Source organism: Streptomyces sp. NPDC007945 (assembly GCF_042958885.1).
Taxonomy (GTDB): domain Bacteria; phylum Actinomycetota; class Actinomycetes; order Streptomycetales; family Streptomycetaceae; genus Streptomyces.
Map to the genome: position 1 here is coordinate 511,545 of NZ_JBIBJV010000001.1, position 109,616 is coordinate 621,160.

General features: G+C 71.7%; 114 protein-coding genes, 1 tRNA gene, 6 pseudogenes and 1 riboswitch (2 of these 122 cut by a window edge). Of the genes and pseudogenes, 73 read left to right on the forward strand and 48 right to left on the reverse strand.

Features of this window, described 5'->3' with window-relative positions:
* Positions 1-760, reverse strand: partial view of an ABC transporter substrate-binding protein gene (locus ACFZCF_RS02305; protein ID WP_391284044.1) — the 5' portion only. The gene continues 272 nt to the left of window position 1, outside the view; the window shows 760 of its 1,032 coding nt (coding positions 1-760); it begins with the start codon at positions 758-760; its stop codon lies beyond the left edge, outside the window.
* A 241-nt stretch (positions 761-1,001) separates the two neighbouring features.
* Between ACFZCF_RS02305 and ACFZCF_RS02310 the strand changes: the two genes are divergently transcribed.
* Together ACFZCF_RS02310 and ACFZCF_RS02315 are read left to right on the forward strand one after the other, a co-directional pair.
* Positions 1,002-2,177 (forward strand): hypothetical protein, encoded by a 1,176-nt coding sequence (locus ACFZCF_RS02310; RefSeq protein ID WP_391284046.1) that lies wholly within the window; start codon positions 1,002-1,004, stop codon positions 2,175-2,177.
* Between the two features lie 52 nt (positions 2,178-2,229).
* The gene (locus tag ACFZCF_RS02315) at positions 2,230-2,367 is read left to right on the forward strand and encodes a hypothetical protein (RefSeq protein ID WP_189944947.1); all 138 of its coding nucleotides are present in this window, start codon (positions 2,230-2,232) and stop codon (positions 2,365-2,367) included.
* A 162-nt stretch (positions 2,368-2,529) separates the two neighbouring features.
* Here ACFZCF_RS02315 and ACFZCF_RS02320 read toward each other — a convergent pair.
* The 3 genes and pseudogenes from ACFZCF_RS02320 to ACFZCF_RS02330 all read right to left on the reverse strand — a co-directional run.
* Positions 2,530-2,688 (reverse strand): annotated as a pseudogene (locus ACFZCF_RS02320) (short chain dehydrogenase); the annotation flags it as partial.
* Positions 2,689-2,796: 108 nt separating this feature from the next.
* The gene (locus tag ACFZCF_RS02325) at positions 2,797-3,873 is read right to left on the reverse strand and encodes an alcohol dehydrogenase catalytic domain-containing protein (protein ID WP_391284048.1); all 1,077 of its coding nucleotides are present in this window, start codon (positions 3,871-3,873) and stop codon (positions 2,797-2,799) included.
* Positions 3,874-3,897: 24 nt separating this feature from the next.
* The gene (locus ACFZCF_RS02330) at positions 3,898-4,752 is read right to left on the reverse strand and encodes a MaoC/PaaZ C-terminal domain-containing protein (protein ID WP_391284050.1); all 855 of its coding nucleotides are present in this window, start codon (positions 4,750-4,752) and stop codon (positions 3,898-3,900) included.
* A 336-nt stretch (positions 4,753-5,088) separates the two neighbouring features.
* Here ACFZCF_RS02330 and ACFZCF_RS02335 point away from each other — a divergent pair.
* Positions 5,089-5,596 (forward strand): annotated as a pseudogene (locus tag ACFZCF_RS02335) (response regulator); the annotation flags it as partial.
* Positions 5,597-5,625: 29 nt separating this feature from the next.
* Here the strand turns inward: ACFZCF_RS02335 and ACFZCF_RS02340 are convergent.
* The 4 genes and pseudogenes from ACFZCF_RS02340 to ACFZCF_RS02355 all read right to left on the reverse strand — a co-directional run bounded on the left by ACFZCF_RS02340 (position 5,626) and on the right by ACFZCF_RS02355 (position 8,857).
* Positions 5,626-7,050 (reverse strand): MFS transporter, encoded by a 1,425-nt coding sequence (locus tag ACFZCF_RS02340; protein WP_391284052.1) that lies wholly within the window; start codon positions 7,048-7,050, stop codon positions 5,626-5,628.
* A gap of 72 nt (positions 7,051-7,122) precedes the next feature.
* Positions 7,123-7,263: pseudogene (locus ACFZCF_RS02345) on the reverse strand (Nonspecific lipid-transfer protein); the annotation flags it as partial.
* A 505-nt stretch (positions 7,264-7,768) separates the two neighbouring features.
* A pseudogene (locus tag ACFZCF_RS02350) lies at positions 7,769-7,912 on the reverse strand (hypothetical protein); the annotation flags it as partial.
* A gap of 183 nt (positions 7,913-8,095) precedes the next feature.
* Positions 8,096-8,857, reverse strand: coding sequence for a helix-turn-helix domain-containing protein (locus ACFZCF_RS02355; protein ID WP_391284054.1), 762 nt, complete (start codon positions 8,855-8,857; stop codon positions 8,096-8,098).
* Positions 8,858-9,101: 244 nt separating this feature from the next.
* On the opposite strand from ACFZCF_RS02355, the gene ACFZCF_RS02360 reads away from it, so the two are divergent.
* Positions 9,102-9,773: a DUF4097 family beta strand repeat-containing protein gene (locus tag ACFZCF_RS02360; protein ID WP_391284056.1), complete on the forward strand. Its 672-nt coding sequence runs from the start codon at positions 9,102-9,104 to the stop codon at positions 9,771-9,773.
* Between the two features lie 130 nt (positions 9,774-9,903).
* On the opposite strand, the gene ACFZCF_RS02365 is transcribed toward ACFZCF_RS02360, so the two are convergent.
* Entirely contained in the window at positions 9,904-10,923 is a 1,020-nt protein-coding gene (locus ACFZCF_RS02365; protein WP_391284057.1) for a helix-turn-helix domain-containing protein, read from the reverse strand.
* Between the two features lie 52 nt (positions 10,924-10,975).
* Between ACFZCF_RS02365 and ACFZCF_RS02370 the strand changes: the two genes are divergently transcribed.
* Complete coding sequence (locus ACFZCF_RS02370) at positions 10,976-11,392, forward strand: cupin domain-containing protein (RefSeq protein ID WP_391284059.1); 417 nt, start codon at positions 10,976-10,978, stop codon at positions 11,390-11,392.
* On the opposite strand, the gene ACFZCF_RS02375 is transcribed toward ACFZCF_RS02370, so the two are convergent.
* Positions 11,393-11,626: a hypothetical protein gene (locus ACFZCF_RS02375; protein WP_388440238.1), complete on the reverse strand. Its 234-nt coding sequence runs from the start codon at positions 11,624-11,626 to the stop codon at positions 11,393-11,395.
* A 47-nt stretch (positions 11,627-11,673) separates the two neighbouring features.
* Between ACFZCF_RS02375 and ACFZCF_RS02380 the strand changes: the two genes are divergently transcribed.
* Positions 11,674-12,084, forward strand: coding sequence for a DUF4259 domain-containing protein (locus ACFZCF_RS02380; RefSeq protein ID WP_388440241.1), 411 nt, complete (start codon positions 11,674-11,676; stop codon positions 12,082-12,084).
* Between the two features lie 118 nt (positions 12,085-12,202).
* Positions 12,203-12,811, forward strand: a complete 609-nt coding sequence (locus tag ACFZCF_RS02385; RefSeq protein ID WP_391284062.1) for a DUF1349 domain-containing protein — start codon at positions 12,203-12,205, stop codon at positions 12,809-12,811.
* Here the strand turns inward: ACFZCF_RS02385 and ACFZCF_RS02390 are convergent.
* Both ACFZCF_RS02390 and ACFZCF_RS02395 read right to left on the reverse strand, forming a co-directional pair.
* Positions 12,771-13,232 carry a hypothetical protein gene (locus ACFZCF_RS02390; protein ID WP_391284064.1) on the reverse strand — a complete coding sequence of 154 codons (462 nt, stop codon included), beginning with the start codon at positions 13,230-13,232 and terminating at the stop codon, positions 12,771-12,773. The genes ACFZCF_RS02385 and ACFZCF_RS02390 overlap by 41 nt on opposite strands.
* 5 nt (positions 13,233-13,237) lie before the next feature.
* A complete protein-coding gene (locus ACFZCF_RS02395) occupies positions 13,238-13,447 on the reverse strand; it encodes a DUF397 domain-containing protein (RefSeq protein WP_391284066.1) in 210 nt (69 codons plus the stop codon).
* Between the two features lie 323 nt (positions 13,448-13,770).
* On the opposite strand from ACFZCF_RS02395, the gene ACFZCF_RS02400 reads away from it, so the two are divergent.
* Positions 13,771-14,403 (forward strand): class I SAM-dependent methyltransferase, encoded by a 633-nt coding sequence (locus tag ACFZCF_RS02400; protein ID WP_391284068.1) that lies wholly within the window; start codon positions 13,771-13,773, stop codon positions 14,401-14,403.
* A gap of 15 nt (positions 14,404-14,418) precedes the next feature.
* Here ACFZCF_RS02400 and ACFZCF_RS02405 read toward each other — a convergent pair whose 3' ends face one another.
* Complete coding sequence (locus tag ACFZCF_RS02405) at positions 14,419-15,081, reverse strand: dihydrofolate reductase family protein (RefSeq protein ID WP_391284070.1); 663 nt, start codon at positions 15,079-15,081, stop codon at positions 14,419-14,421.
* Positions 15,082-15,211: 130 nt separating this feature from the next.
* Between ACFZCF_RS02405 and ACFZCF_RS02410 the strand changes: the two genes are divergently transcribed.
* Positions 15,212-15,790: a TetR/AcrR family transcriptional regulator gene (locus ACFZCF_RS02410; RefSeq protein WP_388440258.1), complete on the forward strand. Its 579-nt coding sequence runs from the start codon at positions 15,212-15,214 to the stop codon at positions 15,788-15,790.
* A gap of 65 nt (positions 15,791-15,855) precedes the next feature.
* Here the strand turns inward: ACFZCF_RS02410 and ACFZCF_RS02415 are convergent, their stop codons facing one another.
* Complete coding sequence (locus ACFZCF_RS02415; RefSeq protein WP_391284072.1) at positions 15,856-17,634, reverse strand: hypothetical protein; 1,779 nt, start codon at positions 17,632-17,634, stop codon at positions 15,856-15,858.
* A 708-nt stretch (positions 17,635-18,342) separates the two neighbouring features.
* On the opposite strand from ACFZCF_RS02415, the gene ACFZCF_RS02420 reads away from it, so the two are divergent.
* The 3 genes and pseudogenes from ACFZCF_RS02420 to ACFZCF_RS02430 all read left to right on the forward strand — a co-directional run.
* On the forward strand, positions 18,343-19,242 hold the full coding sequence (locus ACFZCF_RS02420; protein ID WP_388440264.1) for an N-acetylmuramoyl-L-alanine amidase: 900 nt from the start codon (positions 18,343-18,345) through the stop codon (positions 19,240-19,242).
* A 100-nt stretch (positions 19,243-19,342) separates the two neighbouring features.
* The gene (locus tag ACFZCF_RS02425) at positions 19,343-20,182 is read left to right on the forward strand and encodes a DUF5336 domain-containing protein (RefSeq protein ID WP_388440267.1); all 840 of its coding nucleotides are present in this window, start codon (positions 19,343-19,345) and stop codon (positions 20,180-20,182) included.
* Positions 20,183-20,325: 143 nt separating this feature from the next.
* A pseudogene (locus ACFZCF_RS02430) lies at positions 20,326-20,450 on the forward strand (LLM class F420-dependent oxidoreductase); the annotation flags it as partial.
* Between the two features lie 15 nt (positions 20,451-20,465).
* Here the strand turns inward: ACFZCF_RS02430 and ACFZCF_RS02435 are convergent.
* Entirely contained in the window at positions 20,466-20,834 is a 369-nt protein-coding gene (locus ACFZCF_RS02435; RefSeq protein ID WP_388440270.1) for a MerR family transcriptional regulator, read from the reverse strand.
* Between the two features lie 66 nt (positions 20,835-20,900).
* On the opposite strand from ACFZCF_RS02435, the gene ACFZCF_RS02440 reads away from it, so the two are divergent.
* On the forward strand, positions 20,901-22,046 hold the full coding sequence (locus ACFZCF_RS02440; protein ID WP_391284075.1) for an alkene reductase: 1,146 nt from the start codon (positions 20,901-20,903) through the stop codon (positions 22,044-22,046).
* Here ACFZCF_RS02440 and ACFZCF_RS02445 read toward each other — a convergent pair.
* From ACFZCF_RS02445 to ACFZCF_RS02460, 4 genes are all read right to left on the reverse strand, one after another.
* Complete coding sequence (locus ACFZCF_RS02445) at positions 22,033-22,581, reverse strand: hypothetical protein (protein WP_388440276.1); 549 nt, start codon at positions 22,579-22,581, stop codon at positions 22,033-22,035. The two genes, ACFZCF_RS02440 and ACFZCF_RS02445, sit on opposite strands and share 14 nt — an antisense overlap.
* 177 nt (positions 22,582-22,758) lie before the next feature.
* The gene (locus ACFZCF_RS02450) at positions 22,759-23,832 is read right to left on the reverse strand and encodes a prenyltransferase (protein ID WP_388441745.1); all 1,074 of its coding nucleotides are present in this window, start codon (positions 23,830-23,832) and stop codon (positions 22,759-22,761) included.
* Between the two features lie 11 nt (positions 23,833-23,843).
* Positions 23,844-24,575, reverse strand: a complete 732-nt coding sequence (locus ACFZCF_RS02455; protein WP_189944900.1) for a class I SAM-dependent methyltransferase — start codon at positions 24,573-24,575, stop codon at positions 23,844-23,846.
* A gap of 118 nt (positions 24,576-24,693) precedes the next feature.
* Positions 24,694-26,013 carry a glycosyltransferase gene (locus ACFZCF_RS02460; RefSeq protein ID WP_391284078.1) on the reverse strand — a complete coding sequence of 440 codons (1,320 nt, stop codon included), beginning with the start codon at positions 26,011-26,013 and terminating at the stop codon, positions 24,694-24,696.
* Between the two features lie 239 nt (positions 26,014-26,252).
* Between ACFZCF_RS02460 and ACFZCF_RS02465 the strand changes: the two genes are divergently transcribed.
* On the forward strand, positions 26,253-26,891 hold the full coding sequence (locus ACFZCF_RS02465; protein WP_388440282.1) for a TetR family transcriptional regulator: 639 nt from the start codon (positions 26,253-26,255) through the stop codon (positions 26,889-26,891).
* On the opposite strand, the gene ACFZCF_RS02470 is transcribed toward ACFZCF_RS02465, so the two are convergent.
* Both ACFZCF_RS02470 and ACFZCF_RS02475 read right to left on the reverse strand, forming a co-directional pair.
* Entirely contained in the window at positions 26,885-27,130 is a 246-nt protein-coding gene (locus tag ACFZCF_RS02470; protein ID WP_388440285.1) for a ferredoxin, read from the reverse strand. The two genes, ACFZCF_RS02465 and ACFZCF_RS02470, sit on opposite strands and share 7 nt — an antisense overlap.
* Complete coding sequence (locus ACFZCF_RS02475) at positions 27,130-28,590, reverse strand: aldehyde dehydrogenase family protein (protein ID WP_391284082.1); 1,461 nt, start codon at positions 28,588-28,590, stop codon at positions 27,130-27,132. The genes ACFZCF_RS02470 and ACFZCF_RS02475 overlap by 1 nt, the downstream gene beginning before the upstream one ends.
* 303 nt (positions 28,591-28,893) lie before the next feature.
* Positions 28,894-28,964: riboswitch (cobalamin riboswitch) on the forward strand.
* A gap of 98 nt (positions 28,965-29,062) precedes the next feature.
* Here ACFZCF_RS02475 and ACFZCF_RS02480 point away from each other — a divergent pair.
* From ACFZCF_RS02480 to ACFZCF_RS02515, 8 genes are all read left to right on the forward strand, one after another.
* Positions 29,063-30,322, forward strand: a complete 1,260-nt coding sequence (locus ACFZCF_RS02480; protein WP_388440292.1) for a prenyltransferase/squalene oxidase repeat-containing protein — start codon at positions 29,063-29,065, stop codon at positions 30,320-30,322.
* Complete coding sequence (locus ACFZCF_RS02485) at positions 30,319-31,017, forward strand: SCO2322 family protein (protein WP_388440295.1); 699 nt, start codon at positions 30,319-30,321, stop codon at positions 31,015-31,017. The genes ACFZCF_RS02480 and ACFZCF_RS02485 overlap by 4 nt, the downstream gene beginning before the upstream one ends.
* Positions 31,014-32,168 carry a CbiQ family ECF transporter T component gene (locus ACFZCF_RS02490; RefSeq protein WP_391284083.1) on the forward strand — a complete coding sequence of 385 codons (1,155 nt, stop codon included), beginning with the start codon at positions 31,014-31,016 and terminating at the stop codon, positions 32,166-32,168. Before ACFZCF_RS02485 ends, ACFZCF_RS02490 begins: the two co-directional genes overlap by 4 nt.
* Positions 32,165-34,174, forward strand: coding sequence for an ATP-binding cassette domain-containing protein (locus tag ACFZCF_RS02495; protein WP_391284085.1), 2,010 nt, complete (start codon positions 32,165-32,167; stop codon positions 34,172-34,174). Before ACFZCF_RS02490 ends, ACFZCF_RS02495 begins: the two co-directional genes overlap by 4 nt.
* Positions 34,171-35,028, forward strand: a complete 858-nt coding sequence (locus tag ACFZCF_RS02500; protein ID WP_388440304.1) for an ECF transporter S component — start codon at positions 34,171-34,173, stop codon at positions 35,026-35,028. Before ACFZCF_RS02495 ends, ACFZCF_RS02500 begins: the two co-directional genes overlap by 4 nt.
* A gap of 348 nt (positions 35,029-35,376) precedes the next feature.
* A complete protein-coding gene (locus ACFZCF_RS02505; protein ID WP_360599947.1) occupies positions 35,377-35,778 on the forward strand; it encodes a transglycosylase SLT domain-containing protein in 402 nt (133 codons plus the stop codon).
* Positions 35,779-36,142: 364 nt separating this feature from the next.
* Positions 36,143-37,237 carry a DUF2330 domain-containing protein gene (locus tag ACFZCF_RS02510; RefSeq protein WP_391284089.1) on the forward strand — a complete coding sequence of 365 codons (1,095 nt, stop codon included), beginning with the start codon at positions 36,143-36,145 and terminating at the stop codon, positions 37,235-37,237.
* Positions 37,234-37,902: a class I SAM-dependent methyltransferase gene (locus ACFZCF_RS02515; protein WP_391284091.1), complete on the forward strand. Its 669-nt coding sequence runs from the start codon at positions 37,234-37,236 to the stop codon at positions 37,900-37,902. The genes ACFZCF_RS02510 and ACFZCF_RS02515 overlap by 4 nt, the downstream gene beginning before the upstream one ends.
* On the opposite strand, the gene ACFZCF_RS02520 is transcribed toward ACFZCF_RS02515, so the two are convergent.
* A complete protein-coding gene (locus ACFZCF_RS02520; RefSeq protein WP_391284093.1) occupies positions 37,880-39,043 on the reverse strand; it encodes a serpin family protein in 1,164 nt (387 codons plus the stop codon). The two genes, ACFZCF_RS02515 and ACFZCF_RS02520, sit on opposite strands and share 23 nt — an antisense overlap.
* Positions 39,044-39,055: 12 nt before the next feature.
* Between ACFZCF_RS02520 and ACFZCF_RS02525 the strand changes: the two genes are divergently transcribed.
* Together ACFZCF_RS02525 and ACFZCF_RS02530 are read left to right on the forward strand one after the other, a co-directional pair.
* The gene (locus tag ACFZCF_RS02525) at positions 39,056-39,394 is read left to right on the forward strand and encodes an antibiotic biosynthesis monooxygenase (protein WP_391284095.1); all 339 of its coding nucleotides are present in this window, start codon (positions 39,056-39,058) and stop codon (positions 39,392-39,394) included.
* Between the two features lie 82 nt (positions 39,395-39,476).
* Positions 39,477-39,962: a GNAT family N-acetyltransferase gene (locus tag ACFZCF_RS02530; protein ID WP_391284097.1), complete on the forward strand. Its 486-nt coding sequence runs from the start codon at positions 39,477-39,479 to the stop codon at positions 39,960-39,962.
* Between the two features lie 6 nt (positions 39,963-39,968).
* Here the strand turns inward: ACFZCF_RS02530 and ACFZCF_RS02535 are convergent, their stop codons facing one another.
* The gene (locus tag ACFZCF_RS02535) at positions 39,969-40,736 is read right to left on the reverse strand and encodes a hypothetical protein (protein WP_391284099.1); all 768 of its coding nucleotides are present in this window, start codon (positions 40,734-40,736) and stop codon (positions 39,969-39,971) included.
* A gap of 69 nt (positions 40,737-40,805) precedes the next feature.
* The gene (locus ACFZCF_RS02540) at positions 40,806-42,869 is read right to left on the reverse strand and encodes a DHA2 family efflux MFS transporter permease subunit (RefSeq protein WP_391284101.1); all 2,064 of its coding nucleotides are present in this window, start codon (positions 42,867-42,869) and stop codon (positions 40,806-40,808) included.
* Positions 42,870-43,067: 198 nt separating this feature from the next.
* Here ACFZCF_RS02540 and ACFZCF_RS02545 point away from each other — a divergent pair, with 198 nt between their 5' ends.
* The 5 genes from ACFZCF_RS02545 to ACFZCF_RS02565 all read left to right on the forward strand — a co-directional run bounded on the left by ACFZCF_RS02545 (position 43,068) and on the right by ACFZCF_RS02565 (position 48,060).
* Positions 43,068-44,093 (forward strand): peptidoglycan-binding protein, encoded by a 1,026-nt coding sequence (locus tag ACFZCF_RS02545; protein ID WP_391284103.1) that lies wholly within the window; start codon positions 43,068-43,070, stop codon positions 44,091-44,093.
* 169 nt (positions 44,094-44,262) lie between these two features.
* Positions 44,263-44,931, forward strand: a complete 669-nt coding sequence (locus tag ACFZCF_RS02550) for an HAD-IA family hydrolase (protein WP_391284105.1) — start codon at positions 44,263-44,265, stop codon at positions 44,929-44,931.
* A 568-nt stretch (positions 44,932-45,499) separates the two neighbouring features.
* On the forward strand, positions 45,500-46,144 hold the full coding sequence (locus ACFZCF_RS02555; RefSeq protein ID WP_388441754.1) for an HNH endonuclease family protein: 645 nt from the start codon (positions 45,500-45,502) through the stop codon (positions 46,142-46,144).
* 244 nt (positions 46,145-46,388) lie between these two features.
* Positions 46,389-46,868, forward strand: coding sequence for a DoxX family protein (locus ACFZCF_RS02560; RefSeq protein ID WP_388440335.1), 480 nt, complete (start codon positions 46,389-46,391; stop codon positions 46,866-46,868).
* A gap of 571 nt (positions 46,869-47,439) precedes the next feature.
* The gene (locus ACFZCF_RS02565) at positions 47,440-48,060 is read left to right on the forward strand and encodes a VTT domain-containing protein (RefSeq protein WP_391284760.1); all 621 of its coding nucleotides are present in this window, start codon (positions 47,440-47,442) and stop codon (positions 48,058-48,060) included.
* On the opposite strand, the gene ACFZCF_RS02570 is transcribed toward ACFZCF_RS02565, so the two are convergent.
* Positions 48,020-48,283 carry a DUF2277 family protein gene (locus ACFZCF_RS02570; RefSeq protein ID WP_391284108.1) on the reverse strand — a complete coding sequence of 88 codons (264 nt, stop codon included), beginning with the start codon at positions 48,281-48,283 and terminating at the stop codon, positions 48,020-48,022. The genes ACFZCF_RS02565 and ACFZCF_RS02570 overlap by 41 nt on opposite strands.
* Before the next feature lie 291 nt (positions 48,284-48,574).
* The gene (locus ACFZCF_RS02575; RefSeq protein WP_391284110.1) at positions 48,575-48,802 is read right to left on the reverse strand and encodes a hypothetical protein; all 228 of its coding nucleotides are present in this window, start codon (positions 48,800-48,802) and stop codon (positions 48,575-48,577) included.
* Positions 48,803-48,991: 189 nt separating this feature from the next.
* On the opposite strand from ACFZCF_RS02575, the gene ACFZCF_RS02580 reads away from it, so the two are divergent.
* Positions 48,992-49,750, forward strand: a complete 759-nt coding sequence (locus tag ACFZCF_RS02580; RefSeq protein WP_391284112.1) for a UTRA domain-containing protein — start codon at positions 48,992-48,994, stop codon at positions 49,748-49,750.
* A 205-nt stretch (positions 49,751-49,955) separates the two neighbouring features.
* On the opposite strand, the gene ACFZCF_RS02585 is transcribed toward ACFZCF_RS02580, so the two are convergent.
* From ACFZCF_RS02585 to ACFZCF_RS02600, 4 genes are all read right to left on the reverse strand, one after another.
* Positions 49,956-50,438, reverse strand: coding sequence for a DUF4231 domain-containing protein (locus ACFZCF_RS02585; RefSeq protein WP_388440345.1), 483 nt, complete (start codon positions 50,436-50,438; stop codon positions 49,956-49,958).
* A 138-nt stretch (positions 50,439-50,576) separates the two neighbouring features.
* A complete protein-coding gene (locus ACFZCF_RS02590) occupies positions 50,577-50,825 on the reverse strand; it encodes a hypothetical protein (RefSeq protein WP_391284114.1) in 249 nt (82 codons plus the stop codon).
* Between the two features lie 404 nt (positions 50,826-51,229).
* Entirely contained in the window at positions 51,230-51,745 is a 516-nt protein-coding gene (locus ACFZCF_RS02595; protein ID WP_391284116.1) for a hypothetical protein, read from the reverse strand.
* A gap of 316 nt (positions 51,746-52,061) precedes the next feature.
* A complete protein-coding gene (locus ACFZCF_RS02600) occupies positions 52,062-52,352 on the reverse strand; it encodes a hypothetical protein (protein ID WP_391284118.1) in 291 nt (96 codons plus the stop codon).
* Between the two features lie 101 nt (positions 52,353-52,453).
* Here ACFZCF_RS02600 and ACFZCF_RS02605 point away from each other — a divergent pair, with 101 nt between their 5' ends.
* Entirely contained in the window at positions 52,454-52,921 is a 468-nt protein-coding gene (locus ACFZCF_RS02605; protein ID WP_391284762.1) for a DUF4240 domain-containing protein, read from the forward strand.
* 165 nt (positions 52,922-53,086) lie between these two features.
* Positions 53,087-54,802 (forward strand): HNH endonuclease, encoded by a 1,716-nt coding sequence (locus ACFZCF_RS02610; protein WP_391284120.1) that lies wholly within the window; start codon positions 53,087-53,089, stop codon positions 54,800-54,802.
* A 452-nt stretch (positions 54,803-55,254) separates the two neighbouring features.
* Here the strand turns inward: ACFZCF_RS02610 and ACFZCF_RS02615 are convergent, their stop codons facing one another.
* Positions 55,255-55,743 carry a hypothetical protein gene (locus ACFZCF_RS02615; RefSeq protein ID WP_391284122.1) on the reverse strand — a complete coding sequence of 163 codons (489 nt, stop codon included), beginning with the start codon at positions 55,741-55,743 and terminating at the stop codon, positions 55,255-55,257.
* A 342-nt stretch (positions 55,744-56,085) separates the two neighbouring features.
* Between ACFZCF_RS02615 and ACFZCF_RS02620 the strand changes: the two genes are divergently transcribed.
* Complete coding sequence (locus tag ACFZCF_RS02620; RefSeq protein ID WP_391284124.1) at positions 56,086-57,078, forward strand: hypothetical protein; 993 nt, start codon at positions 56,086-56,088, stop codon at positions 57,076-57,078.
* A 29-nt stretch (positions 57,079-57,107) separates the two neighbouring features.
* Positions 57,108-57,638, forward strand: a complete 531-nt coding sequence (locus tag ACFZCF_RS02625) for a hypothetical protein (protein WP_391284126.1) — start codon at positions 57,108-57,110, stop codon at positions 57,636-57,638.
* 116 nt (positions 57,639-57,754) lie between these two features.
* On the opposite strand, the gene ACFZCF_RS02630 is transcribed toward ACFZCF_RS02625, so the two are convergent.
* Positions 57,755-58,516, reverse strand: a complete 762-nt coding sequence (locus ACFZCF_RS02630) for a UTRA domain-containing protein (RefSeq protein ID WP_391284128.1) — start codon at positions 58,514-58,516, stop codon at positions 57,755-57,757.
* 78 nt (positions 58,517-58,594) lie between these two features.
* Here ACFZCF_RS02630 and ACFZCF_RS02635 point away from each other — a divergent pair.
* The 6 genes and pseudogenes from ACFZCF_RS02635 to ACFZCF_RS02660 all read left to right on the forward strand — a co-directional run.
* A pseudogene (locus ACFZCF_RS02635) lies at positions 58,595-58,869 on the forward strand (hypothetical protein); the annotation flags it as partial.
* A gap of 209 nt (positions 58,870-59,078) precedes the next feature.
* Positions 59,079-59,258, forward strand: coding sequence for a hypothetical protein (locus tag ACFZCF_RS02640; protein ID WP_391284130.1), 180 nt, complete (start codon positions 59,079-59,081; stop codon positions 59,256-59,258).
* A 229-nt stretch (positions 59,259-59,487) separates the two neighbouring features.
* On the forward strand, positions 59,488-60,183 hold the full coding sequence (locus tag ACFZCF_RS02645) for a GntR family transcriptional regulator (protein WP_391284132.1): 696 nt from the start codon (positions 59,488-59,490) through the stop codon (positions 60,181-60,183).
* Positions 60,180-60,461, forward strand: coding sequence for a hypothetical protein (locus tag ACFZCF_RS02650; protein WP_391284134.1), 282 nt, complete (start codon positions 60,180-60,182; stop codon positions 60,459-60,461). The genes ACFZCF_RS02645 and ACFZCF_RS02650 overlap by 4 nt, the downstream gene beginning before the upstream one ends.
* A 302-nt stretch (positions 60,462-60,763) precedes the next feature.
* On the forward strand, positions 60,764-61,873 hold the full coding sequence (locus ACFZCF_RS02655) for a hypothetical protein (protein WP_391284136.1): 1,110 nt from the start codon (positions 60,764-60,766) through the stop codon (positions 61,871-61,873).
* A gap of 710 nt (positions 61,874-62,583) precedes the next feature.
* The gene (locus ACFZCF_RS02660; RefSeq protein ID WP_391284137.1) at positions 62,584-63,249 is read left to right on the forward strand and encodes a hypothetical protein; all 666 of its coding nucleotides are present in this window, start codon (positions 62,584-62,586) and stop codon (positions 63,247-63,249) included.
* A 528-nt stretch (positions 63,250-63,777) separates the two neighbouring features.
* Here the strand turns inward: ACFZCF_RS02660 and ACFZCF_RS02665 are convergent.
* Together ACFZCF_RS02665 and ACFZCF_RS02670 are read right to left on the reverse strand one after the other, a co-directional pair.
* The gene (locus tag ACFZCF_RS02665) at positions 63,778-64,008 is read right to left on the reverse strand and encodes an e9imm peptide (RefSeq protein WP_391284139.1); all 231 of its coding nucleotides are present in this window, start codon (positions 64,006-64,008) and stop codon (positions 63,778-63,780) included.
* Complete coding sequence (locus ACFZCF_RS02670) at positions 64,005-64,472, reverse strand: NUDIX domain-containing protein (RefSeq protein WP_360606504.1); 468 nt, start codon at positions 64,470-64,472, stop codon at positions 64,005-64,007. Before ACFZCF_RS02670 ends, ACFZCF_RS02665 begins: the two co-directional genes overlap by 4 nt.
* 18 nt (positions 64,473-64,490) lie before the next feature.
* Here ACFZCF_RS02670 and ACFZCF_RS02675 point away from each other — a divergent pair, with 18 nt between their 5' ends.
* The 12 genes from ACFZCF_RS02675 (at position 64,491) to ACFZCF_RS02730 (ending at position 73,841) form a co-directional block, all read left to right on the forward strand.
* Positions 64,491-65,270, forward strand: a complete 780-nt coding sequence (locus ACFZCF_RS02675; RefSeq protein ID WP_391284765.1) for a UTRA domain-containing protein — start codon at positions 64,491-64,493, stop codon at positions 65,268-65,270.
* A gap of 138 nt (positions 65,271-65,408) precedes the next feature.
* The gene (locus ACFZCF_RS02680) at positions 65,409-65,765 is read left to right on the forward strand and encodes a hypothetical protein (protein ID WP_391284141.1); all 357 of its coding nucleotides are present in this window, start codon (positions 65,409-65,411) and stop codon (positions 65,763-65,765) included.
* Positions 65,766-65,767: 2 nt separating this feature from the next.
* On the forward strand, positions 65,768-67,123 hold the full coding sequence (locus ACFZCF_RS02685) for an FtsK/SpoIIIE domain-containing protein (protein ID WP_391284143.1): 1,356 nt from the start codon (positions 65,768-65,770) through the stop codon (positions 67,121-67,123).
* 88 nt (positions 67,124-67,211) lie between these two features.
* A complete protein-coding gene (locus tag ACFZCF_RS02690) occupies positions 67,212-67,871 on the forward strand; it encodes a DUF2637 domain-containing protein (RefSeq protein ID WP_391284144.1) in 660 nt (219 codons plus the stop codon).
* A 17-nt stretch (positions 67,872-67,888) separates the two neighbouring features.
* Positions 67,889-68,083, forward strand: a complete 195-nt coding sequence (locus ACFZCF_RS02695) for a mobile element transfer protein (RefSeq protein WP_043231506.1) — start codon at positions 67,889-67,891, stop codon at positions 68,081-68,083.
* Between the two features lie 13 nt (positions 68,084-68,096).
* The gene (locus tag ACFZCF_RS02700) at positions 68,097-68,255 is read left to right on the forward strand and encodes a hypothetical protein (RefSeq protein WP_107063396.1); all 159 of its coding nucleotides are present in this window, start codon (positions 68,097-68,099) and stop codon (positions 68,253-68,255) included.
* A gap of 44 nt (positions 68,256-68,299) precedes the next feature.
* Positions 68,300-68,623, forward strand: coding sequence for a SpdD-like protein (locus tag ACFZCF_RS02705; protein ID WP_391284147.1), 324 nt, complete (start codon positions 68,300-68,302; stop codon positions 68,621-68,623).
* 90 nt (positions 68,624-68,713) lie between these two features.
* On the forward strand, positions 68,714-70,093 hold the full coding sequence (repSA, locus tag ACFZCF_RS02710; protein WP_391284149.1) for a replication initiator protein RepSA: 1,380 nt from the start codon (positions 68,714-68,716) through the stop codon (positions 70,091-70,093).
* Positions 70,090-70,299 (forward strand): excisionase family DNA-binding protein, encoded by a 210-nt coding sequence (locus ACFZCF_RS02715; protein WP_391284150.1) that lies wholly within the window; start codon positions 70,090-70,092, stop codon positions 70,297-70,299. The genes repSA and ACFZCF_RS02715 overlap by 4 nt, the downstream gene beginning before the upstream one ends.
* The gene (locus ACFZCF_RS02720; protein WP_391284152.1) at positions 70,299-71,435 is read left to right on the forward strand and encodes a tyrosine-type recombinase/integrase; all 1,137 of its coding nucleotides are present in this window, start codon (positions 70,299-70,301) and stop codon (positions 71,433-71,435) included. The genes ACFZCF_RS02715 and ACFZCF_RS02720 overlap by 1 nt, the downstream gene beginning before the upstream one ends.
* Before the next feature lie 598 nt (positions 71,436-72,033).
* On the forward strand, positions 72,034-72,747 hold the full coding sequence (locus tag ACFZCF_RS02725) for a GIY-YIG nuclease family protein (RefSeq protein WP_391284155.1): 714 nt from the start codon (positions 72,034-72,036) through the stop codon (positions 72,745-72,747).
* A 317-nt stretch (positions 72,748-73,064) separates the two neighbouring features.
* Positions 73,065-73,841, forward strand: coding sequence for an NUDIX domain-containing protein (locus tag ACFZCF_RS02730; protein ID WP_391284156.1), 777 nt, complete (start codon positions 73,065-73,067; stop codon positions 73,839-73,841).
* Here ACFZCF_RS02730 and ACFZCF_RS02735 read toward each other — a convergent pair.
* Positions 73,825-74,961 (reverse strand): XRE family transcriptional regulator, encoded by a 1,137-nt coding sequence (locus ACFZCF_RS02735; RefSeq protein ID WP_391284159.1) that lies wholly within the window; start codon positions 74,959-74,961, stop codon positions 73,825-73,827. The genes ACFZCF_RS02730 and ACFZCF_RS02735 overlap by 17 nt on opposite strands.
* Positions 74,962-75,597: 636 nt before the next feature.
* Here ACFZCF_RS02735 and ACFZCF_RS02740 point away from each other — a divergent pair.
* The 13 genes from ACFZCF_RS02740 to ACFZCF_RS02800 all read left to right on the forward strand — a co-directional run bounded on the left by ACFZCF_RS02740 (position 75,598) and on the right by ACFZCF_RS02800 (position 86,153).
* A complete protein-coding gene (locus tag ACFZCF_RS02740; protein WP_391284161.1) occupies positions 75,598-75,864 on the forward strand; it encodes a DUF6284 family protein in 267 nt (88 codons plus the stop codon).
* Positions 75,861-76,145, forward strand: a complete 285-nt coding sequence (locus ACFZCF_RS02745; RefSeq protein WP_391284163.1) for a hypothetical protein — start codon at positions 75,861-75,863, stop codon at positions 76,143-76,145. The genes ACFZCF_RS02740 and ACFZCF_RS02745 overlap by 4 nt, the downstream gene beginning before the upstream one ends.
* On the forward strand, positions 76,142-77,245 hold the full coding sequence (locus tag ACFZCF_RS02750) for a hypothetical protein (protein ID WP_391284165.1): 1,104 nt from the start codon (positions 76,142-76,144) through the stop codon (positions 77,243-77,245). Before ACFZCF_RS02745 ends, ACFZCF_RS02750 begins: the two co-directional genes overlap by 4 nt.
* Positions 77,242-77,577, forward strand: coding sequence for an RRQRL motif-containing zinc-binding protein (locus tag ACFZCF_RS02755; RefSeq protein ID WP_391284167.1), 336 nt, complete (start codon positions 77,242-77,244; stop codon positions 77,575-77,577). Before ACFZCF_RS02750 ends, ACFZCF_RS02755 begins: the two co-directional genes overlap by 4 nt.
* Positions 77,578-77,610: 33 nt before the next feature.
* Entirely contained in the window at positions 77,611-78,117 is a 507-nt protein-coding gene (locus ACFZCF_RS02760) for a hypothetical protein (protein ID WP_391284169.1), read from the forward strand.
* A gap of 17 nt (positions 78,118-78,134) precedes the next feature.
* Positions 78,135-78,716: a plasmid transfer protein TraA gene (gene traA / locus ACFZCF_RS02765; protein ID WP_391284171.1), complete on the forward strand. Its 582-nt coding sequence runs from the start codon at positions 78,135-78,137 to the stop codon at positions 78,714-78,716.
* Between the two features lie 23 nt (positions 78,717-78,739).
* Positions 78,740-80,803, forward strand: coding sequence for a plasmid transfer protein TraB (gene traB, locus ACFZCF_RS02770; RefSeq protein WP_391284173.1), 2,064 nt, complete (start codon positions 78,740-78,742; stop codon positions 80,801-80,803).
* A gap of 182 nt (positions 80,804-80,985) precedes the next feature.
* Entirely contained in the window at positions 80,986-81,492 is a 507-nt protein-coding gene (locus ACFZCF_RS02775) for a hypothetical protein (protein WP_391284175.1), read from the forward strand.
* A 106-nt stretch (positions 81,493-81,598) separates the two neighbouring features.
* The gene (locus ACFZCF_RS02780; protein WP_391284176.1) at positions 81,599-82,330 is read left to right on the forward strand and encodes a DNA methylase; all 732 of its coding nucleotides are present in this window, start codon (positions 81,599-81,601) and stop codon (positions 82,328-82,330) included.
* 20 nt (positions 82,331-82,350) lie between these two features.
* The gene (locus ACFZCF_RS02785) at positions 82,351-83,250 is read left to right on the forward strand and encodes a bifunctional DNA primase/polymerase (protein WP_391284766.1); all 900 of its coding nucleotides are present in this window, start codon (positions 82,351-82,353) and stop codon (positions 83,248-83,250) included.
* 182 nt (positions 83,251-83,432) lie between these two features.
* On the forward strand, positions 83,433-84,626 hold the full coding sequence (locus tag ACFZCF_RS02790) for a DUF3631 domain-containing protein (protein WP_391284178.1): 1,194 nt from the start codon (positions 83,433-83,435) through the stop codon (positions 84,624-84,626).
* Positions 84,627-84,807: 181 nt separating this feature from the next.
* Positions 84,808-85,005, forward strand: a complete 198-nt coding sequence (locus tag ACFZCF_RS02795) for a helix-turn-helix domain-containing protein (RefSeq protein WP_391284180.1) — start codon at positions 84,808-84,810, stop codon at positions 85,003-85,005.
* Positions 85,005-86,153, forward strand: coding sequence for a tyrosine-type recombinase/integrase (locus ACFZCF_RS02800; protein WP_391284181.1), 1,149 nt, complete (start codon positions 85,005-85,007; stop codon positions 86,151-86,153). Before ACFZCF_RS02795 ends, ACFZCF_RS02800 begins: the two co-directional genes overlap by 1 nt.
* A gap of 36 nt (positions 86,154-86,189) precedes the next feature.
* Here the strand turns inward: ACFZCF_RS02800 and ACFZCF_RS02805 are convergent, their stop codons facing one another.
* Positions 86,190-86,681 (reverse strand): hypothetical protein, encoded by a 492-nt coding sequence (locus ACFZCF_RS02805; RefSeq protein ID WP_391284183.1) that lies wholly within the window; start codon positions 86,679-86,681, stop codon positions 86,190-86,192.
* A gap of 937 nt (positions 86,682-87,618) precedes the next feature.
* Positions 87,619-87,693 (reverse strand) — tRNA-Val (locus ACFZCF_RS02810).
* Positions 87,694-87,878: 185 nt separating this feature from the next.
* Here ACFZCF_RS02810 and ACFZCF_RS02815 point away from each other — a divergent pair.
* On the forward strand, positions 87,879-89,207 hold the full coding sequence (locus ACFZCF_RS02815; RefSeq protein ID WP_391284185.1) for a hypothetical protein: 1,329 nt from the start codon (positions 87,879-87,881) through the stop codon (positions 89,205-89,207).
* Positions 89,208-89,216: 9 nt separating this feature from the next.
* Positions 89,217-89,441, forward strand: coding sequence for a zinc ribbon domain-containing protein (locus ACFZCF_RS02820; protein WP_388440364.1), 225 nt, complete (start codon positions 89,217-89,219; stop codon positions 89,439-89,441).
* 167 nt (positions 89,442-89,608) lie between these two features.
* Here ACFZCF_RS02820 and ACFZCF_RS02825 read toward each other — a convergent pair whose 3' ends face one another.
* Genes ACFZCF_RS02825 through ACFZCF_RS02835 form a run of 3 tightly spaced genes read right to left on the reverse strand, consistent with a single transcriptional unit; the run spans position 89,609 to position 94,353 of the window.
* Positions 89,609-90,436: an HAD family hydrolase gene (locus ACFZCF_RS02825; protein ID WP_388440366.1), complete on the reverse strand. Its 828-nt coding sequence runs from the start codon at positions 90,434-90,436 to the stop codon at positions 89,609-89,611.
* Positions 90,433-93,009 carry a phosphoribosyltransferase domain-containing protein gene (locus tag ACFZCF_RS02830; RefSeq protein ID WP_391284188.1) on the reverse strand — a complete coding sequence of 859 codons (2,577 nt, stop codon included), beginning with the start codon at positions 93,007-93,009 and terminating at the stop codon, positions 90,433-90,435. Before ACFZCF_RS02830 ends, ACFZCF_RS02825 begins: the two co-directional genes overlap by 4 nt.
* An 18-nt stretch (positions 93,010-93,027) precedes the next feature.
* Positions 93,028-94,353, reverse strand: coding sequence for an HpcH/HpaI aldolase/citrate lyase family protein (locus ACFZCF_RS02835; protein WP_391284190.1), 1,326 nt, complete (start codon positions 94,351-94,353; stop codon positions 93,028-93,030).
* Positions 94,354-94,585: 232 nt separating this feature from the next.
* Between ACFZCF_RS02835 and ACFZCF_RS02840 the strand changes: the two genes are divergently transcribed.
* Positions 94,586-95,545 carry a TerD family protein gene (locus ACFZCF_RS02840; protein WP_391284192.1) on the forward strand — a complete coding sequence of 320 codons (960 nt, stop codon included), beginning with the start codon at positions 94,586-94,588 and terminating at the stop codon, positions 95,543-95,545.
* Positions 95,546-95,567: 22 nt separating this feature from the next.
* Here ACFZCF_RS02840 and ACFZCF_RS02845 read toward each other — a convergent pair whose 3' ends face one another.
* The 6 genes from ACFZCF_RS02845 to ACFZCF_RS02870 form a co-directional block, all read right to left on the reverse strand.
* Positions 95,568-96,305, reverse strand: a complete 738-nt coding sequence (locus ACFZCF_RS02845) for a Tellurium resistance (protein WP_388440377.1) — start codon at positions 96,303-96,305, stop codon at positions 95,568-95,570.
* Positions 96,306-96,450: 145 nt separating this feature from the next.
* On the reverse strand, positions 96,451-97,599 hold the full coding sequence (locus ACFZCF_RS02850; protein WP_388440380.1) for a DUF475 domain-containing protein: 1,149 nt from the start codon (positions 97,597-97,599) through the stop codon (positions 96,451-96,453).
* Positions 97,600-97,628: 29 nt separating this feature from the next.
* On the reverse strand, positions 97,629-98,204 hold the full coding sequence (locus ACFZCF_RS02855) for a TerD family protein (RefSeq protein WP_388441760.1): 576 nt from the start codon (positions 98,202-98,204) through the stop codon (positions 97,629-97,631).
* A gap of 93 nt (positions 98,205-98,297) precedes the next feature.
* Complete coding sequence (locus tag ACFZCF_RS02860; RefSeq protein WP_030495317.1) at positions 98,298-98,873, reverse strand: TerD family protein; 576 nt, start codon at positions 98,871-98,873, stop codon at positions 98,298-98,300.
* A 165-nt stretch (positions 98,874-99,038) separates the two neighbouring features.
* Positions 99,039-99,497: a peroxiredoxin gene (locus ACFZCF_RS02865; protein WP_359522083.1), complete on the reverse strand. Its 459-nt coding sequence runs from the start codon at positions 99,495-99,497 to the stop codon at positions 99,039-99,041.
* Between the two features lie 212 nt (positions 99,498-99,709).
* Positions 99,710-100,132 carry a DUF3052 domain-containing protein gene (locus ACFZCF_RS02870; protein ID WP_189953690.1) on the reverse strand — a complete coding sequence of 141 codons (423 nt, stop codon included), beginning with the start codon at positions 100,130-100,132 and terminating at the stop codon, positions 99,710-99,712.
* 442 nt (positions 100,133-100,574) lie between these two features.
* Here ACFZCF_RS02870 and aceE point away from each other — a divergent pair, with 442 nt between their 5' ends.
* Both aceE and ACFZCF_RS02880 read left to right on the forward strand, forming a co-directional pair.
* Entirely contained in the window at positions 100,575-103,307 is a 2,733-nt protein-coding gene (gene aceE / locus ACFZCF_RS02875) for a pyruvate dehydrogenase (acetyl-transferring), homodimeric type (RefSeq protein ID WP_388440385.1), read from the forward strand.
* A gap of 94 nt (positions 103,308-103,401) precedes the next feature.
* The gene (locus ACFZCF_RS02880) at positions 103,402-104,244 is read left to right on the forward strand and encodes an ion channel (RefSeq protein WP_391284195.1); all 843 of its coding nucleotides are present in this window, start codon (positions 103,402-103,404) and stop codon (positions 104,242-104,244) included.
* Here the strand turns inward: ACFZCF_RS02880 and ACFZCF_RS02885 are convergent.
* Both ACFZCF_RS02885 and ACFZCF_RS02890 read right to left on the reverse strand, forming a co-directional pair.
* The gene (locus ACFZCF_RS02885; protein ID WP_388440388.1) at positions 104,225-104,680 is read right to left on the reverse strand and encodes a peptidase inhibitor family I36 protein; all 456 of its coding nucleotides are present in this window, start codon (positions 104,678-104,680) and stop codon (positions 104,225-104,227) included. The genes ACFZCF_RS02880 and ACFZCF_RS02885 overlap by 20 nt on opposite strands.
* A gap of 399 nt (positions 104,681-105,079) precedes the next feature.
* Positions 105,080-106,573 carry an MFS transporter gene (locus ACFZCF_RS02890; RefSeq protein ID WP_388441763.1) on the reverse strand — a complete coding sequence of 498 codons (1,494 nt, stop codon included), beginning with the start codon at positions 106,571-106,573 and terminating at the stop codon, positions 105,080-105,082.
* A gap of 259 nt (positions 106,574-106,832) precedes the next feature.
* On the opposite strand from ACFZCF_RS02890, the gene ACFZCF_RS02895 reads away from it, so the two are divergent.
* The 3 genes from ACFZCF_RS02895 to ACFZCF_RS02905 all read left to right on the forward strand — a co-directional run.
* Positions 106,833-107,477 (forward strand): TetR family transcriptional regulator, encoded by a 645-nt coding sequence (locus tag ACFZCF_RS02895; protein ID WP_388441766.1) that lies wholly within the window; start codon positions 106,833-106,835, stop codon positions 107,475-107,477.
* Positions 107,478-107,763: 286 nt separating this feature from the next.
* Entirely contained in the window at positions 107,764-108,978 is a 1,215-nt protein-coding gene (locus tag ACFZCF_RS02900; protein ID WP_391284197.1) for an alpha/beta hydrolase, read from the forward strand.
* Between the two features lie 74 nt (positions 108,979-109,052).
* On the forward strand, positions 109,053-109,616 hold the 5' portion of the coding sequence (locus ACFZCF_RS02905; RefSeq protein ID WP_388440395.1) for a DUF4429 domain-containing protein. 339 nt of this gene lie beyond the right edge of the window; the window shows 564 of its 903 coding nt (coding positions 1-564); it begins with the start codon at positions 109,053-109,055; the stop codon falls past the right edge of the window.

Sequence of the window (109,616 nt, forward strand, 5' to 3'; positions counted from 1 at the left end):
GGGGCAGGCCGGCGTCCTCCAGGATGGTGCCGATGAACGACGCCTTCGCGTAGAGGCGGATCTTGCCCGGGAGGTAGCGGACCATCGAGATGGTCGGCTTGTTCGGGCCGATGTCCGTGCCGAGCTGCTTCGCCTTGGTCGCGTACGCGGCGAGCTTCTCCTTCGCCTCGGCGGTCCTGTCGAGCGCGGCGGCGTTGAGGAGGTAGTTCTCCTTCCAGGTGAAGCCCGGGCGGATGGAGAAGACGGTCGGCGCGATCTTCGACAGCTCGTCGTACTTGTCGGCGGCCCGGAGCTGGCTGCCGAGGATCAGGTCGGGCTGGAGGTTGGCGATGGCCTCCAGGTTGAGGTTGTTGATGGTGCCGACGGACTTGGGGCTGCCGGCGTCCTTGGCGAGGTAGCCGGGGATGCCGTCGTCACCCTCCGAGGGCGCGTAGCCGACGGGCTGGATGCCGAGGGAGACGACGTTGTCGAGCTCGCCGACGTCCAGGACGACGACCCGCTTCGGGGCGGCCTTGATCTCGCTCTTGCCCATGGCGTGGGTGAGGGTGCGGGGGAACTGGCCGGGCTTGGCGTCGGTGCCCAGGGCGGCGGTCTTGGCGGCGGCGTCGCCGAAGTCCTTGCCGCCGGTGGCGACGTCCTTCTTCTTCGCCGTGTCCTCCTTCTCTGCGGCGTCGGAGGAGTCGCCGCCTCCGCAGGCCGCGAGGGAGAGCGCGGCGGCGAGGGCGACGGCGGCGGCGGTGCCGCGGCGGCGGAGGGACATCGAAAGGCTCCTCTTCGATGGCGGACGTCGAGGTAGGGCGACGCGTAGGGGCGTTCCCCAGCGGAGCCACAGGGTCCGCTTAGGTTGCCCTTACCTTACGTACCCCTGGCCCCGTCAGCACAACCGGCCCCCTCCCCTCAATCGAACCGGCGCACCGCCATCCTTATGTGTGAAGTGCGTGGGCTCGTGTTGTTCGGCTGGAAGTGCGAAAACTAGCTTCGTGGCCGGAGGTGACGAGTCGATGACAGCCTTGGCCATCGAGACCACGGCCGGGGACGGCGACCACGAGGGGACGGCCGTCCACCCCCCGGCGGGCTTCACGATCACCGCGAACGGCGCGTACGCGGCCCGGCTCGCGGGTTCCGGGGACGCCCTGTACGCGGAGCGCTGGACCCTCGACGGCCCGGAGCCGTACGCCGTGCCGCTCCCCCTGGACCAGCCCGAGGAGCGCGGGACGCAGCTGCTGCCGCTCGCCGACGGGCGGGTCCTGGTGTGCCGCGGGGTGGACGGGCGGCGGCACACCTTCTCGCTGCTCTACCCGACCGGTCCCGGCACCGGCGAGCTGCGGCTCGGCTCGGTGGAGGCGCCCGGCCCCGGCCCGGTGGAACTCCTGCCGCCGTCCCCGGACGGCATCTGCGCCTACGCGCGTCACGTCGGCCCGGAGTCCACCACGCTCTGGCTGGTGGCGGGTGGCGCCTTCGGCCCGGAGCGGATCGCGGTGGTCCCGGGGCGGTGCTCGGGCGGGGTCTGGCTCGACCGCACCGGGCGGATGCTCGCCCTGGACCGGCGGCTCGGCGACGGGCCGGTGAAGACGGTGGCGGTGGACCTGGAGCGGGGCGGCGAGGTGTCGCCGCTGCTCCAGATCACCGAGGCGAGCGACGACCGGCTGCTGCTCGCGGACCCGGACAGCGGGCTGCTGCTGATCCGTTCGGACGCGCCCTCGCCGGGGCACGAGCGGCTCGGCTGGGGGGTGTTGGGGAGCCTGCTGCCGGTGCGCTTCCCCGAGTGCCTGCGCCTCGACGACGCGGCGGTGACGCCGTTCGCGGTCCAGCCGGGGCAGGTGCTGATGCCGGAGAGCTGCGGGGTGGCGCTGCGGATCGACGCGGCGGGCGGAAGCTGGGTGGGCCTGTGGCGGCCCTCGGAGCGGCGGATGCGCCAGGTGGCGGCGCCGCCCGGATGGGTGGCGGGAGCCGGGGCCTGGACCCCGGAGGGCGTCCTGCGGCTGCCGTGCTCGACGGCGGAGCTGCCGTGCGCGCTGGCCGGGCTGACGGTGCCGGACGACCCCGCCGCCGAGCCCGGTCCGGTTCCGGGGCCGGAAGCGGAACCGACGCCTTCGGGGGAGGAGGGACAGCCGCGCGCGCTGCGGCCGGTGCCGCTCCAGCAGGCGCCTCTGACGGACCGTAAACCCGCTGGTTAGACTCACCGCCGCAGTACCGCACGTACAAGCACGTCCACGGGGTGAGCACGACATGGCGAACGACAGCACGCAGTCCACGGAGGAGGCGCAGGGCACGGGTGCCGGACGGCACCGGGGTCCGGCCGCGCCGGCGGAGGAGACCACCTCCGCCCCGCACGGACGGCACCGCCGCGAGGCGAACGAGGGGTAGTTCCTCGTACGGGCGAGGGGTGGTTCCCCGTACGAACGAGGGCTCGTTCCTCGTACGGGCGAGGAACGGCTCCCCGTCCGCGCGCGTCGGCGGAGGGCCTCGGGGGATCCGCTCCCCCGGGGCCCTCCGCCGTCCCCCGCGCCGGTCGCCCCGGGCCCGGGTTCAGCCCTTCTTCAGTCCCAGGACCTCCGTCGCCGCGAAGGTCTCGTTCGGCGGGCGCTCCGCGAAGTACGGGGTGAGCAGCCCGTCGAGCTCCTCGTGGCCGAAGGCCTCCTCGGCGGTGTCGAACGTGGCGGCCACCCGGGGTCGTTCGACGACGGCGGCGCCGAGCCGGGCCAGTTCGAGCGCCTCGGCGCGGCCGAGGCCGGCGCCGGTGACGATCGCGCTCAGCCCTTCGAGCGGCAGGGGCAGGGGCATGGCGGAGTCCTCTCAGATCTCGACGCAGGTGCGGAGGGACGCGCCGGTCCGCATCTGCTCCAGGGCCTCGTTGACCTGCGCGAGCGGGACCCGGTGGGTGATGAGCGACGCCAGGTCGACGCGGCCGGCCCGCCAGAGCGCGATGGTCCGCTCGTACGACCGCAGGACGTCGCCGCCGCCGTACAGGGAGGGCAGGATCCGCTTCTCGTCGAAGAAGAGCTCGAACATGTTGAGCCGGAGGTCGTCGTCCATGGCGCCGGCGCCGACGACGCAGAGGGTGCCGCCGCGCCGGGTGGTCTCGTACGCGGTCCTGGCGGTGGCGGACCTGCCGACGACCTCGAAGACGTAGTCGAAGCCCTCCCCGGCGGTGATCCGCTGCTTGGCGTCGGCCAGCGCCTCGGGGGCGACGGCCTCCGTGGCGCCGAAGCGGAGCGCGGCCTCGCGGCGGGACTCGACGGGGTCGACGGCGACGATCTGGGCGGCGCCCTGGAGCCGGGCGCCCTGGATGGCGGAGACGCCGACGCCGCCGCAGCCGATGACGGCGACCGACGAACCGGCCTCCACCCGGGCGGTGTTGATGGCCGCGCCGAGGCCGGTGGTGACGCCGCAGCCGATGAGGGCGGCGATGTCGAAGGGCACGTCGTCCGGGATGGGGACGGCGCAGCCGGCGTCGACGACGACCTCCTCGGTGAAGGTGCCGGTGCCGGCGAAGCCGAAGACGTCCCCGCCGGGGCGCCGGAAGTTGGGGGTGCCGGCATTCATGAAGCCGGCGAGGCAGAGCTGGGTCTGGCCGCGCCGGCAGGCGGCGCAGCCGCCGCAGGCGGGCAGCCAGCAGAGCAGGACCCGCTGGCCGGGGGCGAGGCCGGTGACGCCGTCGCCGACGTCGAGGATCTCGCCGGCGCCCTCGTGGCCGGGGACGAAGGGCGCGGGCTGCGGCAGGACGCCCCTCATGGCGGAGACGTCCGAGTGGCACAGGCCGGTGGCCCGCACCCGGATCCGCACCCTGCCCGGGCCGAAGCCCACCGCCTCGACGTCGTCGAGGACCTCCAACTTGTCCTGACCGATCTCGTGCAGTACGGCTGCGCGCATGGTGCGGCTCCCTCCTGAGGGGATCTACGAGTGTGCGACGAGGGTGTCGGCGAGGACCGGGGCGTCGTCGCGCTCCACGGCCGTCACGGCCACCTGGACGCCGCCGTCCCCGGCCCACATCCGGATGCGCAGCGTCTCGCCGGGGAAGACGATCCCGGCGAAGCGGGTGCGGTAGGCACGGACGCGGGTGACGTCGCCGTCGAGCACCGTGTCGACCACCGCCTTGAGCGTCATGCCGTAGGTGCACAGGCCGTGCAGGATCGGCCGGTCGAAGCCCGCGAGCTTCGCGAAGTCGGGGTCGGCGTGGAGCGGGTTCCAGTCGCCGGAGAGCCGGTAGAGCAGCGCCTGGTCCTCGCGGACGGCCCGCTCGACGGTCCGGTCCGGCGCCCGGTCGGGGAGTTCGAGGCGCTCGGAGGGGCCGCGGTCGCCGCCCCAGCCGCCTTCGCCGCGGACGAAGATCCGGGCGTCGGAGGTCCACAGCGGGCCCTCGTCGTCGACGGCTTCGGAGCGCAGCACGAGGACGGCGGCCTTGCCCTTGTCGTACACGGCGGCGACGCGGGAGGTGGAGACGGCCCGGCCGCCGGTCGGCAGCGGGCGGTGGAGGGTGATCGACTGGCCGCCGTGGAGGACGGCGGTGAGGTCGATGTCGATGCCGGGGGCGGAGAGTCCGCCGACGACTCCCATGCCGGCGCCGGCGACGGTGGCGAAGCTGGGCAGCACGTGGAGCCGCGATTCGAGGGTGTACCGCAGCTCCGCGGGGTCGGTGGCGGGACGGCCGGCGCCGAGGCCGAGGTGGTAGAGCTGGACGTCCTTGTGGTCCCAGGCGATCTCGGCGCTGCGGGGCTCGGCGGCGAGGGCCTTGGCGGCGTCAATGGGCATCGGCTTGCTGCTCCTTGGAGGTCCTTGGAGGGAGGGACCTCGGCGCGACCGTCCGCACCGTCGGTCACGCCGAGGCCGTGCGGGAACCGCCCCGTACGCGCCGATGTAGAACGCGTTCCAGTTCGGTGCCCCCATGTATAGCGGAGCCCGGAACCGTTGGGAACCCTCGCACCCCACCCTGCTGACGACACGTCAGAACACGATCCGCGAGTCCCGGGCCCCGAGGGGGCGGCACCGCGGAGTCCGTACGCGGAAGCCGCCGCGGCCCGTCCTCCGCCCGGCGGCTTCCACCGTGCGGGGGCCTCCCGCCGGACCTACGCTGTCCCCGTGGACGAGATGCCGCGGGAACATCGGCCGTCGAGGCACACGAGGGTGCTCCTCGCGGAGGACCGGGGAACGCCGCACGGGGCGCTCGCGCTGTTGCTCGGGATGGAGCCGGACATCGAGGTCGTCGCCCAGGTCGGGCGGGGGGACGAGATCGTGGAGCGGGCGCTGGTGGCACGGCCCGATGTGGCGCTGCTCGACCTCGAACTGCCGGGGCGCTCGGGGCTCGACGCGGCGGCGGAGCTGCGCGACGAGGTGCCGGACTGCCGGGTGCTGATCCTGACGACGTCCGGGCGGCCGGGGCAGCTGCGGCGGGCGATGGAGGCGGGGGCGGCCGGGTTCCTGGTGAAGGACGGGCCGGTGGAGGAGCTGGCCGAGGCGATCCGGGCGGTGCTGCGCGGGGAGACCGTCGTCGATCCGGCGCTCGCCGCCCTCGGCAGGACGGCCGAACTCCCCGACGGCCCGTGAGCGGACGGCCTTGGCGGCGGACCCGACGAAGACCGCCGAGCTCGCGGGGCGACGCGGCCTCCGGCACGACCGCGCGTCGCCCTAGGAGGTGGGGGCGGTCCTCCGGGGGAGCCAGAGGGCCATCAGGGCGGCGGCCGTCAGGAGGATGGCGGCGGAGACGCGGAAGGCCGTCGCGTAGCCGTGGACGAGGTGGGCGGGGTCCGGGGTGGCGGCGGCCGCGACGGTGGTCAGCAGGGCGAGGCCGAGCGCGCCGCCCATCGTCCGGGAGGTGTTGACGAGGCCGGAGACGAGCCCGGCGTCACCGGGGGCGGCTTCGGAGGTGGCGAGGGTGGCGAGCGGCGTGGTGGCGAGGCCGATGCCGGCCATCATGACGAGGCCGGGGCCGAGGATCGTGGTGAGGAAGGTGCCGTCGGCGGTCATCGTGGACTGCCAGGCGAAGCCGGCGGCCGCGACGAGGGTGCCGGTGATGGCGGCGGCGCGGGCGCCGGTGACGGCCATCAGGCGGGGCGCGGCCTTGGAGCCGACGAGGACGGCCAGCGAGCTGGGGACGAGGGCGAGTCCGGCCTGGAGCGGGGGGTAGCCGAGGACGTTCTGGGCGTACACGGTCATGAAGAACCACATGGCGAAGGAGCTCGCGCCGCACAGCATGATGCCGGTGTTGGCGGCGGAGACCGCGCGGTTGCGGAAGATCCCGAGCGGGACGAGGGGTTCCCTCGTGCGCTTCTCGACGGCGACGAAGACGGCCAGGAGCGCGAGGCCGCCGAGGAGCGGCAGCAGGGTGGCGGCGGAGGTCCAGCCGGCCATCTCGGTCTGCACGATGCCGTACGCGAGCGTCGCCAGGCCGCCGGTGACGAGGACCGCGCCGGGCAGGTCCAGGCGGCGTCCGGCGGCGGTGCGGCTCTCGGAGAGCCAGAGCGCGGCCGCGCCGAGGATGAGGACGCCGAGGGGCGCGTTGACGAGCAGCACCCAGCGCCAGTTCAGGAGGTCGACGAGGAGGCCGCCGACGAAGCCGCCCGCGGCACCGCCCGCCGCGCCGACCGCCGTCCAGGTGGCGATGGCCCGGGTGCGGGCGGCGCCGGCGGGGACGGCGGAGGTGACGAGGGTGAGGGTGGCCGGCGAGAGCACCGCCGCCCCGAGGCCCTGCGCGGCCCGCGCGGCGATGAGGTGGCCGCCCTCGGGGGCGAGGCCGCCGACGACGGAGGCGGCGGTGAAGAGCCCGAGGCCCGCGAGGAACATGGTCTTGCGCCCGTACAGGTCGGCCGCCCTGCCGCCGAGCAGCATGAAGCCGGCGAAGGCGATCGCGTAGGCGTTGAGGACCCACTGGAGCCCGAGGGTGCCGAGGCCGAGGTCGGCCTTGAGGGAGGACAGGGCCACGTTCATCACCGACACGTCGAGGACGACGAGGAACTGCCCGGCGCAGGCGACGAGGACGACGAGCCAGGGCCGGGGCGTGCGTATGGAGCGGCGGGTGGGGGTGCTTCCGGTGACGGAGTCGGTCTGCGGCATGCGTGTCATGGTCGCAGAGCCCTTCCGCCCCGTACATGCGAGGAAAGGCCCCGTTCCCGGGGGAAGAAGGACCTAGGACCCGCGACGCAGGAGGGTCACGACCGCCGCGCCGCCGAGGCCGATGTTGTGGGCGAGGCCGACGCGGGCGCCGGGGACCTGACGGTCGGCGGCCTCGCCGCGGAGCTGCCGGACGAGTTCGGCGGCCTGCGCGAGGCGGCGGCGCGGACCTCGGCGGTGGGCCGGGTGGGGTCGGCGGAGGCGTGGGCCCGGACGGTGAGGCCCGGCCCGCGCGTGGCGTCGGCGGTCGCGGGCGTGCGGGTGGCGTGCGGACCGTCGGCCGGGTGCGCGTCGACGGCGAGCCACACGGTGCCGTCGTTGGTGGCGGCCTGGAGGAGGAGCAGGTCGGCCTCGGCGGCGCAGAGGACGGGCGGTGCGGTGCCGTCGAGGAGGTGGCCGGTGCCGGTGCGCACGGCGGTGAGGGTGCCGGGGCCGCCGAGGGCGACGGCGCCGACGCGGCGGCCTTCGGCGAGGTCGGCGAGGAGGGGACCGTGCGTCCCCGCGCGGCGCAGGAGTTCGGTGGCGAGGACGGAGGGGAGGTAGGGGCGGGGGAGCAGGGCGCGGGCGGCCTCCTCGACGACGACGGCGAGGTCGTCGAGGCCGCCGCCCCGCCGCCGTGCTCCTCCGGTACGTGGATCCCGAGGAGTCCCTGGGCAGCGGCGGCGTCCCGGTGGGCGGGCCGGCCGGTGGGCGGTTCGGGTGCGTCGAGCCGGCGGCGGAGCTCTTCGGGGGGTGCGGCGCGGGTGAGCCAGGCGCGGACGGCCCGGGCGAGGTCCCGCTGTTCGTGCGTGATGGCGATGCCCATGGCGCGCAGAGTAGAACACGTTCCATTGCGACGGAAGGTCGCATCTGACGAAAGGTCAGGTGCGGTCGGCGCTTCGCGTCGGAGACGATCCCGGCCCACCGGCTCACCGGCTCACCGACCCACCGACTCACCGACTCACCGACTCACCGACTCACCGACTCACCGACTCACCGACGGGACGGTTCAGTCGCCGTGCGGTGCGCCGTCCGATGCGCCACCCCGTGCGCCCTCCGGCTCCGCGGGTTTCGTCAGCAGGATCTCCCGGGCCTGCTCGGCGGCGCGCACGATGCCCTCGCTGACGAAGTCCATGAAGCGGGCGACGTTCTCCAGGCGGGCGGCGGCGGGGGTGCCGGGACCAAGGACGGCGACGCCCTGCCGGGCGATCTCGACCATCTGCTCGTTGGCCTTCGCGGCGGCGATCATCGACTGGTACCAGAGCTCGTCGTCGACGACGTACCGCTCGCGGCGCCGGTCGTCGCGCTCGCGACGGATGAGGCTCTGACTCTCCAGGAAGGCGATGGCCTTGGAGATGGACCCGGCGCTGACCTGGAGTCGCTCGCCGAGTTCGCCGGCGGTGAGGCTGCCCGCGTCGGTGGCGTAGAGGGCGGCGAGGACGCGGGCGGTCATCCGGGGCAGGCCGCTCTGCATGAAGACGGTGGCGAACGCCTCCTCGTAGTCCCGGACGGCCACCGCGTCCCGCCCGTCCGCCCGCGCGGCGGGCGCCGCGGCGGCACCCCCGGGCCGGCGCCGTCGGGCGCGGCTCTCGGTGGCGCGGTGCGCGAGGTCGGGGCGGTAGGCGGTGGGGCCGCCGTTGCGCATCACCTCGCGGGTGACGGTGGAGGTGGGGCGGTCGAGCCGCCTGCCGATCTCCGCGTACGCGAGCCCGTCGGCCAGCCCCAGCGCGATCTGCTGACGTTCCTGCTGAGTGAGCCTGCCTCCCGGCATCGCACTCCCCTTTCGACCCCGTGCGTCCACAACGCGGCCAGCATAGCTTTCACCTTCCTCCATTGCAACGCGACGGAGTCGGCTCGTTGCGTCAACTTACCCTCCATTGCAACGAAATTGCGGCTCTGATCAGTAGTTACTTCCGAGCAATGCAACGAACAAGTTGCTAGATATTGGAAAGCAACGTAGCTTTTCATTTGTCGGAAACACCGACGGGATTCACCACTCCACGGGAGCGCCCACCATGCAGACCTTCGCCGCCACCGCCCCGATCGCCGCCCTCGTGACCGTCCCGGCCGGTCACCTCCGCTTCATCGCCGCCGACCGTGCGGACGTCACCGTCGACATCCGCCCCGCCACCCCCGGCCGGTCCCGCGACGTGAAGGCCGCCGAGGAGACCGCGGTCTCCTTCGCGGACGGCGTCCTGCGGATCACCGCCCCCGAGGCCCGGAACCAGCTGTTCGGCGCCTCCGGCTCCGTCGAGATCACCGTCCAGCTCCCGGCCGGCTCCTCCGTCGAGGGCAAGGCCGCCGCCGCCGACCTGCGCGGCGTCGGACGGCTCGGGGACGTCACCTTCGAGGCCGCCCAGGGCCCGGTCAAGCTCGACGAGGCCGGCCGCGTCCGCCTCACCCTCCAGGACGGGGACATCACCCTCGGCCGCCTCAACGGCGACGCCGCGCTCACCACCGCCCGCGGCGACCTGCGGATCGCCGAGGCCACGGCCGGCGCGGTGGCGCTCACCACGCGGTCCGGCTCGATCTCGGTCGGCGCCGCCCGCGGCGTCGCCGCGACCCTCGACGCCGGCACCTCCTACGGCCGCGTCAGCAACGCCCTCCGGAACGCCGAGGGCGCGGGCGCCGGCCTCACGATCCGCGCCACCACCGACCACGGCGACATCTCCGCCCACTCCAACTGAGACCGCCGCCGCCCGCGTGGCAGCCCGCACGATCCGTACGCACCGCACCATCCGTACGCACCGCATGCCCCGTACGCACCGCATGATCCGCACGCACGATCCGGCGCCCCTCCGCGGCCCGGGCCGGGGCTCAGGTCCCGCCCGGGCCGAAGCGGTTCCGGTACGCCGACGGGGACAGCCCCGTCTCGCGGCGCACCAGGGTCCGCAGATGGGCCGCCGTGCCGAGCCCGCTCACCCGCGCCACCACGTCGAGCCGGGCCTCCCCGCGTTCCAGGAGCCGGCGGGCCAGCGTCACCCGCTCCCCCGTCAGCCAGGCCAGCGGCGTCGTGCCCAGCTCCGCCCGGAAGCGCCGGTGCAGGGTCGCGGGGCTGACGGCCGCCCGCGCGGCGAGGTCGGCCACCGTCAGCGGCCGGTCGAGCCGCTCCTGCGCCCAGGCGAGCACCGGGGCCAGCGACTCCTCGGGGACCTCCGGCACGGGCCGCTCGATGAACTGCCGTTGCCCGCCGTCCCGGTGGGCGGCGAAGACGAGCCGCCGGCTCACCGCGCTCGCCACCTCCGCCCCGTGGTCGCGCCGCACCACGTGCAGACCCAGGTCGAGGGCGGCCGCGCTGCCCGCCGCCGTCAGGATGTCGCCGTCGTCGACGAACAGCACGTCCTCCTCCAGGCGCACGGCCGGGAACCGCGCCCGGAAGGCGTCCGCCCACTGCCAGTGCGCGGTCGCCCGCCGCCCGTCCAGGACACCGGCCTCCGCGAGCGTGAACGCCCCGCTGCAGAAGCCGATCAGCCGCGCCCCGCGCGCGTGCGCCCGCCGGATCGCGTCGAGCACGGCCGGGCGGCGCGGCACGGCCACGTCGGGCCGGTTGGGCACGATGACGGTGTCGGCGGCGTCCGCCTCCTCCAGGCCCCGCACCCCGGTCAGCGTGAAGAACCCGTCGCGCATCGGGGTCTCCGGTTCCGGCGAGCAGAGCCGGAAGTCGTACAGCAGCTCCCGCCCCTCCCCCAGCTCCGGCCTGCGCAGCCCGAAGACCTCGCTGGCGCAGCCCAGTTCGAAGGGGTTGGAACCGGCGTCGACGATCACGGCGACCCGGTGGAGCGCGGAGGGGGCCGGGGCGGCGGGGCGCCCGGCCCGCTGCGAGGATCCTTGCGGCATGTGCGATTCCTAGCACTCCCACCAGGGCCGCCGCCACGGCGAGGATCGCCGTATGACCAGCAACGCACCCGTGACCGGCGGCGAGCCCGTCGCCCTCGCCGCCGCCCTCGCCTCCTTCGACGCCCTGTGGAGCCCCCGGATCGTGACCCGCGTCAACGACTACGACGTGCGCGTGGCCAAGGTCGAGGGCGAGCACCTGTGGCACGCGCACGACGGCACCGACGAGTTCTTCCTCGTCCTCGACGGCGAGCTGTCGATCGCGCTCCGCGAACCGGCCGGCGAGCGCACGGTCCGCCTCCCGAAGGGCTCGGCCTTCACCGTCCCCCGGGGCGTCGAGCACAAGCCGTACGCCCCCGGCGGCGCGTCGATCCTCCTCTTCGAACCGACGGGCACGTCCACGGTCGGCGACCGCCACGACCCGGTCCCGGCGCATGTGGACGCGACGACGGGCCACGCCCTCGAACGGTGATCACCCGCGCCCCGCACCCGCCGCGTGCGGGGCGACGGGCCTCGCCTCCCGGTCGAAGGCGCCGGTCCCCCACGCGGTCAGGCCCGCGCCCAGCACGGCACCGGCCAGCCCCGCGACGATCGCGTTCCGTGCGCCCCGCCGCCGCAGTGCGCGCAGGACGCGCCGTCCCAAGGGCCCCTGCTCGCCGTCGTTCCCCACGCCGTTGCTCCTCGCGTTGTCAGTGGGCGCTGCCACGATGGCCAGGACAGGCCGGGAGACGATCGTGAAGGGGCGTGCGCGCCATGGGGACCTGGGACATCGGACCGTTCGACAACGACACCGCGGCGGACTTCTCGTACACGGTGGACGAGGCCGAGGCGGGGAAGAAGGCGGACGTGCTGCGCGCGGCCTTCCGCGAGGTGACCGGGACCGGGGACGACTACCTGGACGCGGACCTGTCCGTCGAGGCCGTCGCGGCGGCCGCGCTGGTGGCGGCGCAGTGCCCCGGCGGGGAGCCGGTGACGACCTCGTACGGCCCGAAGGAGCCGCTGGGGGTGCTGCCGGCGGAGCTGCGCGCGGAGGCCGTCGCCGCGCTCGACCGCGTCGTCGCCGAACCGTCCGAACTCCTGGAGCTGTGGGAGGAGTCGGACGGCGAGGAGTGGAAGGCGGGGATACGGAAGCTGCGGGCCGTGCTCGCGGGGGCCGGCGCGTGACCGCGTCCCGGGCGACCGCCGGATCGCCCGCGAGCGTTCCGCATGGACTTCCGCGCGGGTTGTTGGATCTTCGGGCGGTGGTACGGCTCCGGGCGCGGCCGGGCACGATCATGGCGGCATGAACCCCGCAGCCTCTCCCTCGCTCCCGCTTCCGCTCGGCCTGGCATGGGTGACCCCGCCCGCCTCCTGGTCCCTGGACGGTGACGTCCTGACCGTCACCGCCGCCGCCCGCACCGATCTGTTCACCGATCCGCTGGACGGCACCCGGCGGCGGGACGCGGCGCTCGCGCTGACCGCGCCGCCGGACGGGGACTGGCAGCTGTCCGCCCGGGTGCGGGTCGGGTTCGCCGGCGCGTGGGACGCCGGAGCGCTCCTCGTCCACGCCGACGACGAGCACTGGGGGAAGCTCACGTTCGAGCAGGCTCCCGACGGGACGGCCGGGGTCTTCTCGGTCGTGACCCGGGGGCGTTCGGACGACGCCGTCGCCGCGCCCGTGACGGTGGACGCGCTGTGGCTGCGGATCAGCCGCACCGGCGACCGGTTCGTCTTCCACTCGTCGGAGGACGGCGAACGGTGGCGACTGGTGCGGCAGTTCGCGCTCGGCACCGACCGGCCGGTGCGGGTCGGCGTGGTGGCGCAGTCGCCCGTCGGGGACGGCTGCCGCACCGCGTTCGACCGACTCCGACTCACCCCGACGACGCTGGCCCACCTCTTCGACGGGCGGTGACCGCCAGCGCCACGGACGCGACGGTCGCGGCGACGGCGGTGACGGCGGTGACGGCGGTGACGGCGAGGACGGCGAGCCCCGGGTTCAGCCACACCGGGACGATCTCCTCCCCCGCGCAGACCAGGCTCACCGGCAGCGCGCTGCTGGAGTCCGGTACGGCCATGTACCCGGCCTTGAACCAGCAGGCGTCCTCCGGCTGGAGGAACGGCATGTACGAGAGTCCGTACAGGTGCAGCGCCCCACCGAGGACGTAGGCGAGCACGGCGATCCAGGCCGCCTTCTTCGCGGGCGTACGCCGGGGGCGGGGCGGGTGCGGAAGCCCGGCGTTCTCCCGCCGGGCCCGGACGAGCCCCGCGTACGCGATCCCCGCCCACGTCGGCAGGACGAGGGCGAGGATCACCATTCCCATGAGGGTCGCCATCGCCGTCAGCGACCGTTGCGCCCCTCGGCGGCGGCGCTCACGCACATCGTGAAGGCGGCCGGCGAGGCGAGGAAGGCGGGGTCTTCGGGGTTCTCGGGGCCGCGGACGGCGACGTGGGCGGCGCGGTCGGCGACCTCCACGCACCGACCGGTGGTGTCCCCGCTGTACGAGGACTTGCGCCGGCGTGCTCCCGCCGGCCTCCGGTCGGTCCCCACAGTGCCCCTCCAAGATGCCGGTGATCGGCACGGACGAATCCTCCACCGAGAGGCCGGCCCGCTCGGAGGTGAGCGTAACGGAGCGACCCCTGCCCGAATCCGGACCTTCACCCCCTCGCCCGGGCCGCGGGTGGAGGTGGTGGACGGGGGGCATGCGTCCTCCGAGCGAAGGCGCCGGAGACCGGGGCTCGCGGTGGTGGAGGGCGTGAGGGACCGGTGAGGGCGGTGGACCAGGACGGCGGGAGGACGGTGTGGTTCGCGTGCGACGGGTAGGGCACGATGGGCGCCCGTACCGACGTACTACTCGCCAGTAGGAGAACCGCATGTCCGAGCCCACTCCCGAGATCCTGGCCGCCTTCGAGGCGGCGAAGGGGTTCATGCCCGTCGGAGAGGGGCTCGCCCTGTACGCGGCGGCCGAGGAGGCCGGCCGGCTCGGGCTGCCGCTCCTGGAGGTGGGCACGTACTGCGGGCGGTCGACGATCCTGCTGGCGGACGCGGCCCGGCGGGCCGGGACGGTCGCGGTGACCGTGGACCACCACCGGGGCAGCGAGGAGCAGCAGCCGGGGTGGGAGTACCACGACCCGACCGTGGTGGACCCGGAGGTCGGGGTGATGGACACGCTGCCGACCTTCCGGCGGACCCTGCGGAAGGCGGGCCTGGAGGAGCACGTGATCGCGGTCGTCGGGAGCAGCCCGCAGGTCGCGAAGGTGTGGGGCGGGGAGCTCGGGCTCGTCTTCATCGACGGCGGGCACACGGACGAGCACGCCACGAACGACTACGAGGGCTGGGCCCCGCGGGTCGCCCCCGGGGGCCTGCTCGTGATCCACGACGTGTTCCCCGACCCGGCGGACGGCGGCCAGGCGCCGTACCGGATCTATCTGCGCGCCCTGGAGTCCGGCGACTTCGAGGAGGTCTCGGTCACGGACTCGCTGCGGGTGCTGCGCCGCACGGCCTGACGCCGGCCGGGCGGGTCACCTGCGCCAGAAGAGGTGGTGGGTGACGCCGCTCGGGCTGGGCACGACGTCCAGGTGGAAGCGGTCGGTGAGCTCCTCGGGGGTCTCCCACAGCTTGAGGCCGGTGCCGAGCTTCACGGGCGAGACGGCGATGTGGAGGGTGTCGACGAGGTCCGCGTCGAGGAACTCGCGGAGGGTCGTCACCCCGCCGCCGAGGCGGACGTCCTTGCCGCCCGCCGCCTCCTTCGCGCGCTCCAGGGCGGTCGCCGGATCGGCGTCGAGGAAGTGGAAGGTGGTGTCGGAGAGGGTGAAGGACGGGCGGGGGTGGTGGGTGAGGACGAAGACGGGGGTGTGGAAGGGCGGCTCCTCGCCCCACCAGCCCTTCCAGTCCTCGTCCTGCCAGGGACCGCGCAGGGGCGCGAACTTGTTGCGGCCCATGATCTCCGCGCCGATGCCGTGATGGAAGTCGCGGACCAGGTGGTCGTCGAGGCCGCGGGTGCCACCGGGGGCGGTGCGGTTGGGCCAGCTCGCCGTCGCTCCGGCCCAAGCGAAGAGCCGGCCCGGGTCGACGTGGCCGAAGGGCCGCTCCAGGGACTGGTCCTCGCCGGCGGCGACGCCGTCGGCGGAGACGCAGAAGTTCTGCACCTTCAGCAGCTGGGGCCTGGGGGGCACGGGGGGCATGGGACTCCTCCTCGCTCAGTCGTTCCGGAGTGATGACTGCCCGGACGGCGCGGACTCATCGCGGGCGCGGGCCGGAGGCGCGTACCCTACGAAGGGGTCCAGTTGTAGTACTACGAGCGGAGTGGTGAGCATGGCGAGGCGGAACGAGGAGCGGCGCGCCGCGCTCGTGGACGCGGCGATCGAGGTGCTGGCCCGCGAGGGCGCCCGGGGGCTGACCTTCCGGGCGGTGGACACCGAGGCCGGGGTGCCCACCGGGACCGCGTCCAACTACTTCGCCAACCGCGACGACCTCCTCACCCAGGCCGGTGCCCGGGTCTACGAACGGCTCCGGCCCGACGAGGCGACCATGGAGGAGACCCGGACGGCGCCGCGGGACAAGGAGACGTACACGAGGATCATGCGGGAGCTGGTCGGACGGGTCTCGTCCTTCCGCACCGGCTACCTCGCGCTGCTCGAACTGCGCCTGGAGGCCACCCGCCGGCCCGCCCTCCGCTCGATCCTGACCGAGCGGGTGCGGGCCGACGTCGACGCCAACGTCGCCTTCCACGAGTCCTCCGGGCTGCCCGGCGACGCCACCTCCGTCAAGCTGCTCATGCTCGCCCTCAACTGGCTGATCGTGGAGCAGCTCACGCTGCCCGACGTCTTCGCGGAGGAGGAGCGGGACGCGCTGGTGGCGGCGGCGGTGGACCGCATCGTGGACGGGTACTGAGCGGTACCGGCGGGCGCCGACGGGCACCGCCGGGCCCTGGGGTCGGGTACGGGACGCTCCGCGCGTCAGCGGCCGGTCGTCACGTACAGGCAGTTGGTGTAGGTGTAGCCGGGTTCGATGGAGGCCTTGCTCGTCTTCGTCTCGCCGGCCACCGCGAAGCCGCCACCGGCCCTCCGCTGGAGGAAGTGGTACGTGCCCGCGGGCAGCCGCAGCGTCGCCTTCGGGTACTTCGAGGACGGGCCGCCGCAGGGCTTGGCGTCCGGGTCGATCACGTCCCGGAACTGGCCGTAGTTCTCGCAGGTGCCGCACGCCTCCAGGGTGATCCTGCCGGTGACCGGGCCCGTGTAGAGCAACTCCACGGACTCCTTGCCGTCGTTGCTGACCACCATCGGCATCCGGGAGCCGCCCGGCGCCGTCGCCGACGGCAGCTTCTTGCCGGCGGCGGGCTCGTGGTCCGCGATCTGCGCGGCGATCGAGATCGTGCGGGCGTGGGCGGCCTCCGGGCTGTTGGGGTAGTCCTTCGCGTAGCGGTCCATGGACGTGACGGCCTCGGAGTAGTCCCCGTCGCGGAACTGCTTGGTGCCGCAGGAGAAGGCGCCCTTCTGAACGGCCCGGGCCGCGTCCGCGACGGGGCCGGCGAGCGCGTAGCCCTTGAGCCCGGCGACGTCGTCCCGCTGCTTGCGCACCCGCTCGGTGGTGGCGCAGGGGTCCGGCGCGCTGCCGTCGCCCAGCGGGGCGGCCGCCTTCCGCAGGTCGTCGCCGACGAGCCGCTCGACCTTGGCGATGTACTCCGACTTCGGGAAGAGCGACGCCAGTTGGGTGAACGACGCGTGGGCCGACCCGGTCGCCTCCCGGCCGAGCTCGGCCGCGCCGCACTCGTACAGCGAGCGCGCCAGCGGGTCGTCGAGCCCGTCGGCGCGGTCGCCGAGGACGCCCTCGTCCACGGAGTCCGGCAGCGACCGCAGGTGCGCGAGCGGGTCGACGGCCTCGCAGTACTTCTTCTCCGTGTACGGCGCCGAGACGGACGCGAAGTAGGCGTCCATCCGCTCCGGCACCAGCTTCGCGGCACGGGAGCCGGGGTGGTCGAGCGCCACCCGCTCGTACGTGTCGAGGGCGGTGCGGTAGTCGCGCTCCGCGAGGTCGAAGCGGACGCCCTCCTTCGCCTTCACCAGCGCGTCGGCGGTGCCCAGCCGGGCCAGGAGGGACTGCTGGAACGCCTCCTCGCGGGCCTCCTCCCGGGCCGCCCCGTACGCGACGGTCGCCCCGGCCGGCGCGGCGAGCAGCACGACGGCGAGCGGCAGCGCGAGGCGCCGGGCGGTGACCCCGAGCGAGAGCCGGGCCCGCAGCCCGCGCCGGGCGCCGTCGGCGGCGGCGGCGAGCAGCACGGCGCCGTACCCGACGAGCACGCCCGCCGGGACGCCGTCCGCGTCCGCCGGGAGGGCGAGCAGCAGCAGCGCGGCCGTGGCCGCCCAGCAGACCGCCGCGCCGATCCACTGCCGCAGCAGGACGTAGCCGAGCCCGAGGCACGACAGGTTCAGCAGGCCCACCACGAGGGCCTGGAGCGGCCGCGCCTCCCCCTGCCCGGCGGACCCGCCGGGGCCGCCGTGCCCGCCGGGCGGCGCGGTGGGCGGCGGCGGCAGGGTCCCCGCCCCCGCCCACCCGGGCGCGGTCGCGGGCGCCTGCCCGTGCGAGGCACCGAACCCCCCTCCGAAGCCGCCGGACGGCGGCCCGAAGCCGGGGCCGGCCGAGCCGGAGAAGCCGCCGTCGCCCACCGACGCGGACGGCCCGCCGCTCCGCCCCGCCGGTACGGACGGGCCCTCGGACGAGACGCCGTCCTGCACCACCGGCGCGGACGGGCCTCCGGACGGACCACCGTCCCCGGCCGGCGGCGCGGACGGGCCCGCGCCTTGCCCGGCAGGTGCGGAGGAGACGCCGTTCTGCGCCGTGGGAGCCTCCCAGGGCGCCGGAGCGGCCAACCGGAAGGAGCCCGTCGGCGTCGCCCCCGCGGACGGGGCGGCCTCGGGAGCGGCGCCCGTCGGCCCGGCGTCCGCCGGGACCGGCCGCGGAGACACGGCACCCGGGGGCGCCGGGGGCGGCGGTGCCGATACCGGCGAGGCGTCGGCGGGCGTGACGTCCCGAGGCACCGCGTCGGCGGGCGCCACGACGCCGGGCGCCGCGTCTGCGGGCACCGCGTCCCGAGGCGCCACGTCTCCGGGCACCGCGGGCGTCGGCGTCGCGTCCCGGGGTGTCGGGCGGGGCGGGCGGATGCGCATCGTCTCGCCGGAGGGGACGGACGACGTGTCCCCGGGCCTCCCCCCGTCCGGGTCCCCCTTGTCCAGGTTCGGCTTGGGCGGCGCGTCCTGGGGACGCGCGTCGTTCGGTTCTTCCCCCACCGGTTCCCCCTCGTGGGTCCAGGCGCGGTGACCCCCACGCCACTCCGTGACACCAGCCTTCCCGGCTCCGCGGCCGCGCGTCCACCGTTTTGCGGGCGCGTGACCGAGCCGGTACATCCGGTCCCCGGTTTCGCCCGGGCGAGGGCCTAGAGTCGCGGGGTGCCGTACGACCACAGGAACCCCGTGACCCGCTCCCTGCCCGCCGCCCTCGCCGCGCTCGTCTGCTCCGCCGCGCTCGCCGGGTGCGGCGCCGCGTCCGAGGCCGCGGAGGGCACCCGGGGCCCGGCCGCGGCGACCACGACGCCCGGCGGGAGCCGCACCCCCGACCCGTCCCGCACCCCCTCCCGCGCCCCGGCCGCCGACGCCGCCCGCCCCCTCGCCGGCCGCACGGTCGTCGTCGACCCGGGGCACAACCCGGGGAACTTCCGCCACCCGCGGGAGATCGGCGAGAAGGTCGACATCGGGACGGCCCGCAAGGAGTGCGACACCACCGGGACCTCCACGAACGCGTCCGGGGGGAAGGCCGCGTACACGGAGGCCGCCTTCACGCTCGACGTCTCGCACCGGCTGCGGAAGGCGCTGGAGGCGCGCGGCGCCGAGGTCGTCCTGACGCACGACGCGGACCGGCCGTACGGCCCCTGCATCGACGAGCGGGCGCGGATCGGGAACGAGGCGGCCGCCGACGCCGTCGTCTCCGTCCACGCGGACGGCTCCGCCGCGGGGAACCGCGGTTTCCATGTGATCGTCCCCGCCGAGGTCCGTGAAGGATCGGCGGACACCCGCCCGATCGTCGCCCCGTCGCGTACGCTCGGCGAGCGGATCGCGGCCGCCTTCGCCCGGACGACCGGCACCTCCCCCGCCAACTACCTCGGCGACGGCACCGGGTTGGACGTCCGGTCGGATCTCGGCGGGCTCAATCTCTCCATCGTGCCCAAGGTCTTCGTCGAATGCGGCAATATGCGTGATCCGAAGGACGCAGCGCTGCTGACGTCCGGGGCGTGGCGTCAGAAGGCGGCGCAGGGGATCGCCGACGGCATCGTGACCTACCTCCAGGGGTAGAACCCGCGAGCGATAGATTCGCTCCGTACGATGGGGCCGCCCCCGTGCCGAGACCCGGCGCCTGCCCGACGCGACGACGACCCGACGAAGGACTCCTTACGTGAATATCCGCTCCCTCACCCGAGGCGATGGCGTAGTGATCGGTGCTGCGGTGGTGCTGTTCATCGCCTCGTTCCTCGACATCGCCGGCTGCGCCGGGACGACCGAAGAATGCTCGCGGTACTACACCAGCGTGAACTCCTGGGAGATCTCCTACCTGGGCTGGGGCTCCTTCTTCCTCGGCATCGCCGGCGCGGCGCTCGTCGTCGTCTCGCACGGCCTGCCGCAGCCCCGCAAGGTCGTGGGCCTGGAGCTCGGCCAGGTCGGCGCGGCCTTCACGATCGCCTCGGCGTGGACCCTGCTCATGTGGATCTTCGAGGCGGAGAACGCCGGCGCCGGCCTCATCCTCGGCCTGATCGCCGCGCTCGTCCTGGCCGGTGCCGTGGTGGCCGGTCCGATGGTCCCCGCGCTCAAGGCCCCGCTCGTCGGCGCCCCGCGCCCGGTGACGCCGCAGCCGTACGGCGCGCAGCCCGGTCAGCCGGGTGTCCAGGGCGGCGGCTACGGCTACCCGGGCGCCCACCAGGCCCCGCAGCCGTACCCGGCGCCGCAGGACGCCTCTCAGGGCGGTCAGCCGTACGGCCAGCCGCAGCAGGCCGCCGCGCAGCCGGCGCCGCAGCCCGAGCCGCAGGCGCAGGGCGGCGGGGACTTCACCCCGTTCTGGTTCGCCGTGCCGGTGGCCCGCCCGCTGTACGCGGAGGACGGTTCCGGTTCGCAGATCGCCGAACTGGCCCCCGGCACCTGGTACCTGGCCGTGGAGCAGCGCGGCCAGGCGCTGATCGCGCAGACGCAGGACGGGCGCCGCGGCGTCCTCCAGGACGCGACGGGCATCCAGCGCGGCTGAGCGCGCCCGCTCCGTCTCCCCCGACGGCCCCCCGACCGGAACCCCTTCCGGTCGGGGGGCCGTCGTCGTACAGTCCCCGGGCCACCCTCGTCTGACGTAGCGTCAGGAAGAAGTCCGGTCATGCGCCTGGGACTCGCCCTCGGCTACTGGGACCGAAGGAGCGGATCGCGGAAAGGCTGGCCGAGTGGCGCTCGGGCCCGGTGACGGACCTGCTGGTCACCGCCCCGACCCGGAGACCCTGCGGGTGCTGGCGGAGCTGACGGGCTAAGGCGTGTCTTTCGGATCATGCCGGCTGGGCGGTGGCGGCCGATTCGATGACCTCGTCGAGGATGCCGCGGGTGCGGGTCAGGTCGGCGATCATCGCGTCGATGCGGGTGCGCTCGGCGGCCAGCTCGTCGACGAGCCGGGCCGTCGCGATCTCGCTGGGGCCGCCGTCCGCGTCGCGCATGCAGGGCAGCAGGTGGGCGATCTTGCGGCTGTTCAGGCCGGCCGCGTACAGGGCCTGGATGCGGACGACCCGGTCGACCGCCCACTCGCCGTAGCGGCGCTGGCCGCCCGGGGTGCGCTCGGAGCGCAGCAGGCCCTGGGTCTCGTAGTAGCGCAGCGAGCGTTCGCTCACGCCGCTGCGGCGGGCCAGTTCACCGATGCGCATCCGCCACCTCACCGTGGAGTAGAAGGACTTGAACCTGACACTGGTGTCAACTCCTACGGTACCCGCATGACGAACACAGCGAGCTCCTCCCGCCTCTTCGAGTCCACCGCCCTCGGCTCCCTCGCCCTCCCCAACCGGCTGGTGATGCCGCCGCTGACCCGCAACCGCGCCACCGCCGACGGCGTTCCCCGGCCCCTCATGGTCACCCACTACGCGCAGCGGGCCGCGGCCGGCCTGATCATCGCCGAGGGGACCACGCCGAACGCGGTCGGGCAGACGTACCCGAACATCCCGGGCATCCACACCGACGCCCACGTGGCCGGCTGGCGCCGGGTCACCGACGCGGTCCGGGCCGCGGGCGGGCGGATGTTCCTCCAGCTCCAGCACGGCGGCCGGGTCGGCCACCCCGACAACAGCGGGCGCCTGCCGATCGCGCCCTCGCCGGTCCCGCTGCCCGAGGAGATCCACACCCCGGCCGGCCGGAAGCCGTCCGTCGTGCCCCGCGAGATGACCGCCGACGACATCCGGGAGACCGTCGCGGACTTCGCCGCCGCCGCCCGCCGCGCCGTCGACGCGGGCTTCGAGGGGGTGGAGGTGCACGCCGCCAACGGCCATCTGCTCCACCAGTTCCTGGCGAAGAACACCAACCGGCGCACGGACGCCTACGGCGGCCCGGTGGAGAACCGCATCCGGTTCGTCGTCGAGGTCGTCCGGGCGGTCGTCGACGCGATCGGCGCCGACCGGGTCGGCGTGCGCGTCTCGCCCGGCGTCACCGTCAACGGCATCGACGAGGGCGACGAGACGGACGCCCTCTACGCGGCGCTCGTCCCCGCCCTCGCCGAGGTCGGCCCGGCCTACCTGCACCTCGTCTTCGCCGATCCCGGGCAGCCGCTGTACAGGCGGATCCGCGCCGCCTGGCCGAACACCCTGATCGCCAACCCGATGCTCGGCTTCGGCGGGCCCCTTCCCGCCGACGGCGGGAAGGAGGCGGGCGAGCGGCTGCTCGCCGCCGGCGCCGACCTGATCTCGCTGGGCCGCGCCTTCCTCGCCAACCCCGACCTGGTCGAGCGGCTCCGCACCGGCGCGCCGCTCAACCCGCTGCGGGAGGCGAACTGGATGTACTCCGGCGACGAGGTCGGCTACAACGACTACCCGACGCTGGAGCGGGCGGCCGAGGAGCGGGGGGACCGCCTTGCCGTCAGCCGCCGCTGAGCTGGGAGGCCGAGGGGACCTTGTCCACGACCTCGGCCCCGGCGGACTTGCCGGCGTCCTTGATGCCGTTGATGACGCCCTCCAGGCCGCCGACGTCCCCCGCGTCCACCTCGCCCTTGCGCAGCTTCGTGCCGAGGTCCTTGAGCGAGTCGATGCCGGCGGTGAGCGGGGCCACCGCCTTGGAGAGCAGCGGGTCGCCCTTCGCGTTGTTCACCGCCGCCTTCAGCCGGTTGTACGTGAACGCGCCCGCGAGCCCGGCCTTCACCAGGGCGAAGGTGCGCCCGTCCGCGCCCTTCTTGAACTTCCCCGCCTTGTAGGGCTTCACGATCCACTGGTACGTGGCGCCGGCCGCGAGCCCGGCGTTGGCCACGAAGCGGGTCTTCGCCAGCTTCTGCTGCTCGAAGGTGCCCGACGCGGACGGGCTGCTCGACGCGGTGAGACTGGCGTCGGTGTCGGCTCCGCACGCGGCCGTGCCGAACAGCAGGGTGCTGGAGAGGAGCAGCGCGACGACGCCGCGGTTCAGGCTTCTGGGCACAGCGTGACCTCCGTGGTTCTGGTTCCGCCAGCCTCGCCCCGGCCCCCTCCCGCCGCCATCCCGGCGACGCCGTCCGGGTCGTCCGGCGTCCGCCGCGGGCACGGGCGGCGCGGGGGCGCGTACGACGGAAGGGCCCGGGATCCAGCGGATCCCGGGCCCTTCGCCGTACGGCCGTGCTCACTCCCCGCAGCAGTCCGGGGGCAGGCCCGCCGGGAGGGTCTCGCCGCCGAAGACGGCGACGGTCGCCTGCTCGCCGCCGAGGGCGGCGACGGCGAGGAGGAGGGAGCCCGCCGTCCAGGTGGTCTGCTCCTCGGGCCAGACCGCCGGCTCGTGGCCGTCCTCGCCCTCGTACACGTATCCCGTCCAGTACATGCCGTTCGCGGCCCGCAGGTGGCCGATGGACTGGAGGACGTCGAGGGCCCGGTCGGACTCGCCCGTCGCCCACAGGGCGAGCGCGAGCTCGCAGCTCTCGCCGCCGGTCACCCACGGATTAGGGACGACGCAGCGGACGCCGAGGCCGGGGACCACGAACTCGTCCCAGCGCGCGTCGAGGCGGGCCCTCGCCTCCGCGCCGGTGACCGCGCCGCCGAGGACGGGGTAGTACCAGTCCATCGAGTAGCGCGACTTGTCGAGGAAGCGCTCCGGGTGGCGGCGGATCGCGTGCGCGAGGGCGCCGGCCGCCAGCTCCCAGTCCGGCTGCGGCTCCTCGCGGGTCTCGGCGATCGCCAGGGCGCAGCGCAGGGCGTGGTGGACGGAGGAGGAGCCGGTCAGGAGGGCGTCGGTGACGGGGGTGCCGTCGGGCTCGCGCTTCCAGCCGATCTGGCCGCCCGGCTGCTGGAGCCGGAGGACGAACTCGACCGCCGCGTAGACGGTCGGCCACATCCGGTCGAGGAAGGCGTCGTCGCCGGTCGACAGGTAGTGGTGCCAGACGCCGACGGCGACGTACGCGGTGAAGTTGGACTCCTTGCCGCGGTCGGTGACGTCGTCCGGGTCGCCGTCCCGGTAGGCGGCGTACCAGGATCCGTCGCCGTTCTGGTGCCGGGCGAGCCAGGCGTAGGCGCGGGCCGCCGCCTCGTGCTCGCCGGCCGTGTCCAGGGCCATGGCGGCCTCGGTGTGGTCCCACGGGTCCAGGTGGTGGCCGCGGAACCAAGGGATGGCGCCGTCCTCGCGCTGGGCGGCGAGGATGCCCGCGACGGTCCCGGCGGCCTCCTCGGCGGTGAGCACGCCGGGCAGGACCAGGTGCTCCGCCATCCGCTCGGGGCTCACGCCTCCGCCTTCGGGAGGTGGGGCTTGGTGGCGTACGCGACGAAGCTCTTGCCGACGACCGGGTTGAGCAGCTGCTCGGCGACCCGGGTCAGGGCGGGCTTCTTCATGATGTCCCAGACCAGGAGCTTGTGGTAGGCGCGGACCGGCAGCGCCTTGTCGTTGTCGACGCCGAAGGCGCACTTCAGCCACCAGTACGGGGCGTGCAGGGCGTGCGCGTGGTGCGTGCCGTACGGCCGCAGGCCCGCCTGGCGGATCTTGGCGAGCAGTTCGTCCGCCTTGTAGATGCGGATGTGGCCGCCCTCGACCTCGTGGTACTCGTCGGAGAGCGCCCAGCAGACCTTCTCGGGGCCGTAGCGGGGGACGGTGATCGCGATGCGGCCTCCGGGCTTGAGGACGCGGACCATCTCGGCGAGGACGCCCTTGTCGTCCGGGATGTGCTCCATGACCTCGGAGATGATGACGACGTCGAAGGACTCGTCGGGGAACGGCAGGTTGAGCGCGTCGCCCTCCATCGCGGTGGCGGTGGCGCCGGCCGGCGCCTCACCGGCCTCCTTCATGGCCGCGAACCACTTGGCGACCTCGCGGATCTCCTCGCCGTTCTGGTCGAGCGCCACGACCTGCGCACCGCGCCGGTAGCACTCGAAGGCGTGCCGCCCCCCGCCACAGCCCAGATCGAGCACGCGGTCGCCGGGGGCGAGCGGGAAGCGGGTGAAGTCGACGGTCAGCACGGGGTCTGCCTTTCGGGGTTGACGAGGGTTGTGGGCAGGCGTTCCGCCCGGGGTCCCGCCGGGGCGGGGGTGGGCGCGACCCACCCACCGGGCCGCACCCGGTGCGCGAGGCCGAGTGTCACCGGCGGGCCCCGGCGGCCCGGCGGTCCACCGCCTCGCGGTACAGCTCCGCCGTCCCCTGGGCGGCCCGCGCCCAGGTGAAACGCTCCAGCACCCGGGCCCGCCCGGCCGCACCGAGCCGGGCCCGCAGCTCCGCGTCGCCGAGCATCCGCCCGAGCGCCGCGGCCAGCGCGCCCGCGTCGCCCGTCGGCACGGCGAGGCAGGTCTCCCCGTCGGGGCCCGCGACCTCCGGGATCGCCCCGCCGGTCGTGGCGACCAGCGGCGTCCCCGTCGCCATTCCCTCCGCCGCGGGCAGCGAGAAGCCCTCGTACAGCGACGGCACGCAGGCGACCTCGGCGGAGCGGTAGAGGTCGACGAGCTCCGCGTCGCTGATGCCCTTCACGAAGCGGACGGCGCCGTCGAGGCCGTACCGCTCGATCGCCTGGGCGACCGGCCCGTGCTCGGCGCGCTTGCCGACGACGACGAGGTGGGCCTCGGGCCGTTCCGTGCGCAGCTTGGCGAGCGCCTCGATCAGGAAGACCAGTCCCTTGAGGGGGACGTCGGCGCTGGAGGTGGTGACGATCCGGCCCGGGACCTCGGCGACCGAGGGGTCGGGGGACCAGAGCGCGGTGTCGGCGCCGATGTGCACGACCCGGATGCGGTCCTCGCGGACGCCGAGGTGTTCGACGATCTCGTCGCGGGAGGTGCCGGAGACGGTGAGGACGGACGGCAGCCGGCGGGCGACCCGCTTCTGCATGCGGGTGAAGCCGTACCAGCGGCGGACCGAGGCGCGGCGCTTCCAGTCGGCGGCGGCGTCGAGGTCGAGCCGGCGGTCGACGGTGATGGGGTGGTGGATCGTGGTGACCAGCGGGGCGCCGATCGCGCGGGGGCCGCCGAGGAGCCCGTACCCGAGGGTCTGGTTGTCGTGGATCACGTCGAAGTCGCCGCGGCGGGCGGCGAGGGTGCGGCGGGCGCGCAGCGAGAACGTCAGCGGCTCGGGGAAGCCGCCGGTCCACATGGTGCCGACCTCCAGGGCGTCGATCCAGTCCCGGTACTCCTCGCGCTTCGGCGTCCGGAAGGGGTCGGGCTGGCGGTAGAGGTCGAGGCTGGCGATCTCGCTGAGCGCGACGCCCTCGTCGAGCGTCGGGTACGGCTGCGAGCCGAACACCTCGACGGTGTGGCCCAGGCGGGCCAGTTCGCGGGACAGGTGGCGGACGTAGACGCCCTGGCCGCCGCAGAAGGGGTTGCCCTTGTACGTGAGGAGAGCGATCCGCAACGGACGGTCACCGGACGGGGCGGCGCCCTGCCGGGGGCCTGCCTCTATGGCCTCAGCGGTCATGCGCGACCCCCTTCGAGCGTGCGTTTCGCGCGAGCGTAACCGCTGGCGCTAAGGTAGAACAAGTTACAGACTTGATCGTTCCCGACACCACTTGCCCCTTCGGGAGGCACAGAATCTACCGGCAGGTAGCTTCGCGGTGAGCGTCGGAACAGGTGATTCGCGCCACCCGTCCATGGAGGTTCGCGCCACGGCCGTCCTCCGCCATACTGGCGCTCCCCACCGCACGGAACGGGACCCCGATGACCGCAGAGAGCAGAGCGGACCACCGCCCTTCCGCCGCCCCTCCCCTGACGGAACGCCAGGAGGCGCGGCGGCGGCGCATCCTGGACGCCAGCGCCCGGCTCGCCGCCCGCGGCGGCTTCGACGCGGTGCAGATGCGGGAGGTCGCGGAGGCGGCCGGCGTCGCCCTCGGCACGCTCTACCGCTACTTCCCTTCCAAGATCCACCTGCTCGTGGCGACCATGCAGGACCAGCTCCAGCACCTGCACACCACGCTCCGCAAGCGGCCCCCGGCGCACACCGCCCCGGCCGAGCGGGTCGCCGAGACCCTGATGCGCGCCTTCCGCGCGCTCCAGCGCGAGCCGCAGCTCGCCGACGCCATGGTCAGGGCGCTGACCTTCGCCGACCGCAGCGTCAGCCCCGAGGTCGACACGGTCTCCCGCCTGACCACGGCGATCATCCTCGACGCGATGGGCGCGGAGCAGCCGACGCCCGAGCAGCTGTCGGCCGTCCGCGTCATCGAGCACACCTGGCACTCGGCCCTCATCACCTGGCTGTCGGGGCGCGCCTCGATCGCCCAGGTGAAGATCGACATCGAGACCGTCTGCCGCCTGATCGACCTGACGTCCCCGACCCGCGCGACCGCCGGCCGTCACTGATCGCCCTGGTCCTCCGGCGGGTAGACCGGTTCGCCGCCGTCGGCGAGGGTGAGGAGGATGGCCTCCACCGGGCAGCCCTCGGCGGCCGCGAGGAGCCGTTCGCCCGCGTCGGCCTCCGGGCGGGCCGGGTGGGACGGGCGGGCGGTGTCGAGGCGGAAGCCGTCCGGGGCGTGGACGACGTACATGCCGGAGCCGATGCAGGCGCTCCGGTCGACCCCCACGTGCCAGCGGTCGCCCATCAGTTGTCCCCGTATCCGGCGGGCAGGTGGATCATCTTGTGCTCCAGGTACTCGCCGAAGCCCTCGGGGCCGAACTCGCGGCCCACCCCGGAGCTCTTGTAGCCGCCGAAGGGGCCGAGCATGTCGAGGCTGAAGGTGTTGACGTTGAAGGTGCCGGTGCGGACGCGGCGGGCGAAGTCCAGGCCGTGCTCGACGTCGCCGGTCCAGACGCTGCCGCTGAGGCCGAAGTCGGAGTCGTTCGCGATCCGCAGCGCCTCGGCCTCGTCCCCGTACGGCAGGAGACAGATCACCGGGCCGAAGATCTCCTCGCGGGCGATCCGCATCCCGTTGTCGACGTCCCCGAAGAGGGTCGGCTCCACGTACCAGCCCCGGTCGAGGCCCTCCGGACGGCCGCCGCCGGCGAGGAGCTTGGCGCCCTCCGCCTGCCCGACGCCGATGTAGTCGAGGGAGCGCTGCCGCTGGCGGCGGGTGACGAGCGGGCCGAGCTGGGTGGCGGGGTCGAGCGGGTCGCCGACGACGAGGACGGAGGCCGCGGCGGCGAACGCCTCGGCGTACTCCTCGTACCGGGAGCGGGGGGCGAGGATCCGGGTCTGGGCCACGCACGCCTGGCCGTTGTTCATCCAGGCGGCGGGGACGATCCCGGCGACGGCGGTCGCCACGTCGGCGTCCGGGAGGATGACCGCCGCCGACTTGCCGCCGAGTTCGAGCGTGACGCGGGCGAGGTTGCGGGAGGCCACCTCCATCACGCGCTTGCCGGCGGCGACCGAGCCGGTGAAGGAGACCTTGTCGACGCCGGGGTGCCCGACCAGGTACTCGCCGACCTCGCGGTCGGCGGGCAGGATCGACAGGACGCCCTCCGGCAGCCCCGCCTCGGCGGCGATCTCGCCGAGGAGGTACGCGTCGAGCGGCGACTCCGGCGACGGCTTGAGGACCACGGTGCAGCCGGCGAGCAGCGCCGGGCCCAGCTTGGCGGCGGCGGTGAACTGCGGCACGTTCCACGGCACGACGGCCGCGACCACGCCGACCGGCTCGCGCCGCACCAGGAGCGGGCCGAGGACGCCGGCGCGCCGCTCCTCGAAGACGAAGTCCCGGGCGACGGTGATCGCCGAGTCCCACACCATCATCGCGCCGAGCGCCTGCGCGAGGACGGACCAGGAGTACGGGGAGCCGTTCTGGGCGCTGACCGAGCGGGCGATCTCCTCGTGCCGGACGGCGATGGCGTCCTTGATCCTGGAGACCACCTCGATCCGCTCCGCGAGGCTCGTCCGCGGCCAGGCCCCCTCGTCGAAGGCCCGCCGGGCCACCGCGACCGCCCGGTCCACGTCGGCGCGCGAGGCGTGCGGGACCCGTCCGATGGCCTCCTCCGTGTGCGGGGAGACCACCTCAATGGAGGCGTCCCCGAGCGGATCGGTCAACTCCCCGCCGATGAACAGCTTTCCGTGCTCCACGAGCTCGCTCATGCCGGTCGCCTCCCGGAGGTATCTGACGATGCCTCAGAACTGATATCAGTTCTGGTCATAGGGGGCAATGGCCGTACCGGCACGCGGCGGAACCGTCCCCGGCACCGCATCCCGTACGGCTCCCGCACCATCGCCGCCAGCGAGGCCGAGGCCCACATCCGGCGCCTGGTGAAGCTGGGCCGCGCGGAGGCCGCGACCGGGACGGAGCCGGTGGCGTACGTGGCGGTGTGACGCGGCTCGCACCCCCGGGGACCGGGCCGTACGGGCCGGTAGAGTGGCCCGGTCGTCTTCATGCCCGAGCGGGGGAAAGCCGGTGCGAATCCGGCACTGACCCGCAACCGTGACGTGCCGAGAGGCACGGAGTCGGAACGCCCCGCCCCGGGACGTGAGCGCCGGCACCGTCGAGGAATACGGCGCCGGACGCGGGCCCCGCGCGGGGCACCGGTGTCCGGTGCCCGCACGAGAGGCAACCATGATCAGCGTCCGTCGCGCCGCCGCCGCGCTCACCGCGGCGGCGGCCGTGCTCAGCACCGCCGCGACCGGCACGGCCTCCGCCGCGCCCTCTCCCAGCGCCTCCGCCGCCGCCCTCCCGCCCGGTCTGTACGGCAAGGGCGACCCGACGTACGACGGCGTCTGGCGCCAGTCGCTCGCCTTCCTCGCCCAGCGCGCCACCGGCTACCAGCCCGCCGACCAGGCCGTCGACTGGCTGCTCGGCCAGCAGTGCTCCGACGGCTCCTTCGCCTCGTACCGCGCCGACACCACCAAGCCCTGCGACGCGAAGACCATGCGGGACTCCAACGCCACCGCCGTCGCCCTCCAGGCGCTCGGCGCGGTCCGCCGCGAGGCCGCCGACCCGACGAAGATCGACACCGCGGTCAAGGCCGGCTACGGCTGGCTGCGCGGCGTGCAGAACAAGGACGGCGGCTGGAGCTACACCCCCGGCGGCCCCAGTGACGCCAACTCCACCTCGATCGTCGTCAGCGCGCTCGCCGCCTCGGGCGTCAAGCCCGGCTCGTACACCTCCGCCGAGGGCCGCACCCCGTACGACGCGCTCCTCGCGCTCGCGCTGCCCTGCTCCGAGGAGGAGGGCCCGGGCGCCTTCGCGTACCAGCCCGACAAGGAGGGCGGGCTCGCCGCCAACGCGGACGCGACCGCCGCCGCCACCCTCGCCGGGCTCGGCAAGGGCATCACCGCCGTCAAGGCCACCCCGCCGCAGGCCCCCACCTGCGTCGACCTCTCCGAACCGACCGTCGAGCGGGCCGCCCTCAACGGCGCCTCCTACCTCGCCAAGGCGCTCGTGCAGACCGGCCACCTCACCACCCCGCCGCTGCCGGGCGCCACCGAGACCGAGCCGAAGCCGGACTTCGGCAACACCGCCGACGCCGTCGTCGCCCTCGCCGCCGCCGGCACCGCCCGGCTCGCCGAGCCCGCGCTCCAGTGGCTGGAGCAGAACGCCGCCCCCTGGGCCGAGCAGTCCGGCCCCGCCGCCTACGCGCAGCTGATCCTCGCCGCGCGGGCCATGGAGGCCGACCCCCGCGAGTTCGGCAAGGTCGACCTGGTCGAGGCGCTCAACGCGACCGGCCCCGCCCCCAAGACCCCCGACACCTCCGCCGCCGCCACGGAGGACGAGGAGGACGAGTCGTTCCTCGGCTTCGACGTCTGGTGGATCATCGGCATCGGCATGGTCGTCGGCGTCGGCATCGGCTTCCTCCTGAGCGGCCGCAAGAAGTGACCCTCCGGAAGAGGACCACCCGCACGGCGGCCTGCGCCGCCGCGGGAACGCTGCTCGCCCTCGCCGCGGCGGCCCCGGCCCAGGCGGCGGGCTACCGGTACTGGTCGTTCTGGGCGTCCGACGCCGGGAAGTGGGCGTACGCCACCGAGGGACCGGCGACCGCCCGGCCCGCCGACGGCGCCGCCGTCGGCTTCCGCTTCGCGCTCAGCGAGGACTCCGCCGACGCCGCGAGGCCGACCGCCGCACCCGACTTCGCCACGGTCTGCGCCGGCGTCGGGAAGACGCCCGGGACGAAGCGGGTCGCCGTCGTCGTCGACTTCGGCACCCCGCGGGACGCCCCCGCGGGCGAGACCCCGCCGAAGGCCGCCCCGACGACCGGCTGCGCCCGGATCGACGCGAAGGGCACGGCCGCCGACGCCCTCGCGGCCGTCGCCGAGCCGCTGCGCTACGACAGCTCCGCCATGCTGTGCGGCATCGCCGGCTACCCGGAGAAGGGCTGCGGCGAAGCCGTGGCCTCCGCCCCGCCCGCCGGATCCGCCGACAGGACCGCCACCGGATCCGCCGAAGGGACGGCCACCGCCACCGCCGGGAAGGACGACGGCGGCGACGGCCCGTCCCTCGGCCTCCTCGTCGGCGGCGGAGCCGTCCTCGCGCTGGGCGGCGCCGCCGTCTGGAAGTCCCGCCGCCGCGCATGACCCCGGTCCCGTCCGTCGCCCCCGGCCTGGCGGGGCGCCTCCTGGCGCCCGTGGCGGACCGGGGCAACGCGCTGCACTCCGGCGCCTGGTGGCTGTGGGCCCTGGGACTCGCCGTCGCCGCCTCCCGCACGACCAACCCGCTGCTGCTCGGCCTGATCGTCGCCGTCGCCGGATACGTGGTGGCGGCGCGCCGCACGGACGCGCCCTGGGCCCGCTCGTACGGCGCCTTCGTGAAACTGGGCCTGTTCGTCGTCGCCCTCCGGATCGTCTTCTCGATCGTCCTGGGCTCCCCCGTCCCCGGCGCGTACGAACTGTTCACCCTCCCCGAACTCCCCCTCCCCGACTGGGCCCGGGGCATCCGCGTGGGCGGCCGGGTCACCGCCGAACAACTCGTCTTCGCCCTGTACGACGGACTCAGACTGGCGGCCCTGCTGATCTGCGTGGGCGCGGCGAACGCGCTCGCCAACCCGGCCCGGCTCCTGAAGTCGCTGCCCGGGGCGCTGTACGAGGCCGGGGTCGCCGTCGTCGTGGCGATGACCTTCGCCCCCCACCTGGTCGCGGACGTGGTCCGGCTGCGCACCGCCCGACGGCTGCGCGGCCGGCCCGCGGGCGGGGTGCGGGCGGTCCTCCAGATCGGCCTGCCGGTCCTGGAGGGCGCCCTGGAGCGGTCGGTCGCCGTGGCCGCGTCGATGGACGCCCGCGGATACGGGCGCACCGCCCAGGTCCCGCCGGGCGTCCGCCGCACCACGAACGTCCTCACGCTCGGCGGCCTCCTCGGCGTCTGCGCCGGCTCGTACGGGCTGCTCGCCGCGCAGGGCGCCGGATACGGGCTCCCGCTGCTCGCCGCCGGTCTCGCCGCGGCCGTCGCGGGCCTGCGGCTGGGCGGCCGGCGCACCCTGCGCACCCGCTACCGCCCCGACCGCTTCGGCCCCCGCTCGTGGCTGGTCGCCGCCTCCGGTCTCGCGGTGGCGGCCCTCATGATCCACGCGAACGGCTACGCGCCGGACGCGCTCCACCCCGGGGTCGTGCCGCTGATCGCCCCCGAGCTGCCGCTCTGGCCGGCCCTGTCGGTCCTCCCCGGGCTGCTGCCCGCCGTCGTCGCCCCCGTACCGCCCGCCCGTGCCGCCGTCCGCGAGGAGCCGTCCGCGTGATCCGTTTCGAGAACGTCTCGGTGACGTACGAGGACGCTGCCGGGCCCACCCTCCGGAACGTCGACCTCGTGGTGCCCGAGGGGGAGCTGGTGCTGCTCGTCGGGCCCTCGGGGGTCGGCAAGTCGACGCTGCTCGGGGCGGTGTCCGGGCTCGTCCCCCACTTCACCGGGGGGACGCTGCGGGGCCGGGTCACCGTCGACGGGCGGGACACCCGTACCCACCACCCGCGCGAGCTGGCCGACCTCGTCGGGACCGTCGGGCAGGACCCGCTCGCGCACTTCGTCACCGACACCGTCGAGGACGAACTCGCCTACGGCATGGAGTCCCTCGGCCTCGCCCCCGCCGTGATGCGGCGGCGCGTCGAGGAGACCCTGGACCTGCTGGGCCTCGCGGACCTCCGCGACCGGCCCCTCGCCACGCTCTCCGGCGGCCAGCAGCAGCGGGTCGCGATCGGATCGGTGCTGACCACGCACCCCAAGGTCCTCGTCCTCGACGAGCCGACGTCCGCGCTCGACCCCTCGGCGGCGGAGGACGTCCTCGCGGTCCTCCAGCGGCTCGTCCACGACCTCGGCACGACGGTCCTCATGGCGGAGCACCGCCTGGAGCGGGTCGTCCAGTACGCCGACCGCGTCCTGCTCCTGCCGGAGGCGGTCCTCGGCACTCCGGCGGAGATCATGGCCGTCGCCCCCGTGTACCCGCCGGTGGTCGCCCTCGGCCGGCTCGCCGGCTGGGACCCGCTGCCGCTGACCGTACGGGACGCGCGGCGCGGGGCGGCCGGGCTGAAGGCGCAGCTGGCGGACCGGCCGACGGGGCGGGGACCCGGGCGCGGCCCCGCGGGGCTCCTCCCCGACCCCGCCCCTTCCCCGACCCGGGGATCCGCCCAGGACCCCGGCTCCTCCCCGGACTCCGGCCTCGCCCCGGACCCCGGCCCCGCCCAGGACCCCGGCCCCGCCCCGGACCACGGCCCCGCCCAGGACCCCGGCCCCGCCCAGGACCCCGGCCTCGCCCCGGACGCCGGCAAGGCCGGAGATCCGGCCCGTCCGGGGTTCGAGGACACGCCCGAGGGCCGTACGCGGCCCGGGGCGCAGCCCCGGAATCCGGCCGCGCCGGCGCTTGAGGCGCCGATGCTTGAGGCGCGGGGACACGGGGGCGGAGCCCCCCGTTCCGGGAAGGCGCGGGGCCGGGGAAGGTCCCTGTTCCTCCGGCGGCGGCGCGCCGCGTCCGCCCCCGCCACCGCGCCGCGGGCCGACGCCCCGCTCGTGGACGTCGACGGCCTCGCGGTCCGCCGCGGCCGCGTCGAGGCCCTGCGACGGATCGACCTGCGGGTCGCCCGGGGCGAGACGGTCGCCCTCATGGGCCGCAACGGGGCCGGGAAGTCCACCCTGCTCTCGACGCTCGTCGGCATGATCGCCCCCACCTCCGGCACGGTCCGCGTCTCCGGCCTCGTCCCGCACGCGACCGAGCCCCGCGCCCTCATCCGGCAGGTGGGCCTGGTGCCCCAGGAGCCGAGGGACCTGCTGTACGCGGAGTCCGTCGGCGACGAGTGCGCGGCCGCCGACGCGGACGCGGGCGCGGAGCCCGGCACCTGCCGGGCGCTCGTGGCGGAGCTCGTACCGGGGGTGGCGGACGCGACCCACCCCCGCGACCTGTCCGAGGGGCAGCGGCTCGCGCTCGCGCTGGCCGTGGTGCTGACGGCCGCGCCCCCGCTGGTGCTGCTCGACGAGCCGACCCGCGGTCTGGACTACGCCGCGAAGACGCGGCTCGTGGCCCGGCTGCGGGCGCTCGCCGCCGACGGGCACGCGATCGTGCTGGCCACGCACGACGTGGAGCTCGCGGCGGAGCTCGCGGACCGGGTGGTGATCGTCGCCGGCGGCGAGGTCGTCGCGGACGGCCCGACGGCGGAGGTCGTCGTCTCGTCCCCGGCCTTCGCCCCCCAGGTCGCGAAGATCCTGGCCCCCGAGCCGTGGCTCACCGTCGAGCAGGTGGAGGGGGCGCTGCGCGCGTGAGGACGCATCCGATCCGGCTGGGGCCGCGTTCCGTCGCCGCCCTCGTCCTCGTGTCCCTCGTCGGTCTGGCCGGCATCGGCTGGCCGCTCTTCGCGGACGCCGGTTCCGCCGTCACCGACCACGCCGCCGACGCGCCGTGGCTCTTCGCGCTGATCCTCCCCCTCCTCATCGCCGTCGTCGTGGCGACGATCGCGGACTGCGGGATGGACGCGAAGGCGGTCGCGATGCTGGGGGTGCTGGCCGCCGTGGGGGCGGCGCTGCGCCCGCTGGGCGCGGGCACGGCGGGCCTGGAGCCGATGTTCTTCCTGATGGTGCTGAGCGGTCGCGTCCTCGGGCCTGGCTTCGGCTTCGTCCTGGGGGCGGTGACGATGTTCGCGTCGGCGCTGCTCACGGGCGGGGTGGGGCCGTGGATGCCGACGCAGATGCTGGCGATGGGCTGGTTCGCGATGGGCGCGGGCCTGCTGCCGGCGGGCGTCCGGGGCGGCCCGGAGCGGCTGATGCTGGCCGCGTACGGCTTCGTGGCGGCGTTCGCGTACGGCACGGTCACCAATCTGTACGGGTGGGTGACGGTCGGCGGCCTCGGCCAGGGGATCTCCTTCGTGCCGGGGGCCCCGGCGGCCGAGAACCTGGTCCGCTTCCTGGCGTACGTGCTCGCCACCTCCCTCGGCTGGGACCTGGGCCGGGCCGCGCTGACCGTGGTCCTGACGCTCACGGTGGGCGGGCCGCTGCTGCGGGCGCTGCGCCGGGCCACCCGGCGGGCGAACTTCGAGGCCCAGGTCACATTCGAGGGGCCCGAAAAGGGGTCCCCTGGTGAGGCGCCTCATAGGACCCAGGTCACGTACGACCGGAAATAGTAGAAGGGGACGAGTCGGACAGACCCCTCTTCAGTGGGCGTGAGCTGCGGGAACACCGCCTGATCCACGGGCGGGCCGACCCCCGCGAGTCCGAACCTTCCTCGTACAGGGGACCGTTGCGCCGCCCTCGGGGATTTGTTTCTGTAGTGGACGTCGCCAGGCAGCAGGTGCTCGGCCCAGCAAGCGCAACGCTCCACGAGCGAAACGCTCAGCGAGGGTGTGACACCGCGGCAGGCCGGTTCCCCCCAGTTCCCGGGTCCCCCGGGCCCTGGTTCCGGCATGCCGAAAACGGTCGGAAACGGCCGTGACGCCCGGCGCGACCCCAGTCCCCGACGTTAGGTAGACGTTTTGTTCCGCTCGATCACCACTCGTGCCGCCGCCCGCAAGAAGTCCTTCGCCGCCACGGCCGCCGTGCTGCTCGGCGCCTCGGGTGCGGTGCTCGGCACGACGGGCACGGCCTCGGCCGCCAGCCCGCAGGAGCTCGCTCGCGACATCGTGCCCGCCTCTCAGTACGCCGCCTTCAGCAAGATCGTCTCGCACGAGTCCGGCTGGAACTTCAAGGCGACCAACTCCTCCTCCGGCGCCTACGGCCTGGTCCAGGCGCTGCCCGCCTCGAAGATGGCCTCGGCCGGCTCCGACTGGAAGACCAACCCGGCCACCCAGATCAAGTGGGGCCTGAACTACATGAACGAGCGCTACGGCTCCCCGAACGCCGCCTGGGCGTTCTGGCAGGCCAACGGCTGGTACTAAGAGTCACCACGCCGTAAACCCGCCCCCGCAAGGCCCCGCCCTCCTCACGGAGGGGCGGGGCCTGCGGCGTTTCCGCCGCTCCGTCCGGCGGACGCAGGGCTCGCGCGGCTACTCCGGCCGCCCGACCTCACCCTCGCGGCGGAACCGCACCGACTGCGGGCCGCCTGGCTCAACGGCGTGAAGGAACTACGCGTCCGCACCGGCAGCTGAGCGACGGCGGCGGGACGGTGAGGACGGCGATGGCGGACGCCCTGCGGTTGACGGCGGCGGCTGAGTCCGGTGACGGAACCCCGACGGTTGAGCGACGGCGGGCTGACACCGGCGGCGGGGGAACCGGAACCCTCCCCCGTACGTCCGAGCGGGCATGCGGGGGACACACACCACCACGACCAGGATCCTGACCACGCTGTTCGCGCTGCTCGCACTCCAGCTCGGCTCACTCGTGGCGCCCGCCTGGGCGTGCGGCTGCGGCGCGATGGTCACGCGCCCTGAGGAGCGCATCGGCGTCGACCAGGAGCAGTCCGCCGTCCACTGGGACGGCCGGACCGAGACCATCGTCATGCGCTTCCGCGTCCACGGCAACGCCCGGCAGGCCGCGTGGATCATGCCGGTGCCGCGCCGGGCGGATGTCACCCTCGGCGATCCGGGGCTCTTCGACGCGATCGAGGAGCTCGCCGCCCCCGAGGAGAGGGAACGCTCCTACTTCTGGCCCCGCGAGGACGACTGGCCCTTCGACTCCGGCCGCGGCGACGCCGCCTCGGTCGGCGCGGCCCCCGGCGGCTCCGTCGGCGTCGTCGGCCGCGAGCGCCTCGGCCCCTTCGACGTGGCCCGGCTCACCGCCACCGACCCCGACGCCCTCGGCGACTGGCTCCACGCCAACGGCTTCCGGCTCCCCGACCGGCTCACCCCCGAACTCCGGCCCTACGTCGACCGCCGGTGGGAGTACGTCGCCGTCCGCCTCGCCCCCGAGCAGAAGGACGTGCCCCTCTACGGCGAGCTGACCCCGCTCCGCATCACCTTCGCCTCCTCCGAACTCGTCTACCCCATGCGGCTGTCGCGCCTCGCCGAGACCCGCCAGACGCTCGACCTGTCGATCCTGGCCGCCCACCGCATGGAGCCCCGCTCCCCGATCGGCGGCGAGCACCCGGAGGTCACCTTCTCCGGCCGGATCGACCGGCCCGAGGGCCCCGTCGCCGCCCTCGCCGGCGACGCCCCCGTCCACCTCACCGTCCTGCGGCAGCGCTTCCCGGAGCCCTCCCGCATCGACGACGACCACGTCCTGCGGACGGTCGCCGACACGCCGTACCGTCAGGTGATCCACCGGGAGCGCCTCCTGACGGTCGCCGGGATCCCGGCCTGGATCCTGACGGCGGCCGCGGGCGCGGCGGTGATCGCCGCCCTGACCGTGTTCCTGACCGTCCGGGCGAACCGCCGCCGCCGGGTACCGTCGGCGGCATGACGAACCCCCAGTGGCACGAGGTCGACGCGTACGTCACCGACCTGCTGGTCCCCGCCGACGAGGCCCTGACCGCCGCGCTGGCCGACAGCGCGGCGGCCGGTCTCCCCGAGATCGCCGTCGCCCCCAACCAGGGCAAGTTCCTGAACCTCCTGGCGCAGGTCCAGGGCGCCCGCCGGATCCTGGAGATCGGCACGCTCGGCGGCTACAGCACCATCTGGCTGGCCCGCGCCCTGCCCGCCGACGGGCACCTGACCAGCCTGGAGTACGACCCCCGGCACGCCGAGGTGGCCCGCGCCAACCTCGCCCGCGCCGGACTCGCCGACCGCGTCGAGGTCCGCACCGGCGCGGCCCTCGACACCCTCCCCCTCCTGGAGAAGGAGGCCGCGGGCCCCTTCGACCTGGTCTTCGTCGACGCGGACAAGGCCAACAACCCGCACTACGTGGCCTGGGCCCTGCGACTCTCCCGCCCCGGCACCCTGATCGTCGTGGACAACGTCGTCCGCGCCGGCCGCGTCGCCGCCCCCGACCCGTCGGACCCGACGATCACCGGCACCCGCGCCATGTTCGAGTTCGTCGCGAACGAGCCGCGCCTCGACGCCACCGCCCTCCAGACGGTCGGCACGAAGGGCCACGACGGCCTCCTCATCGCCCGGGTGACCTCCTGACCGACCTTCCCCGACCGCCCGGGAAGGTCCGCTCCCGCCCCGACCTCCCGCGGCCGGGGTCGGGCCCCGGTCCGGGACCCCCGGCCCGCCATCCCACGAACAGCGGCAGCCGCCCGTCGGCGTCGAGGACGACCACCCCGAAGGGCCGGTCGAAGGCGATCCGCTCGGCGGGCAGCGGCCGGGCGGCGCTCCGTGCCATCTCCACCTGCGTGACGGCCGCCGCCTCCACCCCCGCCTCGCCGACCTCCACCACCGCCTCCTGGACCGCCTTGGAGACGTACAGCGGCTCGGCCGAGAGTCCGGAGAAGTCGGCGCCGGGCCGCGCCGGGGCCGTCACCCCGACCGACGCCAGCCACGCCAGCGCGTCGATCCGGCCACGCAGCCCGAACCGCGGCAGCGCCAGCTCGACGCCCCCGGCCCGTACCGGCTCCCGCCCCTCCTCCGCCCAGCCGAGCGGCACCACCGCGTCCGGCCCGGCGCCCGCGGGTCCGAGCACGAACCGCACCCGCGGCGCCCGCTCCCCCGTGCACGGCAGCTCCACCACGACCCCGCCCCCGACCCGCCACGCCCACCGGGCGGGCACGCGCCGGTGCATGGTCGGCACCTCCGCCACGCTCCCGTCCGCCGCGGTGAACGGCGCGGGCCGGGTCCCCCGCGCGTCGAACGCCTCCCGCCACACCGCCCCGAGGGCCACCACGCCGACAAGCACCAGGTCGGCGCCCCCGTCCAGCGCGTCCGGCAGCCCGTCGAGCCGCCCCCCGCCGACCTCGGCCACCCAGGCGTCCAGCTCCGCCTGCGCGTCCCCGGCCGCCGCCCCGAAGTCGACGCCCGGCAGCGCGCTCCGGTACGCCGCCTCCACCGGCACCCGGCTCCGCACCGCGACCCCGGCGGAGACCCCCGAGGTCCGCGCGAGCTCCGCCGCCACCGCGGTGACGTCCGGCCCGGCCTCCTCCCCGGCCACCCCGAGCACCCCCCGCAGCTCCTCGGCGGCCCGCCCCCGCGCCCCCGCCGCCACGGCGCCGAGCGCCACCCACAACCCGGCCGGCGACCCGACGAAGTCCCGCGCCGCGTCCCCCGGCAGCAGCCTCTCGGCCAACTCCCGTACCGCCCCCGCGCGCACGGCGCCGCCGTTCCCGGCCATATCCTGCCTTTCATGAGCATCGTGAAGATCAACGCCCTGACCGTGCCTGCCCAGCAGCGGGAGGTGCTGGAGCAGCGGTTCGCCTCGCGGGCCGGTGCCGTGGAGGGCTCCGACGGGTTCGAGTGGTTCGAGCTGCTGCGGCCGCTGGAGGGCACCGACCAGTACCTGGTGTACACCCGGTGGCGCAGCGAGGAGGACTTCCAGAACTGGATGAACGGTTCCATGAGGGCGGCCCACCAGGGCACGGCGGGCGGCGAGGGCGGCGGTGAGCGTCCGAAGCCGGCCGCTTCCGGGTCGACCCTGTGGTCCTTCGAGGTCGTGCAGCAGGCGTCGCCGAAGCGGGACGCCTGAGGCCGGGCGGCGGGGCCGCCCGCGGGGTCGCGGGCCGAGCGGCGGGAAAACCGGCGGCGGCCGTGGTCGTGCGGGCCGCAGAATGACCCGCATGACCTGGACCTTCTCCCCCGAGCGCGTCGACACCCCGGACGCCACCTCGCTGCGACGCGACTACTTCGGCGACGTCGCGGGCCGCTACTACGGCCGCGTCCTGACCGAGGACGAGTACGACGAGGAGATGATCGACGAGGGGCTCGACCTGCTCGCCCCGCCCGCCGGGGCGTTCCTGGTCGGGCGGTACGAAGGGAAGGCCGCCGCGTGCGGCGGCCTGGTCCTCCTCGACGCCGACCGGGCCGAGCTGACCCGGGTGTTCATCCGCCCCGCCTTCCGCGGGCTCGGCGGCGCCGACCTGCTCCTGGGCGGCCTGGAGGAGGCCGCCCGCGCGCTCGGCGCCCGCCGCGTGGTCCTCAACACCCGCCTCGACCTGGTCGAGGCGCGGGCGCTGTACGTGCGGCACGGGTACGGGGAGATCCCGGCGTACTGCACGGGGCCGTACATGGAGATCTGGTACGGCAAGGAGCTCTGAGACCGGTCAGGCCGGTTCGCCCGCCCAGACGACGACGTCGAAGGTGGCGTTCGTGTCGCCGGCCAGGCCGGCCGTCTCCTTGACGGTCATCCGGACGAGCCGGCCCTCGCCGGTGCGGCCGCAGACGGTGAGGCCGGTCTTGATGCGGATGTCGTTCGAGGTGGCCTGCGTGCCGACGACGCCCGCGCAGTCCGCGTAGGTCGGCGCCTTCGCGCCCTTCCACACGAGGGCCTTGGCGCCGTTGTCGGGGCGCAGCATGTGGTCGCCGAACGGGTAGACGGCGAAGTCGTTGTCGCTGTTGATCTCGGACATGACGGGCGGTGCCGCGTCGAGGTCCTTGTCCTCCACGTACGTGATGACGAGGGTGCCCTGCCAGTGGACGGTGCCGGGCGCGGGCCCGGTCGGGGCCGCCGAGGCCGTCTCCTGGCCGGGGCCGGCGGCGGGGGCGGCGTCCGTGGTCGGCGTGGTGTCCGCGCCGGGGGTGGCGTCCGGTGTCGGCGCGTCGTCCGCCGCCGGGCTCGCGGTGGTCGGCGCCGGGGCGGGCGCGGCCACCGGGCCGGTTCCCTTGCCGTTGCCGCTCACCAGATACGTGCCGACGACGCCGATCACGGCCGCCGCCAGCGTGGCGGCCGCGCCGATCCAGGCGCCGCGGTGCGACGGCGTGCGGGTCGGCGGAGCCGGGTGGCCGATGCCGTACGCGGGTCCGGCCGGGTGCTGTCCCGGGGCGTGTCCCGGCTGTGGCGGCCAGTTCTGTCCCGGCTCGTGACTGCTCATTCTGTCCGTCCCCCTGTGACTCGAAGTCGATCTTCGGCTGGACAGGGTACCGAGCCGGTTGAGCCGCCGTCAGGCGCGGTGGTCCCTGGGCGGTCGCGGCGCGCGAGGGTGTTCCGCGTCGGAGCCGCAGAGCTCCGCGTTGAGCTCCTCGACCAGGTGCACCAGGTCCGTCGGGCGGTCGGGTCCCCACCAGTCGCCGAGGAGTTCGGCGAGTGCCTCCTCGCGGGCCCGGGCGAGGCGGGCGGCGGTGGCGGCGCCGTCCTCGGTGAGGACGAGGCGGAGCCCCTCGCGACGGGCGAGCCGCCGCTCCTCGACCTCGCGGGCGGCCTCGGAGACGACCCGGAGCGGCACCGGCACGGTCTGGGCGAGCCGGGCCGGTTCGACGGCGCCGTGCCGGCGGATGCGCAGCAGCAGCCAGCTGGAGGCGGGCCGCAGGTCGAGCCCGGCGCGGGCGGTGATCCTCTCGTAGACCTCCTTGCGGCCCTCGCGGGAGCCGAGGACGGAGAGCGCGCGGGCGGCCTCCTCGTAGGAGGAGCGCTCGACCGGGTTGGAGGCGAGGGTCTGGCTGGTGTCGGGCGCGGTCACGGAGGCGCGCAGCGGGTCCTCCTTGAGGAGGCAGGCAACGACGAAGGCGACCAGGACGACGGGGGCGGCGTACAGGAAGACGTCCGTGATGGAGGTGGCGTACGCGTGGAGGACCTCGGGCCGCAGTGTCTCGGGGAGCCGGCCGATGGCGCGCGGGTCGGCGGCGACCCCGTCGGGTCCGAGGCCGGGCGGCAGCTCCGTGCCGGCCTGCGCGGCCCGGGCGAAGACGTCCTCCAGCTTGTGGGTGAGCCGGCTGGTGAAGACGGTGCCGAAGACGGCGACGCCGAAGGACGCGCCGATGGAGCGGAAGAAGGTCGCCCCGGACGTGGCGACGCCCAGGTCCTCGTACCCGACGGCGTTCTGCACGACGAGGACGAGGACCTGCATGACGAGGCCGAGTCCGGCGCCGAAGACGAAGAAGTAGACGCTCATCTGCCAGGTGGAGCTGGTCTCGGTCAGCCGGTGGAGGAGGAGCAGGCCGAGCGCGGTGACGGCGGTGCCGGCGACCGGGAAGACCTTCCAGCGGCCGGTCCGCGACACGATCTGCCCGGACGCGGTGGAGGTCAGCAGCATGCCGGCGACCATCGGCAGCATGTGGACGCCGGACATGGTGGGGCTGACGCCCTGCACGATCTGGAGGAAGGTCGGCAGGTAGGTCATCGCGCCGAACATCGCGAAGCCGACGACGAAGCTGATGATCGAGACCAGGGTGAAGGTCCGGATCCGGAAGAGCCCCAGCGGCAGGACGGGCTCGGCGGCGCGCCGCTCGACGCGCACGAACCAGACGAGCAGGACGGCGCCGAGCAGCGCGAGCCCGATGATCTGCGGCGAGCCCCAGTCCCAGGTGGTGCCGCCGAGGGAGGCGACGAGGACGAGGCAGGTGGCGACGGAGGCGATGAGGAAGGTGCCGAGGTAGTCGATGGTGTGGCGGGTGGAGCGGACCGGGATGTGGAGGACGGCGGCGATGACGAAGAGGGCGACGACGCCGATGGGGAGGTTGATGTAGAAGACCCAGCGCCAGGAGAGGTGCTCGGTGAAGAGCCCGCCGAGGAGCGGGCCGAGGACGCTGGTGGCGCCGAAGACGGCGCCGAAGAGGCCCTGGTACTTGCCGCGTTCCCGGGGGGACACGAGGTCGCCGACGATCGCCATCGACAGCACCATGAGCCCGCCGCCGCCGAGGCCCTGGACCGCGCGGAAGGCGATGAGCTGCGGCATGTTCTGGGCGATGCCGCACAGCGCGGAGCCGATGAGGAAGAGGACGATCGCGCCCTGGAAGAGCTTCTTCCGCCCGTACTGGTCGCCGAGCTTGCCCCAGAGGGGGGTCGCGGCCGTGGAGGCCAGCATGTAGGCGGTGACCACCCAGGAGAGGTGCTCCATGCCGCCGAGCTCGCTGACGATCGTGGGCAGGGCCGTGGAGACGATCGTCTGGTCGAGCGCGGCGAGCAGCATGCCGAGCAGCAGCGCGCCGATGGCGACGAGGACGGTGCGGTGGCTCTGCGCCTCGCCGGGCGGGCTCGTCTCCTGGTCCGCGGGCATCTCCTGGGCCATGGGCGTCTCCGTCTCCCCGCGCGTCGCGACGCGTGTGCGTGCGCCGCGACGCGTCTGCGTGCGTGTCCGTGCGTCGGGTGTGTTCTCCATCCTGAGTCGAATGTCTGGATATGGCCTGCGGAGGGGCACACGTGTTCACCCGGGCGCGGGGGGCCGCCTGCATAATCACTGCCAGTTGCGTTGGGGAGGGGATACATCATGACCGGACAGGCATGTCCTGATTGCGGTGGTCGGAGACCGGGCTGCGCCTGCGCCCGTACGGCGGAGGCGGCGGCGACGGAGGACTTCGACCCGCTCCGGATCAGGCCGTACGTGACGCTGGACGCGCCCGACGACGCGGGCGACCCGCCGACGGCGCGACTCACGGCGGTACGGGTGGGACCGGGCGGCGGCCACGAGGGGTACGGGGCGTACGACGACGGCTTCTCTCCCGCTCCCCCGTACGGCTCCGGAGGCCGGGCCGACGAGACCATGCCATTGCTGCTCGGCGGGGACGGGGGCGCCAGCGACTCCTGGACCGCCGGGGCGCCCGGCGGTCCAGGGGCGGCCGGGGCGCGACAGGAGCGGTCGCGCCGGGGGCGGGGCGGCGTTCTGGTCGCGGGCGTCGCGGCGGCGGCCGTGGTCGGCACGGCCGCGCTGGCCGCGGGGGTGTTCGGCGGCGAGGAGCCCGTGGACCGGGCGATCGTCCCCGAGGTGACCACGAGCGCGTCCCTGAACCTCGCCGTGTCGGAGGAACCGTCCCCGTCCTCGGAGAGCCCCACGCCGAGCCGGACCCCCTCGCGGACCCCCTCGCCGAGTTCGTCGTCCCCGACGGCCTCGGCGTCCCCGTCCGCCTCCGCCTCGCGGACGACCGCTCCGGCGCCGACCGGCTCGCCGTCCGCGTCGGGTGGCGCGATGGCGCCCTCCGCGGTGCCGACGACGGCCCCCGCGACCTCCGCCGCCCCGACGACGGCGTCGCCGAGCCCCACCGCCACCGCCACGGACGCGCCCGAGGGGGCGACGCTGCGGCTCGGCGACACGGGCCCGGAGGTGGCGGAGCTGCAGACGCGGCTGCGGCTCCTGTGGGTGTACCTGGAGGAGCCCGACGGGATCTTCGACGAGGGCCTGCGCGAGGCGCTCGTGGAGTACCAGCACCGGTTCTGGCGGCTGAAGGACCCGGAGGGCGTCTACGGACCCCACACCCGCCGCGAACTGGAGCGGGCCACGGAGCAGTACTACGACTGAGGGAGCGGTACGACGACCAGGGGTCGACAGTCGTCAGGGGGCGGAACGGGGCCGAGTGGCCAAGAGGGTCCACGGTTTTGTATCGTGAAGAAACAAAGTGGCCCCGCCCGTACTCCCTGACCGGCGGGCGGGACCACTTCGTTCTCCGCACCACCCCTCTGGAGACCCCATGGCCGCCACCCCGGCACCGCTCACCGCCCGCGCCCTCCTGCTCGACATGGACGGCACCCTGGTCAACTCGGACGCCGTCGTGGAACGCTGCTGGCGCCGCTGGGCGGACCGGCAGGGGCTCGACGCCGACGAGGTGATGAAGGTGGTGCACGGGCGCCAGGGCTACGCCACGATGGCGCTCCTCCTCCCCGACCGGCCGATGGCCGAGAACCACGCGGACAACGCCGTGATGCTCGCCGAGGAGACCGCCGACGTCGACGGCGTCGTGCCGGTGGCCGGCGCCCCCGCCTTCATGGACGCGATCACGGACTTCCCGCACGCCCTGGTGACCTCGGCGGACGAGGCCCTCGCCCAGGCCCGGATGGGCGCGGCGGGCCTGCGGATGCCGGCGACCCGGGTGACCGCCGAGCTGGTCGGCGCGAGCAAGCCGGACCCGGAGGGCTTCCTCAAGGGCGCCGCCGAGCTGGGCACGGCGGCGGCGGAGTGCGTGGCCTTCGAGGACTCCGAGGCCGGCATCCGGGCGGCGAAGGCGGCCGGGATGCGCGTGGTGGGCGTGGGCCCCCGCGCGGCGGCCTACGCGCCGGACCTGTACGTGCCGGATCTGACCCGCCTGCGACTGGACGCGAACGGGGACGGGACGATGACCCTCGGAGTCGTACCGGAGTAATCCCCCGCCCTCCCGAGACCGCGGCCCGCCCACCTCGCGGAGACCACCCTCGAACAGCGGCAGCGGCAGACGCGAGACGCCGGCACAGGCGACTCGCGTCTCGGGCGACAGGCAGGGCGGCGCGCCACGCGCCCACCGCGCGCCGGCGGTCCGCGCGACGGCACACCGTCGCCTCACCGCGCGTCACGTGCCACGTCCCGCGCAGCACTCACACCGCCGCAATGCGTCACGCGTAACGCATAACGCGTGATTCGCAACGTCACGCGTCACGCGTCACGCACGCGCCACCGCACTCACCTCGCACGCCACCGCGCGCGGCCGGACGATCCGGCCGCGCGCGGTGGCGTTTTCGTGGACGAATCCCCTCCGCCTCGCCCACCGGCGGAATCTGTCACTCCGTCAGGAAGTGCCACACCCCTTGATGTGACGTGTCCATGTCGCCACTCTGTTACCTGGCGCACCCCCCGGCGAAACCTCGCGCCGACACGATGACCGGGCCGTCGCCCGGTACCGCACGGGACCGGCCACCCGCCGAGGTCCCACCGAATCAAGGGAGTCCCCCATGCCCATCGGCAAGGTCTACGCGCGTCGAGCCGCCGTACTCGCCTCCTCCGCCGCCCTCGTCCTCACCGGCCTCGTCACCACCGCGCCCTCCGCTCAGGCCGCGATGCCGACCCCGGTCAGCGCCACCACCGCCCGCGCCTACCTGGCCTCCCTCACGGTCAAGGCGGAAGGTTCCCTCACCGGCTACAGCCGCGACCTCTTCCCGCACTGGATCACCCAGTCCGGCGCCTGCAACACCCGCGAGACCGTCCTCAAGCGCGACGGCTCGAACGTCGTCACCGACTCCTCCTGCGCCTCGATCAGCGGCAGCTGGTACTCGGAGTACGACGGCGCCACCTGGACGGTCGCCTCCGACCTCGACATCGACCACGTCGTCGCGCTCGCCGAGGCCTGGCGCTCGGGCGCCAACTCGTGGACCACCGCCCAGCGCCAGGGCTTCGCCAACGACCTCACCCGGCCGCAGCTCATAGCCGTCACCGACAACGTCAACCAGGCCAAGAGCGACCTCGACCCGGCCGAGTGGCTGCCGCCGCGCACCGCGTACCGCTGCACCTACGCCCGCGCCTGGGTCCACGTGAAGTACCACTACAACCTCAGCGTCGACTCGGCGGAGAAGAGCGCCCTCCAGTCGGTCCTCAACGCCTGCTGATCACACCCCTCCTGACACACCGTGGGCCGGAACGGAAGCGCCGGCGCGAAAACGGCGTGAATTCGGCGCGCCTGTGGTCCAGACCTGCGGAACCCTGACCGCAGGCGCGCCCCCACGGCCCCTCGGCGAAATATATTTGAACTTGCAAGTACTACTGAGGGATGCCTAACCTGGCGGCCGTTCGGTTTCCGTCCCCCACGTCCGCCCCTCCCGGGGTGGGCCAGGCCGAAGGAGTTCCCCCGCCATGAGCACCCTCACGCACCGCCTCGACCGGGCGCAGCCCTACGCGCTCGGTCTCTTCCGCATCGTCATCGGTCTCCTCTTCGCCTGCCACGGCGCCGCCTCGCTCTTCGGCGTCCTCGGCGGCGCGGTGGGCGGCGGCACCATCCCCGCCGGCACGTGGCCCGGCTGGTACGCGGCGGTCATCCAGCTCGTCGGCGGCGGCCTGGTCCTCGTCGGCCTCGGCACGCGCGGCGCGGCCCTCGTCTCCTCGGGCTCGATGGCGTACGCGTACTTCTGGGCCCACCAGCCCGAGGCCCTCTTCCCGCTCCAGAACCACGGCGAGACCGCCGCGCTCTTCTGCTGGGCCTTCGCCCTGCTGATCTTCACCGGCCCGGGCGCCCTCGCACTGGACGGCCTCTTCGGCGGCAAGGGCGCGAACGGCTCCAGCGCCGGGGAGCCCGGCCGGGGCACGGACAAGCAGAGCACGCCGGTCGCGGCCTGAGGACCGCCGCCCGGCCCCTTCCGCGGCGGCACCCCTCTCCCACGGAGCCCCACCGCTCCACCTGGCCCGCAGGACTACCGGCCCATCCGCCCCACGGCTGAGGCGGCTCGCCGGGCTCATGCCGGAGGCGGCTCCCTGTCCCCAGAGGGGGGGCGCGGCTCGCCGGTCTACGTCGGAGGCGGCTTGCCAGTCCACGTCGCTGGCGGCTCGCCGGTCCACGTCGGAGGCGGCTCGTCGGGCTCATGCCGGAGGCCGGCTCCCTGCCTCCGCGCACGAGGCGGCACGCTGAAAGCGGCCACTCGCCCCCACGAGCGATGGCTCCGCCGCCCCACAGCTCCACCGTCCCACAGCTCCACCGCTCAACCGCTCCACCCGGGCTGGCATCCCGCCCGGGCTGGCATCCCGCCCGGGCTGGCATCCCGCCCGGGCTGGCATCCCGCCCGGGCTGGCGTCCCGCATGGGCTCCCACCTCACCGGGGCGCCCGTCCCGCCCGGGCTCCCGCCGGTACCCACCCGGCGGGGGTCCGGGCGGCGGCGCGTAGGCTCTGGCCCTGTGAATCTGCTCGACAGCATGGGCTCGCTGAGGTCACTGACCGCGGGCCCATGGATCTATCCGGTGGTGGCGACGTCGATCCTGCTCGACGTCTTCCTTCCCGTGCTGCCGAGCGGCTTCCTCGTGATCTCCGCCGCCACCGCCGCCTCCGCCGCCCTCGGCTCCGCGACCGCGCCGGCGGACGTCCCCTCGCTGCTGCCGCTGCTGCTGACCGCGGCGGCGGCTTCGGCGCTCGGCGACTTCCTCGCGTACCGGCTCGCCCTGCGCGGCGGCCCCCGCATGGACCGGGCGATAGCCCGCTCGCGCCGCCTGAGCGTGGCGCGGGAACGTCTCGGCACCGCCCTGGCGCGGGGCGGCGGGCTGATCGTGGTCCTCGCCCGCTTCGCCCCGGCCGGCCGCTCGGTCGTCTCCTTCGGCGCGGGCGCGGCACGGCGGCGCCCCGAGGAGTTCCTGCCCTGGTCGGCCCTGGCGGCGGTGATCTGGGCGTCGTACAGCGTGGGCCTCGGCTACCTGGGCGGCCAGTGGCTGGGCGCGACGTGGTTCAGCGCGGGGGTGTCGACCCTGGCGCTGCTGCTCGCAGGCGGACTGGCCGGTTATCTCATACGGCGCCCGGGCGCGGCTCCGGCTCCGGCGTCCTGACGGCGTCGTGGCGCGCTCCTCTCACCTCCAGGGTGGCGAGGAGCCGGGCGGTGGCGTCGGCGATCTCGTCGACGGCCCGGTCGAAGACCTCCCGGTTGTGCGCGGCGGGCGCGCGGAAGCCGGAGACCTTGCGGACGTACTGGAGCGCGGCGGCGCGGATGTCGTCCTGGGTGGCCTCGTGGGGCAGGACGGGCGGACGGAGCGTCTTGATGCTGCGGCACATGCCTCCAGTGTGGCCCGCCCCGCCGACAGCGGCCGGGGAGCCGGAACGGCTCGCGGGGCACCGAGAAGCCCCCGACCGACAGAATCCGGCCATCCGCACGGCCGCGTAGGCCCCTGTCACCACCGGGCAGAGCCGGGCCACTGCCCGGCAGGGTCCAGGGGCGGCCGCCGTCGGCCCTCCCCCACCTCGCGAGGGCTCAGCGCCCTCCCCGCCAGGGGGCCCGCTCCCTCCCCGCCGGGGGGCAGCGCACTCCCCACCGGGGGGGGCAGTGCACTCCCCACCGTCATGGGGTCAGTTCAGCCCCCGTCGGCTGCGCGCGTTCAGCTCGGCGGCGCGGGCGCGGAGCTCGCGGAGGGGCGTGGCGAGCTGGACGTCGCGGGGCTCGGCCTCCCACTCGGCGTCGGGTCCGCCGTGGACGGCGCGGATGAGGAAACGCCCGGAAGCGCTCCGCACGAAGAAGCCGACCCGCCCCGTGGCGGTGTCGCGGACGAGGTCGCCGACCTCGGGCACAGGATGCACGCCACCCCTCCGTCCCGGTCCCGATCGCTCGATGGGGACACCAAGGGAAACGCGGAGACCCCGCCCTGTCAACGTATCTCTAGAGATGTCCCCCGATGGATGGATCACGAGGGCGGACGGCGCACGCGTGTGCACCCTGGCCGCGGGGCGCCCTTAGGGTGTCCCGCAGACGAAGGGAGTGGTCCACTCGTGACCGACCAGGACAGTACTCGTCGCCCCAAGTACCAGCGCATCGCGGATGAGTTGAGAACAGCGATCCAGTCCGGCGCCTTCGCCCCGGGCGACCGGCTCCCCGGCGAGAACGACCTCATGTCCACGTACGAGGTGGCCCGGATGACCGCCCGTCAGGCCCTCGCGGTCCTCCGCGGCGAGGGCCTGACGGAGGCCCGCAAGGGCGCCGGCGTCTTCGTCCGCGCCTTCCGCCCGCTGCGCCGCAGGGGCATCCCGCGCCTCGCGTCGGACGGCTGGGTGGGCGGGCGTTCGGTGTGGGCGGCGGAGGTGGAGAACCGGGACCTGGTCGTGGACCGGATCACGGTGTCGGAGGAGGAGGCGGGACCGCGGGTCGCCGCGGCGCTCGGCCTGCCGGCGGAGGCCCCTGTGTGCGTCCGCAGCCGCCGCTTCGTCCTCGACGGGAAGCCGGTGCTGCTCTCGGTCTCGTACCTCTCCGCCGAGCTGGTCCGCGACACGGCGGTGACCCGTCCCGACACGGGCCCGGGCGGCACGTACGCCCGCCTGGCCGAGCTGGGCCACCGCCCGGTCCGCTTCCGCGAGGAGATCCGCTGCCGCATGCCGACGGCCGAGGAGACCACCCGCCTGACCCTCCCCCCGGGCACCCCGGTCGTCCTCATCGGCCGCACGGCGTTCACGGAACCGGGCCGCCCGGTCGAACTCAACGAAATGACCCTGGACGCCTCGTCCTACATCCTGGAATACGACTTCGACGCCTGAGACCCAGGCGCGAGACCCGAGACGCGAGGCGCGAGCCAACACGCCGGAGGTCAGAAGCCCCACTCCCGAGCCCCCACACGCAACGCCCGACAGCAGCGCCCGAGGCCCACCTCCCGAAACCCCCGACACCCGCCGACACCCGATAACGGGCACCCGACACCGGGGACCCGGCACCCGAGGCCCCCACCCCCCATCCCCCCGACGCCTACCCCTCCCGAGCGACGGGCACCGCGGCGGGGGCCCTCCCCTCCGCCTCCCCGCCGACCTGCCCGCCCAGCGTCATCACGTTCAGGGTGGCGGCGTTCTCATTGGCGATGGCCTTCTCCACCCTCGCCACGAACAGCGCGAACGCCTCCCGCTTCGACAGCTCCCGATACGGCCCGACCCGTGCCTCGAAGTAGACCAGCTCGTGCCCGAGGAACTGCTCGGTGGACCGGTAGTTCTTCCACTGCTCCCGGTACCGGTAGACGCTCTCCAACGACACCGCGGCCACCACGACCACACTCAGCACGGTCGCGGTCACCCGCGCGAATCCGGCCTCCAGATTCACGAACACCGGCACCAGCGCCCCACCCACGACGGACACCGTCCGCATCCGCAGGTGCATCGCCTTCATCCGCGCGGCCTTGACGTCGTACCACTCCTGATACTCCGCCACCCGCGTCCCGATGTACTTCTCCGCCGTCATGTCCCCACCGACGGCCCCCGCTTCGGGAGCGTCCCCCACATCAATCATCCCGCGAGTACACCGACCTCCCACACCCCCGTCAATTCGGCGCCCCGCCGCACCACGACACCGCCACCCGCGTCGAACCGTTCCTTCGTCTCACTCGCCGTCGTCGCGCTCCAGCACGAGGCCGACGGACCCGCCCTCCAGCCCGTTGCCGTCCTCCAAGTGCAGATGGGACCCGCTCGGAACGTCCTCTCCGGCCAGTGTCAGGAGGTGCCCGGCGAGTGTCCTGAGCCCCGCCGCGTTCCCCTCGATGACCACCTCACCGCCGAGGTCCCGCACCTCGATCCGGGCATCGGCCTCCCAGGAGAAGGCAAGTGCCCCGCCCTCAGCGGCTCCCGTCACACGCGTGCTCTCACCCGGAACCGGGCCACTTCCGAAAGTCATGGCCCCATGATGCGGCTGATGCGACCACCCCGACCACAACCACAACCACAACCGCGACCGCGACCGGGGACACCCACCCCCGACGCAGCATCTGCAGCCATACAGAGACCGGCGTCATCACCCGCGCCCCGGGCGCTTTCCTGTGGCCGCTCGCCGACGGCTGCGGCCCATGGGAGGCGGCCGCCTTCTACGAACCCGAGCCAGACTGGGCTGCCCGGGTGAGCGAGGACCGCCATCGCGGAGCGGCACGCTCCCGACCGGCGGGCATCGGCTCCGGCGATCATCGCGGAAGTCACACAGGAGTGTTCCCCGACTTCGACGACATCATCATGGGGTTGTGCCGCTGAACCTCGCGCGGGATGTCAGCTCTCAAAGTCGTTCCGGCACCGCTCGTGCGGGCAGTGGTCATCTCGCCGGTGCAGCCGCTGAAGGTCCTGCAGAGCGGCGACGGGGAAGGCATGTCGCATCCACTTCTCCAGGTACCCGTCCTCACCATGCTTCCGCAGTACTGTCACGGCCGCTTCCATCACCTTGTGGCCCAGCACGCTACGGGGCTGGGTCGAGCTCCAGGCAAGAGTGCCGCCCGTCTCGTCGGGCGAGCCCCAACTCGTCGCCCCGTCCGGGAACTCGAAGACGGTGATGGACACATCCGCTCCCTGGCGCCGGAGCAGCCACCTCATCTCCACGGGTTCGAGGTCGAACGAGGCACGCTGATCGGTCGTGCCTCCGTACAGCCCCGTCACGGCATACAACAAGTCGGCGAGGGCGTCCGTGCAGTAGCCGACATGAGCCCGATGTTCCGCATTGCCGTCGGCAATCCGACACGTGGCCCACCCCGCACCGCCCAGCTCCCAGCTGAACTGAAGATCACCCACCATTCGCGCCCCTCCCGAGTGGATCGCAACCCCGTCACCGAATCGATGGGGATCCCGTAGATGATCTCGCGCAGGAAGGCAGGGACGAGAATGTCCGCCATCTCCACCGGCCGGCCCTCGTGGTTTCTCTCAGCACCTGGTGAATGGGCGTGCCCTCACCATCGCCGCCCTCGTCGACGAGCAGATCAGGAAGGGCCGGCGGACAGGTCGACCCGGCCCCGACCTGACACCACTCCACCGCCACCGGCCGCCTGGCACCGCCCATGTCCGGTCCCGTCGATGTCAGATCTGGAGGTCAGGATCCCCCGCCTCAGCGCGGTCACCAGTCGCGCCAGGCGTCGGTGATCCCGGCTCGGACGATGCCCTTCCGCGCCAGCAGAGCAGCGACGTCCCCGCCGTACTCGCCCAGGGTGAGGTCAACGTACTCGCCAAGCTGCTCGCGTCCCGCGATGCAGAAGCCGGCTCCCGTGTGGACCGGATCCCGGTCGACAGCGTTGAGCGCGAGAACGACCCTTTCGACGGCCCGGAAGACCTCCCCGTCGGAAGGATCACGAGACCCCGCAACTCCGCCTCGAACGCCTCCAGCCGCCGAGTCCGTCGCCCTCAGCACGGCCTCTGGGGGACATCTGCACCGCGCGTGCACAATCGGGCACTTGGCAGTAGTCGCCCCCCAGGCATGTCAGACCTCCCTGGCATCCTGCGCCCGTGAGAATGACATGGGCCGACTTCTGGGCACTGATAGCCACCCTGAACGGCGAAGCCACTGAAGAGAACTGCCATCGCCTCGCTGAGGAGCTGAGCCGCCGCCCCATCTCCGACATCGTCGGCTTCGCGGAACGGCACGCCGAGGCGCTCTACCGTCTGGACCCGGAGAAGTTCGGCACCCTGCCGGTGATCGACATGACGCTCCGGGACGGCAGCCCCTTCCCGCAGTCGTCCGACGTGTTCCTGTACGCCCGATGCGCGGTCGTCGCCGCCGGCCGGGCCGCGTGGGAAAGCGTCTTCTCTGACACGGACAAGTTCGCTCCGTACACCTCCACCGAGTACGACGGCGAATGGCTCCTGTACATCCCGGACGAGGCGTACGAGCTGGCCACCGGCAAGGAGTGGGACCGCACGACGCGCCACTGCTTCGAGAGCTACTCCAACAGAGACGGTTGGCCGCACCTACGACTCTGAGGCGAGCACCACTCGAGCTGCAGGGCCCGTGGCCTCGCGGACCTGGCAAGATCGAGGAGACGGGGTAAGGGCAGTGCCATGAGCAGTGCCATGAGGGGAGGACCGGTGGGAAGCCTGTTGCGTGTCGGGGACGTGTTTCGATCTGCTCGAAACAGAGATCCCGAGGTGGCGTTCATCGACGGTCACCCGAACATCCACCACGTCACAGCCTCGGAGAGGCTCGCTCAGATCCAGCTCAGCAAGGGCATCAACCCGATGGCCAAGATCAAGGCGCCTGGAGGGCTGCGCCGTCCGTGCATCCTGATCCGTTCAAGCCCGTGGAAGGCCGGAACGGCTGAAACGCCCTGGCACGATGTGTTCGACCTGGACAACGGCCGAATCCTCTATTTCGGCGACCATCGGGTCGACCACACGGTGCCGGTGGGCACCACACAAGGCAATGCGGTACTGCTGGAGGCGTTGGGGGAACACCAGGGGCGCACTGCGGAGCAGCGTGCACTGGCCGTACCACTGCTGGTGTTCGCCGCGGTCTCGCGCAACAAGACCCCCAAGGGATACGTCGAGTTCTGCGGCGTGGCGGTGATCGACCACGCCGAGCAGATCGAGCAGCAGGCGAAGGGAACCGCCTTCCCGAACTATCGATACGAACTGTCCGTCCTGGATCTGAGCGCAGAGGACGATCGGGTCGACTGGGCTTGGATCGAGGCTCGGGGCAACCCTGAGCTCTCGACCGCGGACGCGCTCAAGCTCGCTCCCCGTTCCTGGCGCCGGTGGGTGGAGCGGGGGCATGCCGCGATGCCCGAGGTTCGGCGTCGGGCCGTTCGCCTTCCCAGGGACAGGGAATCGGTCCGGCAGTCGCCCGAGAGTGGCCGGGAACTCCCGCCGCCGCTTCCCGCACCCCGCGCACCGGGCGCCTCCGGTTCGGCCTCCCGCACACCGACCGAATCGTCCGCCGAGCTCCTGGTGAGCGTCCTCATGGACAGATTGAGGAACCTCCGGGTCCACAAGAAGAACGGTCGGCGGAGCAGGCACAAGCCGTTGGCCCTGCTGTGGGGCATCTCCCGAGTGGCCACGGGCAGGCCTCACCTCGCACCTTGGCGAGAGTTCCGCGAGGAAGTGGGCAGCCTGCTGGCAGAGTTCGGCCTTCCCGAATCCTCCGTCACCCCCGAGTACCCGTTCGTGCACCTGCAGACGAGCCAACTGTGGGATGTCCAGGGCCTCCCACCCGAGCTGGACGCCGTGGCCCACGCCGCCGCGTTCGACAGGCTCAACCCCGAAGGAGGGGTGACCGAGCAGGTCGCGCGGCTGCTGGGAGACCCCTTCGTCCGGTCTCAGGCGGTGGCTGTCCTGCGGGAGACCTACCTGGCAGACATAGATCAACACGCCCTGCTGGGGAGGCTGGGCCTGGCCGGCTACGAAAGCGCCGGCGGCATCGAGGACCCCGGAGAGGTGTACGCGGGGGAAACGGTTCCTGCCGCACGCCGCACAGTCACTTCCTCCCGCGTCATCCGCGACACCGCCCTGACGGCCAAGGTGAAGAAGCTGCACGGTGACCGCTGTCAGGTGTGCGCCCTCCAGCTGCAGACCCGCTTCGGCACCTACAGCGAGGCCGCCCACATCCGTGGCCTCGGCCGCCCCCACAACGGCCCGGACGAACAAGCCAACCTGCTCGTTCTCTGCCCGAATCACCACGTTCAGTTCGACACCCTGGCGATCTACATCGACACCGAAGGAACCGTTCGCTCGACCGCGAACGACACCCCCATAGGCCCGCTCCACAAGCACCCCGCCCACCCACTCGACGAAGCGCACCTTCGCTACCACCGAGCGCTCTGCGGCAGGGACACGACCGCCCACGCCACCCAGGGCGAGACCTCCTGACCAACCGGACGGCTGCCGTACGTCAGACGGCGCGCACGGCAACAGTCATCGAGCACCAAGCCGTGTCCCACACGAACCAGCGCCCAGAAGCCGTCCCCGCCTTCGCGCCCCGCCCCGGACCCCTCCGCCGCCGCCTCCCGGAGCCACTCTCCCGTATCGAAGACTCCCTCCGCCATCGCCCCTGATCACACCCTGTAGCGTCAGATGAAGACGCTAAAGGCCCCCAGCCAAGATCGACTGGGGGCCTTTCTGCTGGTGGGCGCGGACGGTTTCGAACCGCCGACATCTGCTTTGTAAGCCTGGCGCCGCGCGTGAATACGTCCTCGCTGGTCATCGCGCGTGCCAGGCGACGAGTCTCTCAACGGGCATGTGCCCCGCGACGGGCTCCGGGTGTCCGTGGTTGACCGCTAGATCTGGCACGGATCTGGCACGAGCACGCCGAGGCCAGGGGGTCAGTCGTGCCGCGAAGCTGGTACGCGGATGCCAGCACCAAGATCGGTAGAAGCCGCCAACGACTGGGCTGCCGCTTGTAGCTCGCGTTCCCATGCCGGGAGATCGTCCGGTTCCATCCATTCGCTGTACTTCGCTGCAACAGAGAGGAACTGCGTCTCCTCCTGGGTGCGTGCCGTGACGGTCATCGACAGGCCGTCGCCCACTTCCTTGGGACTCAGCACGCCACGCACGAGACTGAGCGCGAGGCTCACGAGGAGGCGTCGGCCGGCCGTCTCCTCGTCAGGAAGCGGCACGTCGAGCTCGCTCAGCGCCTGGACGTACAGCTCGCGGACCTCGGTCGCATCGCTCCGGCGAGGCAGGCCGGCCAGCTCGCGCAGAGCAGGAGAGTCGTGCCCGTCAACTAGCGCGTGCGCAGCGATCATCGGAAGATCCTCAGGGCGGAGCACCTCCGCCACGTACTGCCAAGCACTGCCCTGCAACCGGTCCATGACGGCCATCGTGGAGGTCCTGAGGCTTTTTGGCCAGCAGACTGCCCTTTGGAATGAATGCCTCGGCTTCCCTAACCCGGTTCCGAAGACCACCTAGATCAAACCGTTTCCTCAGGTCAGAGCCGTTGCATGCACCGCTCGACACCGCCTCATCCGCGTATGGGCCGCGACTCCAACTGCACTTCCAGGTGGCAGTCATGGCGAGAACCTTCTGCTGACCGCTCCTACCTAACTCCAAGCGGCTGCTGGGCGGCTGCGCGCTCTGGACGTCGAATCTTGCGATCCGGTTGACGGCCCATCACCTACGGTTGCCATACTGATCCTCTTGCCAGCATCTGACAGGTGCACATGACCAACGCATGCCGGGGGGCTGAGTTGAGTGGACAGCGGAAGAAGACAGTCGCCTTCTATGAGGTCGTTCGCGCGAAGGACGCAGGCAACCTTCGGTTCGACCACATTGACTGGTCTTTTGTCCTGGACAACCTTGGTGCACTGTCGGTTCATGAACGTCACATGAATCACGAGGACGATGTTTACGTAGGAGAGCCGATCAATTCTTCACACGGGCGCCACTTGGTTCTGGCCCGCCTACGTGATGGAGATCTGCAGCAAATCGACTACGAGGCTCAAAAGATCGATTCCCTTCGACTGGACGGCAATCGCAGCGTCGTCGACACAACTATCGTTTGCTTTCTCCCTTACGGGAACGTAATCGGCGTAATCCAGGGAAGCTCCTCTGCCCCAAGACCGACAGCGCTGCAGCGATGGCTTAATGCGATGAATTCTGGAATCGAAGAAGACCTAGCAATCATCCCCCTCATCGGAAAAAATGCCTGGGATAAGCTCAAGCAGGCAGAATCAGTCAATCTCTTCGAAATGAGATTGCGCCCTGCTTCAACATCGATGTTCCCTACTACCGTCGAGGGTCTTGGGGATTTCGCGCGTCACGCCCATAAGCAGAATCCGGACGCCCTGATCACTCTGACGATCAAGGTTCCGAAAGGCCGGGGGCTTTCACGAAGTGCCGCAAGGGCGAGAGGAGAACGGCGCCTGCATTCAAGCGTTCAAGAGTTTCTGTCAGATTTTGGAAGCCTTGTGGGCCCTCATGGCGTGATCGACCGGGCGATCGCTGACGTGATGCTGTCGGCATCCGATGGCAGCATCGTCGAAGACAAGATCAATTTTGTAAATGACCACATCACAGCCTCCAAGCAGGTGACACTGCCCCGTGGAAGCGGAGCAGGGCCTTGGTTTGAGGCGGCTGTACAGGCTGTGATGCAAGCGGCCGCTGAGCATGACCTTGAGCTGAGAGCCGCTGTCAGTGCCATGCCCTAGGCTCCAACCGAGCCTGAAGGGGGTGCGCCATGGGCGCGGTGCGACGAGTACAGGGCTACATCTACAACCAGTGGAGCCATCACCCGATCGGCGACTTTGTGCTGGCCGGCCTATTTGTCGGGACGCTTGGGATAACGCAAGGACATCATATCTTTGCGGACCATAACGCGGATCAACGCATGAGTATCTACGCGACCGTTGCTTCGGTGGCGGCAATCGTTGGCGGTTTCGGCACAGCCGCCATTAGTCAATACGCAACCAGTTCTGGCCAAAGGATGACAATCCTTCGCCAGACCTACGGCGTTCACCTTCGCCGCAACTGGGTCGGGCTATTGACTTCTATGCTTTTTGTTTCCTTCGGGTGCTTGGCTGTCATGATGTCAGACACCAAGGACAAGATCGGACTTGGAGGATGGATTGCGGAGTACTTGGTTGCGTTCGGCGCCGTAAGATCCTTCCGTCTGGTCTGGCTTTTTCGCCTACTAATCGATGTATCGGATCACGATGCGGGAAACCCTGGCACAGATTCGACTCTCCGAGTTAACCGAGTAAATCGCTAGATAAATTCTGCCTCGACTCGCCGATTTTTGAATGATCCGACAGAGGTTCAGTGATGGCGACACGTTCCAATGAGCTTCTGCGCGCCGGGCCTTCAACTCCGAATCTGGCCTCGGTCTCACCCGCCCCGGTTAATGGGGATCTCGTAGACGATCTTGCAGTGGGCGGCTGGCACGATGATGTCTGCGGTCTCAACGGGGCGACCCTCGTTGCTGTAGTAGGTCCGCCGGATGTGGGTGACGAGCGCGGCCTTCTGGATCCCCAGCAATGATGCCTCCTCGGTGGTGGCCTGCCGCGGCTCGGGCTGCTCGACGGCATGGCTGACGGTGACACCGATCTCGGCCATCCGGTTCACGACGCCGGCCCCGGCATGCGGCCCGCCCTCGGGTAGAACGACAAGGGTCCCACCCGTGAGGTCGTACGGTTCCCAGCTCGTCGACAGCTGCACAGGCCGCCCGTCGGCGAGGAACTCGTACATGGTCCGGACGCACAGCTCGCCCTCACCGATCCCGAGCCGTGCAGCGATCTCGGCCGGCGCGGGCACCTTCGCATCGGTCCGGCTCTCCCAGCCACCGTTCCGCCCGACGGCCTTCATGTCCGCCCGGAACGGCGACCCGTCCGGCTGCTCGCGCGCCGCAGACCGCACCATCCGCACCCGCTGCCGAGGCTCAGCCACATAGGTCCCGGACCCAGCCCGCCCCTCCAGCACACCCTGGGAGATCAACAGCTCCTGGGCACGGCGAACAACGTTCTCGCCCACCCCGCACTCCTGGCCGATCTGGGCCCGAGAGGGCAGCCGGTCACCAGGACTCCACTCGTGCTCCGCGATCCGCCGCCGCAGTTCGTCGGCGATACGGAGGTATGGCGGCTGCTCAGGCATATGGAAAATCTAGTCCACTAGCTCTAATCTAGTTAACTAGCTTCACTTAAAGTGATCACCGGTAACGGAGGCTGCCCTGTGCCTGCTCCCGAAGTAAGCGCGGAGGCCCTCGCCGCCCGGTTGTCCGCCCTCGGACTCACCACACGCGTACTGGCCCGCGCCAGAGACACGTCGATCGAAGCGGAGGTACCGGAAACCCTTCCCGCAGAGACATGGCGGGAGGTCCTGGAAGTGCTGGCACAGGCAGACCGCTTCGGTCTCCTCGCCACCAGCCTGGGCGGCCGAACCCTCTGGGCCGCCGTGAACAAGCGGTCCCCGCGACACGCGACGTCCGGGGACCCGGCCATCAGCGATGGGAGCTGATCAGCATGCGCAACCGTATCCGCCGCGCACTCCACTCGACCAGACCGCGGCCGGCTGCCCGAACCGCCCGTCCGTACAAGCCCTTACGCCGCACCACCCCACGGGGACGGACCATCGGCCACGGCGCCAGCACGCCCGGCCTCAGTAGGTTCGCCCCCACCACCGAGCGCCCCCACCTCACCCAGGCGGAGACGGCCTGATGCCCCACACGAAGCCCACCCCGTACCGCTCGTCCCGGTGCCAGATCGGCACCCATCACGAGTGTGCCCACTCCTCCCCGGCAACGGCCCCGGTCGACATCCCGGTGATCTACGAGGCATGCGCCTGCCCCTGCCACACGCTGGCGACCACCCCGTACCACCCGGAGGAAACGGAATGAAGTCCTGGACCCCGACCGGCGCCGTGGTAGCCCCCATCGAGATCAGCTCGATCAACGTTCAGCGAGGCGACGTCATCCAGATTGGCGGCCAGCCCTGCCGAGTGGCGGACCTCCGCCAACTCCCCCTCGGTGCGAAGCGCCTCCTCTTCGAAACGGGCGAGCAACTGACCATGCACCCCCGCACGCGCCTGGTCGCCCTCCGAGTCCAGAGAAGGTGGTGACCACGACTGTGCCGACCCTGCGCGACACCATCGCCGAAGACCTCCGCGCCCAGATCGCCACCGGTCACCTCAAGCCCGGAGCCCGCCTCCCCTCGGAACCCAAGCTGGCCACCCACTACAAGGTCAGCACCCCTACCATCCGCCAGGCCCTCGCCCTCCTCCAGGCCGAAGGACTTATCGAGAAGACCCACGGCAAGGGCAACTTCGTCCGAGCTCCGCTCCGCCGCATCACCTACACAGGCGGCGCCGGCATACCGTTCACCCCCGACTTCCAGACCACCATCCGCACTACCAACATCCGGGCCCGCGGCCACATCAGAACCCTCTTGAAGGTCCCGTCCAACACTCCCTTGACCGAGTTCCACTGCACGACCTACGAGGGCGAGACCCCGCGAAGCGTGGCCCGCATCTACATCCCTCGCGACCTCGCACCGACCGCACAACTCGCCTCGTCCTCCTGGCCCGGCGGTCGCGGCACGGACCGTACGGAAACCCAGGAGACGGTCACCGCCCGCCTCCCCACCCCGGAAGAGGCAACCGCCCTCCGCATCAACCCCACGCGGACGGTCCTCACCATCACGCGCATCGCCCTCAACTCCGCTGGCCGCGTGATCGAAGCCGCGGTCTTGGCCCTCCCCAGCGATGCCGCAGACGCGGTCTTCACCACCCGCCCGACACTCAAGGAAGGGGAGGCGGACAGATGACGTCCCGCGACGAACTGCGGCTCCTCCCGTGGTCCGGCCCCGACGGCAAGCCGTGCTTTCTGAGCACAGACGACGACAGCAGCCGCCTGTCTCGTCTGGCCGACACCCTCGAAACGACCTGTCTCGATCAGGCAGTCGAGGTACTGGACCACGCCGTAGAGTTGCTCAGCTTCCCGGAGCCCGACCCGGTGGATCTCCGGGCGGCGTCCGCAGAGCTCGCGGAAGCCTTGGGCCAGGTGCTACGCGTTGCAGAAAGCCGCGGCCGGCGACTCCCATAGGTGGATTCTCGCTGGCACCAACAAGCCCGTTCCTCCTCGAAGCGCCATGAGGCACACAGATCAGCATGTACGGCCGCGAAGCCCCCAGCATCCCCGCTGGGGGCTTCTCTGACGCACGGCTCCAGAGACCCAGCAATCAAGGCGTTTTCGCAGGTCGGAGGAAGGTGGGGTAGCCGACCTCTCGTCTTCGGGGCCTTCCTCTGGCTTCCCTACGCGATGGTTGTACGAAAGTGTGCATACCGGTGGACTCAAGCCCGCCTCCATGCTTCTATTCGATCAGCGCCGCGTGATCGGAGGCCAGCGTGAAGCAGTCAACACGTGTGCTGAGGCGGAAGGCTCTTGCCTCGCTTAGGAGGATGACGGTCGCCTTCAACGCCATTGACGACGACGGTCGCATCTCAGCCGTCTTGCTAAGCCTCCAGCATTCCTTCGAGATGCTCCTGAAGGCGGCACTAGTTCACAATGATGTGCCGGTCTTCGATAAGAGCCTTGGGCGGTCGATTGGGTTTGAAAGGTGTCTGCAACTATCTCGCCAGGAACCGAACATTAAGGTGACGGACGCAGAAGCGGGAACATTGCGCGCCATCGATGCGCTCCGAGACGATGAGCAACATTGGTTCAACTCCGTGAGCGAACCAATCTTGTTCGTTCACGCTCGCGCTGGCGTCACGCTTTTCGATGACCTCCTAAACCGCGTTTTTGGGGAGCGGCTCGCGGATAGTCTCCCGCTCCGCGTCCTTCCCATCTCTACCGAACCCCCAGTGGGGCTCGATATCCTTATTGACCAAGAGTTCACTCAGATCCAGGAACTCTTGCAACCAGGGCGACGGGCAAGAAACGAGGTCCGAGCAAGGATTCGAACGCTTCTGGCAATCGAAGGGCACACTTCCGAAGAGAGCCTTGTCAGCGAGAAAGACGTGGACCGAGTCGAGAAAGGAATCTCTCAAGGAAAGCCTAGGGATGCAGTTTTTCCAGCTCTTGAGAAAATTGCCACAGAATTCTCCGGTGAGGGCCCGACCCTGACTGTCCGCTTCGACAAAAAGGGGCCGCCAGTAAAGTTCGCGGGTGGCGACTCGGACGCTGCAGCAATTCGCGAAATTGACCTTCAGAAGAAATTTCATTGGTCACCCACAGATCTGGCCAAAAAGCTGGGAATTTCCCCTCCGAAATCCCTTGCCTTGCGTCAGCATCTGGCGATCGATGAGGATGCAAAATGCTTCTACGTGTTCGAGATGGGCTCACAAAAGCATCCGCGGTTCTCGGATAACGCACTCAAGCTAATGAGGGATTCTATGAGAATCCTCGATATGGACGAGGTGTGGGAGTCCCACAAGCCGGTCGGGAGAGGAAAGGCTCCTCGACAGTGCCGAGTGGAGGGATGTGCGCAGGGCAAAGGGGGGCAACCTTCTTAGCCGATTATGCATCCCGCGCCCGGCGGCACGTAGCCGCCTTCAGGAGGCATCGTACCTACTGAATCCGTTTTCCCCGAAGGTTCGACAAGGGGATTTCAGGATTCCTATCGATCAGCGTTAATGCAGTTGCGTAGCGGCAGGGGGCCGCAGGCGAGGGGGAATTTTCGATGCCGACGGTGGGAGGCGGCAGCGGTCGCGGGCAGGCTGACTTCAGCAGCAGGACGCGACGAATCCTAGCTCAGCGTGCGGCCTTTCGCTGTTCAAACCCGAGATGCCGTGCGCTCACGGTCGGGCCAGGTACTGGAGCGGAAGATATCGCGGACACGGGCACAGCTGCTCACATCTTTGCCGCTGCGGAACGAGGGCCCAGAGGGGCCGGCGGCCTAACCGCGGCAGAGCGATCTCATATCTCGAATGGAATTTGGCTATGCGCGAACTGCGGCCGTTTGGTTGATGCTAGTGCGGGAGATGCGTTTTCTGCATCGCTACTCCGGAGCTGGAAAGATCTGCACGAACACCGAACCCGCCTGGAGCAGGGTGGACAATCTCAACCATTTGGCTGGGTCCAAAACCTTGAGGTTGTCAACCACTACATCTTACGGCCTGGCCTGCTCCGGCTTTCAAAGCTGAACCTCCTCTTCGGAATGAATAATTCAGGCAAGACAAAGCTTTTGCATCTTCTTCGATCTCTCAGTTCACCACATCTACTGATGCAGAATCCGGCGGATCTTTCGTGCTCCATTACTTGGTTCGATCCGGAACTCCGGAAGGCTCTAGTGGATGTTCGGGGTCAGCGGCTAGAATACCGGGTCGACGACCAGAGGGTGGCGCTACCTCCTCGCCCGTATAGGGTTCTATCGTTCGGCGCCGAGGTCTACGGAAGATACTCTTTCCGTTTAAAACCATCATCGATCACAGGGATATCGGAGTTCCTCGGCGTCGATCACTGGACCGCACGGACTGTAATCGAAAAAATGCCAGTTCTGCTGCCCGAAGTAATCTCTAATGTTGCCTTCTACGGGGACGACATTAAGGTTTCTTATCGGGAAGGAGCGTTCGGGGGGAGGGAACTTGGGAAGATAGCCGTGTGGTTCTATGCACTAGCTGTCTTCGCGGAACTGCAAGCACGGGTAGAGCCGACAATCCTTGTGTTGGACGAGCCGTTCGTCCACCTACACGCCGTAGCGCAACGGTATGTTTTGGAACTGTTCGAGTCGGCAACGTGGACTTTCCAGGTCATCCTGGCTGAGCACAGTCTGATCGCCTACGAGCGTCGGCATCATGGCTGGAGTGCCGCAGTGCTTGTACCGGACGGGGAGCACCAGTCCCGAATCTCCCAAGAGGATGTTGACCTAGAACGCGTCGGACGCGGCTGAAAAGTACGCGGAGAAGGCCCCGCGGCAGTCGCTAGCTGGCTGCGGACGGGCGCGATGCAGTGACGCCGTCTCGCGCTCCCAGCTCGCCACAGCCCCTCAACTCCCATCCCGTCTGCCGTCGACCCACACACCGTGGAGCAGGCGCGGTGCCGGGCGTCCAGGTGGAGCGCGCCACTGTACGAACGACCTGGACGCCCGGTGCCGTGTCTGCTCGGCTCTGCCTGGGTCGACGGCAGACGGGATGGGAGTCCCCACCTCCACATCCCACCGGCCGGCACACGCGTACGGTCCCCTCCCATCCCGGAGCCTGAGCGCCCCCGCCGGAGGCATCGTCTTGAGCCGCACTCGCGTACGGCCTCGGCCGCGTCATGGTTCGTCGCCCATCAACCCGAGCTGTCAGGCGTGCGGACGGCGGCCGGGCTGGAGCGGGGCGGAGACAGGAGCGCAGGCCCGGGCGACGGGCCGCGCGCGCCGCGCCGTGCGCGGCGGGTGCCTTGATGAAGTAGGGAAACTCTTACCGCGCTGGCCTCAGAGGGCGATCGGCCTGTAGGCCATGGCTCGGTCGACGACCTTTTCCGGGGCCGGGTGGGGGTCTGAGCTCCAGAAGACGTAGTCGCTGATGTGAGGGCAGGACAGGCCCTGTTGCAGCGCGGTCAGGATCTCGGAGGACTTCTCCTCGGGTGTCTCCGGGTTCATCAGGCGCTCGACCAGGAGGATCGCTTCTTCGCGGGGCATCCGCCGCGGTGGCTGCGTGCTCACTGCTGGGTGATCAGGTGGCGGCCGTCGTGGCTGCGGACGTGGGGGCCCTTGTCGTCCAGGGCGTCGAGGAGACGGATCGCGTAGACCTCGGTCATGCGGGCGGTGATCTCTTCCGGGGTGAGCCATTCGACCGCGGTCGACTCGGCGGAGGTTCGTTCCTCGCCGCCGGCGGGCTTGCAGCGGAAGACCAGGGCGACGACGCCTCGGGTGGTGTTCTTGTAGACGCCGGTCAGCTCTTCTACCTCTACCCGGATGCCCGTCTCCTCCCAGACTTCGCGGGTCACGCCGGCTTCGGGGGACTCCGTGAGTTCGAGGACGCCGCCCGGGAGTTCCCAGGTGCCGTTGTCGGCTCGGCGGATCGCCAGGAGGCGGCCGTCTTCGCGTACGACTGCGCCCGCGACGGACACGGAGTGCAGTGGCGTTGACGTCGTCTTCTGGGCGCTGTTACTCATGTACAGGAGCATAGGAGAGTGAAGAGGACTATGGGTACGACTGCAGGGGGTGGCAGGGCGGTACCCCGGTACGTCCAGATCGCCGAGGAGATCGTGGAGCAGATCCGGGCCGGTGTTCTCAAGCCTGGTGATCTGGTGCCGAGCGAGTCCGAGCTCGTCGAGCGGTATGGCGTCGCCGGCGGGACCATCCGGAAGGCCATGGTCGAGGTGCGGGCCAGTGGGCTCGTGGAGACGCGGCACGGGAAGGGGTCGATCGTGAAGGACCGGCCGCCTGTGCGGCTGCGGTCGTCGGATCGGTTCCGGGCGTCTCATCGGCGGGGTGGGAAGGCTGCTTATCTGGCTGAGTCGGCCCAGTCCGGGGCCACGGCCAAGGTGAGCGTGCTGTTCATCGGGCCCATGGAGGCTTCCGAGGAGATCGCCCAGCGGTTGGGGGTCGAGCCCGGGGCTCAGGTCCTGGCCCGGCGGCGGCTGTACTTCCGGAACGGGACGCCTGTCGAGACCGCCTCGTCGTACCTGCCGTGGGACGTCGTGAAGGACATCCCCGAGCTGTTCTCCGAGAATCCCGGGCCCGGCGGGATCTACGCCCGACTTGAGGACGACGGGCACGTCTTCGAGGAGTTCGTGGAGACGCTCCAGGCTCGGCCGGCGTCGAAGGCCGAAGCGTCCGAGCTAGCGTTGAGTCCTGGTGCTCCTGTCGTTCACCTGCTGCGGAACGCCGTCACCAAGACCGGGCGGGTGGTCGAGGTCTGCGACACCCTCATGGCCGCTGACCAGTTCGTCTTCGAGTACCGGATCCCCGCCGCCGACTGACACGCGGTCAACTCCTCCCAGCCCGCTTGGACTTCTTCGTCCAGGCGGGTTGACTCATGTATAGGAGTGATGCACTCTTCTTCATGTCACTCATATACATGAGTGGAGGAGTTCAAGACTTCTAGAGGAGTGATCTTCGTGCGTCAGATTCCCGTCGACACCTCCGCCGCCACCGTGATGGTGGCCCAGCCCCCGCAGCCCAAGGTGAAGGACCGCCGTACCGGCGAGCGCGCCATGGACACCGAGACTGGGGCCGCGCTGTCGACCGTGGACGTCATGTTCGCGGCCAACGGCGAGGTGGAGATCCTGAGCGTGACCGTCCCGGAGTCCGGTGTCTCCGCCGACCTGACCATGGGGACCCCCGTGGCGATCACGGGGCTCGTCGCCCGGCCGTGGGAGAGCGAGTTCAACGGGCAGCGTCGGCACGGCATCGCCTTCCGGGCCGTGGCCGTCACCTCGCTCGCCGCCGGCGCCTCGATGCCGAAGGCCGCCTGATCATGCGGTGGTTGATCGCCGCCATGGTGCTGGTCGCCGTCCTCGCGGGTCTCCTGCGGTGGCGGCGGCCCGCCTGGTACTGGCTCTCCTTCGGCGTCACGTTCGCCACGTGCCGGGTCCTCGGCCGGTACCGGGCGGTCATGGACGCCTGCGGGCTCACCGTTCCGCCGCCCCGCTGGCGTCTCGCCATCGCCCGGATGGCGAACCGACCCGCCCCCGAACCGCGGGCTCCTCGCATCCTGCGCCTCCGGCCCACCCGTACCGGGCTCGTCTTACGGCTGGGGCTCCGGCCCGGACAGGATGCCTTCGACGTGGCGGCCTCGTGCGACCGGCTCCGGCACTCGTTCGGCATGTTCGGGGTCACCTCGCGGGAGATCCGCTCCGGCGTGGTCGAACTCCGGATGACCGGGTACGACGTGCTGCGGCGGGTTCAGATGCCGTCGCGGGCCGAACGCTCGACCATGCGGGTGCCGGTCGCCCTCCGCGAGGACGGGGACGTCCATTACCGCGACTACCGGACCACCCCGCACGCCCTTACCGTCGGCGCCACCAAGTCGGGGAAGTCGGTCTACCAACGGAACCTGGTTGCCGAACTCGCCTCTCAGGAAGTCGCTTTGGTGGGGATCGACTGCAAGCAGGGGGTGGAGCTGTTCCCTCTGGCCCGGCGGTTCTCCGCGCTGGCCGACAACCCCGACACCGCCGCCGACCTGCTCGATGCCCTCATCTCGCACATGGAGGACGTCTACCAGCTCATCCGCGCCGAACAGCGCATCACCGCCGACACCCCGGACGCCGACATCGCCGCCGACATCTGGGACCTCCCCGACCACCTCCGCCCCGTTCCCATCGTCCTCCTCGTGGACGAGGTCGCCGAACTCGCGCTCTTCGCCACGAAGGACGAGGAGAAGCGGCGCGACCGGATCATCACCGCCCTCGCCCGGCTCGCCCAGCTCGGCCGCGCCGCCGGCATCTACCTGGAGATCTGCGGACAGCGCTTCGGATCCGAACTCGGCAAGGGCATCACCATGCTCCGCGCCCAGCTCAGCGTCCGTACCGCCCACCGCGTCAACGACGAGACCAGCGCCAACATGGCCTTCGGTGACATCGCGCCGGACGCCGTCCTCGCCACCGTCCAGATTCCCGTCTCCGCTCCCGGCCTCGCCATCACCGGCGACGCGTCCGGCGGCTGGTCCCGCATCCGGACGCCCCACACCTCGCTCCGCGCCGCGGTGGACGCCTGCAACAAGCACGCCCATCTCACCCCGGACCTGCCCGCGCTCGACGCGTTCCGGCCGGTCCTCGCCTCGCCCGCCGTGCCCGTGGCCATTCCGGCCCCGGCGGCCCCGGCCACTCCCTGAGGCTCCCCGCTCCCCTGGCCGGCGCGGCCTCCTCGCGCCACGTCCCTACCCCCGCCATGCCCGAAACACCCACCAAGGAGATGCCGTCATGACCAGCAAGCTCCGCGTCGACGCCGTGCTGGTCCAAGCCCTGATCGCAGGTGCGCTGTCCTTCGCCCACCTGCACGACCTGGCCGCCGCTGCCGGGCAGACCGGATGGAAGGCGTGGGCCTACCCCGTCTCCGTCGACCTCCTCCTGGTCGCCGCCTGGCGCCGGCTCCGCGCGGACGGCTCGTCCCGGCTCGCCTGGTGCTGGTTCCTGGTCTCGCTCTTCGCCTCGCTCGGCGCCAACGTCGCCACCGCCGGCTTCCTCGACCTCGCCGACCCTCCCGCCTGGCTGCGCTTCGGCGTCGCCGGATGGCCCGCGGTCGCCTTCCTCGGAGGAACGCTCCTCGCCCACTCCGCGCCTGCCCCTGCCCCGGCCGTCGAGCCGGAGCCTGCGGAGCCGGAGTACGTACCCGAGCCGGAGTACAGCGGAGATGCCGAGCCCGTGACTCAGCCGGAGACCGAGCCGGTCGACGTGTCCGCCCTTCCCGCCCCAGCACCCGAGCCTGCTCCCGCCGTCCCGGCCGCGCTCGTCGAGCACGCCCGCAAGGTCGCCGCCGACCACCACACCCGTACCGGCGCCCCCATCGACACCGACACCCTCCGCGCCCGCCTCGGCGTCCCCGCGCCCATGGCCAGCGCCATCGCCGCCCAACTCGCCTGAACCGGAAGGAGAACGGCATGTCCGCCCGCGACCACTTCCACTCCCTGATGCGCATCGGCCCCGTGCAGATCGGCACCCACCGCGACCGCCACGGCCGCACCAAGTACGCGGCCGTCTGCACCGCCGACCGCTGCGGCTGGTCCGCCGACTACTCCAGCTCCTCGGCCGCCCAGCTCGCCGCCCGCACCCACCGCTGCCGCCCCACCGACTGAACGGAGACCGTCCGTGGACGTCCCGCTCTGGTTCACCCTCCTCGTCGTCGGCGCCCTCGGCATCAAGCTGATCCGCCCGCCCTGGTGGCTCGTCGCCGTGCTCCTCCTCGGCGGCTTCCTCCTCGCCGACAGCCTCCTGGCCCCCGTCATCGACGCCGCCGTCTCCGAGTGACCCGACCCGTACGGATCCGCCCCGCCCGGAAAGGAGAACCACCCATGCTCCGCCCCAAGATCCCCACCATGCCGACCCCGGTCGGCGTCACCGCCCCGCCCGCCGTCGTCCAGCCGACCGCCGTCGAGCCCGTGTCGCAGACCATGCCCCCGGCCGCGGCTCCGGTCGGCCCGACCGCCCGGCCCACCGTCCAGATCACCCCCGGCAGCGTCCTCGCCGTCGTCGGCGCCGGCACCGCTGTGGTCCTGGTCGTCGGCACGGTCCTGGTCTCAATGCTGCTCGCGACCGCCGTCACCGCCGCCTCGGTCGCCGTCTGCGCGGTCGTCGTCCGCTCGCTGCTCACGTCCCCGAACAAGCGCCGCCGCTAACCGGCCCCCGGGCGGCCTCGATACCGCCAAGCATCCGCCGCCCGGGAGCCGTACCCCTCGCCGATCTCTCGACCGGAAGGAAGACCCATCATGGCCCAGCCCAACGCCGCGACCGCGGCGGGCCTGGACCCGGCCACCCTGCACGACATCCTCCGCGTGGCCGCGAACCCCGACTTCGACCGCTGGAAGGACCAGGTGCACCGCACCGGCGGCTGCTCCGACCCCGTCCACCTCACCGGCTGGTCCCTCGCCAAGGACCGGACCTCCGGCGAGACCCTCCGCCGCTACTCGACGGAGACCGAACCCGGCGGACGCCTCCGCGTCGCCTGCGGCAACCGCCGGGCCTCCCGCTGTCCCTCCTGCGCGCACACGTACGCCGGGGACACGTACCACCTGATCCGCGCCGGCCTCGCCGGTGACGAGTCCAAGGACATCCCCGCGACCGTCCGCGACCACCCCCGCGTGTTCGCGACGCTCACCGCCCCGTCCTTCGGGCCCGTCCACAACCGACCCGACCGGGGCACCTGCCGCTGCGGCGTCCGGCACCGGGACGACGACCCCGCCCTGGGCACGGCCCTCGACCCCGACTCGTACGACTACGCCGGCGCCGTCCTCTTCAACAACCACGCCGGACAGCTCTGGCAGCGCTTCACCAACCGACTCCGCCGCGAACTGGCCGCCCGCGCCGGGCTCACGCAGCGCGCCATGAAGGACGTCCTGCGGGTCTCGTACGGGAAGGTCGCCGAGTTCCAGAAGCGCGGCGCCATCCACTTCCACGCCGTCATCAGGCTCGACGGACCGGACGGGCCCGCCAGTGCGCCGCCCTCCTGGGCCACCGTGCCGCTGCTGGACGACGCGATCCGGGCCGCCGCCGTCCACGCGTACACCACCGTCACCGTCCCGGCCGCAGGGGATCAGCCGCGCCGGCTCTTCCAGTGGGGGCGTCAGCTCGACATCCGTCCGGTCAAGGCGTTCGGGGACGGCTCCGACATCACCGAACAGGCCGTGGCCGCGTACGTCGCCAAGTACGCCACCAAGGCCGCAGAGACCACCGGCAGCCTCGACCGCCGGATCGGCAACCGGGAGGTACTCGACCTCCTCGACGTCCCCGACCACCCCCGCCGCCTCATCGAAGCCTGCCTGAACCTGGCCCCGTTCTACCCGGACCGGAAGCTCACCGCCTGGGCCCACATGCTCGGCTTCCGCGGCCACTTCTCCACCAAGTCGCGCCACTACTCGACCACCCTCGGCGCCCTCCGCCAGATCCGCGCCGACTACCGCGCGGCCCAGGACGGCCACGCCGACCCGAGCACCGTGCTCGTCCTCGCCTCCTGGCAGTACGCGGGCCACGGCCACTCCCCCGGCGAGGCCGCCCTCGCCGCCACGATCGCCCGAGACATCCACCTCAACCGCCAGACCGCCCGCGCCGCCCTGCGGGACCAACTCGCCTTGGAGGGAGCAAGCGCATGACCGACCGACTGCTGACCGTGGTACAGGCCGCCGAACTCCTCGGCACCACTGAGAGGTTCCCGCGCCGGCTCATCGCCGAGCGCCGGATCGCCTTCGTCAAGGTGGGACGGCATGTTCGCATCCCCGAGCGGGCCTTGGAGGAATTCGTCGCTGTCCACACCGTCCAGCCGATCACCACTCATCGCCGATTTGCGGCGGTGGCCTGATGGCGAACACCAAAGGCAAGCGCCGCCGCTTCGGTGCCGTGCGAAAGCTGCCCTCAGGTCGTTTCCAGGCCCGTTACCAGGGGCCGGACGGGCTGACTCGATCCGCGCCCGAGACGTTCGCTTCGCATACCGATGCCGATCGCTGGCTCGTCCGCAAGGAAGCGGAGATCATCGACGGCAAGTGGAAGAACCCTGACGACAAGGTTCTCTTCGGGGTCTACGCGGACGCCTGGTTCAAGGAACGCGACTACGCGGCCACCACCCGCGAACGCAATGGCAGTGCGCTTCGCCTCCACATCCTGCCGACCTTCGCAGACGTGGTCCTGAGCGAGATCACCACACCGCAGATCCGCCGCTGGCGTGCCGGCCTCCTGGAGTCGGGTGTCGGTGAGCCGACGGTCGCCAAGGCGTACCAGATCCTCCGCGCCATCCTGAACACCGCGGTCGACGACGAGCTGATCCAGCGCAATCCCTGCCGCATCAAGGGCGCTGGAGCGGCCAAGACCGCTGAGCGGCCCTTCCTCGACGTCACCGAGGTCTTCCAGCTCGCCGACGCCGTCCCGGCGCGCTTCCGGTTGTTCATCCTGCTGGCGGCCTTCACCGGTCTCCGCTTCGGAGAGCTCGCCGCGCTTCAGCGCCATGATGTCGACCTCGACCGGCGGACCGTCGCCGTGCGGCGTTCTCTGGCGGAGACCCGGACAGACGGCATTCTGATCAAGACCCCCAAGAGCGCGGCCGGTGTGCGGACCGTCGCCTTTCCGGCCTCGCTGGCGGAGAGCCTGGCCACTCATCTCGCCGTCTACGCCGAGCCGGGTCGCACCGGGCTGGTGTTCACCGGAGCCCGCGGCGGGCAACTGCGCCGGAACAACTTCCGCCGGCTGTGGCTGCGAGCGCTGAAGGACACCGGCCTCCGCGACGTCCACTTCCACGATCTGCGCCACACCGGGAACACCCTCGCCGCCACCGGGGGCGCCACGACGCGGGAGCTGATGCAACGGATGGGGCACTCGTCGGTGCGGGCCGCGCTGATCTATCAGCACCTGGTGAATGGGCGTGACCACGCCATCGCCGCCCACGTCGACGAGCAGATCAAGAAGGTCCGGCCGGACGGGCCCGGCAACGCATCTGGCACGTAACTGGCACGACGCCCCTCCCCCACCTCCCCGGCCCGGGGAATGAACAAGGCCCAGGCTCCCGGTTCAGTACCGGTGACCTGGGCCTTCGTCGTTCAACCTGCTGGTGGGCGCGGACGGTTTCGAACCGCCGACATCTGCTTTGTAAGTTCGCCCAGCCGCGCCGCCGGCCTCGCGGTCGTACATGAAGTCACGCCAACCGGGGTGTCATCGAGCCCCCCGTGAGCTCCCGAGTACATCGACGTTGCCGTCACAGACTGCCGTCAGGCCCATGCGGGGAGAACCGAGCCTCACTACGCCGCACGCTAGGGGCCGTCGCTGGACACCTGCATGCCGAGGCCCTGGGGTGACGTCCCGTAGTCACAAGCCAACCAACCACCAGCATAGCTAGAATTGACTACTCGTCAGGCTAGCTTGTGGTGGGGTGACTTCCACCCGCTCGTGACCTGCGTTCTAGCCGTCATGGTTAGTCGTTGTCGGTCGACGTCGGGCCCCCTCGCACGGCCCCCAGACGGCCCGGGGGCTCGGGTCGATCGAGCCCTGCTGAGGTGGGCGCGGTCACCCATCGCCGCCTGTCAGCCCCTGCTGCTACAACATGGCCATGACTGACGCCCCTGAGCAGGCAGCTGGATACGTCTATATCCTCGTGAACTCCTCGGTCCCGGACCTGGTCAAAATTGGATTGACCAGAGGGACTTCTAGGGTGCGCGCAAGCGACCTCTCGCGTCATACAGGAGTTCCAACCCCTTTCGTGGTCGCTTATGACGAACTGGTCGCCGATTGCGTGGAGGTCGAGCGACGCCTCCATGAGAAGTTTTCACACCAACGAGTCAACGGCCGTAGGGAGTTCTTTCACGTTACAGCCAAAGAGGCGATTGACGCTCTCCAGAAGATTGCACGCTTCTCCCCTTTCCTGGAGGACGAGGAAGTTACCAGGATTAATGTACTGCCAGCCTTCGATGCACGGTGTAGGCGCTGGCTAAGGCGAGAGGTGGTGGGGCTCAGCTACCTTCAAACAGCTACGACCTGCGCGCTTGAGACGGTGCTTCAGAAAGAATTCAGGTCAAGCGATCTGAAGGTCGATCGAGTAGATCTCGATTTTATCTCTAACACCGACGACCTAACCTTCGACCCGGGGCGGGATCCAGAGGAAAACGCGCGCATCCTGCTCGAAATGGATAGCTATTCACTCATAATGTGCTTCGATTTCATCGAGCATGATGTTGCTATGTGGATTCAAGAAGAATATGGTCAACATGGCCACATTCCTTTCATTTCTCGGCAGCCTAGCTATGAATGGCGTGGCGGGGCGTGATTGAGGTCATCATGATGCTTTTGGGTGGAGTCTGGTTCAGTTTCAGTGGGTATAGTCCGTAGTGCTCCGACGCGCCGGGAAGCCTGCGCTTCTGCCTGTGACGCGCGACGCTTGAACCTGGCCTTTAAGGCTCGTGCTGGGGGGGCTGCCTACAGAACCCCAAGCAACCACCCCCAACGGCCTCGTAGCTGCCTCTTGCAACCAGCATCAAGAAGCGAGCGATCAACGGACGAAAGGTTCACATGGTCGAGTCATCCGTTCTGCTCCCCGGATACGCTGGCTGTCACCAGCCGACGATCCGGGAGTGTGCGCCGAGGATGGGACCCAAGACGCAGAGGGTCTACGAGACGATCCGTTCGTGGATCGAGTCCGGGCGCTACGGCCCCGGCGACAAGCTGCCGTCCGAGCGCGCGCTGAGTGCGGAGCTGGAGATCGGCCGCACCGCGCTGCGTCAGGTTCTCGCCCGTCTATCGAACGAGCACTTCATCAAGGCTCACGACCGCAGCTCCTACCGGGTTCTCGGTGGCGAGAGCGTTCCGACGCCGGCGGAGCTGGAGCCGTGGAAGATCCATGGCTCCCGCCACGTCTACGAGAACCCGTGGGTGAACCTGGACTTGGTCGACGTCGAGCCCCCCGGCGTCGAGCGCTTCGAGCACCACGTCGTCCGCCTCTTCCGTGTGGCGATCACGGCCGTGATCGACGACCAGGACCGCGTCCTCATGTTGTGGCGGTACCGCTTCGTGCCGCAGCAGTGGGGCTGGGAGCTGCCTGGTGGCATCGTGGATGCGGGCGAGGATGCGGCCACTACGGCGGCCCGCGAGACCGAGGAAGAGACGGGATGGCGCCCCGGCCCCGTCGAGCACGTCGTGAGCTACCAGCCGATGATCGGGATGGTCGACTCGCCGCATGAGGTCTTCGTGGCCCGTGGCGCCGAGAAGGTCGGCGAGCCGACCGACGCCGAGGAGGCCGGGGAGATCGCCTGGATCCCTCTCGACGACATCCCGCGCCTGATGACCGAAGGCAAGCTCATGGGCTCCGGCACGCTCGTCGCCCTGCTCCACATCCTCGCGTCTCGGTCTAGAGGCGCCCGGTAAGAAGCTCCACCCGCCGGCGGTACCGCACGGACCCCGTGCGGTTCGCCAGCAACCGGGCCTTCTGGAGATGCTTCCGCGCTTCGTCCACCTCGCCGCGGGCGAGGTGCGCCTGGGTGAGGTCGCAGTGGATCCCGGAGTTCGCGCGGACGAAGGTCCCATCGGCACTGCGGAGCGATGCGTACAGCTCCTCCATCGCTGAGACGTCGCCGAGCTTGACCAGGACGTTCCCCCGCCACCGCGACAGGTGGCCGGTGTCGAGGAAGATGCTCAGCATGTCGGCGTCGCGAACCTCCCCATCGTCCGGCAGAAGGTTGGTCGCCCGGTCAAGAGCCGCCCGCGCTGCTGCCTCCATCTCGGGGCCGCCAGCGGCAGCGCACAGCTCGGCCTCAGCCGCCGCGAGCCACGCCCGTAGCCGGGGCGACTGACGCTCGGGGTCGGTGCGCTGGGCGTCGCGTACCAGCTCGACCGCCAACTGGGGCCTACCGGCGTCCGCGAGTACGTACGCCTGCTCGCCCATGGCGTGTGCCAGGTACAGCGGGGACTCGGCATCCTGCGCGGCCTTCTTGGCGAGTTCGTACCGCCGCCAAGCCCGATCCACGGCGCCGGCGTCCAGCGCCTGCCAGGCGGCGAGGGTGGACGCCCCGGCGAGGGCGGTCGCGATGGGCCGTCGCGCGCCCGGCAGCACCGCGAAGGTCAACGCCTCCTCCATCGCTGCCAGGTGGCCGTTCATCTGGTCTACCAGGCCGGTGGCGCCCATCTGGCGGTCCATGGTCCGGAGTAGCTCGGTCTGAGCCAGGAACGACGGGACCATGGACTGGCTCAGGCTGCCAGCAGCGTCAATCCGACTCAGCAGGTCCGCGTAGCCGTCCGCCTGAGTCTCCGGCGCCTCCAGCTCTCCCCGCAGCTCAACGTCTGTGGCGCCGAGGAGGGGCCGCAAGATCGCGGCGTAGCGCTCCGTGATAGCGCGCCGCCCGTTCTCCCACTCTGAGACATAGGTCTTGAGGCTCGCTGCCGAAGCGGTGTCGAGCAGCTTCTGCTCCGCGTACCGCCGCATCTCATGAATCAGCCGGTCCTGCGACCACCCTCGCGCGGTCCGAATCGCCTTTAACCCCGTAGCCACGCCGCCTCCGTAAAGCCGCAGGTGAGAGCTGGTTAACACCCTTGAGGTTAACCCCAGTTGGCTACCGATACCCCCACCTTGAGCCGTTCTCTGGAAGAGCACACCGACACGCAACCCGAACCAAGGGATTGCATCTGGTGCGCACCAGATGTCAATCTATTGGCGCGCACCAGATGGGCCGCAAAGGCCCTGACGGCGCGTGCCTAAGGGGCCCGGGACAGAGCGGGCCGAGGGTCCCGGGCCCTTGTCATCCCGGAGGGCGAGACCGAAAGGTCACCGTCTCGCATGCCTCAAAGGGAGCCCGTGTTCCCCAAGGCGAGACCTCAGCAACACCCGCACTACCTGCACATGTCCGACCACCTTCGGGGGTTGATGTGTACCGACGAAGACTCTGGGCGCCACTCCCGCTGGACCGGCGGAGTGGCCGTGCCCACCGCGTCATCTGACCACCGTGGCCGCTCGGCGGCTGCGGCTGGCTGCCTCCTCCGCCCGTCCGGCCCTCTTCGCCGGGGTGCCGTACGGGCGGGGTTGAGGGGAGCCGGTTGGTTCCAAACGGCGAGAGGCCCCGGAGCGGCAACTCCGGGGCCTCGGTTCGGGCCGTTCCTACCCCCTTGGATGAGAAGGGAGCACGACCCAATGAAGTCCATCGCTGCACTTCAGGCCGTTGTTACGGCCGTCCCGTTCGACGGTGAACCGTCGAACGCGGAGCTGGACGCGATCGAGCGGGAGATGCCGCTGATCGCGGCGGAGCTCGACCTGCTCGACGTCGAGATCTGGATGCTGGACCGTCCGGCCACGGTGCTGGACGAGCGGCGGATCCGCCGGGCCCGCAACCGGGTCCTGGACGAGCGCCGCAACCTCACGAACCGCGCTGCCCTGGGACAGACGGGAGGCGCGGCATGAGCCGGCTGACCGACCTCCCGGGTGAGGTCACCTCCCTGGTGGCCGCGATCGTGGAAGCCCTGGACCTCCCGCTGCCCTCGATCGAGGACGGCGACGAGGCCAAGCACTACTGGGTGCTGGAGAAGCGGGCGCAGGACGTGACCATCGGCCTGTCGATGCTGCTGAAGTTCGCCGACGAGATGCCCATCGCAGAGGCCGCCCTCTACGTCCGGGAGTGGACGAAGCAGCACCCCGCCACCTACACCCCCTTCGACATCACGAGCGCGGAGGGAGAGCGGTGAGCGCCGCCGAGAGGGAGCTGGGGACGCTTCAGCGGGTGGTGCTGGGGGCGGCGTTCGTGCCGATGCTGGTCACGGGCGGCGCCGGCGGGTACGGCACCTACACCAACATCAAGGCCGCCTACGGCTCCGGCACCGCCGTCGGCGCGGTCGCGGCCGGCGAGGGCGCCACCGCCGTCCTCGCCATCGTCCTCCTCGGACTGACCCTGCTGGGGCAGTCCTCGCCGCGGGTGATCCGGGCGGGGCTGTGGGCTCTTCCCGCAGCCGCGGCGGCCATGTCCGCCACCGCCGCCACCACCCTCGGCGAAATGGTGATCTACGCCCTCACCCCCATGGGCATGACCGCCTCCGCCGAGGGCGCCGCGTTCCTGGCCCGCCGCATCGTCGTCTACCGCGACGGACGGGACGCCGAGGCCGAAGCCCACGCGGCGGATCTGGTGCAGGCGATCGCCTACCAGCGGGCCATGTCCGAGCGGCACCCCGACCCGAAGGTCCGCAAGAAGGCCGAGCTGGCGTACTGGAAGCTCGGCAAGAAGGTCGGGGCCGGGGACATCGCCCTGGGCACCCGGCTGGTCGACGTTCAGCGCGACCGCGTCACGGCCGGCGCGGACGCGGCCCTGGCCGACATGTTCACTGTCACGCGGGCCGTGACGCCCCCCGTCACGGCCGAGCCGATCGAAGCCCCCAAGCGGCCCGTGCTCGAAGCACCGGCCCCGGCCCGTGACGGCGAGGACACGCAGGTCACGGCCGAAGAAACCACGTCCGGCACGGCAGGCGTCACGCCCGTGACGCCCTCGCCCGTGACGCCCGTGACGGCCCCCGTCGCGGGCCCGGCCGAGGAGCCGACGGCGGAGCTGGTGGAGCCGCCCGTGACGCTGGCGGAGGTCGCGGTCGTCACGGGTGTGACGGTCCCCGAACCGTCCGTGCCGCTCACCGATGAGCAGTTGATCGTGGTGCTGCGCTACCTGCGGTACTCCGTCGATCCGCCGCTGTCCTACCGGCAGGCCGCCGCCGCGTTCCGCGAGCAGGGCTTCGTCGGCGCGGAGTCCCGGATCCGCACCGCCTGGGGTGCCCTGATGTCCCAGGAAGAGACCACCGGATGACCGCCCTGCCCGTTTACCGGTGGCGTCTGGCGCCGGAGGGGTTGGCGACGTTCCGGCAGCTTCGGGCACTGGGGCTGCGGCCCGGCGGTCAGCCGGTCGTGGCCCAGCTCGAACGGTCCCGCCGCCGGCGCGGCCCGCTGGTCGCATACCTGTACCGGATCGACCTGGCCCGGCCGGTGCGTCCGATGACCCCGGCCAAGCGGGCCGCGCTCGCCAAGGCGAACGCGGCCCGCCGCGTCTGCCCCGAGTGCGGGCGGGATGCCGGATACCGCATCCCGCCCTCGCTGGGCATGTGCGTCCCCTGCGCGGACGCCCCCGCTCACGCGGCCTGACCTGTGCTTCTTCCGACCACCAGGGAGTTTCCCGTGGCTCGTCGTTCTCGTTCCCGCACGGTGCAGGTGCCCCCGGGTGCCACCACCGTCCGCATCCCCACTCAGCGCGGCGCCAAGGGTGCCCCGCCGGTGTTCGTCGTCGTCTCCGAGTCCCGCCCGTCTCTGTCGTCCCGGCTTGCCCGCGCGCTGGGCGGTTGGGCCTGGCGCCACCGCGCGGCCTGGGCCCCGACCGGCTACGCGGTCCTCGGCTACGTCCTTACGGCCGTGGTCCACCTGATCGCCCCGTGGATGGTCTACATCCTTGCCCCCGCCGCGTTCGTCCCGCCGCTGGCCCTGTATGGGATCCAGGCCAAGGACCCGGACCGGATCAAGGAGCGTCCGGGCCGCTTCCTGACCGCCGCCGCTCTGGCCGCACTCGCCATCGGCTGGACGGCCGTGACCGTCCACTACGGCCCCCTCACTGTCCCGCTGGCCTGGGTGTGGGTGGGGCTGACGGTCGCGGTGCAGGTGTTCTGGCTCGTCGTCCGCCGCTCGAAGTGACCTGAGGAGACCCCGTCATGGCCCAGATCCCGAACCCCAACGCCCGCCGCACCACCCGCACGACCCGGACCAACAACACCCGCGCCAACAGCAACAACGGCGGCGGGAACAAGTCCAACAAGTTCGCCAACGCCGGCGCCGCCGTCGGCGGGTTCGTCGGCGCGATGGGCGGCAGCTTCGTCCCCCCGGTCAACGTCAGCGTCAACCGCACCACCGTCAACGGCGGCGCCCGCCGCCCGCACTCCCAGGCCCTGATGCCGGAACCGGACTTCTCCTCACCCGCGCAGGTCCGCGCCTACTGCAACCACCTGCGCGCCACCGCCGTCGCCCTGTCCATCGAGGTCGCGATGGGCGCGGAGATCCTCAAGTCCGTCCTCGCGGCCGTGCCGGACCCCGAGGGCCGCATCGGAGGCTCCCGGGTCCGCGCGGCGAAGGTCGCCCGGAAGTTGCAGAAGTCGGCCGACGAGCTGCGCAACGCCGCGAAGCTCGCCGCCGCGACCTACGCCACGTTCCAGCAGGAGTACCAGGAAGAGATCAACCGGGTCCGTCACCACGCCCGGCCCCGCGCCCAGCAGCGCATGAACTGGGTCCAGCAGTAACCGAGTTGGAGGGAGGTCCGGTGATGGCCGGACGCAAGAACACGACCATAGACGTCCTCGACCCCGACCCCGGCGGCGGCTCCACGGGCGGCACGATCACGGCCTACCTGCTCCACCGGGCCAAGCCCCACCTGCCGCCCTGGCTCGGCGTCGCCGGCACCGGCCTCGCCGGGGCCCTGGGCAATCTGCGGTGGGCCGACAGCGCCGCCGCCGGCGCCGGCCTCACCCTCGCCTCCGTCGCCCTGACCGGGGCGACCTGGTGGATCGGCCGCAACACCACCCAGCAGCGCCGCCTGCACTCCGCGATCACGGTCGCGGCCGGGTCGGCGTGGCTTACCGGCGCCTGCCTCGCCGGGCCGACCGCCGGGCCGCTGGACGACCTGTTCCTCATGGGCGGTCCGGTGGTCGCGCTGTCGTGGAACGTGCGCATGGTCATGCGCCGCACCGACGGCCCGGCCGCCGGCGGCGGGGACAAGGGGCTGCTGGAGAAGGTCGGCCTGGCCCGGGCGGCGATCGGGGCGACGAAGGTGGAGCCGAACCGGGTCACCGCACAGGTCGCGCTGGAGCCGGGCGAGCAGACCACCGACGACGTCTCGAAGGTGCTGCCCAGGCTCGCCTCGGCGCTGGACCTGCCGACGACGGCGCTGCGGTTCCAGCCCGACCCGGACTCCGCCCGTCGGGGTGAGCTGGTCATCGTCCCCGAGGACATGCTCGGCGAGGTCGTCGAGTACGACGGCCCGTCCCAGCTCGGCGGCTCGATCGCGGACCCGCTGGTCATCGGCCGGTACGACGACGGCTCCCCACTGGTTCTCTGGCTTCCCGGCGACCCGGAGCAGGAGCGCAACGCGAGTCACGTGCTCGTCGCCGGCGGCACCGGGTCGGGCAAGGGCGACGCAGCCCTGAACGTCATGACGGAGATCGTCTCCCGCACCGACGTCAACGTGTGGCTGTCCGACCCCAAGGCGTTCCAGGACTTCCGCCCCCTCCTCCCGGCCCTGGACTGGGCCGAGGAAGCAGGCTCCGGCACCGAGGCCATGGTCGAAGCGCTCCAGGCCGTCATCCCGGCCCGCACCCGCTGGCTGGGGGCCCACCGCTACCGGCAGTGGCTCCCGGCCGCCGCCCAGCGGCAGACCGACCCCGCCCACTCCTGCCGGACCGACGGCAGCACGTGCGGCTGCGAGGGCATGGCGTTCCTGGTCGCCTGGTTCGAGGAGGCCGCCAACACCCTGCGCAACCTCGGCGACGACGCGTTCACCGGCATCGCGCAGGAGGCCCGCTCCGCCGGCGTCTCCCTGGTCGTCTCCCTCCAGCGCCCCAGCTACGACCAGATGAGCACCAGCACCCGCGCCTCCCTGTCCTCGGTGATCGCGCTCGGCTGCGACCCCCGCGACGAAGGGTTCTCCCTCCCGGAGCGGGTCCTGGACGCCGGCGCCCACCCCGGCGCGTGGGGCAACCGGCGCCCCGGCTACTGCTACGTGGTCGCTCCGGGCATCCCCGAGGACCGCCACGCCGCACCCGGGCGGACCCGACAGTTCACCACCCGCTCCGTCGACGTGATGGAGCAGCTCGCGGACTGGGCCGCCGCGAATGGTGCCCCCGTCGACGCGGTCACGGTGAAGGCCGCTCAGGCGACCGTCGGCAACGCCTACACCCACCGCACCCGCCACACCCCCGACGGCCCGCCCGCCACCGGGTCCACCGCCCCGCAGCTCCAGTTGGTGGAGACCGAGGAGGACGAGGAGATGGCCGAGGGTATGTGGCTCGACGCGGAGGACGACGGCATCGATCCCGACGCCGAACTCCCCGACCCCCAGGACGGCGACGACGCCCCCCTCTTCGGCACCGAGCCCGGCCGCAAGCCCAAGGGCAAGGAGGCCCGGGACCTGCTCGACCAGGCGCTGGTCGCCTTCGAGGAGGCCGGACAGATGGTCGTCGGTCCGAAGGACTTCGCCGACTGGTGCAAGGCCAACAACCTCAGCCGCCCGTGGGTCTCCGGCGCCCTCCGGGACGCCGCACTGGAGGGCCGCCTGGAGCCCACCGCCCAGACCGGCCGGTGGCGGATCGTCCCCGTCCTCGCCGCCGCCTGACACCCGTCCTGACACCTGACACCGTCAGGGGCCCGTGACACCCAAACCCTTAGGCGGGAGCGGGTGTCACGCGCCCTGACACCCCCGCCTGACACCCCCTGACACCCGCCGTGACAGCCGGCACCCGGGCCCGTGACACCCCGAGTCACGGGCCCCACCCACACCCCGAGAAGGGCCCTCCCATGCCCGACCACACCCACACCCCGGCACCCGTCATCCACCACCCCGTCCCCCTCCACCCCGCCGCGCACGGCACCGTCGTCCCCGCCGCGCCGGCCGGGCTTCCGGCGGTCACGTCCGTGCAGCTTCCCGACGGGCGGATCGTCACCGGCTACACCCTCACCCCCACCCCAACCGCCCCCGCCCGCCCGGCGGGGTCGGTTCCGGCGTGGGCCAAGACGACCGCGCTTCTCGCCCCGACCGTCGGCGGCGGGGTCGCCGCCGGCGGCATCGGACTCTCCTACGCCGCCCCGGGACTCATCGCCATGAGCCACGCCCTGTGGTCCGCCGCCGCCCTCCTCGTCGCCACCGTCATCGCCGTCCCCATCGCCCTGCGCACCGCCCACCGCGCCCTCACCGGCAACCACGGCAGGGGTGGGGGCTCGGTGCGGACGACCACCCACATCACCCAGAACATCACCGCCACCGGCCTGTTCGGCCGCGCCAACGGCACCCTCAACCACCGCTGAAGAGCCGTCGAACGCTTCCTGACACGCCGAGGGCGGCCCCGCATCTCGCCAAAGAACGGGCCGCCCTCGTCCACCAGCACCTTTCACAGAACTGGAGACCTCCAGCATGACCCATCGCATCCCCATCCTGCGAGCACACGGCCGCACCCGGCCGCTGCTGCTCGACCTGTACTCCTGCGCCGGCGGCGCGGGCACCGGCTACCACCAGGCCGGGTTCGACGTCCTAGGCGTCGACATCCGCCCCCGCCCCAACTACCCCTTCACCTTCGTCCAGGCCGACGCCCTGACCTTCCTGGCCGACCTCATCACTACCGGGGAGATCGAGCGGTTCGCGTTCGTCCACTCCTCCCCGCCCTGCCAGGCCGGATGCGCGCTGACCGTGGGCACCAACCGGGCCATGGGCTGGGGCGGTACCCACGTCGACCTGGTCGCCCCCTCGCGGCGGCTGCTGGAGGCCTCCGGCCTGCCGTACGTCATCGAGCAGCCCAACGGGCGAGCGGAGATCCGCAAAGATCTCACCCTGTGCGGCGAGATGTTCGGACTCGGCGTGCTGCGACACCGCAACTTCGAACTCGGCCGCTGGAGCGTCACCCGGCCCGCGCACCCCAGGCACCGGGGCCGGGTCCGCGGGTGGCGGCACGGGGAGTTCTTCGACGGCCCGTACGTGGCCGCGTACGGCAACGGCGGCGGCAAGCCCACCGTCGCCGAGCTTCAGGCCGCCATGGGCATCGACTGGACGAACGTCCGTGAGGAACTGACCGAGGCCATCCCCCCGGCCTACTCCCGCTGGATCGGCGCCGCGTTCCTCGCCCGCACCCGGGTGGAGGAGGCGGCGTGAGCGACTTGCCGTCCATCGACATGCCGGGCCTGGGCCTGCTCGCTCACGCGATGGCCGCCGCCGAACGCGGCTGGCACGTCTTCCCCCTCCGCCCCCGCGACAAGCGGCCCGCCGGCCACGGCGAGCGCAACTGCCCCGGCACCGGCCGGTGCGCCACCGGGCACCGGACCCCGGAACAGCGGGCCACCACCGACCCCGACCTGCTCGTCGCCGCCTGGACCCACGCCCCGTACAACGTGGGCATCGCCACCGGCCCGTCCGGCCTGCTCGTCGTCGACCTCGACATGCTCAAAGCGGACGACGAGGAGGAAACGCCTGACGGCGTCGCCAACTTCGAAGCGCTCTGCGAGCGCGCCGGACACGCCGTCCCCCTCACCCACCGCGTCCGGACCGCACGCGGCGGCCAACACCTGTACTTCACCCAGCCGCCCGGCGCCCGGCTCGGCAACACCGCCGGACGGCTCGCCCGGCACGTCGACACCCGGGGATGGGGCGGCTACGTCGTCGCCCCCGGCAGCAGCACCCCCGACGGAACGTACGAGCTGCTTGACAGCCGCCCGCCCGTCGCACTGCCCGACTGGCTGCACACCGCGCTCACCGCCCGGCCCAAGCCGGTACAGGCGCCGCCGGTTCCTTTGACCGTCCAGAGTTCCCGGTACGCGGCAGCCGCACTGCGCGGCGAGGTCGCCAACGTCGCTACCGCCGGGGATGGGACGCGCAACGCCACACTGCTGCGGGCCGCGCGGGCCTTGGGGCGGCTGGTCGCGTCCGGCGACCTCACCCGCCTGGAGGTCGAGCAGGCTCTTAGTAGCGCGGCGGCGGGGAACGCCACCGAGTCGCAGCGCTACTACGACGACGTGATCAGGCGGGGCCTGGACTGGTCCATCACCCACAACGCCGGCGGACGCAGGGCGGCATGAACCAGACCGCCCCCTCTAAGAGCCATCCCGCCCACCACGCTCCCGCAGCCGCCGAACAGACGCTGCCGGCCGAGGCCGTGGGCGCCGAAAAGGTCATCGCCATCGGCGTCCTTTCAAGCCCTGACCCGCACCCGACAGACCACCCCGACCACACCCCCGCCCCTGCACGGAGGGACACCCGCATGCCCGAGCCCATCGACGGCGCCGCCCTGCTCGACGAGGTGGAGGCGTTCCACCGGCGGTTCAACGTCTTCCCCCGCGAAGGCGCCTACGTCGCCGTCGCGCTCTGGGACGCCCACGCCCACCTCCTCGACGCCTTCGACTCCACCCCCAGGATCGCGTTCCTCTCCCCGGAGCCCGGCTCCGGCAAGTCCCGCGCCCTGGAGGTCATCGAGACCCTGGTGCCGAACAAGCTCGCCGCCGTGGACGCCTCCCCGGCCGCCCTCTTCCGCTCCGTGTCCGGAGTCGACGGCGAGCGTCCCACGATCATCTTCGACGAGATCGACACCGTCTTCGGCCCCAAGGCCGGGGAGAACGAACAGCTCCGCGGCTTCCTCAACGCTGGCCACCGGCGCGGCCGGAAGATGTATCGGTGCATCGGAGACGGCGCCAACCAGACCGTGGTCGGCTTCCCCTCCTACTGCGCCGTCGCCATGGCCGGACTCGGCAACCTCCCCGACACCATCACCACCCGCTCCGTCATCATCCGCATGCGCCGCCGGGCCAGGAACGAGCAGGTGGAGCCGTTCCGCGAGCGGATCCACGAGCCCGAGGGCAACAAGATCCGCGACCGGCTCGCGCAGTGGGCCGACCAGATCCGCGAGGACATCGCCGGACGCTGGCCCGAGATGCCCGACGGCATCACCGACCGCCCCGCCGATGTCTGGGAACCCCTCCTCGCCGTCGCCGACGCCGCCGGGGGCGACTGGCCCAAGCGGGCCCGCGAGGCGTGCGTCGAACTCGTCGCCGCCGCCCGCGCCAACGACAGGGGCTCTATCGGCATCCAGCTCCTGACCGACCTGCGTGACCACGTCATGGCCGGGATCGACCGGATGCCGACCGTCGCCATCCTCGACCGGCTCAACGCCCTGGAGGAGGCGCCCTGGTCCGACATGGGCGGCCGGCCGCTCGACTCCCGGGGCCTGTCCAAGATGCTCGGCGAGTACATGACCGGCGACAACACCCCCATCAAGGCCCGCAACATCAAGACCGCCGGATCCGTCCTCAAGGGCTACTACGCGGCCGACCTCCACGACGCCTGGACCCGCTACTGCCCCCCTCCCCTCCTGAGGGCCGCTACTTCCGCTACCTCCGCTACCCCGCAGGTCAGCGAGCCGGAAACGGTAGCGGAAGCCCTCTTCACGTCCGCTACCTAGCCGCTACCCGCTACCGGCCCCACACGCTCCCACACCGGGGCCGGTAGCGGACTTATCCGCTACCGCTACCCCATCCGCTACCTCCGATCATGCCCCTGACCAGGGCAGTAGCGGAGGTAGCGGAAGTAGCGGACCTGACAGGAAGGGGCCGAAGAGGCCCCGCTCGCCGAGGAGACACACCTTGACGACCAAGATCCCGACCAGCCACACCGCCGTGACCGTGCCCGAGGTCATGGCCGCCCTGAAGTACAGCCGCAGCAAGGTCTACGACCTCATTCGCTCCCGCACCCTTCCCAGCTACACCGAGGGGCGCTGCCGCCGGATCCCGCTCGACGCACTCCGCACCTACATGGACAACCGCTTGGAGGAAGCCGCCTGATGGCACGCAAAAGGAACCCGAACGGCGCCGGCAGCATCTGGCAGCGCAAGGACGGGCGTTACGAGGCCCGCGTGTACGTCCCCCAGCCCGACGGCACCCGGAAGAGGAAGACGGTGTACGGGGCCACGTGGGAGGAGTGCGACGCCAAGCGGCAGGAGCTCGTCCGGCGGGACCGCCAGGGCATCCCGACCCCGACCCGCTCGGCCAAGCTCTCCGAGTGGCTGCCGTACTGGTTGGAGCAGTTCGTCAAGGACGACCGCAAGAAGACGACGTACGCGAAGTACGAGACCCACGTCCGCCTGTACCTGGTCCCCAACCTCGGAACGAAGCGCCTGGAGACCCTGGGGGCGGCCGACGTACGCCGCATGCTCGCCGCCGTCTCGACCCAGGCGTCTCCGGCCACGGCCAAGGAGTCCCACCGGGTCCTGCGCAGCGCGCTGAGCGCCGCCTGCCGGGAGGAACTCATCAGCCGAAACGTGGTCAAGCTCGTACCGGCCCCGCGAGTGGAGCAGCGGGAGCTGAAGCCGTGGGACCTGGAGCAGACGACGACCTTCCTGGAGGCAGCGAGGGGGGACGCGCTGTACGCCGCGTTCGTCCTCGCCGTCGCCCTCGGGCTGCGCCGCGGGGAGGTGCTCGGACTGCGCTGGTCGGACATCGATCTGGAGCGCCGCACCCTCACCGTGCGGAACCAGATCCAGCGGGTGCAGAACGAGCTGTACGCGGACTCCACGAAGAATCGCCGGAGCCGCGTCATCCCACTCCCCCTCATGTGCGTGCCGCCGCTGCGCTGGCAGCGTCTCCGGCAGGCCGCGCAGCGGGACGCGGCAGGGCAGGACTGGCAGGACAGTGACTACGTCTTCACGACACGCACAGGCCGCACGGTCGAGCCGATGAACCTCAGCCGCTCGTTCCAGCGCGTCGCGGAGGCGGCTGGACTCCCCCGGATCCGGCTGCACGACGCCCGGCACGGGTGCGCGACGCTCCTGTTTGCCGCAGGGGTGCCGGCGCGGGTCGTCATGGAGATCCTGGGGCACTCGCAGATCGCCGTCACTATGAATATCTACACCCATGTCTCCGATAACCGCCGGAGAGAGGCGATGGGACACATGGACCGGTTGCTCCGTAGAACTCCCCAGAAGCGAGCGTAGGCGAGAGGGCTGGCAGCCGGGCACTGCCAGCCCGACTCAGCGATTATCCACAATTACTTCAATAGCCAGAAGGCGCATCAATTCAATATCTGGCAACAGATATGCGGCCTCGCCACTTCCCGGCACCAAGACCTTAGCGTCCGCGTAACGCGCGTCATCCTTGGCATGAACAATCCTGTTACGCAACGCGTAAACGCGTTTTGCCACTTGCGAACCGATCGATTCTCCGCTATTGAGATGAATAGCACCGACGCCAGAAATCGGTCCACGCTTCCCGAAATGGCGCTCATGCTCTCCACTGAAGAATTCCCTGAGCTTCCCCTCGGGCACGCACTCCTCCAGCATGGTCCGCAGCTGTTCAGCCTCGCTGACCCCGTGCGTACGCTCGACGGAGTTCAGGATCTTAACTACAGAGGAGTCTTTTTCCGAGTCGAAATCCAGCGACCTAAGAATGCGGCGAACTTTACGCAAGGCGTCCCGCCTATGCGCAACGGGAAGATAGTACTCAAGGACTTGATAGTAGGACAAGAAAGCGAGAGTATTATTACCTCGCATTTCAAAATGACTAGGGATAGAGAATAGCTCCGCCACGTTATCCGGCACAGGCGTCAGTGGAAAGCGGATCGAATAACTGAAATCACGCCTAGAAGGCCTACCGTCAGGCCCTTTATCCCTAGGGATGAGTGAGTGACTGATTTGATTTCGCGCATTCAACTCAAAGAGCATGGAATTGGCAAGGGCAAGCGCCCTGCGCTCCAAGTCAGCCCTATCCGAATAGCCAGAAGTGAAGACTTTAAGAGTCTCCTGCGTCCGACTCGCCCCTCTTACGTCAACGGGAAGCAATGGTGGACAGAGAGGGCTGTTTCGAGATAGCTCGATACACACCCTACCGTCCGGCGATGTGACCCTAATAACCGAGTAAATGTGGTCGCCGTGGTGCTCAACAGGAGGTGAATTCGAGTGCCCATGGGAGCACGGATGAATTTCGAAGGTAAATCGATTTACCCTTCGAAAGGGTGGATTAAAGTAAAGCCTATGCGATCTAACTACAAACTCAACGAATCCGTTTTGGGGGTCCACCCACCCTTCATAAAGGTCCATTCTGTCCGCACCGCGCTCCAGCGCACGCCACATCTCGACGATAAAATCGGCAGGTACGGCGACCTCCCTCTTAGAAAATCTACGAGAGGCTGTCGAATTAAAAATCAAAAGATCGCCGTCGGAACCGACATGTTCCAATTCAAGCTTCCGTGCGACACGGGAAATCTGGTCCCCACTGAGCTCGCCGATGCTGTCCGCCTCCACCCTGCCCCCTCCAGATGCAACGCTGAAGAGAGGCTAGTGGGACAAGTGAGATCGCAGCGAGTAGTTTCCGGTCGGCCTCTGACGGCGCGACATCACGAACACTGCCGTCGAACGTAGCCGTCAACACCCCCGCAGCAGGTCGCTGCGGGGGTGTTTCGGCTGGTGGGCGCGGACGGTTTCGAACCGCCGACATCTGCTTTGTAAGAGCAGCGCTCTACCCCTGAGCTACGCACCCGTGGGAGAGCAACAGCCTACATGGCCGACGGGTCGGTGCGGCAAACCGGTGGGTGGGGGGCGAACTGATCGGGCCGTGTGTTCGTCCTTGGTGGGTGGGAGAATGAAGCGGACCGGGCACGGCGGAGACAGCACGGGAGAGGGACGTTGGCGGCGAGTGGCGAGACATCCTCGGGGGGCGGCAGGGTGCCCGGGGTCGGTTCCACGGTTCGGCTGGGGCTCGCGTTGCCGTTGCTCGTGGGGGCGCTGCTGCCGGTGGCGTTCGCCGGTGGGGGGACGCGGCGGTGGTTCGGGGGGCGCGGGGAGAGTCAGCGGGCGGAGGCGCAGGCGGCCAAGGACGCGGCGGCCGCGGCGTTCTACGAGCTCGACACGGCGCAGCGGGGGCTGCGGATCACCATGGAGACCATCATCGCCGTCGACGGGTCTCCGGAGGCCCGGCAGGCGGTCGAGCGGTTCGAGGCGCTGGGGCGGCGTATCGACGAGGTGTCGCACGCGTACATCTCCGCCGTGGACCGGGTCGACCTGGACCGGGAGGAGATCGACGCCGGGAGCGCTCAGCGGGCCCGAGCGGAGCTCACCGCGGCTCGTGAGGAGCTGGAGCGGGTCAAGGGGGAGCTCGACCGGTTCGAGGCTGGGCTCGCGCCGTTGCTCGACCGGGCCGAGACGCAGCTGGCGCGGCTCGCGCCCGCGGTGGAGCGGGCGCGGCAGGCGCTGCGCGGGGCCAGTGACGCGCTCGATTCCGCGCGCGGGGCGGGGTTGCGCGCCGATGACCTCGCCGCGCGGCTCGCCTCGCTCGGGCCCGAGTTGACGCGGCTCAACGAAGGAGCAGGGCGCCACGGGGTCGGTGAGACGCTTCAGCGGGCCGACCGGGTCGTGCGGGACGCGGAGACGGTACGGGCCGAGGCCGTGCGGCTGCCGGAGCGGGCCGCGGAGACCGACAAGCGGCTGGTGTCGCTGCGGACCCGGGCCGACGCCCTGGCGACGCGGTCCGAGGCCGTCGAGCCCGTACTGTCCGAGCTGCGCCGGCGGTACTCCCTCGCCTGCTGGCAGGACCTCCAGCATGTGCCGGAGCAGGCCGCCGAGACCGTGCGGCAGGCGCGGGAGCGGCTCGCGGAGGCCGCGGTGGCCCGGTCCGAGCAGCGGTGGCCGGACGTGACCGCCCTGCTGGCGACCGTACGCGCGCTGCTCGACACGACCGGTGAGGCCGTCTCCGCGGCCGGTGACCGGCTGCGGCGGCTCGACGCGGTCGCCAAGGACCCGACGGCGGAGATCGACAGGGCCAGGTTCGCGGTGCGGGACGCGCAGCGGCTCGCCATGGAGGGGCGCAGCCGGCCCGATCCGCGTCACGCCCGTCCCCTCGACGAGGCCGTCGCCCGGATCGATCGGGCCGTGGACGGTCTGGAGGGGCGCCATCCCGACTACTGGCACTTCCTGATGGAGCTGGAGGCGGTGCGGGACGCGGCCGCGGGGGTCGTCGCCGCCATTCGTGAGGAGCGGGGCGCGGGGGCCCACTAGCCTGGTGCCATGCCTCGTTACGAATACCGCTGCCGCACCTGTGGTGACACCTTCGAGCTCAGCCGGCCCATGGCCGAGTCCTCCGACCCCGCCGCGTGCCCCGCCGGGCACGACGACACCGTGAAGCTGCTGTCGGCCGTGGCCGTCGGCGGGTCCGCCGCCTCGTCCTCCGCCCCTGCCCCGAGCGGGGGCGGGGGCGGAGGCGGCTGCTGCGGCGGGGGCTGCTGCGGCTGAACTTCCGGCCGGAGGTTCGCGGCCCGAGGGGCCGAGAGCTTCGGGCCGGTGGGCCCGGAGGCTCTGCGGCCCCTCAGGGCCCCGGACCCCAGGGCCCCGGACCTCAGGGCCCGGGCCTCAGGGCCCACCGGCCCGGCCTCAGAGCCCCGGGCCTCAGAGTCCCGGACTCAGGACAGTGCCGCGGCCCTGAAGCGGCGGAGGATCTCCTCGCCCGCCGCCACGCCTCGCTCCGCGAGGACGTCGAGGTGGGGGGCGGTCCAGGCGCTGTCGGCGAGTTCGCCGTGGCCCGGGCGCCACGCCCGGTCCGCGACGAGCAGCAGGTCGGCGTCGAGGAGCGAGTCGCCCGCCGCGAGGGTGAGCGCGGCGCCGGTGCGCCGGGCGACCTCGCGGACGGCGGCGCTCTTGGTGAGCGGCTTCGGCACCGCGTACACCTTGCGGCCCTGGAGCGAGACCGTCCAGCCGCGCTCGCCGGCCCAGGCGCCGAAGCGCTGCAGCCAGTCCTCCGGGAGCCGTTCCCGCTCGACGACCAGGTAGGCGAAGAGGTCTTCGGCGACCCGGTGCTTGCGCACCCAGGAGAGGTCGGTCGTGGCGGTGAGGTAGGCGCGGATCTCGGAGAGCGGGGCGCACTCATCGGCGAGCCTGCGGAGGACGGAGGCGTGCCAGTCGGCGTCGGTGACGCCGTCGACGAGGATGTGCCCGCCGTTGGCGCAGATCGCGTACTTCGGTGTGGTGCCCGGGAGTTGGATGCGCTGGTACTGCTTGCGCGTCCGGGTCGTGGTGGGCACGAAGACGGTCTCGGCGGTGAGCCGGGCGAGGAGTTCGGCGGCCTCCTCCGTCATGTACGAGAGCGGCTTGGACTCGTGGACCTCGACGCACAGCAGTCGCGGCGCCTGCGCGTCCGGCATGCCGAGGGCGAGGGCCGCGGTCGAGTAGATGAGGGTGCGGTCGAGGTCGCTGGCGACCAGGGTCGTACGCGCGTCGGCCGTCGTGTTCACCGGGACGTCACCGCCTTCCCGTCGGCGCCAGTCGCACCCCTCGTGTACTGGGGGTGGATCAGGCCCACGCACGTGTACGGGAGGCCGTCGACCTCCTCCACGGGGACGCCGCGCTGCTCAGCGAGGAGGCGGACGTGGGCGAGGTCGGCGCCGGCGCCGCGCTTCGCGAGGATCTTCCAGGGGACGCGGCGCAGCAGGACGCGGGTGGTCTCGCCGACGCCCGGCTTCACGAGGTTCACGTCGTGGATGCCGTACTCCTCGCTGATGCGCTCGACGGCCGCCCAGCCCTCCCAGGTGGGGGTGCGGTCGGCGGCGAGGAGGTCCTTGACGTCGGTGTCGACGGTGGCGGCGACCTCGTCGAAGCGGGCCTCGACGGCGTCGAGGAAGGCGTTCGAGACGTCGGCGTCGGACAGTTCGCGGTAGAACTTGGCGCCGTGGAAGTCGTGCGCGCCGACCAGGTCGGAGCGGAGCACCGTGCGCGATATGAGGCCGGAGACGGTGGAGTTGAGACACGCGGACGGGATGAGGAAGTCCTCGCGGGTGCCGTAGGTGCGGACGCAGGAGCCGGGGTCGGCGAGGACCGCGATCTCCGGGTCGAAGCCGGCGAACTCCTCCGACTCCCGGAGGGCGGCGGCGAGTTCGCGGGTGATGGCGCCCTTGCCGGTCCAGCCGTCGACGAAGACGACGTCGGCCGGGTCGTGGTGGGCGGCGAGCCAGCGCAGCGCGTTGGCGTCGATGCCGCGGCCGCGGACGATCGAGACGGCGTAGTGCGGCAGGTCGAGGCGGTGGCGGTGGAGCGCCCAGCGGCGCATCAGGACGCCGACGGGTGTGCCGGCGCGGGCGAGCGAGACGAGGACCGGGCGGGCGGACCTCTCGGCGAGGACGGTCTCGGTGACGGTGCCGACCGCGTGGGCGATGCGGGCGGCGGAGGACTCCAGGGCGCTGTGGAAGAGCTCCTGGTAGCGGGCGCTCGGCTGGTACTCGACGGGCAGCGACTCGGCGTAGTGCGCGCCGCCGCGCTGGATGGCTTCCTCGCGTTCCTCGGTGGGCGCCTCCAGCTCGACGTCCGAGAGGTCCTGGAGCAGCCAGCCGACCTCCTCGGGGGCGTACGAGGAGAAGGCGGGGCCGCGGAGGGGCTCGGGCAGCATGGAGCTCCTTTCGGGAGCTTCGGACGCGGCCATCGGTTCCGTGGCCGCCTGCGGTTGCTGCCGCGATCGCGGCAGCGGGGTGTACGAGGGGACGACGGCCAGGGCGACGCGCGGGATGTGCGCGGCGAGCTGGGCGAGCAGGCCGTCGGGGGCGTGCAGCTCGGGGGTGTCGGCTGCCGAGTCGACGACCGCGACGACGGCGTCGAAGCCGCCGCCTGCGACGTTGTAGGCGTAGCGGTCGCCGGGGCCGTCGGCCGGGTCGTCGTGGGCGGGGAAGACGAGCCGGGTGCGGATGGCGTAGCCGGGGTCGTCGACGGCGAGGACGGGCGAACGGGTGGTGGTGGAGTACCGGACGTCGAGACCCGCGTCCTCCAGGGCGCCGGCGAGCCGCAGCGGCGCGTACATCAGCTCCTCGAAGCCGAGCACGAGGACGCGGGGGTCGCGGGGGGCGCGCTCGGCGCCGTCCGGCGCGTCGGCGGCGAGCGCCTCGGCGAGGGCCTTCGTCATGCCGGGCAGCGCCGACTCCAGGCGGGCGCGGTGCTCGGGCGTGAACCCGTGCCGGCCGCCGTCGGGAACCCCGACGGGCCAGTCGAGGGGGACCCGTACGACGGCGGGGACGGCGGGCTCGGACGGCGCGGCCGGTGCGGCGGGTTCGACCGACGGGGCGGGTGGCGCGGGCGCGGCCGGTCCTGTCGCCCGCTCGGCGGGCCCGGCCGTCGGCTCGGTGGGCTCGTGGCGGGCCACCAGTTCCTGGCCCTTCTCCAGTACGCCGTCCGGGAGGGTGACCGTGCCGGTGGCGAGGGAGAGGAGGTCGACGCGGGCGCCGAGTTCGGCGGCGAAGGCGGTGAGGCGGTCGCGGTCGGCGGGGGCGCGCATGTCGACGAGGGCGACGACGACGTACCGGTCGCGGGGGTAGCGCTCGTGGAGGCCGCGGATGGTGTTGAGGACGGTGTTGCCGGTGGAGAACTCGTCGTCGACGAGGACCAGCGGCCCCGGGCCCGCCAGCAGCTCCGGGTCCTCGGGGAGCAGCAGGTGGGAGGTGGCGTGGGAGTGGGACTCCTCGAAGCCGCCCGCGGTGGCGACGCCGGGGACGGGGCGGCGGGTGGAGTGGAGGTAGGGGGCCGACCCGAGGCCGTCGGCGACGGCGTGGCCGAGGGCGGTGGCGGTCTCGGCGTATCCGAGGACGACGGCCCGCCCGGCCTCCTCCGCGCCGAGGAGCTCGCGGACGCGCAGGCCGAGGCCGAGGCCGGAGCCGTACACGACGGAGGGGAGCTGCGGCACGTGCTTGCCGAGCACGCTGGAGACGAGCAGGTGGGCGCGCTTGGGGTTGCGGCGCAGGGCGAGGCCCAAGAGGGTCGGCAGCTCCTCGTCGCCGATCAGTTCGACGCCGAGCCGCTCCGCGACCCACGTTCCGGTCCACACCACGTCGCCGCAGTCCTTTCGTCAGCCGGCCAGGCCGGCGGTGAGCAGTTCCACGAAGCCGACGTCCTCGCGGGCGACGCCGAAGGCGTCGGCGCGCAGCAGGGTGCGCTCGGCCCAGGCGCGGTGCGGCTTCACTTCGTTCATCTTGTTCGTATAGGCGGAGCGGAGCACTCCGCCGCCGTCCCGTTCGGGGCGGAGGATGTCCTGGGCGTCGCTCCACTCCTCGTGGCTGACCACGGACAGGGCGTGGACGGGCACCACGTGGGTGGGGTGGATGCAGGTCTTGCCGAGGAGGCCGTTGGCGCGGTCGAGTTCGATCTCGCGGAGGAGGCCGTCCATGTCGTGCTCGATGAGGGCGGTGCGCAGGTCCTCGGCGCGGCCCTCCAGGAAGGGGCTGCGGCGCAGCTGGGGCTTGAACATGCGCTCGCCGGGGCGGAAGTACTCCCAGACGGGGCCGGTGATGGTGAAGCCGGTGCCGTCGGCGCGGCCGAGGACGTTGACGACGTCGGCGATGACGTGGGCGACGACCTTGACGTCGTACGCGGTCATGTCGGGCGAGCGGCGGAGTCCGTAGGCGGAGCAGAAGTCGGTGACGCCGAGGCGGAGGGCGAGGACGTGGTCGCGGTACTTGTCGGTGATGGCGGCGATGCCGGCGAGGGTCTCGGCCCGGGTCTCCAGGTGGAGCAGTTCGGGGGACTCCAGGACGGGCATGGCGTAGAGGCGGCGGCCCGCGATGCGCTCGGCCCGGGTCAGCGCTTCGAGGAAGGCGGAGCCGCGGGCCTCGGTGAACTTGGGGAGGACGAATCCGGACAGCAGGCGGACGGTGTCGCCGAGGCGGGTGGTGAGGTCGGTGATCTGGCGGGGGTCGCGGACGCGGATGAAGAGCAGGGGGAGGCCGGGGCTCTCGTCCGGGTCCTCCGCGGTCCTCCCGGCGGCCGCGCCACCGGCCCGGGGCCCGTCCTGCCCGCCCTGGCCTTGCCGCTTGCCCTGCCCGTGCCGCCCGTCCTGGCCGTCCTGGCCGTTGTGGCTCCCCTGCCCGTCGTGCCCGTCCCGCGCCTCCGGGGCTTCGGCGGCGAGGCGGCGGAACTCCCGGATCAGGTTGGTCTCGCCGGCCTGGACGTCGCCGTCGCCGATCGAGTCCTCCAGGCAGAGGACCATGGAGACGACGCCCCGGGCGGCCTGCTTGCGGATCGCGTCGGCGAGGCGGGGCCGGGTGGCGGGGCTGTAGAGCGTGGCGCCGAGGGCGACCGCGAGCGTGCCCGCGGGCGAGTCGGCGGTGAACTCGACCGGCTCCCGGTGGAACAACCGGTTCCGCACGGTGGACGGGATGTGCCCGAAATGACGCATATAAGTCCCCCGTCTGGTTTCTCTGGCCGGATGGCACGTGGCCGGTAATAGTACGTAGGTGCGGGTGTCCATAGTTCCCGCCCCGTATGAAATCCAGGTAACCCGTCCCCGTCGGATCCCTCCCTTACACCGGATTCCCTCAGGTGTGCGATCCCGGTTCCACCGCTCCGGCCCGGCCGCCGGACGGCTCGTCGCGCCCCCGCGTTGTCCCCCGGTCGGGCGGGAGGGCAGGATGGCGGTCATGACGCACGCGATGCTGAAGGGCTCCAACGTCCCTCTCGACACCGCGGCCGTACGGGCCGTGCTCCGCTGGACCCCGGGCCCCGGGGTCCCCGACGTGGACGCCTCGGCCCTGGTCCTCGGCCCTGACGGGCGAGTCCGCTCCGACGAGGACTTCGTCTTCTACAACCAGCCGCGCCACCCCTCCGGGCTGGTGCGGCGGCTGCCGAAGAAGCGGGTGGCCGACGGCCTGACGGACACGGTCGAGGCCGACCTCGGGGCGCTCGACGCCGCCGTCGACCGGGTGGTGCTCGCCGCCTCCTCGGACGGCGGCACCTTCCGCGCCGTCACCGACCTGCGGATCCTCCTGTACGACGTCACGGCGGGACCCGACCGGGAGCCGCTGGCGAGCTTCGACGTCACGGCGGAGACCGGCGAGGAGACCGCGGTCATCTGCGGCGAGCTGTACCGCCGGGGCGAGGGGTGGAAGTTCCGGGCGGTGGGCCAGGGCTATCCGACCGGCCTCGTGGGCCTGGCGACGGACTTCGGCATCTCGGTCGACGAGGCCCCCGAGGAAGCCTCCGGCACGACCGACACCGACGCCTCCGCGCCCTCCTTCCCCTCCGCCCCCGACTCCGCGTCCACGTCCGCGAGCTCGCTCGCCGAGACCGCGCTCGCCGACGCCTCCGCCGCCGGAGCCGGTACGGGAGCCGGTACGGGCTCCGCCCCGGCCCCGGACTTGGACGCGACCGTCGTCCACACCCCCGTACCGACGTCGCCGCCGGTGCCGCCGATGCCCCCCGTGCCGCCGATGCCCGAGCGGGAGCCCGCCTACGGCTACCCGCAGTCGTCGGTGCCGGGCCCCGGGCCCGCGTACGGCTACCCGCAGCCGGTGCACACCGGACCGGGCGGCCCCGAACCGGTCGCGGAGTTCCGGATGCCGCCGATGGGGCCGCAGTTCCAGCGCGCCTGACCGGACGCCGAGGGGGCCGCCGTCAGGTCTTGGACTTGTACCCGCGGCCCCACTGGAGTCCCCAGCCGTAGAGCCGGTCCAGCTCGGCCTGGAAGCCGTAGACGAACCGCACCTCGCGCCGGACGAGCAGCTCGTCCTTGCTGTTGTCCACCGAGAAGACGGCGCAGGAGCGGGCCTGCGGGGCGCGCTCGTCGAGGTCGATCTCGATGCGCGGGCCGTTGCTCGGGTAGAGCGTGATCTTGGCGTGCGTGCGGTCGAAGGCCGGGGTCTGGTCGTAGATGTACGCGAAGAAGAGCAGCCGCTTGATCTCGTCCTTGTGGTCGAGGTTGACGAAGATCGTCTCCCCGGAGGGGGCGCCGAAGCGGTCGTCGCCGCTGAGCTTCACGTACGGGGCGGCGTTGAGGTCGCCGAAGAAGCCGCCGAGCGGCTGTACGACGCCCTTGCTGCCGTCCTTGAGCTCGTAGAGGCAGCCGAGGTCGAGGTCGACGTTGACCATGCCCTGGGTGTGGGCCTGGACGACCTCGGGCTTGAAGAACTGGGTCGGGTTGCGCAGGAGCCGGCCGCTCTGTCGGGGGCGGCCCTCGATGTCCGAGGTGCGCATCCGCCAGGAGAGGTTGACCCGGAGGTTGCCGGTGGCGCCGCCCTGGCGGGCCAGCGAGACCTGGGGGCGCCGCCTGGTCAGGTCGATGGTGTGGGACGCGCCCGTCCCCGCGTCGAAGGGCGTCGCGCGCCCCGGAATCAGACTGTCCCAGAAGGCCATCGGCCCCACCCCCACGATCGGTCGTCTCGTCCGCCCGCCACACGCCTGCGGGGCGACCGGACGGGCCGGTCGCCCCGCAGGGAAGCGTTCCTCATTGTCCCCGGTGTCACACCCCGTGGCGGGGCGCACACCGGGGAGCAGGGTGTCACACCCCGGAGCTCACCTCGGCCTTGTCGCCGGAGGAGCCGGAGCCGCCCTCCTCGGCCGCCAGCGCGCGGTTGCGGCGGACGGAGGACCAGAAGGACCAGGCGATCAGGACGACGCCGATGAGGCCGGTGATGACCTCGTTGATCTCGTACTGGATGGTGATGAGGAGCAGGACGGCGAGGGCGCCGATGGCGTAGTGGGCGCCGTGCTCCAGGTAGACGTAGTCGTCCAGGGTGCCCTGCTTGACCAGGTAGACCGTCAGGGACCGGACGTACATGGCGCCGACGCCGAGGCCGAGCGCCATCAGGACGATGTCGTTGGTGATCGCGAAGGCGCCGATGACGCCGTCGAAGGAGAAGGAGGCGTCGAGGACCTCCAGGTAGAGGAACATGAAGAAGGCGGCCTTGCCGGCCAGCTGGACCGCGGAGACCTTCTTGCCGCTGCGCTTGGCCTCCTCCTCGGCCTCGTGCTCGCGCTCCTCTTCCTCCTCCAGCTTGTTCTCGAAGAAGCCGGAGAGACCGCCGACGACGAGGTAGGTGATGAGGCCGGCGATGCCGGAGATGAGGACGGTCTGGGCCTTGTCGACGTGCATGCCGCCGTGCTGGTGGGCGTGGGTCGCGAAGGTCATCGAGGTGACGAGCAGGACGATCAGGGCGATGCAGACCGACAGCATGTCGACCTTGCCGAGCTTGGCGAGCGGGCGCTCGATCCAGCCGAGCCACTTGATGTCACGGTCCTCGAAGATGAAGTCGAGGAAGATCATCAGAAGGAACATGCCACCGAAGGCGGCGATCGACGGGTGCGCGTCGGTGACCAGTTCCTGGTAGCGGTCCGGTTCGTTGAACGCCAGGTCGACGGCGTCGATCGGGCCGATCTTGGCGCTGATCGCGACGATCACGACGGGGAAGACCAGTCGCATTCCGAAGACGGCGATCAGAATGCCGATGGTGAGGAAGATCTTCTGCCAGAAGGCATTCATCTTCTTCAGGATGCCGGCGTTGACCACCGCGTTGTCGAAGGAGAGCGAGATTTCGAGGATGCACAGGATCGCAACGATCCCGAACGCCTCCCACCCCCCGTAGAGAACCGCGGCGACCAAGCCGAGCGCGGTGATCGCGAACGACCAGCCGAAGGTTTTCAGAACCACTGCCTACCCCATTGTGTGATAACGCGGCTTTACGAAACGTTGACCCCGAAGTCTAGAGCGATGCCCCGCAGCCCGGACGCGTACCCCTGGCCGACCGCCCGGAACTTCCACTCGCCGTTGTAGCGGTAGAGCTCGCCGAAGATCATCGCGGTCTCGGTGGAGGCGTCCTCGGAGAGGTCGTAGCGGGCCAGTTCCTGGCCGTCCGCCTGGTTCACCACGCGGATGAAGGCGTTGCTGACCTGGCCGAAGGTCTGGCCGCGGTTGTCGGCGTCGTGGATCGAGACCGGGAAGACGATCTTGTCGCAGTGGAGCGGGACGCGGGTGAGGTCGATGATCAGCGACTCGTCGTCGCCGTCACCCTCGCCGGTGAGGTTGTCCCCGGTGTGTTCGACCGAACCCTCGGGGCTGCGCAGCTGGTTGTAGAAGACGAAGTATTCGTCACCGAGCACCCGGCCGGCCTGGCACATCAGGGCGCTGGCGTCGAGGTCGAAGGCGGCTCCGGTGGTGGACCGCGCGTCCCAGCCGAGGCCGACGAGGACCTTGGTGAGGTTGGGTGCGGCCTTGGAGAGGGAGACGTTGCCTCCCTTGGCGAGCGTGACGCCCATGGTGTTCGGTTCCTCCCCGGTGGATGCTGCTGCCATGAGGCACGTCCGGCGCCGCACGAGGTGCGGCGCCGGACGTGTGCGTGCGGGCTCGGCTCAGACGTTGACGCCGAAGTCCTGCGCGATGCCGCGCAGGCCCGAGGCGTACCCCTGGCCGACCGCGCGGAACTTCCACTCCGCGCCGTGGCGGTACAGCTCGCCGAAGACCATGGCGGTCTCGGTCGAGGCGTCCTCGGAGAGGTCGTACCGCGCGATCTCGGCGCCGCCGGCCTGGTTCACGACGCGGATGAACGCGTTGCGCACCTGGCCGAAGGACTGCTGGCGGTTCTCGGCGTCGTAGATGGACACCGGGAAGACGATCTTGGCTACGTCGGCCGGCACGCCCGCCAGGTTGACCTTGACCTGCTCGTCGTCGCCCTCGCCCTCACCGGTGAGGTTGTCACCGGTGTGCTCGACGGAACCGTCGGCGCTCTTGAGGTTGTTGAAGAAGACGAAGTCCTGGTCGTTGCGCACCTTGCCGGCCTCGCTCACCAGGATGGCGCTGGCGTCGAGGTCGAAGTCCGTACCGGTGGTGGTGCGGACGTCCCAGCCCAGACCGACGGTCACGGCGGTGAGGCCAGGGGCCTCCTTGGTCAGCGAGACGTTGCCGCCCTTGCTGAGGCTGACTCCCACGAGTCCCTCCATCATTGGTTTCCAGGGGCAGCGCCCCCGGTCGTGCGTTGGCATCGGATCAACGACTGGATCCTAGTGACGGGTTCCCAGTCGAAACAGGCGATTCGCCCGGGGAATCGGGGGATGTCGGTTCGCGTCGCCGATTCCGGGGCCGGAACGGCGGGCTCAGATGGCCTTGAGCGCCTGCACGTACGCGTCGAGGTCGCGCGCGTCGGGCAGGGCGTTGACGACCGTCCAGCGGACGACGCCCTCCTTGTCGATGATGAAGGTGCCGCGGACGGCGCAGCCCTTCTCCTCGTCGAAGACGCCGTAGGCGCGGGAGGCCTCGCCGTGCTTCCAGAAGTCGGAGAGGAGCGGGTACTCCAGGCCCTCCTGCTCGGCGAAGACGCGCAGGGTGTGGATCGAGTCGTTGGAGACCGCGAGGAGCTGGGTGTCGTCGTTGACGAACGTCGGCAGGTTGTCGCGGAGCTCGCACAGCTCGCCCGTGCAGACCCCGGTGAAGGCGAAGGGGTAGAAGAGCAGGACGACGTTCTTCTCACCGTGGAAGTCGGAGAGCCTCACGGTGCGGCCGTGGTTGTCCTTGAGCTCGAAATCGGGGGCCTTGGTGCCGACCTCGATCGCCATCGCGTACGCATCCCTTCGACGGGGCCCGGCCCCTGGGCCGAACCGGTGAACCCCACCCTACGGCCTGGCCGGCGGCCTCCCGGGGGCGGGCGGGCACGGGCGGGCGGCGGGCCGGCCACGCGCGGCTACGGAAGCGGGCGCGGGCGGGTGCGGAAGCGGGCGCGGGAAAGCCCCCGCCGTGGGAACGGCGGGGGCCTCGCGCAGCAGGGGGATCAGCGCTTGGGAGCAGCCAGGCGGGTGCCCGTCCAGTCCTTGGCGACGCTGATGCTCTTGGTCTGGGAGAGACCAGCGGTCTGCGCGGCATCGTTGATGTCGCTCGGCTCGATGTAGCCGTCGCGGCCGGTCTTCGGCGTCAGCAGCCAGATGTTGCCGCCGTCCTCCAGCAGACCGATGCTGTCCACCAGGGTGTCGGTGAGATCACCGTCCTCGTCTCGGAACCAGAGGACGACGGCGTCTGCGACGTCGTCGTAGTCCTCGTCCACGAGCTCCTGGCCGATGGTGGACTCGATGCCTTCACGGAGATCCTGGTCGACGTCGTCGTCGTAGCCGATCTCCTGGACCACCTGTCCGGGCTCGAACCCCAGCCTTGCAGCCGGGTTGGTCCGCTCCTCCGCGTGGTCCGCGGTCGCGCTCACGGCTTGCCTCCTGATCATGTAACGGAAAATGCTCGGGCCGCGCGTGCGCGCGGCGCTGGCCGTAGTCCACACGTGACGGGGCGGATCGCGCAAGTACCCGGCCGTGGAGACCGCCGAAACGGTGACGTTTGGGGCCGTCTCACCGCAACTTCCGGCGACTCTCGACAGCGCTCCGTGATCAGGGTTACACGATTCGTCCCGCTTCGCGGGTTTCTGCGGTTTCAGTCTGCCGAACACATGGCCGGAACGCATGCGCGGATTGGGCGTAAGGTTGCGATTTGACCACACCGTTCGCGCGGGGAGGGCGCGGGGAGGACCACCTCTCGGTAAAGATGACGCGTGCGCGGGCGGGGTACACGATGGACGTCCCCGGCCTCGGACATCCCGGCCTCACCGGGGCTCCCCTTCCTCGGGGGATCCCCCCGACCAGCGAAGGAACAGCGTGGCTTCCGGATCCGACCGCAACCCGATCATCATTGGCGGCCTTCCCAGCCAGGTCCCGGACTTCGACCCGGAAGAGACCCAGGAGTGGCTCGACTCCCTCGACGCGGCCGTCGACGAGCGGGGTCGCGAGCGGGCCCGCTACCTGATGCTCCGGCTGATCGAGCGCGCCCGCGAGAAGCGGGTGGCCGTGCCCGAGATGCGCAGCACGGACTACGTCAACACCATCGCCACCAAGGACGAGCCCTTCTTCCCCGGCAACGAGGAGATCGAGCGCAAGGTCCTCAACGCCACCCGGTGGAACGCGGCCGTAATGGTCTCGCGCGCCCAGCGCCCCGGCATCGGCGTCGGCGGCCACATCGCCACCTTCGCCTCCTCCGCCTCCCTGTACGACGTGGGCTTCAACCACTTCTTCCGGGGCAAGGACGAGGGCGACGGCGGCGACCAGATCTTCTTCCAGGGCCACGCCTCCCCCGGCATCTACGCCCGCGCCTTCCTCCTGGACCGGCTGAGCACGGCCCAGCTCGACGGCTTCCGCCAGGAGAAGTCGAAGTACCCGGACGGGCTGTCCTCGTACCCGCACCCGCGGCTGATGCCGGACTTCTGGGAGTTCCCCACGGTGTCGATGGGCCTCGGCCCGCTCGGCGCGATCTACCAGGCCCGGATGAACCGGTACATGGAGGCGCGCGGGATCGCGGACACCTCGAAGTCGCACGTGTGGGCCTTCCTCGGCGACGGCGAGATGGACGAGGTCGAGTCGCTCGGCCAGCTCTCCATCGCGGCCCGCGAGGGCCTCGACAACCTCACCTTCGTCGTCAACTGCAACCTCCAGCGGCTCGACGGCCCGGTCCGCGGCAACGGAAAGATCATCCAGGAGCTGGAGTCGATCTTCCGGGGCAACGGCTGGAACGTCATCAAGCTCATCTGGGACCGCTCCTGGGACCCGCTGCTCGCCCAGGACCGCGACGGCATCCTGGTGAACCGGCTGAACACCACGCCGGACGGGCAGTTCCAGACGTACGCGACGGAGACCGGCGCGTACATCCGCGAGCACTTCTTCGGCGACGACCACCGGCTGCGGGCCATGGTCGAGTCCATGTCGGACCAGCAGATCCTCCACCTGGGACGCGGCGGCCACGACCACAAGAAGATCTACGCGGCCTACGCGGCGGCCAAGGCCCACAAGGGCCAGCCGACGGTGATCCTGGCGCAGACCGTCAAGGGCTGGACCCTCGGCCCCAACTTCGAGGGCCGCAACGCCACCCACCAGATGAAGAAGCTGACGGTCGACGACCTCAAGCGCTTCCGCGACCGGCTGCACATCCCGGTGACCGACAAGGAGCTGGAGTCCGGCCTGCCGCCGTACTACCACCCGGGCCGGGACTCCGAGGAGATCCAGTACATGCACGACCGCCGCAGCGCGCTCGGCGGCTACGTGCCGACCCGGGTCGTGCGGTCGAAGCCGCTGACCCTGCCGGACGACAAGACCTACGCGGCGGTCCGCAAGGGCTCGGGCCAGCAGTCGATCGCCACCACCATGGCCTTCGTCCGGCTCCTCAAGGACCTGATGCGGGACAAGGAGATCGGCAAGCGCTTCGTGCTGATCGCGCCGGACGAGTACCGCACCTTCGGCATGGACTCCTTCTTCCCGAGCGCCAAGATCTACAACCCGCTGGGGCAGCAGTACGAGGCGGTGGACCGTGAACTCCTCCTCGCCTACAAGGAGTCGCCGACCGGCCAGATGCTGCACGACGGCATCTCCGAGGCCGGCTGCACGGCCTCGCTGATCGCCGCCGGCTCGGCCTATGCCACCCACGGCGAGCCGCTGATCCCGGTCTACGTCTTCTACTCGATGTTCGGTTTCCAGCGGACCGGCGACCAGTTCTGGCAGATGGCCGACCAGCTCGCCCGCGGTTTCGTCCTCGGTGCCACGGCCGGCCGCACCACGCTGACCGGCGAGGGCCTCCAGCACGCCGACGGTCACTCGCACCTCCTCGCTTCGACGAACCCGGCCTGCATCGCCTACGACCCGGCCTTCGGTTTCGAGATCGCGCACATCGTCAAGGACGGTCTGCGCCGGATGTACGGCCCCCAGGCGGAGGACGTCTTCTACTACCTGACGGTCTACAACGAGCCGATCCAGCACCCGGCCGAGCCGGAGGACGTGGACGTGGAGGGCATCCTCCAGGGCATCCACCTCTTCAAGCGGGCCGAGTCCGGCACGATCCCGGCGCAGATCATGGCCTCGGGCGTGGCCGTCCCGTGGGCGATCGAGGCGCAGCGGATCCTCGCCGAGGAGTGGAACGTCAAGGCCGACGTGTGGTCCGCGACCTCCTGGAACGAGCTGCGGCGCGAGGCGGTGGCGGTCGAGGAGCACAACCTGCTCCACCCGGACGAGGAGCAGCGCGTCCCGTACGTCACCCGCAAGCTCCAGGCCGCCGAAGGCCCGTTCGTGGCGGTCTCGGACTGGATGCGCTCGGTGCCGGACCAGATCGCCCGCTGGGTCCCCGGCCCGTACACCTCCCTCGGCGCGGACGGCTTCGGTTTCGCGGACACCCGGGGCGCCGCCCGCCGCTACTTCCACATCGACGCCCAGTCGGTCGTCCTGGCGGTGCTGACCGAGCTGGCCCGCGAGGGCAAGGTGGACCGCGCGGTCCTGAAGCAGGCGGTGGACCGCTACCAGCTCCTGGACGTGGCCGCCGCCGACCCGGGCCCCGCGGGCGGCGACGCCTGACGGGCCCCGGCGGGGCGTAACACCTGATGAGGGCGGTGGGACCGGCGGGTCCCGCCGCCCTTCGCCGTCCCCGGCATTCCCTACGATGCCCCGCATGTCCGTGAAGAAGGAGCGCCCCGCGAAGGTCCGCTGGGAAGAGCTCACCCAGACCCCGCTGCTGGTCCTGGCGGTGGCCTTCGGCATCGCCTACGCCGTGCCGATCGTGGCGCCCGGCGCCGATCCCTGGGTGCACCGGCTGTGCTCCCAGGTGGAGTGGGCGGTGTGGGGCGTCTTCGCCGTGGACTACGCCGTCCGGCTGGCGCTCTCGTCGGCGCGCTGGGCCTTCGTCCGCTCCCACCCCCTCGACCTGCTCGCGGTGCTGCTGCCGCTCGTGCAGCCGCTGCGGCTGCTGCGGGTGGTCTCCACGCTCCTCCTCGTCGGCCGGCGGGCCCGGATGGCCCCGCAGATCACGCTCACCACCTATGTGGCGGGCGCGGTGGTCGGGCTGATGATGTTCGGCTCGCTGGCGGTGCTGCACGTCGAGCGGGACGCGCCGGACGGCAACATCCGGACCCTCGGCGACGCGGTGTGGTGGTCCTTCACCACGATGACGACGGTCGGCTACGGCGACCACGCGCCGACGACCGGTCTCGGGCGGGTGCTGGCGGTCGGGCTGATGCTCTCGGGCATCGCCCTGCTGGGTGTGGTGACGGCCAACATCGCGGCCTGGTTCATCGCCCGATTCGAGCGGGACGACGCGGTGGAGCGCCGCCAGACGGAGCTCCTGGAGAGCCTGACCCGGGAGGTCCGCGAGCTGCGCGCCGAGGTCGCCCGCCTCTCGGGCCCGGTGCCGCGGCAGCCGGGCCCGGGACCGGAGGACGTACCGGAGGGCGACGGGTCGGCGCCCGTGCCCGGCGGGGTGGCGGCGCCCGGCGGTCCTACCGCTCCCAGAGCTTGAAGGCTCTGACCTCGTACGGCGTCTGCGGGACCCAGGTGCCCCGGCCCGGGTAGGTCTCGAACTCGCCCGTCTCCGCGCACTCCCCCGACTGGTACGTCGTGACCGGCCGGCCGGTGCGGACGGCCAGGGACTGGGCCGAGGCCCCGGCCGGGAGCACGACGCAGCTGTCCAGGTCCGTCGTCGCCAGTTCGTACGTCCACGGCCGGCCCTTGAAGTCGGACTTCGGCCAGAGGCAGAGCCGCCCGGGCCCGCACGCCCCCAGCGCGGTCCCGGCCGCCGCGGCGGCCGGCGCGGCGGGAGCTGCCGGGGTCGACGGTGCGGCCGGGGTCGACGGGGCCGACAGGGCGGACGGGGTCGACGGTGCGGCCGCGGCCGGGAGGGCGGCCAGGAGCAGGGCCGTCAGCCCCGTGAGCACGGCCACCGTCCTCGCGTTCACGCGTCCGTTCCCGCGTGCGTCCGGGTGCGCGCTGCCGCGTGCCTCCAAGTACGCGCTCCCGCGTGCGTCCGTCGGTCCGCCTGTGCGCGCGTCCTGGTGGGCGCTCCCGCGCGTGTCCGGGTGCGCGTTCTTGTGCACGTCCCCGTGCGCCTTCATAGACGCCTTCATGCGCGCCTTCAGGGGCGCCTTCAGGGGCGCCTTCCTGTGCGCCTTCCTGTGCGCCTTCACGTGTGCGTTCATGCAGATCATCCCCCATGTCGTCACTCTCTGTAATCATGAGCATGGAGGAGGCGACCCCCTGAATGGAAGAGGGGCCGCCCCCGTTCCTTCGAACGGGTGACGGCCCCCTAGGGAACCTCAGGGTTCGGACGGCCCTTCCGGGCCGCGCGCCCCTCGGGGTCAGATGTGTCCGCCGCCCATGCCCGCCTGCGCGTTCTCGCCGCGCTTGGTGAGGGTGGCGACCAGGGCCGCGACCACCGCGACGACACCGGCGACGGTGAAGGCGAGACCCATGCCCTGGAGGAAGGTGTCGTGGATGACGTCGGTGATCTTGGCGAACAGGTCCGGGGTCATGCCGGGCGCCTTCGCCATCGCCTCCGGGGCCATGCCGAACTCGGCGGCCTCCTCCAGGCGCGGGTCGACCGGGACCGGGATGCCGGCCTCCTTCCAGTTCTCCGCGAAGGAGCCGGAGACCTTGGACGACATGACCGCGCCGAGCACCGCGGTGCCGAGCGCGCCGCCGACCTGCATGGCGGCCTGCTGGAGACCGCCGGCGACGCCGGAGAGCTCCAGCGGCGCGTTGCCGACGATGACCTCGGTGGCACCGACCATGACCGGGGCGAGGCCCAGGCCGAGGAGGGCGAACCAGAGGGACATCGCCAGCGTGCTCGTGCCGGACGAGAGCGTGATCATGCCGAACATCGCGGCGGCCGTGCAGACCATGCCGCCGACCAGCGGCACCCGCGGGCCGAACTTGGTGATGAGCGCGCCCGCCAGCGGCGAGGAGACGATCATCATCGCGGTCAGCGGGAGCAGCCGCAGACCGGCGTCGATCGGGCCGAGGCCCTTCACGCCCTGGAGGTAGAAGGTCACGAAGAACAGGCCGCCCATGAAGGCGAAGGCCATGAGGACCATCAGCACCACACCGGCCGAGAGCGGCACGGAGCGGAACATGCCGAGCGGGATGAGCGGCTCCTTGACCTTCGTCTCCCAGACCGCGAAGACGGCGAAGAGGACGATCGAGCCGATCAGGCAGCCCCAGGTGTTGCCGCTGGCCCAGCCCCAGTCCGCGCCGGCCTTGATGAGGCTCCAGACGAGCAGGCCCATCGCGCCGGAGAGCAGGGCGATGCCGAGGAGGTCGAAGGAGCGCGGCGCGTTCTCGGCGCGGTGGTCCTTGAGGATCACCAGGCCGAGGACGAGGGCGAGGACGCCGACCGGCACGTTGATGAAGAAGACGGACTGCCAGCTGACGTGCTCGACGAGGAAGCCGCCGAGGATCGGGCCGCCGGCGGTGGAGGCGCCGATGACCATGCCCCAGATGCCGATCGCCATGTTCAGCTTCTCGGCGGGGAAGGTCGCGCGGAGCAGGCCGAGCGCGGCCGGCATCAGCAGGGCGCCGAAGAGGCCCTGGAGGACGCGGAAGGCGATGACGGCGGCGATCGAGTCGGAGAGGCCGATGGCGCCCGACGCGGCGGCGAAGCCGGCGATGCCTATGAGGAAGGTCTGACGGTGGCCGAAGCGGTCGCCGAGCTTGCCGGCGGTGATCAGGGCGACGGCGAGCGCGAGCAGATAGCCGTTGGTGATCCACTGGAGCTGGTCCAGGGAGGCGCCGAGGTCGGCCTGGATGGCGGGGTTGGCGATGGCGACGATCGTGCCGTCGAGCGCGACCATCATCACGCCGGCCGCGACGGAGAACAGAGTCAGCCAGGGGTGGCCGCGCAGGCCCTTCGCCGGGCCCGGTACGGGTTCCCGGGCGCCCCCCTGACCCTGCGGGGTCTTTTCCACGGTGGTCTGACTAGTCATGGGAGCGAGGCTAGTGACAGTCGCTGACAATTGACAAAGCGATTCACGCGTCGGTAACTGTCACGTAGCTCACAGGTACGCTGAGCAGGGGGAAGCTCCCCTGATCCACCGAAAAGAGACTCCTTTGACCGTGTCCGCGCCCGGCCTGCGTGAGCGGAAGAAACAGCGCACCCGCGACGCGCTCGTCAGGGTAGCCCTGGAGCTCTTCACCACCCAGGGGTACGAGCGGACCACCGTCGACGAGATCGTCGAGGCGGTGGAGGTCTCCCAGCGCACGTTCTTCCGCTACTTCGCCTCCAAGGAGGAGGTCGCCTTCGCTCTCCAGCGGATCGTCGAGGAGGAGTTCGTGAGGGCGCTGGCCGCCCGCCCGCCGGAGGAGGGGCCCTTCGACGCGATGCGCAACGCCGTGCTGGCCTCCTGGGACGGGGTGGGCGACGCGATCCACGAGGTCGTCCCCATCGAGCTGTACCTGCGGAACTTCCTCATGATCGAGTCGACGCCGGCGCTGCTCGCCGCGCACCTGCGCCGGTCCAGCGAGATGGAGGAGACCGTCGCCCGGCTCGTCGCCCGCCGCGAGGGGCTCGACGTGGACGCCGACCCGCGGCCCCGGATCGCGGTGGCCGCCTTCTGTGGCGTGATGCGTGTCACGGGGCAGATGTGGGGCAAGGGGACGGACCGCACCCTGGAGGCCATCCGCGCCCTCACCGAGCGGTACCTCGACCACCTCGGCCCGGCCCTCTCCCTGCACTGGCGGGAGCCCGGGCCGCCCGGCTGACGCGCAGCCCCTAACCGGGGCCGGAATCAGGCCGCAGCCCCGAACCGGGGCCGGAAGCAAGGCGGTTCACCGCGGACGCGAGGCCGCCTCAAGACTGACCCGAGGTCGGCACGAGTCCGACGCGAGCAATCCCCGACGAGACTCCGACAAGATCCCGAGGCGGACACGAGGTGGACGCGACGCCGACGCGAGGCCGGGCGGCCGATCCCGCCACCCCGCCGGCCGACGTACCCGTGCGGGCCGCCCCCGGCCGGTCCGTCACCTCGGCCGTCTAGGGTGTGCGCCCGTGACCTCCGCCGACGTCCCGCCGTCCCTCGCCGTCCTGCGCACCCTGCTCGCGCTGGCCGTCGTCCTCGTGATGCTGGCCACCACCGGGTGGACCACCGTCCGGCACCGGCCCGCGGCCGGTCCGTCCATGGAGGCCGCGCTGGCCGCCTGGGCGCGGGAGCGGACGGCGGACGGCCCGCCGCCGGATCCGGCCACGGCCGGGCCCCGCGCGGTCGCCGCCTGGTTCGCCACCCTCGGCAGGGCCCGCGCCGAGGGCCTCGCCGAGCGGCACCCCTTCGTCGTCGGCAATCTCGACGGGGCCCCGCCCGCCCTGCGCTACCGCGCCAACCGGATCGGCCTCGCCCGCGCGCTGGCGGCCGAACGGCCCCGCCTCGACGACCCCCGGCTCTCCGCCGAGGGCCGGCACGAGGCCCGCCGACGGGTGGACCGCCTCCGGTCCCTCCTCGCCCCCGACCGCCGGATCCTCGCCTTCGACCCCACCGGCACCGGCCGGGTCGCCGAGGTCCTCGGCGACCTGGAGCGGGCCCGCCGGGTGTCGGTCGTCGTGCCCGGCGTCGACACCCACCTCCTCACCTTCCAGAAGACCCGCGGCCGGTACACCGCCCCCGTCGGCATGGCGCGCGCCCTGTACGAGGCCGAGCGGCGCACCGCCCCCGGGGCGAGGGTCGCGGTCATCGCCTGGGCCGACTACACCGCGCCCGCCCGCGTCGGCGTCGACGCGGCGACCGGGCGGCTCGCCGCCACCGGCGCCGCCCGGCTCGTCCGGCTCACCGAGGGACTGCCCGGAACGGCGCGCGTGGCGCTCTTCTGCCACAGCTACGGCTCCGTGCTCTGCGGCATCGCCGCCCCGCGACTGCCGGAGCGGGTGACGGACCTGACCGTGGCCGGCAGCCCCGGGATGCGGGTGGAGACCGCCGCCGAACTGGGCACGAGGGCGCGGATATGGGCGATGCGGGACGCGGAGGACTGGATCGCCGACGTCCCCCACCTGGAGGTCGGCGGGGTCGGGCACGGAGCGGACCCGGTGGCCCCGGAGTTCGGGGCGCGGCTGGTCTCGGCGGCTGGGGCGGCCGGGCACAGCGGCTATTTCGAGCCGGGGACGCAGAGCCTCGGGAACTTCGCGGCGATCGGCGCGGGGGCCTTCGGGCGGGTCGTCTGCGCACGTGCCGACAGCGCTTGCCACGGGGGAATCTCCGGCGGCATCGAGCTCTGACGCGCGTAGATCACGGAATTTCCCCATAGTTCCGAGGGGCGACGCACGGCCATGCGCCGCTTACGATGAGGCGCATGGGTGATGTGCTGGCCGGAATTCATGCCACCTGGGAGTTCGAGAGCGACGCCCTCGTCATCCGCTTCGAACGGGGGATCCGTACGCCGAGGCTCTTCCAGGCGCTGCGCGAGCGACGCGTGCCGTACGAGGCGCTGTCCGCGGCGACGCTCGCGCCGGGCAGGCGGGGCACCGTCGTGCTGCACGCCGTGCCGCGGCCCGGCGCCGATCCGCTGATGGAGGCGGCCGCGGGGCAGCTGAAGGAGACCTGCGACCCGTACCGCCTCGCGCTGCCCGCCGACCGCGAGGGGCTCGCCGCCGGGCTGCGCGACGAGCTGGCCGCGGTCATCCCCTCGGGGCCGTCGCATCCCCTCGATGCGCTCGATCCCCTGGATCCGGTCGACCGCTGGGACTCCGGCTTCCTGGTGGCGGCGCCGCAGGGGCCGATCTCCTTCAAGGCGTACGACGGGAAGGCGACGTTCGACGGGACGTCCGAGGTCTCCTTCCGCTGGTCGTCGACGATGGCCACCTCGGAGAAGTGGAAGACCGGGGACCAGGTCTTCCCGGTCCGGGAACTGAGCGGG

Excerpts from the sequence above, each read along its gene's own strand:
- ACFZCF_RS02490 (WP_391284083.1), top strand. The coding sequence starts at position 31,014 with ATGACCCCGGTCCCGTCCGTCGCCCCCGGCCTGGCGGGGCGCCTCCTG.
- ACFZCF_RS02660 (WP_391284137.1), top strand. The coding sequence starts at position 62,584 with ATGCAGAATCCGGCGGATCTTTCGTGCTCCATTACTTGGTTCGATCCG.
- ACFZCF_RS02675 (WP_391284765.1), top strand. The coding sequence starts at position 64,491 with ATGGGTACGACTGCAGGGGGTGGCAGGGCGGTACCCCGGTACGTCCAG.
- ACFZCF_RS02340 (WP_391284052.1), bottom strand. The coding sequence starts at position 7,050 with ATGCCGCAGACCGACTCCGTCACCGGAAGCACCCCCACCCGCCGCTCC.
- ACFZCF_RS02835 (WP_391284190.1), bottom strand. The coding sequence starts at position 94,353 with ATGCGTCATTTCGGGCACATCCCGTCCACCGTGCGGAACCGGTTGTTC.
- ACFZCF_RS02355 (WP_391284054.1), bottom strand. The coding sequence starts at position 8,857 with ATGCCGGGAGGCAGGCTCACTCAGCAGGAACGTCAGCAGATCGCGCTG.
- ACFZCF_RS02460 (WP_391284078.1), bottom strand. The coding sequence starts at position 26,013 with ATGACCGCTGAGGCCATAGAGGCAGGCCCCCGGCAGGGCGCCGCCCCG.
- ACFZCF_RS02370 (WP_391284059.1), top strand. The coding sequence starts at position 10,976 with ATGACCAGCAACGCACCCGTGACCGGCGGCGAGCCCGTCGCCCTCGCC.
- ACFZCF_RS02470 (WP_388440285.1), bottom strand. The coding sequence starts at position 27,130 with ATGGGCGACCGCTGGCACGTGGGGGTCGACCGGAGCGCCTGCATCGGC.
- ACFZCF_RS02800 (WP_391284181.1), top strand. The coding sequence starts at position 85,005 with ATGGCACGCAAAAGGAACCCGAACGGCGCCGGCAGCATCTGGCAGCGC.
- ACFZCF_RS02890 (WP_388441763.1), bottom strand. The coding sequence starts at position 106,573 with ATGATGGTCGCGCTCGACGGCACGATCGTCGCCATCGCCAACCCCGCC.
- ACFZCF_RS02360 (WP_391284056.1), top strand. The coding sequence starts at position 9,102 with ATGCAGACCTTCGCCGCCACCGCCCCGATCGCCGCCCTCGTGACCGTC.
- ACFZCF_RS02720 (WP_391284152.1), top strand. The coding sequence starts at position 70,299 with ATGGCGAACACCAAAGGCAAGCGCCGCCGCTTCGGTGCCGTGCGAAAG.
- ACFZCF_RS02775 (WP_391284175.1), top strand. The coding sequence starts at position 80,986 with ATGCCCGACCACACCCACACCCCGGCACCCGTCATCCACCACCCCGTC.
- ACFZCF_RS02670 (WP_360606504.1), bottom strand. The coding sequence starts at position 64,472 with ATGCTCCTGTACATGAGTAACAGCGCCCAGAAGACGACGTCAACGCCA.
- ACFZCF_RS02630 (WP_391284128.1), bottom strand. The coding sequence starts at position 58,516 with ATGCCTGAGCAGCCGCCATACCTCCGTATCGCCGACGAACTGCGGCGG.
- ACFZCF_RS02310 (WP_391284046.1), top strand. The coding sequence starts at position 1,002 with ATGACAGCCTTGGCCATCGAGACCACGGCCGGGGACGGCGACCACGAG.
- ACFZCF_RS02560 (WP_388440335.1), top strand. The coding sequence starts at position 46,389 with ATGAGCACCCTCACGCACCGCCTCGACCGGGCGCAGCCCTACGCGCTC.
- ACFZCF_RS02650 (WP_391284134.1), top strand. The coding sequence starts at position 60,180 with ATGACGTCCCGCGACGAACTGCGGCTCCTCCCGTGGTCCGGCCCCGAC.
- ACFZCF_RS02855 (WP_388441760.1), bottom strand. The coding sequence starts at position 98,204 with ATGGGCGTCACGCTCGCCAAGGGAGGCAACGTCTCCCTCTCCAAGGCC.
- ACFZCF_RS02440 (WP_391284075.1), top strand. The coding sequence starts at position 20,901 with ATGACGAACACAGCGAGCTCCTCCCGCCTCTTCGAGTCCACCGCCCTC.
- ACFZCF_RS02740 (WP_391284161.1), top strand. The coding sequence starts at position 75,598 with ATGAAGTCCATCGCTGCACTTCAGGCCGTTGTTACGGCCGTCCCGTTC.
- ACFZCF_RS02520 (WP_391284093.1), bottom strand. The coding sequence starts at position 39,043 with ATGGCCGGGAACGGCGGCGCCGTGCGCGCGGGGGCGGTACGGGAGTTG.
- ACFZCF_RS02540 (WP_391284101.1), bottom strand. The coding sequence starts at position 42,869 with ATGGCCCAGGAGATGCCCGCGGACCAGGAGACGAGCCCGCCCGGCGAG.
- ACFZCF_RS02595 (WP_391284116.1), bottom strand. The coding sequence starts at position 51,745 with ATGGTGGGTGATCTTCAGTTCAGCTGGGAGCTGGGCGGTGCGGGGTGG.
- ACFZCF_RS02685 (WP_391284143.1), top strand. The coding sequence starts at position 65,768 with ATGCGGTGGTTGATCGCCGCCATGGTGCTGGTCGCCGTCCTCGCGGGT.
- ACFZCF_RS02315 (WP_189944947.1), top strand. The coding sequence starts at position 2,230 with ATGGCGAACGACAGCACGCAGTCCACGGAGGAGGCGCAGGGCACGGGT.
- ACFZCF_RS02365 (WP_391284057.1), bottom strand. The coding sequence starts at position 10,923 with ATGCCGCAAGGATCCTCGCAGCGGGCCGGGCGCCCCGCCGCCCCGGCC.
- ACFZCF_RS02790 (WP_391284178.1), top strand. The coding sequence starts at position 83,433 with ATGCCCGAGCCCATCGACGGCGCCGCCCTGCTCGACGAGGTGGAGGCG.
- ACFZCF_RS02330 (WP_391284050.1), bottom strand. The coding sequence starts at position 4,752 with ATGCCCATTGACGCCGCCAAGGCCCTCGCCGCCGAGCCCCGCAGCGCC.
- ACFZCF_RS02730 (WP_391284156.1), top strand. The coding sequence starts at position 73,065 with ATGGGACCCAAGACGCAGAGGGTCTACGAGACGATCCGTTCGTGGATC.
- ACFZCF_RS02475 (WP_391284082.1), bottom strand. The coding sequence starts at position 28,590 with ATGAGCGAGCTCGTGGAGCACGGAAAGCTGTTCATCGGCGGGGAGTTG.
- ACFZCF_RS02410 (WP_388440258.1), top strand. The coding sequence starts at position 15,212 with ATGGCGAGGCGGAACGAGGAGCGGCGCGCCGCGCTCGTGGACGCGGCG.
- ACFZCF_RS02565 (WP_391284760.1), top strand. The coding sequence starts at position 47,440 with ATGGGCTCGCTGAGGTCACTGACCGCGGGCCCATGGATCTATCCGGTG.
- ACFZCF_RS02435 (WP_388440270.1), bottom strand. The coding sequence starts at position 20,834 with ATGCGCATCGGTGAACTGGCCCGCCGCAGCGGCGTGAGCGAACGCTCG.
- ACFZCF_RS02705 (WP_391284147.1), top strand. The coding sequence starts at position 68,300 with ATGCTCCGCCCCAAGATCCCCACCATGCCGACCCCGGTCGGCGTCACC.
- ACFZCF_RS02690 (WP_391284144.1), top strand. The coding sequence starts at position 67,212 with ATGACCAGCAAGCTCCGCGTCGACGCCGTGCTGGTCCAAGCCCTGATC.
- ACFZCF_RS02840 (WP_391284192.1), top strand. The coding sequence starts at position 94,586 with ATGGCGGTCATGACGCACGCGATGCTGAAGGGCTCCAACGTCCCTCTC.
- ACFZCF_RS02625 (WP_391284126.1), top strand. The coding sequence starts at position 57,108 with ATGGGCGCGGTGCGACGAGTACAGGGCTACATCTACAACCAGTGGAGC.
- ACFZCF_RS02615 (WP_391284122.1), bottom strand. The coding sequence starts at position 55,743 with ATGGACCGGTTGCAGGGCAGTGCTTGGCAGTACGTGGCGGAGGTGCTC.
- ACFZCF_RS02325 (WP_391284048.1), bottom strand. The coding sequence starts at position 3,873 with ATGCGCGCAGCCGTACTGCACGAGATCGGTCAGGACAAGTTGGAGGTC.
- ACFZCF_RS02880 (WP_391284195.1), top strand. The coding sequence starts at position 103,402 with ATGTCCGTGAAGAAGGAGCGCCCCGCGAAGGTCCGCTGGGAAGAGCTC.
- ACFZCF_RS02525 (WP_391284095.1), top strand. The coding sequence starts at position 39,056 with ATGAGCATCGTGAAGATCAACGCCCTGACCGTGCCTGCCCAGCAGCGG.
- ACFZCF_RS02865 (WP_359522083.1), bottom strand. The coding sequence starts at position 99,497 with ATGGCGATCGAGGTCGGCACCAAGGCCCCCGATTTCGAGCTCAAGGAC.
- traA (WP_391284171.1), top strand. The coding sequence starts at position 78,135 with ATGGCCCAGATCCCGAACCCCAACGCCCGCCGCACCACCCGCACGACC.
- ACFZCF_RS02745 (WP_391284163.1), top strand. The coding sequence starts at position 75,861 with ATGAGCCGGCTGACCGACCTCCCGGGTGAGGTCACCTCCCTGGTGGCC.
- ACFZCF_RS02515 (WP_391284091.1), top strand. The coding sequence starts at position 37,234 with ATGACGAACCCCCAGTGGCACGAGGTCGACGCGTACGTCACCGACCTG.
- ACFZCF_RS02570 (WP_391284108.1), bottom strand. The coding sequence starts at position 48,283 with ATGTGCCGCAGCATCAAGACGCTCCGTCCGCCCGTCCTGCCCCACGAG.
- repSA (WP_391284149.1), top strand. The coding sequence starts at position 68,714 with ATGGCCCAGCCCAACGCCGCGACCGCGGCGGGCCTGGACCCGGCCACC.
- ACFZCF_RS02845 (WP_388440377.1), bottom strand. The coding sequence starts at position 96,305 with ATGGCCTTCTGGGACAGTCTGATTCCGGGGCGCGCGACGCCCTTCGAC.
- ACFZCF_RS02585 (WP_388440345.1), bottom strand. The coding sequence starts at position 50,438 with ATGACGGCGGAGAAGTACATCGGGACGCGGGTGGCGGAGTATCAGGAG.
- ACFZCF_RS02385 (WP_391284062.1), top strand. The coding sequence starts at position 12,203 with ATGAACCCCGCAGCCTCTCCCTCGCTCCCGCTTCCGCTCGGCCTGGCA.
- ACFZCF_RS02465 (WP_388440282.1), top strand. The coding sequence starts at position 26,253 with ATGACCGCAGAGAGCAGAGCGGACCACCGCCCTTCCGCCGCCCCTCCC.
- ACFZCF_RS02400 (WP_391284068.1), top strand. The coding sequence starts at position 13,771 with ATGTCCGAGCCCACTCCCGAGATCCTGGCCGCCTTCGAGGCGGCGAAG.
- ACFZCF_RS02715 (WP_391284150.1), top strand. The coding sequence starts at position 70,090 with ATGACCGACCGACTGCTGACCGTGGTACAGGCCGCCGAACTCCTCGGC.
- ACFZCF_RS02820 (WP_388440364.1), top strand. The coding sequence starts at position 89,217 with ATGCCTCGTTACGAATACCGCTGCCGCACCTGTGGTGACACCTTCGAG.
- ACFZCF_RS02405 (WP_391284070.1), bottom strand. The coding sequence starts at position 15,081 with ATGCCCCCCGTGCCCCCCAGGCCCCAGCTGCTGAAGGTGCAGAACTTC.
- ACFZCF_RS02785 (WP_391284766.1), top strand. The coding sequence starts at position 82,351 with ATGCCGGGCCTGGGCCTGCTCGCTCACGCGATGGCCGCCGCCGAACGC.
- ACFZCF_RS02530 (WP_391284097.1), top strand. The coding sequence starts at position 39,477 with ATGACCCGCATGACCTGGACCTTCTCCCCCGAGCGCGTCGACACCCCG.
- ACFZCF_RS02390 (WP_391284064.1), bottom strand. The coding sequence starts at position 13,232 with ATGGCGACCCTCATGGGAATGGTGATCCTCGCCCTCGTCCTGCCGACG.
- ACFZCF_RS02510 (WP_391284089.1), top strand. The coding sequence starts at position 36,143 with ATGCGGGGGACACACACCACCACGACCAGGATCCTGACCACGCTGTTC.
- ACFZCF_RS02640 (WP_391284130.1), top strand. The coding sequence starts at position 59,079 with ATGCCCCACACGAAGCCCACCCCGTACCGCTCGTCCCGGTGCCAGATC.
- ACFZCF_RS02755 (WP_391284167.1), top strand. The coding sequence starts at position 77,242 with ATGACCGCCCTGCCCGTTTACCGGTGGCGTCTGGCGCCGGAGGGGTTG.
- ACFZCF_RS02535 (WP_391284099.1), bottom strand. The coding sequence starts at position 40,736 with ATGAGCAGTCACGAGCCGGGACAGAACTGGCCGCCACAGCCGGGACAC.
- ACFZCF_RS02545 (WP_391284103.1), top strand. The coding sequence starts at position 43,068 with ATGACCGGACAGGCATGTCCTGATTGCGGTGGTCGGAGACCGGGCTGC.
- ACFZCF_RS02695 (WP_043231506.1), top strand. The coding sequence starts at position 67,889 with ATGTCCGCCCGCGACCACTTCCACTCCCTGATGCGCATCGGCCCCGTG.
- ACFZCF_RS02550 (WP_391284105.1), top strand. The coding sequence starts at position 44,263 with ATGGCCGCCACCCCGGCACCGCTCACCGCCCGCGCCCTCCTGCTCGAC.
- ACFZCF_RS02480 (WP_388440292.1), top strand. The coding sequence starts at position 29,063 with ATGATCAGCGTCCGTCGCGCCGCCGCCGCGCTCACCGCGGCGGCGGCC.
- ACFZCF_RS02450 (WP_388441745.1), bottom strand. The coding sequence starts at position 23,832 with ATGGCGGAGCACCTGGTCCTGCCCGGCGTGCTCACCGCCGAGGAGGCC.
- ACFZCF_RS02725 (WP_391284155.1), top strand. The coding sequence starts at position 72,034 with ATGACTGACGCCCCTGAGCAGGCAGCTGGATACGTCTATATCCTCGTG.
- ACFZCF_RS02605 (WP_391284762.1), top strand. The coding sequence starts at position 52,454 with ATGACATGGGCCGACTTCTGGGCACTGATAGCCACCCTGAACGGCGAA.
- ACFZCF_RS02380 (WP_388440241.1), top strand. The coding sequence starts at position 11,674 with ATGGGGACCTGGGACATCGGACCGTTCGACAACGACACCGCGGCGGAC.
- ACFZCF_RS02780 (WP_391284176.1), top strand. The coding sequence starts at position 81,599 with ATGACCCATCGCATCCCCATCCTGCGAGCACACGGCCGCACCCGGCCG.
- traB (WP_391284173.1), top strand. The coding sequence starts at position 78,740 with ATGGCCGGACGCAAGAACACGACCATAGACGTCCTCGACCCCGACCCC.